The organism is Streptomyces sp. 5K101 (assembly GCF_046506645.1).
Taxonomy (GTDB): Bacteria; Actinomycetota; Actinomycetes; order Streptomycetales; family Streptomycetaceae; genus Streptomyces.
The window spans coordinates 113407-224729 of record NZ_JBKFFO010000010.1 but is presented as its reverse complement, the minus strand read 5'-3'; the positions used below and the strand labels follow the sequence as shown (position 1 = coordinate 224729).

General features: G+C 70.7%; 114 protein-coding genes and 2 pseudogenes (2 of these 116 only partly in view). 42 read left to right on the top strand and 74 right to left on the bottom strand.

Going from position 1 to position 111323, the window contains the following annotated elements; genetic code table 11:
- The 3 genes from ACLB9X_RS20990 to ACLB9X_RS20980 all read right to left on the bottom strand — a co-directional run.
- Nucleotides 1-2579, bottom strand: the 5' portion of a protein-coding gene (locus tag ACLB9X_RS20990; RefSeq protein WP_410361898.1) for a protein kinase. The gene continues 307 nt to the left of window position 1, outside the view; only the first 2579 of its 2886 coding nucleotides appear in the window; the start codon lies at nt 2577-2579; its stop codon lies beyond the left edge, outside the window.
- A 140-nt stretch (nt 2580-2719) separates the two neighbouring features.
- On the bottom strand, nt 2720-5425 hold the full coding sequence (locus ACLB9X_RS20985; RefSeq protein ID WP_410361897.1) for a serine/threonine-protein kinase: 2706 nt from the start codon (nt 5423-5425) through the stop codon (nt 2720-2722).
- A 334-nt stretch (nt 5426-5759) separates the two neighbouring features.
- Nucleotides 5760-7466 carry a glycerol-3-phosphate dehydrogenase/oxidase gene (locus ACLB9X_RS20980; protein WP_410361896.1) on the bottom strand — a complete coding sequence of 569 codons (1707 nt, stop codon included), beginning with the start codon at nt 7464-7466 and terminating at the stop codon, nt 5760-5762.
- Between the two features lie 229 nt (nt 7467-7695).
- Between ACLB9X_RS20980 and ACLB9X_RS20975 the strand changes: the two genes are divergently transcribed.
- Together ACLB9X_RS20975 and ACLB9X_RS20970 are read left to right on the top strand one after the other, a co-directional pair.
- Nucleotides 7696-8922, top strand: a complete 1227-nt coding sequence (locus ACLB9X_RS20975; protein WP_410361895.1) for a nucleotide sugar dehydrogenase — start codon at nt 7696-7698, stop codon at nt 8920-8922.
- A 104-nt stretch (nt 8923-9026) separates the two neighbouring features.
- On the top strand, nt 9027-9434 hold the full coding sequence (locus ACLB9X_RS20970; protein ID WP_410361894.1) for a hypothetical protein: 408 nt from the start codon (nt 9027-9029) through the stop codon (nt 9432-9434).
- 84 nt (nt 9435-9518) lie between these two features.
- On the opposite strand, the gene ACLB9X_RS20965 is transcribed toward ACLB9X_RS20970, so the two are convergent.
- From ACLB9X_RS20965 to ACLB9X_RS20950, 4 genes are all read right to left on the bottom strand, one after another.
- Nucleotides 9519-10643, bottom strand: a complete 1125-nt coding sequence (locus ACLB9X_RS20965; RefSeq protein WP_410361893.1) for a GuaB3 family IMP dehydrogenase-related protein — start codon at nt 10641-10643, stop codon at nt 9519-9521.
- A gap of 112 nt (nt 10644-10755) precedes the next feature.
- Entirely contained in the window at nt 10756-12258 is a 1503-nt protein-coding gene (gene guaB / locus ACLB9X_RS20960) for an IMP dehydrogenase (protein WP_410361892.1), read from the bottom strand.
- A gap of 126 nt (nt 12259-12384) precedes the next feature.
- Nucleotides 12385-12972 carry a sigma-70 family RNA polymerase sigma factor gene (locus tag ACLB9X_RS20955; protein WP_410361891.1) on the bottom strand — a complete coding sequence of 196 codons (588 nt, stop codon included), beginning with the start codon at nt 12970-12972 and terminating at the stop codon, nt 12385-12387.
- A gap of 210 nt (nt 12973-13182) precedes the next feature.
- Nucleotides 13183-13794: a response regulator transcription factor gene (locus ACLB9X_RS20950; RefSeq protein WP_003948568.1), complete on the bottom strand. Its 612-nt coding sequence runs from the start codon at nt 13792-13794 to the stop codon at nt 13183-13185.
- 453 nt (nt 13795-14247) lie between these two features.
- Here ACLB9X_RS20950 and ACLB9X_RS20945 point away from each other — a divergent pair, with 453 nt between their 5' ends.
- Nucleotides 14248-14571, top strand: a complete 324-nt coding sequence (locus ACLB9X_RS20945) for a WhiB family transcriptional regulator (RefSeq protein ID WP_177148662.1) — start codon at nt 14248-14250, stop codon at nt 14569-14571.
- A 187-nt stretch (nt 14572-14758) separates the two neighbouring features.
- Here ACLB9X_RS20945 and ACLB9X_RS20940 read toward each other — a convergent pair whose 3' ends face one another.
- Nucleotides 14759-15649 (bottom strand): LysR family transcriptional regulator, encoded by an 891-nt coding sequence (locus ACLB9X_RS20940; RefSeq protein WP_410361890.1) that lies wholly within the window; start codon nt 15647-15649, stop codon nt 14759-14761.
- An 82-nt stretch (nt 15650-15731) separates the two neighbouring features.
- Between ACLB9X_RS20940 and ACLB9X_RS20935 the strand changes: the two genes are divergently transcribed.
- The 3 genes from ACLB9X_RS20935 to ACLB9X_RS20925 all read left to right on the top strand — a co-directional run bounded on the left by ACLB9X_RS20935 (nt 15732) and on the right by ACLB9X_RS20925 (nt 18807).
- Complete coding sequence (locus ACLB9X_RS20935; RefSeq protein WP_410361889.1) at nt 15732-16421, top strand: MOSC domain-containing protein; 690 nt, start codon at nt 15732-15734, stop codon at nt 16419-16421.
- Between the two features lie 93 nt (nt 16422-16514).
- Nucleotides 16515-18023, top strand: a complete 1509-nt coding sequence (locus tag ACLB9X_RS20930) for a multicopper oxidase family protein (RefSeq protein WP_410361888.1) — start codon at nt 16515-16517, stop codon at nt 18021-18023.
- Nucleotides 18024-18033: 10 nt separating this feature from the next.
- Nucleotides 18034-18807 (top strand): SDR family NAD(P)-dependent oxidoreductase, encoded by a 774-nt coding sequence (locus ACLB9X_RS20925; RefSeq protein WP_410361887.1) that lies wholly within the window; start codon nt 18034-18036, stop codon nt 18805-18807.
- Between the two features lie 3 nt (nt 18808-18810).
- On the opposite strand, the gene ACLB9X_RS20920 is transcribed toward ACLB9X_RS20925, so the two are convergent.
- Complete coding sequence (locus ACLB9X_RS20920; RefSeq protein ID WP_410361886.1) at nt 18811-20619, bottom strand: DUF2264 domain-containing protein; 1809 nt, start codon at nt 20617-20619, stop codon at nt 18811-18813.
- Between the two features lie 161 nt (nt 20620-20780).
- Between ACLB9X_RS20920 and ACLB9X_RS20915 the strand changes: the two genes are divergently transcribed.
- The 6 genes from ACLB9X_RS20915 (at nt 20781) to ACLB9X_RS20890 (ending at nt 26976) form a co-directional block, all read left to right on the top strand.
- Entirely contained in the window at nt 20781-21947 is a 1167-nt protein-coding gene (locus tag ACLB9X_RS20915) for a substrate-binding domain-containing protein (protein WP_410361885.1), read from the top strand.
- Between the two features lie 109 nt (nt 21948-22056).
- On the top strand, nt 22057-23388 hold the full coding sequence (locus tag ACLB9X_RS20910; protein WP_410361969.1) for an ABC transporter substrate-binding protein: 1332 nt from the start codon (nt 22057-22059) through the stop codon (nt 23386-23388).
- 8 nt (nt 23389-23396) lie between these two features.
- Nucleotides 23397-24293: a carbohydrate ABC transporter permease gene (locus tag ACLB9X_RS20905; protein ID WP_410361884.1), complete on the top strand. Its 897-nt coding sequence runs from the start codon at nt 23397-23399 to the stop codon at nt 24291-24293.
- Nucleotides 24290-25138 carry a carbohydrate ABC transporter permease gene (locus ACLB9X_RS20900; protein ID WP_410361883.1) on the top strand — a complete coding sequence of 283 codons (849 nt, stop codon included), beginning with the start codon at nt 24290-24292 and terminating at the stop codon, nt 25136-25138. The genes ACLB9X_RS20905 and ACLB9X_RS20900 overlap by 4 nt, the downstream gene beginning before the upstream one ends.
- 33 nt (nt 25139-25171) lie before the next feature.
- The gene (locus ACLB9X_RS20895; RefSeq protein WP_410361882.1) at nt 25172-26200 is read left to right on the top strand and encodes a hydroxyacid dehydrogenase; all 1029 of its coding nucleotides are present in this window, start codon (nt 25172-25174) and stop codon (nt 26198-26200) included.
- 83 nt (nt 26201-26283) lie between these two features.
- Complete coding sequence (locus ACLB9X_RS20890) at nt 26284-26976, top strand: ester cyclase (RefSeq protein WP_410361881.1); 693 nt, start codon at nt 26284-26286, stop codon at nt 26974-26976.
- Nucleotides 26977-27135: 159 nt separating this feature from the next.
- Here the strand turns inward: ACLB9X_RS20890 and groL are convergent, their stop codons facing one another.
- The 3 genes from groL to ACLB9X_RS20875 all read right to left on the bottom strand — a co-directional run bounded on the left by groL (nt 27136) and on the right by ACLB9X_RS20875 (nt 30452).
- Complete coding sequence (groL, locus tag ACLB9X_RS20885; protein ID WP_410361880.1) at nt 27136-28764, bottom strand: chaperonin GroEL; 1629 nt, start codon at nt 28762-28764, stop codon at nt 27136-27138.
- Nucleotides 28765-28881: 117 nt separating this feature from the next.
- Nucleotides 28882-29190 (bottom strand): co-chaperone GroES, encoded by a 309-nt coding sequence (groES, locus tag ACLB9X_RS20880; RefSeq protein WP_177148652.1) that lies wholly within the window; start codon nt 29188-29190, stop codon nt 28882-28884.
- Nucleotides 29191-29507: 317 nt separating this feature from the next.
- Nucleotides 29508-30452: a polysaccharide deacetylase family protein gene (locus ACLB9X_RS20875; RefSeq protein ID WP_410361879.1), complete on the bottom strand. Its 945-nt coding sequence runs from the start codon at nt 30450-30452 to the stop codon at nt 29508-29510.
- Between the two features lie 90 nt (nt 30453-30542).
- Between ACLB9X_RS20875 and ACLB9X_RS20870 the strand changes: the two genes are divergently transcribed.
- The gene (locus ACLB9X_RS20870) at nt 30543-31721 is read left to right on the top strand and encodes a THUMP-like domain-containing protein (RefSeq protein ID WP_410361878.1); all 1179 of its coding nucleotides are present in this window, start codon (nt 30543-30545) and stop codon (nt 31719-31721) included.
- A gap of 160 nt (nt 31722-31881) precedes the next feature.
- Here ACLB9X_RS20870 and ACLB9X_RS20865 read toward each other — a convergent pair whose 3' ends face one another.
- The 7 genes from ACLB9X_RS20865 to tsaB form a co-directional block, all read right to left on the bottom strand.
- The gene (locus tag ACLB9X_RS20865) at nt 31882-32520 is read right to left on the bottom strand and encodes a hypothetical protein (protein WP_410361877.1); all 639 of its coding nucleotides are present in this window, start codon (nt 32518-32520) and stop codon (nt 31882-31884) included.
- A 10-nt stretch (nt 32521-32530) separates the two neighbouring features.
- Complete coding sequence (locus tag ACLB9X_RS20860; RefSeq protein ID WP_410361876.1) at nt 32531-33790, bottom strand: RNA polymerase sigma factor; 1260 nt, start codon at nt 33788-33790, stop codon at nt 32531-32533.
- Between the two features lie 76 nt (nt 33791-33866).
- On the bottom strand, nt 33867-34223 hold the full coding sequence (locus ACLB9X_RS20855) for a YciI family protein (RefSeq protein ID WP_410361875.1): 357 nt from the start codon (nt 34221-34223) through the stop codon (nt 33867-33869).
- Nucleotides 34224-34330: 107 nt separating this feature from the next.
- Complete coding sequence (locus ACLB9X_RS20850) at nt 34331-34597, bottom strand: hypothetical protein (protein ID WP_410361874.1); 267 nt, start codon at nt 34595-34597, stop codon at nt 34331-34333.
- On the bottom strand, nt 34594-35709 hold the full coding sequence (tsaD, locus tag ACLB9X_RS20845; RefSeq protein ID WP_410361873.1) for a tRNA (adenosine(37)-N6)-threonylcarbamoyltransferase complex transferase subunit TsaD: 1116 nt from the start codon (nt 35707-35709) through the stop codon (nt 34594-34596). The genes ACLB9X_RS20850 and tsaD overlap by 4 nt, the downstream gene beginning before the upstream one ends.
- Before the next feature lie 26 nt (nt 35710-35735).
- Complete coding sequence (gene rimI, locus ACLB9X_RS20840; protein ID WP_410361968.1) at nt 35736-36179, bottom strand: ribosomal protein S18-alanine N-acetyltransferase; 444 nt, start codon at nt 36177-36179, stop codon at nt 35736-35738.
- A 101-nt stretch (nt 36180-36280) separates the two neighbouring features.
- Entirely contained in the window at nt 36281-36934 is a 654-nt protein-coding gene (gene tsaB, locus ACLB9X_RS20835) for a tRNA (adenosine(37)-N6)-threonylcarbamoyltransferase complex dimerization subunit type 1 TsaB (RefSeq protein WP_410361872.1), read from the bottom strand.
- Between the two features lie 105 nt (nt 36935-37039).
- On the opposite strand from tsaB, the gene ACLB9X_RS20830 reads away from it, so the two are divergent.
- A complete protein-coding gene (locus ACLB9X_RS20830; protein ID WP_410361871.1) occupies nt 37040-37597 on the top strand; it encodes a hypothetical protein in 558 nt (185 codons plus the stop codon).
- Between the two features lie 105 nt (nt 37598-37702).
- Here ACLB9X_RS20830 and ACLB9X_RS20825 read toward each other — a convergent pair whose 3' ends face one another.
- The 7 genes from ACLB9X_RS20825 to glmS form a co-directional block, all read right to left on the bottom strand.
- Nucleotides 37703-37888 carry a hypothetical protein gene (locus ACLB9X_RS20825; RefSeq protein WP_410361870.1) on the bottom strand — a complete coding sequence of 62 codons (186 nt, stop codon included), beginning with the start codon at nt 37886-37888 and terminating at the stop codon, nt 37703-37705.
- Nucleotides 37889-38048: 160 nt separating this feature from the next.
- Nucleotides 38049-38573 carry a tRNA (adenosine(37)-N6)-threonylcarbamoyltransferase complex ATPase subunit type 1 TsaE gene (gene tsaE / locus ACLB9X_RS20820; RefSeq protein ID WP_410361869.1) on the bottom strand — a complete coding sequence of 175 codons (525 nt, stop codon included), beginning with the start codon at nt 38571-38573 and terminating at the stop codon, nt 38049-38051.
- Nucleotides 38533-39768 carry an alpha/beta fold hydrolase gene (locus tag ACLB9X_RS20815; protein WP_410361868.1) on the bottom strand — a complete coding sequence of 412 codons (1236 nt, stop codon included), beginning with the start codon at nt 39766-39768 and terminating at the stop codon, nt 38533-38535. The genes tsaE and ACLB9X_RS20815 overlap by 41 nt, the downstream gene beginning before the upstream one ends.
- Nucleotides 39769-39778: 10 nt before the next feature.
- A complete protein-coding gene (gene alr / locus ACLB9X_RS20810) occupies nt 39779-40966 on the bottom strand; it encodes an alanine racemase (protein WP_410361867.1) in 1188 nt (395 codons plus the stop codon).
- A gap of 84 nt (nt 40967-41050) precedes the next feature.
- The gene (locus ACLB9X_RS20805; protein WP_410361866.1) at nt 41051-42490 is read right to left on the bottom strand and encodes an NAD(P)H-hydrate dehydratase; all 1440 of its coding nucleotides are present in this window, start codon (nt 42488-42490) and stop codon (nt 41051-41053) included.
- A 516-nt stretch (nt 42491-43006) separates the two neighbouring features.
- On the bottom strand, nt 43007-43375 hold the full coding sequence (locus tag ACLB9X_RS20800; RefSeq protein WP_410361865.1) for a holo-ACP synthase: 369 nt from the start codon (nt 43373-43375) through the stop codon (nt 43007-43009).
- 16 nt (nt 43376-43391) lie between these two features.
- Nucleotides 43392-45239, bottom strand: coding sequence for a glutamine--fructose-6-phosphate transaminase (isomerizing) (gene glmS, locus ACLB9X_RS20795; RefSeq protein WP_410361864.1), 1848 nt, complete (start codon nt 45237-45239; stop codon nt 43392-43394).
- Between the two features lie 166 nt (nt 45240-45405).
- On the opposite strand from glmS, the gene coaA reads away from it, so the two are divergent.
- Nucleotides 45406-46401, top strand: a complete 996-nt coding sequence (gene coaA / locus ACLB9X_RS20790) for a type I pantothenate kinase (protein WP_410361863.1) — start codon at nt 45406-45408, stop codon at nt 46399-46401.
- 10 nt (nt 46402-46411) lie between these two features.
- A complete protein-coding gene (locus ACLB9X_RS20785; RefSeq protein ID WP_410361862.1) occupies nt 46412-47368 on the top strand; it encodes a DUF389 domain-containing protein in 957 nt (318 codons plus the stop codon).
- A gap of 33 nt (nt 47369-47401) precedes the next feature.
- On the opposite strand, the gene glmM is transcribed toward ACLB9X_RS20785, so the two are convergent.
- The 4 genes from glmM to ACLB9X_RS20765 all read right to left on the bottom strand — a co-directional run bounded on the left by glmM (nt 47402) and on the right by ACLB9X_RS20765 (nt 51804).
- The gene (gene glmM / locus ACLB9X_RS20780; protein WP_410361861.1) at nt 47402-48760 is read right to left on the bottom strand and encodes a phosphoglucosamine mutase; all 1359 of its coding nucleotides are present in this window, start codon (nt 48758-48760) and stop codon (nt 47402-47404) included.
- Nucleotides 48761-48925: 165 nt separating this feature from the next.
- A complete protein-coding gene (gene rpsI, locus ACLB9X_RS20775; RefSeq protein ID WP_410361860.1) occupies nt 48926-49438 on the bottom strand; it encodes a 30S ribosomal protein S9 in 513 nt (170 codons plus the stop codon).
- Nucleotides 49439-49479: 41 nt separating this feature from the next.
- The gene (gene rplM, locus ACLB9X_RS20770; RefSeq protein ID WP_365991337.1) at nt 49480-49923 is read right to left on the bottom strand and encodes a 50S ribosomal protein L13; all 444 of its coding nucleotides are present in this window, start codon (nt 49921-49923) and stop codon (nt 49480-49482) included.
- A gap of 261 nt (nt 49924-50184) precedes the next feature.
- Nucleotides 50185-51804 (bottom strand): ABC-F family ATP-binding cassette domain-containing protein, encoded by a 1620-nt coding sequence (locus ACLB9X_RS20765; RefSeq protein WP_410361859.1) that lies wholly within the window; start codon nt 51802-51804, stop codon nt 50185-50187.
- 55 nt (nt 51805-51859) lie between these two features.
- On the opposite strand from ACLB9X_RS20765, the gene ACLB9X_RS20760 reads away from it, so the two are divergent.
- The gene (locus ACLB9X_RS20760; RefSeq protein ID WP_410361858.1) at nt 51860-52810 is read left to right on the top strand and encodes a hypothetical protein; all 951 of its coding nucleotides are present in this window, start codon (nt 51860-51862) and stop codon (nt 52808-52810) included.
- 16 nt (nt 52811-52826) lie between these two features.
- On the opposite strand, the pseudogene ACLB9X_RS20755 reads toward ACLB9X_RS20760, so the two are convergent.
- Nucleotides 52827-53018, bottom strand: a pseudogene (locus tag ACLB9X_RS20755) (hypothetical protein); the annotation flags it as partial.
- 1 nt (nt 53019) lies between these two features.
- Here ACLB9X_RS20755 and ACLB9X_RS20750 point away from each other — a divergent pair.
- Nucleotides 53020-53297 (top strand): annotated as a pseudogene (locus tag ACLB9X_RS20750) (hypothetical protein); the annotation flags it as partial.
- A 230-nt stretch (nt 53298-53527) separates the two neighbouring features.
- On the opposite strand, the gene truA reads toward ACLB9X_RS20750, so the two are convergent.
- The 31 genes from truA to rpsJ all read right to left on the bottom strand — a co-directional run bounded on the left by truA (nt 53528) and on the right by rpsJ (nt 70920).
- Nucleotides 53528-54385 (bottom strand): tRNA pseudouridine(38-40) synthase TruA, encoded by an 858-nt coding sequence (gene truA / locus ACLB9X_RS20745; protein ID WP_410361857.1) that lies wholly within the window; start codon nt 54383-54385, stop codon nt 53528-53530.
- Nucleotides 54386-54468: 83 nt separating this feature from the next.
- The gene (rplQ, locus tag ACLB9X_RS20740; RefSeq protein WP_410361856.1) at nt 54469-54966 is read right to left on the bottom strand and encodes a 50S ribosomal protein L17; all 498 of its coding nucleotides are present in this window, start codon (nt 54964-54966) and stop codon (nt 54469-54471) included.
- A 281-nt stretch (nt 54967-55247) separates the two neighbouring features.
- Nucleotides 55248-56270: a DNA-directed RNA polymerase subunit alpha gene (locus ACLB9X_RS20735; protein WP_003956430.1), complete on the bottom strand. Its 1023-nt coding sequence runs from the start codon at nt 56268-56270 to the stop codon at nt 55248-55250.
- Between the two features lie 129 nt (nt 56271-56399).
- Nucleotides 56400-56804, bottom strand: a complete 405-nt coding sequence (rpsK, locus tag ACLB9X_RS20730; RefSeq protein ID WP_017949643.1) for a 30S ribosomal protein S11 — start codon at nt 56802-56804, stop codon at nt 56400-56402.
- Nucleotides 56805-56900: 96 nt separating this feature from the next.
- Entirely contained in the window at nt 56901-57281 is a 381-nt protein-coding gene (rpsM, locus tag ACLB9X_RS20725) for a 30S ribosomal protein S13 (protein WP_177148628.1), read from the bottom strand.
- Nucleotides 57282-57471: 190 nt separating this feature from the next.
- Entirely contained in the window at nt 57472-57585 is a 114-nt protein-coding gene (gene rpmJ, locus ACLB9X_RS20720; RefSeq protein WP_003956441.1) for a 50S ribosomal protein L36, read from the bottom strand.
- Nucleotides 57586-57642: 57 nt separating this feature from the next.
- Nucleotides 57643-57864 (bottom strand): translation initiation factor IF-1, encoded by a 222-nt coding sequence (infA, locus tag ACLB9X_RS20715; protein ID WP_003956442.1) that lies wholly within the window; start codon nt 57862-57864, stop codon nt 57643-57645.
- 194 nt (nt 57865-58058) lie between these two features.
- On the bottom strand, nt 58059-58895 hold the full coding sequence (gene map / locus ACLB9X_RS20710; RefSeq protein ID WP_410361855.1) for a type I methionyl aminopeptidase: 837 nt from the start codon (nt 58893-58895) through the stop codon (nt 58059-58061).
- Between the two features lie 166 nt (nt 58896-59061).
- Nucleotides 59062-59727 (bottom strand): adenylate kinase, encoded by a 666-nt coding sequence (locus tag ACLB9X_RS20705; RefSeq protein ID WP_410361854.1) that lies wholly within the window; start codon nt 59725-59727, stop codon nt 59062-59064.
- A complete protein-coding gene (gene secY, locus ACLB9X_RS20700) occupies nt 59727-61046 on the bottom strand; it encodes a preprotein translocase subunit SecY (protein ID WP_177148625.1) in 1320 nt (439 codons plus the stop codon). The genes ACLB9X_RS20705 and secY overlap by 1 nt, the downstream gene beginning before the upstream one ends.
- A 213-nt stretch (nt 61047-61259) precedes the next feature.
- Nucleotides 61260-61715, bottom strand: a complete 456-nt coding sequence (gene rplO / locus ACLB9X_RS20695; RefSeq protein WP_177148624.1) for a 50S ribosomal protein L15 — start codon at nt 61713-61715, stop codon at nt 61260-61262.
- Between the two features lies 1 nt (nt 61716).
- On the bottom strand, nt 61717-61899 hold the full coding sequence (gene rpmD, locus ACLB9X_RS20690; protein ID WP_071273185.1) for a 50S ribosomal protein L30: 183 nt from the start codon (nt 61897-61899) through the stop codon (nt 61717-61719).
- Nucleotides 61899-62504: a 30S ribosomal protein S5 gene (gene rpsE, locus ACLB9X_RS20685; protein ID WP_005313527.1), complete on the bottom strand. Its 606-nt coding sequence runs from the start codon at nt 62502-62504 to the stop codon at nt 61899-61901. Before rpsE ends, rpmD begins: the two co-directional genes overlap by 1 nt.
- A gap of 39 nt (nt 62505-62543) precedes the next feature.
- The gene (rplR, locus tag ACLB9X_RS20680) at nt 62544-62927 is read right to left on the bottom strand and encodes a 50S ribosomal protein L18 (protein WP_177148623.1); all 384 of its coding nucleotides are present in this window, start codon (nt 62925-62927) and stop codon (nt 62544-62546) included.
- 3 nt (nt 62928-62930) lie between these two features.
- Nucleotides 62931-63470, bottom strand: coding sequence for a 50S ribosomal protein L6 (gene rplF / locus ACLB9X_RS20675; protein ID WP_365991346.1), 540 nt, complete (start codon nt 63468-63470; stop codon nt 62931-62933).
- Between the two features lie 21 nt (nt 63471-63491).
- Entirely contained in the window at nt 63492-63890 is a 399-nt protein-coding gene (rpsH, locus tag ACLB9X_RS20670; RefSeq protein WP_410361853.1) for a 30S ribosomal protein S8, read from the bottom strand.
- A 209-nt stretch (nt 63891-64099) separates the two neighbouring features.
- Nucleotides 64100-64285 (bottom strand): type Z 30S ribosomal protein S14, encoded by a 186-nt coding sequence (locus tag ACLB9X_RS20665; protein WP_003956452.1) that lies wholly within the window; start codon nt 64283-64285, stop codon nt 64100-64102.
- Between the two features lie 5 nt (nt 64286-64290).
- Complete coding sequence (gene rplE, locus ACLB9X_RS20660) at nt 64291-64848, bottom strand: 50S ribosomal protein L5 (RefSeq protein WP_392323483.1); 558 nt, start codon at nt 64846-64848, stop codon at nt 64291-64293.
- The gene (gene rplX, locus ACLB9X_RS20655; RefSeq protein WP_005313570.1) at nt 64848-65171 is read right to left on the bottom strand and encodes a 50S ribosomal protein L24; all 324 of its coding nucleotides are present in this window, start codon (nt 65169-65171) and stop codon (nt 64848-64850) included. The genes rplE and rplX overlap by 1 nt, the downstream gene beginning before the upstream one ends.
- Nucleotides 65172-65173: 2 nt before the next feature.
- Nucleotides 65174-65542 carry a 50S ribosomal protein L14 gene (gene rplN / locus ACLB9X_RS20650; protein ID WP_003956455.1) on the bottom strand — a complete coding sequence of 123 codons (369 nt, stop codon included), beginning with the start codon at nt 65540-65542 and terminating at the stop codon, nt 65174-65176.
- A 101-nt stretch (nt 65543-65643) separates the two neighbouring features.
- Complete coding sequence (rpsQ, locus tag ACLB9X_RS20645; protein ID WP_262006829.1) at nt 65644-65931, bottom strand: 30S ribosomal protein S17; 288 nt, start codon at nt 65929-65931, stop codon at nt 65644-65646.
- Nucleotides 65931-66155: a 50S ribosomal protein L29 gene (rpmC, locus tag ACLB9X_RS20640; RefSeq protein WP_410361852.1), complete on the bottom strand. Its 225-nt coding sequence runs from the start codon at nt 66153-66155 to the stop codon at nt 65931-65933. Before rpmC ends, rpsQ begins: the two co-directional genes overlap by 1 nt.
- Nucleotides 66155-66574 carry a 50S ribosomal protein L16 gene (gene rplP, locus ACLB9X_RS20635; protein WP_410361851.1) on the bottom strand — a complete coding sequence of 140 codons (420 nt, stop codon included), beginning with the start codon at nt 66572-66574 and terminating at the stop codon, nt 66155-66157. Before rplP ends, rpmC begins: the two co-directional genes overlap by 1 nt.
- Before the next feature lie 5 nt (nt 66575-66579).
- Complete coding sequence (gene rpsC, locus ACLB9X_RS20630) at nt 66580-67407, bottom strand: 30S ribosomal protein S3 (RefSeq protein WP_177148620.1); 828 nt, start codon at nt 67405-67407, stop codon at nt 66580-66582.
- Nucleotides 67407-67754: a 50S ribosomal protein L22 gene (gene rplV, locus ACLB9X_RS20625; RefSeq protein WP_009327087.1), complete on the bottom strand. Its 348-nt coding sequence runs from the start codon at nt 67752-67754 to the stop codon at nt 67407-67409. Before rplV ends, rpsC begins: the two co-directional genes overlap by 1 nt.
- A 43-nt stretch (nt 67755-67797) precedes the next feature.
- Entirely contained in the window at nt 67798-68079 is a 282-nt protein-coding gene (gene rpsS, locus ACLB9X_RS20620) for a 30S ribosomal protein S19 (RefSeq protein WP_166628878.1), read from the bottom strand.
- A 12-nt stretch (nt 68080-68091) separates the two neighbouring features.
- A complete protein-coding gene (rplB, locus tag ACLB9X_RS20615; RefSeq protein ID WP_410361850.1) occupies nt 68092-68928 on the bottom strand; it encodes a 50S ribosomal protein L2 in 837 nt (278 codons plus the stop codon).
- Between the two features lie 39 nt (nt 68929-68967).
- Nucleotides 68968-69291 carry a 50S ribosomal protein L23 gene (gene rplW / locus ACLB9X_RS20610; protein ID WP_410361849.1) on the bottom strand — a complete coding sequence of 108 codons (324 nt, stop codon included), beginning with the start codon at nt 69289-69291 and terminating at the stop codon, nt 68968-68970.
- Nucleotides 69291-69944 carry a 50S ribosomal protein L4 gene (rplD, locus tag ACLB9X_RS20605; RefSeq protein WP_365991348.1) on the bottom strand — a complete coding sequence of 218 codons (654 nt, stop codon included), beginning with the start codon at nt 69942-69944 and terminating at the stop codon, nt 69291-69293. The genes rplW and rplD overlap by 1 nt, the downstream gene beginning before the upstream one ends.
- Nucleotides 69945-69952: 8 nt before the next feature.
- Nucleotides 69953-70597 carry a 50S ribosomal protein L3 gene (rplC, locus tag ACLB9X_RS20600; protein WP_365991349.1) on the bottom strand — a complete coding sequence of 215 codons (645 nt, stop codon included), beginning with the start codon at nt 70595-70597 and terminating at the stop codon, nt 69953-69955.
- A gap of 14 nt (nt 70598-70611) precedes the next feature.
- Nucleotides 70612-70920 (bottom strand): 30S ribosomal protein S10, encoded by a 309-nt coding sequence (gene rpsJ / locus ACLB9X_RS20595; RefSeq protein WP_003948644.1) that lies wholly within the window; start codon nt 70918-70920, stop codon nt 70612-70614.
- 586 nt (nt 70921-71506) lie between these two features.
- Here rpsJ and ACLB9X_RS20590 point away from each other — a divergent pair.
- From ACLB9X_RS20590 to ACLB9X_RS20580, 3 genes are all read left to right on the top strand, one after another.
- Nucleotides 71507-73168: an RNA ligase family protein gene (locus ACLB9X_RS20590; RefSeq protein WP_410361848.1), complete on the top strand. Its 1662-nt coding sequence runs from the start codon at nt 71507-71509 to the stop codon at nt 73166-73168.
- Between the two features lie 2 nt (nt 73169-73170).
- Nucleotides 73171-76104 carry a poly(A) polymerase gene (locus ACLB9X_RS20585; RefSeq protein WP_410361847.1) on the top strand — a complete coding sequence of 978 codons (2934 nt, stop codon included), beginning with the start codon at nt 73171-73173 and terminating at the stop codon, nt 76102-76104.
- Nucleotides 76105-76310: 206 nt separating this feature from the next.
- Complete coding sequence (locus ACLB9X_RS20580; protein ID WP_410361967.1) at nt 76311-78461, top strand: PIG-L family deacetylase; 2151 nt, start codon at nt 76311-76313, stop codon at nt 78459-78461.
- Nucleotides 78462-78476: 15 nt separating this feature from the next.
- Here ACLB9X_RS20580 and ACLB9X_RS20575 read toward each other — a convergent pair whose 3' ends face one another.
- The 7 genes from ACLB9X_RS20575 to ACLB9X_RS20545 all read right to left on the bottom strand — a co-directional run bounded on the left by ACLB9X_RS20575 (nt 78477) and on the right by ACLB9X_RS20545 (nt 85293).
- Nucleotides 78477-79391 carry a GlxA family transcriptional regulator gene (locus tag ACLB9X_RS20575; RefSeq protein WP_410361846.1) on the bottom strand — a complete coding sequence of 305 codons (915 nt, stop codon included), beginning with the start codon at nt 79389-79391 and terminating at the stop codon, nt 78477-78479.
- Nucleotides 79388-79939, bottom strand: a complete 552-nt coding sequence (locus ACLB9X_RS20570; protein ID WP_410361845.1) for a cysteine hydrolase family protein — start codon at nt 79937-79939, stop codon at nt 79388-79390. The genes ACLB9X_RS20575 and ACLB9X_RS20570 overlap by 4 nt, the downstream gene beginning before the upstream one ends.
- 171 nt (nt 79940-80110) lie before the next feature.
- A complete protein-coding gene (gene tuf, locus ACLB9X_RS20565) occupies nt 80111-81304 on the bottom strand; it encodes an elongation factor Tu (RefSeq protein WP_365991355.1) in 1194 nt (397 codons plus the stop codon).
- Nucleotides 81305-81456: 152 nt separating this feature from the next.
- Entirely contained in the window at nt 81457-83583 is a 2127-nt protein-coding gene (gene fusA, locus ACLB9X_RS20560; RefSeq protein WP_410361844.1) for an elongation factor G, read from the bottom strand.
- Between the two features lie 38 nt (nt 83584-83621).
- Nucleotides 83622-84092, bottom strand: coding sequence for a 30S ribosomal protein S7 (rpsG, locus tag ACLB9X_RS20555; protein ID WP_100108597.1), 471 nt, complete (start codon nt 84090-84092; stop codon nt 83622-83624).
- A 2-nt stretch (nt 84093-84094) separates the two neighbouring features.
- On the bottom strand, nt 84095-84466 hold the full coding sequence (gene rpsL / locus ACLB9X_RS20550) for a 30S ribosomal protein S12 (RefSeq protein ID WP_003948652.1): 372 nt from the start codon (nt 84464-84466) through the stop codon (nt 84095-84097).
- A gap of 377 nt (nt 84467-84843) precedes the next feature.
- Nucleotides 84844-85293, bottom strand: coding sequence for a helix-turn-helix domain-containing protein (locus tag ACLB9X_RS20545; RefSeq protein ID WP_410361843.1), 450 nt, complete (start codon nt 85291-85293; stop codon nt 84844-84846).
- A gap of 240 nt (nt 85294-85533) precedes the next feature.
- On the opposite strand from ACLB9X_RS20545, the gene ACLB9X_RS20540 reads away from it, so the two are divergent.
- The 7 genes from ACLB9X_RS20540 to ACLB9X_RS20510 all read left to right on the top strand — a co-directional run bounded on the left by ACLB9X_RS20540 (nt 85534) and on the right by ACLB9X_RS20510 (nt 88980).
- Entirely contained in the window at nt 85534-85812 is a 279-nt protein-coding gene (locus tag ACLB9X_RS20540) for a WhiB family transcriptional regulator (protein ID WP_410361842.1), read from the top strand.
- Nucleotides 85805-86533, top strand: coding sequence for a hypothetical protein (locus ACLB9X_RS20535; RefSeq protein ID WP_410361841.1), 729 nt, complete (start codon nt 85805-85807; stop codon nt 86531-86533). The genes ACLB9X_RS20540 and ACLB9X_RS20535 overlap by 8 nt, the downstream gene beginning before the upstream one ends.
- An 11-nt stretch (nt 86534-86544) precedes the next feature.
- Complete coding sequence (locus ACLB9X_RS20530; RefSeq protein ID WP_398903040.1) at nt 86545-86730, top strand: hypothetical protein; 186 nt, start codon at nt 86545-86547, stop codon at nt 86728-86730.
- A gap of 320 nt (nt 86731-87050) precedes the next feature.
- Nucleotides 87051-87458, top strand: coding sequence for a hypothetical protein (locus ACLB9X_RS20525; RefSeq protein ID WP_410361840.1), 408 nt, complete (start codon nt 87051-87053; stop codon nt 87456-87458).
- Between the two features lie 132 nt (nt 87459-87590).
- Nucleotides 87591-88190 (top strand): phage tail protein, encoded by a 600-nt coding sequence (locus tag ACLB9X_RS20520; protein WP_410361839.1) that lies wholly within the window; start codon nt 87591-87593, stop codon nt 88188-88190.
- 83 nt (nt 88191-88273) lie between these two features.
- Nucleotides 88274-88564 carry a hypothetical protein gene (locus ACLB9X_RS20515; protein ID WP_410361838.1) on the top strand — a complete coding sequence of 97 codons (291 nt, stop codon included), beginning with the start codon at nt 88274-88276 and terminating at the stop codon, nt 88562-88564.
- 71 nt (nt 88565-88635) lie between these two features.
- Nucleotides 88636-88980 (top strand): hypothetical protein, encoded by a 345-nt coding sequence (locus ACLB9X_RS20510; RefSeq protein WP_410361837.1) that lies wholly within the window; start codon nt 88636-88638, stop codon nt 88978-88980.
- Between the two features lie 27 nt (nt 88981-89007).
- Here the strand turns inward: ACLB9X_RS20510 and ACLB9X_RS20505 are convergent, their stop codons facing one another.
- A complete protein-coding gene (locus ACLB9X_RS20505; RefSeq protein ID WP_410361836.1) occupies nt 89008-89826 on the bottom strand; it encodes a hypothetical protein in 819 nt (272 codons plus the stop codon).
- A 310-nt stretch (nt 89827-90136) separates the two neighbouring features.
- Between ACLB9X_RS20505 and ACLB9X_RS20500 the strand changes: the two genes are divergently transcribed.
- The 14 genes from ACLB9X_RS20500 to ACLB9X_RS20435 all read left to right on the top strand — a co-directional run bounded on the left by ACLB9X_RS20500 (nt 90137) and on the right by ACLB9X_RS20435 (nt 102190).
- Complete coding sequence (locus ACLB9X_RS20500; protein ID WP_410361835.1) at nt 90137-90331, top strand: hypothetical protein; 195 nt, start codon at nt 90137-90139, stop codon at nt 90329-90331.
- A 9-nt stretch (nt 90332-90340) separates the two neighbouring features.
- On the top strand, nt 90341-90745 hold the full coding sequence (locus ACLB9X_RS20495) for a hypothetical protein (RefSeq protein ID WP_410361834.1): 405 nt from the start codon (nt 90341-90343) through the stop codon (nt 90743-90745).
- A gap of 123 nt (nt 90746-90868) precedes the next feature.
- A complete protein-coding gene (locus ACLB9X_RS20490) occupies nt 90869-91528 on the top strand; it encodes a hypothetical protein (protein WP_410361833.1) in 660 nt (219 codons plus the stop codon).
- 46 nt (nt 91529-91574) lie between these two features.
- Nucleotides 91575-92771, top strand: a complete 1197-nt coding sequence (locus ACLB9X_RS20485) for a phage tail protein (protein WP_410361832.1) — start codon at nt 91575-91577, stop codon at nt 92769-92771.
- Nucleotides 92768-94015, top strand: a complete 1248-nt coding sequence (locus tag ACLB9X_RS20480; RefSeq protein ID WP_410361831.1) for a tape-measure protein — start codon at nt 92768-92770, stop codon at nt 94013-94015. The genes ACLB9X_RS20485 and ACLB9X_RS20480 overlap by 4 nt, the downstream gene beginning before the upstream one ends.
- 29 nt (nt 94016-94044) lie before the next feature.
- Nucleotides 94045-94968 carry a phage distal tail protein gene (locus ACLB9X_RS20475; RefSeq protein ID WP_410361830.1) on the top strand — a complete coding sequence of 308 codons (924 nt, stop codon included), beginning with the start codon at nt 94045-94047 and terminating at the stop codon, nt 94966-94968.
- 304 nt (nt 94969-95272) lie between these two features.
- Nucleotides 95273-96463, top strand: coding sequence for a hypothetical protein (locus ACLB9X_RS20470; RefSeq protein WP_410361829.1), 1191 nt, complete (start codon nt 95273-95275; stop codon nt 96461-96463).
- Nucleotides 96464-96506: 43 nt separating this feature from the next.
- Nucleotides 96507-97694 (top strand): hypothetical protein, encoded by a 1188-nt coding sequence (locus ACLB9X_RS20465; RefSeq protein ID WP_410361828.1) that lies wholly within the window; start codon nt 96507-96509, stop codon nt 97692-97694.
- Between the two features lie 22 nt (nt 97695-97716).
- A complete protein-coding gene (locus tag ACLB9X_RS20460) occupies nt 97717-98856 on the top strand; it encodes a hypothetical protein (protein WP_410361827.1) in 1140 nt (379 codons plus the stop codon).
- Nucleotides 98857-98866: 10 nt separating this feature from the next.
- A complete protein-coding gene (locus ACLB9X_RS20455; protein WP_410361826.1) occupies nt 98867-99973 on the top strand; it encodes a hypothetical protein in 1107 nt (368 codons plus the stop codon).
- On the top strand, nt 99973-100677 hold the full coding sequence (locus ACLB9X_RS20450) for a hypothetical protein (RefSeq protein WP_410361825.1): 705 nt from the start codon (nt 99973-99975) through the stop codon (nt 100675-100677). Before ACLB9X_RS20455 ends, ACLB9X_RS20450 begins: the two co-directional genes overlap by 1 nt.
- A 102-nt stretch (nt 100678-100779) precedes the next feature.
- On the top strand, nt 100780-101691 hold the full coding sequence (locus ACLB9X_RS20445) for a peptidoglycan-binding protein (RefSeq protein ID WP_410361824.1): 912 nt from the start codon (nt 100780-100782) through the stop codon (nt 101689-101691).
- A 15-nt stretch (nt 101692-101706) separates the two neighbouring features.
- On the top strand, nt 101707-101940 hold the full coding sequence (locus ACLB9X_RS20440; protein ID WP_410361966.1) for a hypothetical protein: 234 nt from the start codon (nt 101707-101709) through the stop codon (nt 101938-101940).
- Nucleotides 101927-102190 (top strand): hypothetical protein, encoded by a 264-nt coding sequence (locus ACLB9X_RS20435; RefSeq protein WP_410361823.1) that lies wholly within the window; start codon nt 101927-101929, stop codon nt 102188-102190. Before ACLB9X_RS20440 ends, ACLB9X_RS20435 begins: the two co-directional genes overlap by 14 nt.
- A 53-nt stretch (nt 102191-102243) precedes the next feature.
- Here ACLB9X_RS20435 and ACLB9X_RS20430 read toward each other — a convergent pair whose 3' ends face one another.
- From ACLB9X_RS20430 to rplJ, 4 genes are all read right to left on the bottom strand, one after another.
- On the bottom strand, nt 102244-106152 hold the full coding sequence (locus ACLB9X_RS20430; protein ID WP_410361822.1) for a DNA-directed RNA polymerase subunit beta': 3909 nt from the start codon (nt 106150-106152) through the stop codon (nt 102244-102246).
- 158 nt (nt 106153-106310) lie between these two features.
- Complete coding sequence (rpoB, locus tag ACLB9X_RS20425) at nt 106311-109796, bottom strand: DNA-directed RNA polymerase subunit beta (protein ID WP_410361821.1); 3486 nt, start codon at nt 109794-109796, stop codon at nt 106311-106313.
- 541 nt (nt 109797-110337) lie between these two features.
- On the bottom strand, nt 110338-110721 hold the full coding sequence (gene rplL / locus ACLB9X_RS20420) for a 50S ribosomal protein L7/L12 (protein ID WP_410361820.1): 384 nt from the start codon (nt 110719-110721) through the stop codon (nt 110338-110340).
- Between the two features lie 111 nt (nt 110722-110832).
- Nucleotides 110833-111323, bottom strand: the 3' portion of a protein-coding gene (rplJ, locus tag ACLB9X_RS20415) for a 50S ribosomal protein L10 (protein ID WP_410361819.1). 40 nt of this gene lie beyond the right edge of the window; only the last 491 of its 531 coding nucleotides appear in the window; its start codon lies beyond the right edge, outside the window; the stop codon is at nt 110833-110835.

The following is a 111323-nucleotide window of genomic DNA, read 5'->3' as shown; positions in this document are numbered from 1 at the left end:
GGGTCGCGGCCGGGCACCACGATCAGCGTGAAGTCCCCGTCCGAGTAACGCACTTGACCGGCGTCGTTGATGGGCCTGCGCTGCCAGTCCTCGTCGACGGCGAGCCGGAAGCCCTCGGGGTCCTCGCGCAGCACATAGCCGTCGGGGAGGTTCGCGGCCGGTGCCGACGTCTGCGGCTGCTGCGCTCCGGGGCTCCCGCTCGGCGAGGGCCGACCGTCCTCCCCGTCACCGCCCGTCCCGCCCGGGCTCGGCCCCGCACCCGCCGTCCGGTCGGCGCCCTGATCCGGCTCCCCTGACCCGGCCTTGGGCATGAACAGGACCGCATACGCGACGGCAGCCACCACGGCGAGGAGGATCAGCAGCAGCAAGGTACGGCCGAGGGCGCGCGGCGCACGCCCCCGACCGTCGTACGGCAGCCGCTCCGGGCCCACATGACGGTCCCGGCGCCCGGCCCGCCCCGGACGGACTCCGCTCCTGGGCGCCTTGTGCCGGTGCCGGCCGTGCGCCACCTCCCGGCCGCCGTAGCGGCGTCTGCGCACGAGCTCGCCCCGCCGCCGTACGACCGGCAGGCGCGCGGCGTCCGCCGGGCCCGCCGGCAGCGGCACGACGCCCATGCCCGCCTCGGGCTCCGGCGCGGAGCGCACGAGCGAGCGCAGCCAGCCGCGCAGCTCCTCGAAGTCGGGCCGCTCCGTGGGGTCCTGACGCAGCAGCGATTCGACGACCGGACGCAGGGGCCCGCACTCCTCCGCGAACGCGGGTGGCTCCGCGCACACGAGCTGGACCAGCTCGGCGGCGCTCTCCTCGGGGTACGGGGCATGGCCCTGGACGGCCCGGAAGAGCAGCGCGCCCAGCGCCCACAGGTCGGTGGCGGGCCCCACGGGCGCGGCCAACTGCCAGTTCTCGTGGACCGGTCCGGCCTGCTCGGGCGCCCAGCGCTCCGTGACCGCGCCGACGACGGCGATCCGCGCCTGGCGCGCACGTTCGGCCGCCAACGGCGTGGTCGGGCCGCGGAAGACGGGGGCGGCGCCGCCCGCCACCACGTCGTCCCAGCGGCCGGACGCGGGTGCCGGGGAACCTCCGGCGGGGACGGGACGGCGCTGGGCGTCGGCGCGCAGGGCGTCCCCGCCGCGGTTCCAGCTGCCCGTCGGCGCGCTGTCCCTGCGGGCGGCCGGCAACGCAGGGCGGGCTCCGTGCGGGCCGCCCCCGTCGGGCCGTCCATGGCCGGCCGCCGCCTGGCGCACCCCGTACGGGTCGTCGCGGTACGGGTCGTTCCGCGGGGCGTCCCGGTCGGGGCGCGCGGCGGGCAGCGCGGGGCGGCTGCCGCCGGCGGACAGGGGACTTGGGCCGTCGCGGCCGAGGAGCGGGCCGTCCTGCCAGGTCCCGGCGAGGCGGACACGGCCGGACCCGTCGTCGTGGTCGTCGTAGTCGTCGTCGTGAGCCGGTGATTCGGCGTGGGCGGCGGCGTCGTGGGCCGGTGCCTCGCCGTGGGCGGGGCCGTCGTGCGGGGACCTCTCGCCGTGGGCGGCGTACGGGGACGCCTCGTCGTGGGCGGCGTCGGCGTACGGGGATGCCCCGTCGTGGGCGGCGTCGGCGCGGCGGTCGTCGGTGTCGCCCGGGCGGCGGGCCCACCAGTCGGGGTCGAGGCCGTCCTGCACGGGGCGGTCGTCGCCGCCGCCCGTGGACCGTCCGTTGTCGCGTCCCTGGCCGTCCTGGACGCGGGCCGCCGCGCGGGCGCCCGCGCGGTAGGCCGCGATGGCGCCCGCCCTGGCGGCCCGTACGTCGGGCATCCGGCCGGTGTCCGTGCCGGCCTGGCGGGGCAACGCGGGCCGGACGGGCTCCAGGGCCGTCGGGCCGCCCGGTGCGCCACCCTCCCGTGGCCCGGGCAACCGCTCGGCGTCGGTCCGTCCCGGGCCGGCCGCAAGGTCGTGACCGGAGTCCGGGCCGTCGAAACCGGCCTCCCCGTCCGGGCCGGAATCGGGCGGCTCGGGGACCGGCGCGTACCCGCACAGCGCCTCCTCGGCCGCTCCGGAGGCCAGGCCGGTGAGCACCACGCGGCCGTCGTCGCAGACGAGGACGGTGCGTACGGTGATGTTCCGGTGGGTCCAGCCGAGCGCGTGCAGCACGCGCAGCGCGGTGAGCACGTCGGACGCGACCTCGGCCGCGCGGTACGGGCTGAGCGGCTTCTCGGCGAGGAGGGCGGCGAGCGGACGCGCTCCGACGAGCTCGCTCACGATCCAGAGCGAGCCGTCCTCGGCGAAGACGTCGAAGACCTGGTCGAGGCGGGGATGGTCAGGGATCTGCGCCGCCGCCTGCGCGGCCTCGACGGCCCGGCGCACGGCCGGGTCCGTGGGCCGCCGGGTCGCACGCCCCGGCGTGCGCCGGGGCACGGCGACGCCTGCGAGCCCGTCGCCGTCGACCACCTCCGCGTCCACGACCTCCGGCAACGGCACCTGCCGCACCAGCACTTCATGGCCGCTGTACGTGTCGAAGGCGCGTGTCTCGGCCAGCTCGAACTCGTCGGAGGGCGGCAACGGCAGGCGGTAGCGGTCGGCGAGCACCCTTCCCGCAAAGTCCTCCACGACGCCTCCCCACGTGCGCGCTGTCCCCCGGGCCGGTCCGGAAACACCGCACACAACCGCGCAAAGCCGTCAATTCCAGTCTGTCAACGGCCTCTTGTCGCTGCTTTCCGTCCGCGACTTCTCACGATACGTGGCCCTGCTCAGTCCTTGGGCCCGAACGTCGCGAACGCCGTCCTGCGCAGCGTCTCGCACTCCTCGGCGTTCCACTCGCTCGCCTTGCAGGTGATCATGATCGCGTAGCCGTGCTTGGCGTCGACCTTGAAGCCCCTGTTCAGAATGCGTACCCGCTGCCCCTTCTCGGTGCGCTCGAACTCCCAGTCGGCGACGGTCGGATAGTCGTTGTAGTCGACCTTCCGGATGCCGAGGTGCTTGTAGCCGTTGCTCGACGACCTGACGCCGAGGACGGCCGCGGACCAGGCGGCGGCCGCGTCGTCCCCCGGGCTGGCGGTGAAGTCGACCTGGACGCGCGGAACGCCGCCGTCGACGCTGAACTTCGCACCCGACTTACGGCCCGCGATGCCGGTGAAGCGGAACTTCTCCGGCATCGCCATGGCGAAGTGGAACTGGTCGTTGGAGACCATCACGTAGCCCGGGGGCAGCGCGTCCTTGCCGCCACCGCCACCGCCACCGCCGTCGCCGGACGGCCGGCCGCCGGGCGTGCCGGTGTCGCCGGCCGGGTCGTCCGCGCCGCCGTCCTCACCGGTCTCCTGGCCGTCGCCCTTGTCCGTGCCCTTCCCGCTGTCGGGGGTCGCGTCGGCGCCTGCGGTGGCCTTGCCGTCGCCGCCCGCGGTCGTGCCCGCCGACGCGGCGGTGTCGCCCTTCCCCTTGCCCTCGTTGGCCTTGTCGTCTCCGCCGAGCGCGAAGACGAGCACGGTGGAGAGCACGACGAGCACCGCGACGATCGCGATGATCACCAGGGTGCGGCGGGGCACCACATCGGTGAGCGGTGCGCGGACGGGGGCGGGCCTGCCGGAGGACGCAGCGGCGGAGGCGGCCGGCGCCCGGACCGTGGTGGCCGTCCCGGCGCGCGCATCGGACCGCGACTCGGCCTTGGCCGCCGCGGCGGCGTTCCGCACGGAACGCAGCGCCCCGCGCAGCCGCTCGGCCGCCGGATCCTTCGGCTTGGCGTCCGGGCGCGCCGGGGGAACGGGCGGGGCCGGCGGAATCCGTATGGCCCGCGTCTGCTCCACCGGGGCCTCGGTCTCAGCCGTCCGGACCGGCGCTTCCGGGGCGTTGACCACCTGGGTCAGCAGGGCGCGGGCGCCCGCGTCGTCGAGCCGCTGGGCCGGGTCCTTGGCGAGCAGGCCGTAGATGACCTCCTCCAGCGGGCCCGCGTTCTTGGGCGGGTCGAGCGGCTCGGTCATCACGGCGGTCAGCGTCGCGATCGCCGAGCCCTTGTCGTACGGGGGGCAGCCCTCGACGCTCGCGTACAGCAGGCCGCCGAGGGACCACAGGTCCGCGGCGGGCCCGGGCTTGTGGCCGCGGGCGCGCTCGGGCGAGATGTACGACGGGGCGCCGACGAGCATGCCGGTCGACGTGATCGACGGGTCGCCCTCGACCTGGGCGATGCCGAAGTCGGTGAGGACGACGCGGCCGTCCTTGCCGATGAGCACGTTCGACGGCTTCACGTCGCGGTGCAGGATGCCCTCGCGGTGCGCGGAACGCAGCACGTCGAGGATCGCGAGCCCGACCTCGGCGGCGCGACGGGGCGTCAGGATGCCGTCCTCGCGCACGACCTCGGCGAGGGACTTGCCCTCGACGAGCTCCATGACGATCCACGGACGGTCGTCCTCGTCGACGACGTCGTAGACGGTGACGGCGCTGTTGTTACGGATCCGGGCGATGGCCTTGGCCTCGCGGAGCGTACGCGTGATGAGCCGGCGCTTCTCCTCCTCGTCGATCGCGTTCGGGAAGCGCAACTCCTTGACGGCGACGGTGCGCCCGAGGGTCTCGTCGACGGCACGCCACACGGTGCCCATGCCTCCGCGCCCGAGCACGCCGCCCAGCCGGTAACGCCCGGCCAGCAACCGCCCTTCGGGCGCCTTGGCACCACTGCCGGCCGCCTTACCGCCCCCGGCGCCGGTGGTGACCGCGCCGCTCGCACCCTTGTCCGCGGCTGCCGCGCCGTCGTCGGAGGTGCCCTTGTCCGCGGGTAGCGCAGCGTTCCCGCTGCCGGAGGCCGTCCCGCCCGTGTCCTTGGCCGCGCCCGACACCGCAGCGCCACTGCCCGAGGCGCCCGCGCGCGCGCCTGCGGCTGCCGTGTCGCCGTCACGCGAGCCGCTGTCGGCCGCGCTGCGAACGGCGACGTCATCGTCGGCGGCATCCTTGGCCGCGCCCGCAACTGCCGCGCCGCCGCCCGGAGAGCCGTTGTCGGCCGCGCTGTCAGCGACCGCGTCACCGTCGGCGGCATCCTTGGCCGCGCCCGCAGCTGCCGCGCCGCCGTCGGAGGCGTCCTTGCCCGCGCCGGGGAGCGCAGCGTCCCCGCTGCCGGAGGCCGCCCCGCCCGTGTCCTTGGCCGCGCCCGACACCGCCGCGCCAGGGGTGGGCGCGTCGCCCGCATTCGAGCGCGCCTCGCCGGCACCGGACTCACTCGCGCCCGCCGCCCCGTCCTCCGCAGCAGCGTCCGAGGCGCTGCCCCCGGTGGACGGCTCGTCAGCTGACGACGCCTCCCCCGCATCGGACGCGCTGCTCTGAGGGGCCGTCACCGTTTCACGACGCGGCGCTCCCCCCGTCACATCGCCGCTGCCGCCCCCAGCACTCACGGCGGAGTCCTCGCCCTTGCCGGCGAGGCCGGCCCCCTCCGCCTCGTCCCGCTGGGGCTCCCCCGACTGCTCAGCCTCCGACATGAGTCCCCTCTGCGATCCCTGGTCTTCGCCGCGCCTGCCGCTTCCCGCTCGATGCGGTAACCCGCCCTGGCAGAGCGACCATTGTCCCTCACTCCGGGACCGGAATCTCTCCCGGGTCCACCCATCGGGCGCACGCGGACGGGCCGCCACGGACCCCGGTCGGGCGCTCACGCACGGTGAAACCGAGCCTGTGCTGGTGGGCGCTCTGCCCGTCTTGTCGGACCGGAGCCCGCGACGGCTCTCCACTGCTCAGGGGCCGGCGGAAACGGTCGCGGCCGAGCGGTCCGCCCGTCGAAGCGGACGGGCGGCTCCGGCAATGACCCGGCCCCGTCCGTCAGATCGGCACGATGTCCGGCGCCCCCAGCCGTGCCGCGTCCGCCGTCAGGTCGTCCGGCTGACGCTGCGACTCACGCTCCGCCTCGACCCGCTTCTCGTAGTGCTCGACCTCCTTCTCGACGTGCGCCTTCTCCCACCCCAGCACCGGAGCCATCAGCTCCGCGCACTCCCGCGCACAGCGCGTCCCCCGGTCGAAGGTCTCGATCGAGATCCTGGTCCGCCTCGTCAGCACGTCGTCAAGATGACGTGCGCCCTCGTGCGAGGCCGCATAGACGACCTCGGCGCGGAGATAGTCGTCGGCGCCGGTGAGCGGCTCGCCGAGCGACGGGTCCTCGGCGATGAGCGCGAGCAACTCCTCGGTCAGGGAACCGTACCGGTTCAACAGGTGCTCCACGCGCACGACATGGAGCCCGGTCCGTGCCGCGATCCTCGCGCGGGCGTTCCACAGGGCGCGGTAGCCCTCGGCGCCGAGGAGCGGGATCTCCTCCGTGACGCACGCGGCCACCCGCTGGTCGAGTCCGTGCACCGCCTCGTCCACCGCGTCCTTCGCCATCACCCGGTACGTCGTGTACTTGCCGCCCGCCACGACCACCAGCCCCGGCACGGGATGCGCCACCGTGTGCTCGCGGGACAGCTTGCTCGTGGCGTCGGACTCGCCGGCGAGCAGCGGCCGCAGCCCCGCGTACACCCCCTGGACGTCGTCGCGGGTGAGGGGCACGGCGAGCACCGAATTGACGTGATCCAGCAGGTAGTCGATGTCCGCGCTGGAGGCGGCCGGGTGCGCCTTGTCGAGGTCCCAGTCGGTGTCCGTGGTGCCGACGATCCAGTGCCGGCCCCACGGGATGACGAACAGCACGGACTTCTCGGTCCGCAGGATCAGACCGGTGGTGGAGTGGATGCGGTCCTTCGGCACCACGAGGTGGATGCCCTTGGACGCCCGCACGTGGAACTGTCCGCGCTCACCGATCAGCGCCTGCGTGTCGTCCGTCCACACCCCGGTCGCATTGACGATCTGGCGGGCACGGATCTCGTACTCCCCGCCGGCCTCGACGTCGAGCACCCTCGCGCCGACGACCCGCTCGCCCTCGCGCAGGAAGCCGACCACCCTTGCCCGGCTGGCCACTTGGGCTCCGTAATTCGCGGCCGTGCGCACCAGGGTCGTGACGAAACGGGCGTCGTCCATCTGGGCGTCGTAGTACTGCAGGGCGCCCACCAGGGCCTCCCTCTTCAGCGCGGGTGCCACCCGCAGCGCGTGACGCCGTGACAGATGACGGTGCACGGGCAGACCGCGCCCGTGGCCCGACGAGACCGACATCGCGTCGTACAGCGCGACGCCCGATCCCGCGTACCACCGCTCCCAGCCCTTGTGCTGCAGCGGATAGAGGAAGGGCACCGGCTTGACCAGGTGCGGGGCCAGCCGCTCCAGGAGCAGCCCGCGCTCCTTGAGCGCCTCTCTGACGAGGGCGAAGTCGAGCATCTCCAGATACCGCAGGCCGCCGTGGATGAGCTTGCTCGATCGGCTCGACGTGCCCGAGGCCCAGTCGCGCGCCTCGACGAGGCCGGTCGCGAGACCTCTCGTCACCGCGTCCAGCGCGGTGCCCGCTCCGACGACGCCCGCGCCGACCACCAGCACGTCCAGTTCACGCTCGGCCATTGCGGCGAGCGCCGCGGCGCGCTCCTCGGGTCCCAGTGTCGCTGTCCTCACTGCTGCCTCCCGTCGCCCCCGTGCGTCCCCTGCGGTCGGGCTCACAACGTCGATTCTGTCCGCACTCACCGACTTCAGCCACCGCCTGTGGATAACACTCCGTTAGCCACACGTGCACAATCCGGCATAACGGTCATATTTACGCCTAGTCTGACATTGCGCACGCCCGTTCCGCCCACAGGGCTTGCGTCCTGTGTCCCCTCCGGTTATGGGAAGGACGGCCACCGTCATGCCCGCAGATCTCGCCGTCATCGGACTCGGCCACCTCGGTCTGCCGCTCGCCCAGGCCGCCGTGGCAGCCCGCATCGAGACCATCGGCTACGACCCCGACCCGCACCGTCTCGCCGAACCGGCAGCGGGAGTGACCGCCGCGGACGTCCGCCGCATGCTCTCCGCCGGCTTCCGCGCGGTCACCGACGCGGCAGAGCTGGGACGGGTGCGCACCGCCGTCATCTGCGCCCCCACACCCCCCGGCCGAGACGGGGTACCCGACCTCACGGCACTCGCCGAGGCGGCCCGCGCCCTGGCGTCCCGGCTGCGCCCGCACACCACCGTGCTCCTCGAATCGGCCGTCCAGCCCGGCACGACCGAGGAGTTCCTCCGTCCGCTGCTCGAGGAGGGCTCCGGCCTGCGCGCGGGGCGCGACTTCCACCTGGCCCACTCCCCCAGCCGCACCGACCCCGGCAATCGCGACCACGGCTACGCCAACACCCCCAAGGTCATCGGCGGCCTCACCCCCGCCTGCACCGAGGCGGCCGCCGCCTTCTACGGCCGGCTCACCGACAAGGTCGTCCGGGCCCGCGGTCTGCGCGAGGCCGAGACCGTCAAGGTCCTGGAGACGAACTTCCGGCACGTCAACATGGCGCTGGTCAACGAGATGGCCGTCCTCTGCCACGATCTCGGCATCGACCTGTGGGACGTCATCCGCTGCGCCGAGACCAAGCCGTTCGGCTTCCAGGCCTTCCGTCCGGGCCCCGGCGTCGGCGGACACGGTGTCCCCGTCGACCCCGGCCCCCCGCCCACCGGCCGCACCCTGCGCATGGTCGGCCTCGCCCAGGACATCAACACCCGGATGCCGCAGTACGTCATCCAGCGCAGCGCCACGCTCCTCAACGAGCACGGCAAGTCGGCCCGCGGCGCCCGCGTCCTGCTCCTCGGCATCACCTACAAGCCCGACCTCGCCGATCTGACCGGCTCCCCCGCCACCGAGATCGCCCGCCGCCTGACGGACCTCGGCGCATCCGTCAGCTACCACGACCCGTACGTCCCGGACTGGCAGGTGAACGGGCTGCCGGTGCCCCGCGCCGAGTCGCTCTACGAGGCCGCCGCCGACGCCGACCTCACGGTGCTGCTCCAGCACCACCGCACGTACGACCTCCAGGGACTGGCGGTCAAGGCGCAGCTGCTGCTCGACACACGGGGCGCGACGCCGGCGGGCGCGGCACACCGCCTCTGAGGAGCCGAGGAGCGGAGGAGCCGTTGGCGGCGCTGGACAGATCCGATCCCGGTGGGGAGACAGGCGATCAACCCGCTCCGCCTCCCGAGCAACGATGGACCCCCATGCGCCGAGCCACCGTGCACCGACTCGCAGCGAGAACGGCCGTCCTCCTGCTCGGTCTCCAGGCCGCGGCCATCGCGTCGGTCGCCTTCTGGTTCCTGCCGGGGTGGCTCCAGGGATTCGGCCGGGGCGACCGATCGGCCGACGAGGTGGAGGCCGAGATCCTGCGCGTCGCCGCCGTCGGTGCCGTCGTCGTTGCCGCGAGCGCCTGGGCGTGCTGGACGCTGGGCAGATCCCAGCGCCTCGAACGCCGGGCGATCGGCGCGACGACGAGGTGCCTGGTGCTGGAAGCCGGGGTGCTGGCGCTCGGGTTCCACTCCCGCGAGACGTGGACCGTTGCGCTCGCGACCGTCACGCTGCTGTGCATCGCCATGAGCGTTCCGCTCAGGCACACGGGCCGCCGGCGCTGACCCGCTCCGTAAAGCCGACCCGCTCCCCAAAGGGGTAGGGCCCGGCACCGAGGTGCCGGGCCCTACCCTGTGTACAGCCGGAGATCAGCGGCGGTGCTGCGAGTCCCCCACCGTGACCTCGACCCGCTGGAACTCCTTGAGCTCGCTGTAGCCGGTCGTCGCCATCGCCCGGCGCAGCGCGCCGAAGAAGTTCATCGACCCGTCCGGGCTGTGCGAGGGACCGGTCAGGACCTCCTCGGTCGTGCCCACGATGCCCAGGTCGACCAGCTTGCCGCGCGGCACGTCCTCGTGGACGGCCTCCATGCCCCAGTGGCGGCCCTTGCCCGGCGCGTCGGTCGCGCGCGCCAGCGGCGAGCCCATCATCACGGCGTCCGCACCGCAGGCGATCGCCTTCGGCAGGTCGCCCGACCAGCCCACACCGCCGTCGGCGATGACGTGGACGTACCGGCCGCCGGACTCGTCCATGTAGTCGCGGCGGGCCGCGGCCACGTCGGCGACGGCGGTCGCCATCGGGACCTGGATGCCCAGCACGTTGCGCGTGGTGTGCGCGGCCCCGCCGCCGAAGCCCACCAGCACGCCCGCCGCGCCCGTACGCATCAGGTGCAGCGCGGCGGTGTAGGTGGCGCAGCCGCCGACGATGACCGGGACGTCGAGCTCGTAGATGAACTGCTTGAGGTTCAGCGGCTCGGCGGCGCCGGAGACGTGCTCGGCGGAGACCGTCGTACCGCGGATGACGAAGATGTCGACACCGGCGTCGACGACGGCCTTCGAGAACTGCGCGGTGCGCTGCGGGGAGAGCGCGGCGGCGGTGACGACGCCCGAGTCGCGCACCTCCTTGATGCGCTGCCCGATCAGCTCCTCCTTGATCGGGGCGGCGTAGATCTCCTGCAGCCGGCGCGTGGCGCTCTCCGGGCCCAGCTCGGCGATCTCGTCGAGCAGGGGCTGCGGGTCCTCGTAGCGGGTCCACAGGCCCTCGAGGTTCAGGACGCCGAGGCCGCCCATCTCGCCGATGCGGATCGCGGTGCTCGGGGAGACGACCGAGTCCATCGGGGCGGCCAGGAAGGGCAGCTCGAAGCGGTAGGCGTCGATCTGCCAGGCGATCGAGACCTCCTTCGGGTCCCGCGTGCGCCGGCTCGGTACGACGGCGATGTCATCGAACGCGTACGCCCGGCGGCCGCGCTTGCCGCGCCCGATCTCGATCTCAGTCACGATGTGTGGCCTTTCCCTCTTACTTCTGCGCCTGGGGCCCTACCAGTATCCCCGACCCACACGCGAGGGGCGGCCCCGGCGACCCGGGACCGCCCCTCGTGGGACGTACGCGCTACTTCCTGCTGTAGTTCGGCGCCTCGACCGTCATCTGGATGTCGTGCGGGTGGCTCTCCTTGAGACCCGCCGAGGTGATCCGGACGAACCGGCCGTTCGCCTGGAGCTCCGGCACCGTGCGGCCGCCGACGTAGAACATCGACTGGCGCAGACCGCCGACGAGCTGGTGGACGACCGCGGAGAGCGGGCCGCGGTAGGGGACCTGGCCCTCGATGCCCTCGGGCACCAGCTTCTCGTCGGAGGCGACGCCCTCCTGGAAGTAGCGGTCCTTGGAGAAGGAGCGCTGCTCGCCGCGGGACTGCATGGCGCCCAGCGAGCCCATGCCCCGGTACGACTTGAACTGCTTGCCGTTGATGAAGAGCAGCTCGCCCGGGGACTCCTCGCAGCCGGCGAGCAGCGAGCCGAGCATCACCGTGTCGGCACCCGCGACCAGGGCCTTGGCGATGTCACCGCTGTACTGCAGGCCGCCGTCGCCGATCACCGGCACGCCCGCCTCCTTGGCGGCGAGCGAGGCCTCGTAGATCGCGGTGACCTGGGGAACACCGATGCCGGCGACCACGCGCGTGGTGCAGATGGAACCCGGGCCGACGCCGACCTTGATGCCGTCGACACCCGCGTCGATCAGCGCCTGGGCGCCGTCCCTGGTGGCGACGTTGCCGCCGATGACGTCCACACCGGAGGAGTTCGACTTGATCTTGGCGACCATGTCGCCGACCAGCTTGGAGTGGCCGTGCGCGGTGTCCACGACGATGAAGTCGACGCCCGCCTCGATCAGCGCCTGGGCGCGCTCGAAGGCGTCGCCCGCGACACCGACGGCCGCGCCGACGAGCAGCCGGCCTTCCTTGTCCTTGGCGGCGTTCGGGTACTTCTCGGCCTTGACGAAGTCCTTGACCGTGATCAGGCCCTTGAGGATGCCCGCGTCGTCGACCAGCGGAAGCTTCTCGATCTTGTGGCGGCGCAGCAGCTCCATGGCGTCCACACCGGAGATCCCGACCTTGCCGGTGACCAGCGGCATCGGGGTCATGACGTCGCGCACCTGCTGGCTGCGGTCGGTCTCGAAGGCCATGTCACGGTTGGTGACGATGCCGAGGAGCTTGCCGGCCTTGTCGGTCACGGGCACACCGCTGATGCGGAACTTGCCGCAGATCGCGTCCGCCTCGGCGAGCGTGGCATCCGGGTGCACGGTGATCGGGTCGGTGACCATGCCGGACTCCGACCGCTTGACCAGGTCGACCTGGTTGGCCTGGTCGGCGATGGACAGGTTGCGGTGCAGGACGCCCGCGCCGCCCTGACGGGCCATGGCGATGGCCATGCGCGCCTCGGTCACCTTGTCCATGGCGGCGGACAGCAGCGGGATGTTCACCCGCACGTTCTTCGAGAGGTACGAGGAGGTGTCGATCTGGTCGGGGGCCATGTCGGAGGCACCCGGCAGCAGCAGCACATCGTCGTAGGTCAGCCCGAGTGTCGCGAATTTCTCGGGCACTCCGTCGACGTTGGTCATGACACCTTCCCCAATGGCCTTGATCGGTGCGGATGTCCATGCTAACGGGCTCGGGACCCGTCTCATTCCACGATCAAGATCAGTAAGCAGCTTTGTACGTTCATACGTACGCGACCGCCGGGCGGATCACTGCTCGGCGAGCGCCCGCAGACGGCTCAGCGCACGGTGCTGGGCGACCCGCACCGCACCCGGCGACATCCCCAGCATCTGTCCCGTCTCCTCGGCCGTGAGCCCGACGGCGACGCGCAGCACGAGCAGCTCGCGCTGGTTCTCCGGGAGGTTGGCGAGGAGTTTCTTGGCCCACTCGGCGTCGTCGCTGAGCAGCGCGCGCTCCTCGGGGCCGAGGGAGTCGTCGGGCCGCTCGGGCATCTCGTCGGACGGCACGGCCGTCGAGCCGGGGTGCCGCATCGCGGCCCGCTGCAGGTCGGCGACCTTGTGCGAGGCGATGGCGAAGACGAAGGCCTCGAAGGGCCTTCCGGTGTCCTTGTAGCGCGGCAGTGCCATCAGCACCGCGACGCACACCTCCTGGGCGAGGTCGTCGGCGAAGTGCCGGGCGTCACCCGGGAGTCTGTTGAGACGGGAACGGCAGAAGCGCAGCGCGAGCGGGTGGACGTGCGCGAGCAGGTCGTGCGTGGCCTGCTCGTCGCCGTCGACGGCACGATGGACGAGCGCACCGATGGCCCCCTGGGCGTTCGCCGCCTCGTCGTCACGCATCGGTCCATGGTGCCTGGCCGCCGGAGCGTCCGTGGCACCGCGTCCCATGTTGTGCACCGAAGCGTTATGAGCAGGTGCGCCGGAACTCATCTCCTGCGCCCTCCCCTCCCGCTCGACCGACTCGTCCCCGAGGAACTCCACACCCTCAAGGATGCGGCATGGCGCGGGAAACGGATGCCCTCGGGCATCCGTCACCCCGCACGGGCCCGCTCAGCGGACGAGGCCCCACCGGAATCCGAGCGCCACCGCGTGCGCCCGGTCCGAGGCGCCGAGCTTCTTGAACAGGCGCCTGGCGTGCGTCTTCACCGTGTCCTCCGAAAGGAACAGCTCGCGCCCGATCTCCGCGTTGGACCGGCCGTGGCTCATGCCCTCGAGCACCTGGATCTCACGCGCGGTGAGGGTGGGCGCGGCGCCCATCTCGGCCGAGCGGAGCCGGCGCGGGGCGAGCCGCCACGTGGGGTCGGCGAGCGCCTGGGTCACGGTCGCCCGCAACTCGGCGCGCGAGGCGTCCTTGTGCAGGTAGCCGCGGGCACCGGCGGCGACCGCGAGCGCGACACCGTCGAGGTCCTCGGCGACGGTGAGCATGATGATCCGGGCGCCCGGATCGGCGGACAGAAGCCGGCGCACGGTCTCGACGCCGCCCAGTCCGGGCATGCGCACGTCCATGAGAATCAGGTCCGAGCGGTCCGCGCCCCAGCGGCGGAGGACTTCCTCGCCGTTGGCCGCGGTCGTCACGCGCTCGACGCCGGGCACGGTCGCGACCGCGCGGCGGAGCGCCTCTCGGGCAAGCGGGGAGTCGTCGCAGACGAGGACGGATGTCATGACTGACCTCCGTGGCTCTCGCAGCAAAAGCGCGTCACCTTGAGCCTCCAGGCTGGATACGTTTCGTCACCTGAGCGGTTGAACGCTCTCGGACATGTGCCCGACAGCTTGTCCCTTCAACCGCCTCCGCCCTCTCAACGACGGTCACTCGAAAGAGTTACGGGTCGGACGAAGCTCTTCGACACTCTGCGTAAGGGACCGTGCGCGGACCGCAGCGCCGCAGGTCACCGCAGTTTCTTCGGGGAGTCGTGCCCCCATTCAGCGCCTTTTCTTCACATTCGCTGGTGTCTTTGGCTAGATTCGCAATGAGTCATATTTACATCTACTTACACAGTAGATGTACGGTCGTTGGCACACAGCGGGGTGCCGGATCCGGCACGCACCGGCCGGTGGTCCCGTCCGTTTCCGACCTGTCCTGTATCCACTCAGCACGGTTTCAAGGGGACATGCGCTATGGCAGATTTCTCTCGCCTTCCCGGACCCAATGCCGATCTGTGGGACTGGCAGCTCCTCGCGGCATGCCGCGGGGTCGACAGCTCGCTCTTCTTCCATCCGGAGGGCGAACGCGGCGCAGCACGCAGTGCCCGCGAGAACTCGGCTAAAGAGGTCTGCATGCGGTGCCCCGTCCGGGCCGAGTGCGCCGCACATGCGCTGGCCGTGCGCGAGCCGTACGGCGTCTGGGGCGGGCTGACCGAGGACGAGCGCGAGGAGCTCATGGGCCGCGCACGCCATCGACTGATCCCCGCGACGAGCGCGGGAGGCGCGGTGGGGGGTTGACACCCCGGACCGCGACCTATCGAAGAAACGTTCCTTCGCTTCTGTGAGCGAACAACATCGACCGAACAACAGCGACAACGACGACGAGAAGCATCCGCCACGACCGCGACGACGAGCGATCCACCCGCGCCCCGCATCCCCTCCTGCCAGCCGGTCCCGGCCTCTGCCGGGACCGGCTGGCGTGTACTCAGCGCCGGGCCGCCAGGGTCAGCTGGTCGAGGGTCGCCGCGACCGCCGGGACCTGGGACAGGTCGGGGAGGGTCAGGGCGACGATCTCGCGCGCGACGGGCGGGTTCACCGCGATCGTCCGCACACCCTTGGGGCGCACCGACTCCAGCGCCAGCTCCGGCAGCACCGCCACCCCCAGGCCTGCGCCGACCAGCCCGATCACCGCCGGGTAGTCGTCCGTCGCGAAGTCGATCCGCGGGGTGAAGCCCGCCTCCTCGCAGACCTCCACGAGCTGACGGCGGCAGCGCGGGCAGCCCGCGATCCACGGCTCGTCGGTGAGGTCGCCGATTGCGACGCTCTCCGCTCCGGCCAGGCGGTGCCCCTCCGGCACGAGCCCGACGAGCCGGTCGGTGAGCAGCGGGCGCACCACGAGGTCGTCCCACTCGGCGCCCGTCGTGCCGTAGCGGAAGGCGAGGGCCACGTCGCAGTCGCCCTCCCGCAGCATCTCGACGGAGCGGGGCGGTTCCGCGTCGACCAGGGAGACCCTGGTGCCGGGATGCGCCGCGCGCAGGGCGGCGAGCGCGGTCGGCACGAGCGTGGAACTGCCGCTCGGGAACGACACCAGCCGGACCCGGCCCGCCCTGAGCCCGGCGATCGCCGCGATCTCCTCCTCGGCGGCGGTGAGCCCCGCGAGGATGCCGGAAGCGTGCCGGACGAGCACTTCGCCGGCCTGGGTCAGGCGCATCTCGCGGCCCGTACGGATGAGCAGCGGGGTGCCGGCCGAGGTTTCGAGCGCCTTCATCTGCTGACTGACCGCGGGCTGGGTGCAGCCCAGTTCGCGCGCGGCGGCGGAGAAGGAGCCGGTGGCGGCGACGGCGCGCAGGACACGGAGGTGACGGGCTTCGATCACCCTCCGAGCATAAGGCAGCCTTGGAGGCCGAAGTGAAATATCGGGTGGTTCCTTTGAGGACCACCGGGTTAGCGTGCCCGCCATGAAGCTTCTGAGCGTGAACGTGGGGCGGCTGAAGCCGGTGGGCTACGCGGACACCGGCACGACCGGCATCGACAAGCGCCCGGTCGAGGGGGCCGTCCGGGTGAGCGATCCCGGCCGCAAGGGCGAGGGCGGCAGCGGGCTGGCCGGCGACGCGATATCCGACCTGCGTCATCACGGGGGCACCGACCAGGCCGTCTACGCTTTCGCCCGCGAGGATCTGGACGTCTGGGAGCAGGAGCTGGGCAGGCCGCTGGCGAACGGCTCGTTCGGCGAGAACCTCACGACGAGCGGGCTCGACGTCAACGGCGCGAGGATCGGCGAACGCTGGCGGATCGGGCGGGACCTGGTGCTCGAGGTCACGAGCGGACGCATCCCGTGCCGCACCTTCGCGAGCCGGCTGGACGCGAAGGGCTGGGTCCGGCGGTTCACCCTGGCCGCGGCCCCCGGGGCGTATCTGCGGGTGATAACGCCCGGCGAGGTCCGTGCGGGCGACCCGATCGAGATCGTGCACCGGCCGGAGCACGAGGTCACCGTCTCGCTGGCGTTCCGGGCCGAGACCACCGAACGCGCCCTGCTGCCCCGGGTGCTCGCCGCGGGCGACGCGCTGCACCCCGAGCAGCTGCGCGCGGCACGGGAGTACGTGGCCAGGTACGGGACCGACGACGGGGAGCGGCCGGCCGTCTCGTAGGGGAAATCCCCGAGCGTGCATCGGAGTTTGATCGGGGACCGATGGGGGGCGGTCCCCGATGTGACCGCTCGCGGGGGCCGGAACGCTGGAGGCATGTCCCCGCTCAAGCGCGTCATCGTCGTTCTCACGGCGCTCGCCGTCGCCTTCGCCGGCGCGGTGGGCGGCGGGTTCTTCTGGCTGTACTCCGACGCCCGGGTGTCCACCGTCGGCACCTCGTTCAGCCGCGAGTTGGCCGTGCCGCCCCTGGCCGAACCGACCGTCCGGCCCGACGGCACCAAGGTCTTCGATCTCACGATGCGGGCCGGGCACAAGGAGTTCCGAGCCGGGCAGCGGACGCCCACCTGGGGCTTCAACGGCGACTATCTGGGCCCGACCCTGCGCGCCGCACGCGCCGACAAGGTCCAGGTGCGGATACGGAACGCCCTGGACGAGACCTCCACCGTGCACTGGCACGGCATGCACCTGCCCGCCGCGATGGACGGCGGCCCGCACCAGGCGGTGGCGCCGGGCGGCACCTGGAGCCCGCACTGGACGGTCGACCAGCCCGCGGCGTCGCTCTGGTACCACCCGCACCCGCACGGCAAGACGGAGCAGCACGTGCGGCGCGGACTGGCCGGCATGTTCCTGCTGGACGACGAGCGGTCGGCGCGGCTTCCGCTGCCGAAGCGGTACGGCGTCGACGACCTGCCCGTCATCGTGCAGGACGTCCGGTTCGACGGCGCCGCGTTCGACCACGGCCACGAGCTCATGTCCGACAGCGGCTTCCTCGGCGACCGGACCATGGTCAACGGCACGCTCGACCCGTACAAGAAGGTCGGTGACGAGCTGATACGGCTGCGCCTGCTCAACGCCTCCACGGCCCGCGTCTACCACTTCGGCTTCGCCGACGACCGGCGTTTCTCGCTGATCGCGTCGGACGGCGGCCTGCTGGCGGAGGCCGTGCCGACGGACCGCATCCTGCTCTCTCCCGGCGAACGGGCCGAGATCGTCGTGCGGATGCGCCCCGGCGAACGTGCGGTGCTGCGCAGCCATCCGCAGAATCTGGGCGACTTCTGGCAGACCCGGTTCAACGGCGGCGACGACGCGTTCGACGTGCTGGAGCTGCGCGCCGCGAAGACGCTGCGCCCCTCGCCCGGGCTTCCGCACCGGCTGGGCGAGCCGGAGCTGCCGGACGCCGGGGAGTCGGTGCGGACACGGATCTTCCGCCTTCAGCGGTCGGGGATCAACGGCAGGCCGATGTCGATGGAGCGGATCGACGAGACCGTCACCCGGGGCACCACCGAGACGTGGGTCCTGCGCAACGACGACGGGATGCCGCACAACTTCCATGTGCACGACGTGCAGTTCCGGGTGCTGGAGGTCGACGGCCGGCAGCCCCCGCCGCATCTGCGCGGCGCCAAGGACACCGTCTTCGTGCCCGGCAACGGGAGGGTGAGGATCGCCCTGCGGTTCACCGGCCCTGCGGATCCGGACACTCCGTACATGTACCACTGTCATCTGCTGTACCACGAGGACGGGGGCATGATGGGCCAGTTCGTGGTCGTCGAGAAGGGACAGCGGGCGGGCGAGGTTCGTACGCCGCACTCACACGCGGGGCACTAACGTGCCGCCTATGACGACTGCACTGATCACGGGAGCGACCGCGGGCATCGGCGCCGCGTTCGCGCGGCGGCTGGCGGCCGAGGGACGCAATCTGGTGCTGGTGGCCCGCGACACCGAGCGGCTGCAGGAGCAGGCCACCGAGCTGCACGACCGGCACGGCATCGAGGCGGAGGTGCTGACGGCGGACCTGTCCGGCGACGCGGGGATCGCGGCGGTCGAGAAGCGGCTCGTGGACCGCAGGCACCCCGTCGACCTGCTGATCAACAACGCCGGTTTCGGGAACAAGGGACGCTTCCTGGAGGTGTCCATGGCCGACGAGTTGACGATGCTGAAGGTGCACTGCGAGGCCGTGCTGCGGCTGACGTCCGCGGCGGCCGGCTCGATGCGGGAGCGGGGCCGCGGAGGCGTGGTGAACGTGGCCTCGGTGGCGGCGTTCGTGCCGCGCGGCACGTACGGCGCCTCCAAGGCGTGGGTCGTGCAGTTCACGCAGGGTGTGGCGCGGGACATGGCGGGGTCGGGCGTGCGGCTGATGGCGCTGTGCCCCGGTTTCGTGCGGACGGAGTTCCACCAGCGGGCCGGGATGGGGACGGACAACATCCCGGGGTGGATGTGGCTGGACGCCGACAAGCTGGTGTCGTCGGCGCTGGCGGATCTGGCGAAGGGCAAGTCGCTGTCGATCCCCGATCCGCGGTACAAGGCGCTGATGGGCGTGATGAAGCTGGCGCCGCGCGGCCTGCTCGGCGGGGTCAGCTCGCGCGCGGGCCGCAAGTACGGGCCGCAGTAGCCGTCAGGCGGGGGCCTGTTGGCGGATGTCCGGCGTCCCCGGATCGAGCGTCACCTCGCGGGTGACGTTGCCCGGCCAGGTCACGCGGATGGTGCGGCGGCCGGTGATGAACACGTCTGCGAGGGTGGCGACGGGCGCCGGGTCCGGCTCGGCGGTCACCGAGGCGAGGGCGACGAAGAGCGACTCGGCCGACTCGGTGCGCCCTTCGAGGACGTGCGTACGGCTCCGGTCGGCGACCAGGGTCGGGCCGGTGGCCGACTCCGCCGCGACGCGGTAGCCGTGGACCGGGTGGAGCTGGGCGGTCACCGTGCCGTCGGTGGCCCAGCCGGTCTGGCGGACCGGCGTCCCGGGCGGCGCGCCGACGACGAGATGCGCGCGGACCTCGGCCCGGCCGTGCGCGAGGGTGGCGGACACGACGCGCACGCCGGGTTGCGGGGTGTGGGCGGAGGCCGCCCAGCCCGGGCCGTGCCCGAGCGGCTCGGCGGGGCCGCGCCGGGTGGGGGAACCGTCAACGAGCAGAGCGAAGTGGTTGTCGGCGCTCCCGATGGTCGGGCCGGTCCGGGTGGAGTACGCGAACCGGGCGTACCCGGGGTCGTCGTCCCGTGGGTCCACATGGTTGCTGCCGTGGTTGTGGAGGCGTACGAGACCGTCGGCGGCGGTGGACTGGATCAGCATGCCGGGCGGGGCCAGGGTGGTGACCGCGTCCTCGGTCTCGGCGGGAATCGGTTCCTCGGGGGCGGTCCAGACGGGGTGGGTCGCGGGGAGGAGCAGGCCGAGGAAGCCCTTGGCGGCCCAGTAGGGGGACGCGGGGCCGGAGTAGCTCTGGACGGCCGGTTCGTACGGCCCGTACCAGCCCGGGGTGAGCAGCCCTCGTGCGTCCGTGGCTCCGCGGTCGAGGAAGTGGCGCAGGGCTCCGGAGGCGAGCCGGCGGGTGGCGCCGGGGGTCAGCGGGGTGTGGCCGGTCAGGGCGCCGAGCCAGGGGGCGGCCGCCGCGGCGAAGCGGTAGGTCAGCGAGCGGCCGTAGGGCAGGGGCGCGCCGTTGGCGTCGAAGAGGCGGGTGACGTCGGCGAGGTGGCGGTGCAGGCGGGGGCCGTACCGGTCGAGCAGAGCCCGGTCGCCGGCGAGGTGGGCGTGCAGGACCGGGTAGAAGTGCAGGGCCCAGGCGTTGTAGTGGTCGAAGGCGCGGTTCGGGCCGTCGCTGTACCAGCCGTCGCCGAGCCACCAGTGCTCGATGCGGTCGAGCGCGCGGTCGATGGTGCGCTGGGCCCGGTCGGTCTCGATGCCGGCGTCCTGGAGGAAGCCGGCGACGGTGAGGCCGAAGAGCCACCAGTTGTTGTCGACCGGGGACGGGCCGAGGGCGGGGAGCAGCCAGGCGACGACTCGTTCGCGTGTCCGGTCGTCGAGGGTGTCCCAGAGCCAGGGGCGGGTGAGGCGCAGGGCGATGGCGACGGAGGCGGATTCGACGACGGCCTGGCGCACGTCGGCCATGAGCGGCCAGGAGTCGGGCGCGTGGGCGCTCAGGTCGCCCGTGGGCACGGGGTCCTCCGTACCGGCGGCCAGCCCTTCGGCGTACCGGGGCAGGAAGCCGTGCGGGTCCTCGCCGTGGGCGCCCGCGACGCGGAGCGCGGCGAGCAGGAACGTACGGGCGTAGCCTTCGAGGCCGTCGGAGCGAGGGCCGGACCAGCTGGGGCGGGCGCCGGGGAGGCTGATCAGACCGCTCCGCGGCGAGGCCCACGGGCGTACCGCGAGGAGCAGGTCGTCGGCGGCGTCCTCCCAGTGCGCACGGGTCCAGCCGGTGGACTCGAACGGCATGATGCTCCCCTGGGCACAGACGACGGCGACGGCGAAAGCATGAACGAGCTGTGATCGAACGTCAATGGACCACGTGTGAATGATCGAAATATGCCGTGGTTCGATCACTCTGCCGTAGGCTGGCATCAGCCGGGCCACACACTGCGAGGGGGACCGTCACCGTGCGCGAGAGTGCTGCCGAACGTCATGAACGACTGCTGGGGCTGGTACGGGACCGCGGCAGTGCGCGCGTCTCCGACCTGGCCGCTCTGCTGGGCGTCTCGCCCGTGACCGCGCGCCGGGACGTCGAGCTCCTGGCCGGGGAGGGCAGGCTCGACCGGATCCACGGCTCGGTGTCCTGGCCGGGCCGGCGGCCCGCGGCGGCGCCCGGCGCGGGCTCCGTGGCCGACGGCGGACACGGTCCCGTGATCGGACTGCTCGCGCCCTCCTCCACGTACTACTTCGCCGAGGTGATCCGCGGCGCCCACGAGGCGGCCGCGCGCGCCGGTTCGCGGCTGATCCTGCGGATCTCGGACTACCGGCCCGAGGAGGACCCCGTGCGCACCGAGGGGCTGCTGGCCGCCGGGGCCGAGGGCCTGCTGATCGCGCCGGGCTGGCGCGCCCCCGGGGACCCGGCCGCACACGGCGAATGGATCACCGGCCTGCCGGTGCCCGCCGTGCTGCTGGAGCGCCGCGCGGCGCCGGGCAGCGCCCTGGACGGCATGGACCGCGTCGCGTCCGACCACGGGCACGGCGCCCTGCTGGCCGTGCGCCACCTGAGGGACCTGGGTCACGGCGCACCTCTGCTGGTGGCCCGGTCCGACAGCCCGACCGCGCTCGCGGTGCGCTCCGGGTACACGGACGCGCTCGGCGCGCTGGGGCTGCGCGCCCCCGGGCCGGTGATCGACTCGGTGCCCGCCGAGCAGCGCCCCGAGGAGTTCGAGGCGGCCGTGCGCGCGCTGCACGAGGCGGTGGTCTCGGGTACGGCGAGCGCGGCGCTGGTGCACAACGACGTGGACGCGATCCAGATGGTGCAGCGGCTGGCCGAGCTGGGCGTACGGGTGCCCGACGACCTGGCGCTGATCGCGTACGACGACGAGGTGGCGGCGCTCGCGGACATACCGCTGACGGCGGTGGCCCCGCCCAAGCGCGAGGTCGGCCGGGAGGCGACGCGGCTGCTGGTGGAGCGGCTGGCGGGCGGGCCGGGCGACGCGGACGAGCCCCGGCGGCACCTGGCGCTGCTGCCGCGCCTGCGGGTGCGGGACTCGTGCGGGGCGCGCCGTGCGGGTGACGCGGGCGGCGGCACGGGGACGCACACCCGGCGCGTCGCCGACGGAATCAGTTCTTGAGCTTATTTCGATCATTCGATCATTCGTTCTTGACTTCGCTCACGACTCGGCCAAGGATCGCGGCCGACGCAAGTGCCGCCGCTTTGTCAGCAGCTGTGCCGTGAGCCCTATCAGGAACGTCCCGACCCGTCGGACCAGAAACGCCGTCGCCGCGATCGCCACCGCCTCCGCCCTCGCCGTGCTCACGGCCTGCGGCGGCAGCGGCGCGGACTCCCGGACCGAGGGGAGCGACGGGAAGCCCGTGACCATCACCTTCTGGGGATGGGCCAAGGGGACGCAGGAAGTCGTGGACGCGTTCAACGCCTCGCAGAGCGACATCCGCGTCACGTTCGAGGAGACCCCCTCCGGCAACGCCGGCGGCTACGCCAAGATCTCCAACGCGGTGAAGGCCGGCAACGCGCCCGACCTGGTCTCCATCGAGTACCCGATGCTCCCCGAGTTCGTGAGCCAGGGCGCGGTCCAGGACATCAGCTCCCACCTGACCGACGACGTCAAGAAGAAGTTCCTGCCGCAGACCGTCGAACTCACCACCCTCGGCGGCAAGAACTGGGCCGTCCCCTTCGACGCCGCTCCGCAGGCCTTCTACTACCGCAAGGACCTGTTCGCGAAGTACGGCGTCGAGGTCCCGAGGACCTGGGACGACTTCCGCAAGGCCGCCGAGAAGGTGAAGAAGGCCGACAAGGAGGCGCGCACAGGCACCTTCTTCCCCGACGATCCGACCACCTTCCAGGCCATGGTCTGGCAGGCCGGCGCCCAGTGGTTCAAGGCCGAGGGCGACACCTGGAAGATCGACACCACGGACGCCGCCACGGCCAAGGTCTCGGCGTACTGGCAGGAACTCCTCGACGACGACCTCATCCGCAGCAACGCCTCCTTCAGCCCGGAGTGGACCAACTCCCTCAAGAGCGGCGGCACCGTCGGCTACCTCGGCGCCTCCTGGGGCGCCGGCGTCCTCAAGGGCACGCTGCCCGAGCAGAGCGGCAAGTGGGCCGTCGCCCCGATGCCCACCTGGGACGGCAAGCCGGCCAGCGGCATGCTGGGCGGCTCCACCTTCGCCGTGACCAAGGACAGCGAGAAGGCCGAGGCCGCCGTCGGGTTCGCCACGTGGATGACGACCACCGAGGGCGGCATCAAGGCCCGTATCGAGTCCGGCACCTCCAGCGCCTTCCCCGCCGCCGCCGGACTGCGCCCGGCCGCCAGGTCCGCGTTCGACACCGAGTACTACGGCGGACAGGACATCTACCAGGTCTTCGAGGACGCGGGCGCGTCCATCAACCCGAACTGGGCCTGGGGCCCGACCTCCGGCACCACGAACACCGCCATCAAGGACGCCTTCGGCAAGGTCACGACCGGCGGCGCGACGATCGCCGACGCCGTCCGGGCCGGACACGACGCGACCGTCTCCGAGCTCGACAAGCGCGGCCTGAAGGTCGAGGGCTGAGGAAGACCATGAAGGCCCGCGCCCGTACCAACGCCGCTGCCGGCGTCCTGCTGACCCCCTTCTTCGTCCTCTTCGTCCTGGTGATGGTGCTGCCGGTCGGTTACGCGGTCCGGCTGAGCCTGTTCACCGACAAGCAGTCCGGACTGGGCTTCGGCGGCACCGAGACCGTCTTCAGCGGCCTCGACAACTACGTGGCGGCGCTGGGTGACCCGGCCTTCCGCGAGGGCTTCCTCGTACTCCTCGGGTACTGCGTGTTCTACATCCCGCTGATGATCGGCGGAGCCCTCGTCCTCGCCCTGCTCCTCGACTCGGCGCTCGCCCGCGCCCGCCGCTTCTTCCAGCTCGCGCTCTTCCTGCCGCACGCCGTCCCCGGCATCATCGCCGCCCTGATCTGGGTCTACCTCTACACGCCCCAACTCAGCCCGGTCGCCCAGGCGATGGAGGCCGGCGGCATCGGCTTCGACTTCTTCTCCCCCGAAGGCGTCCTGCCCTCCGTGATCAACATCGCGCTGTGGGAATGGCTCGGCTACAACGTGGTGATCTTCTACGCCGCCCTCCAGGCCATCGACCGCTCCGTGCTCGAAGCGGCCACGGTGGACGGCGCGGGCGCCTGGCGTACCGCGCTGAGCATCAAGGTCCCGCTGATCCGCGCCTCGGTCGTGATGGTCGCTCTCTTCACCGTCATCGGATCGCTGCAGCTGTTCACCGAGCCGCTGATCCTCAACAAGGGCACCGGCTCCTCCGTGACCTCCACCTGGACACCGAACATGTACGCCTACACCGCGGCCTTCGACCGCAACGACTACGGACTCGCGGCCGCCGCCTCCGTGCTCCTCGCGCTCACCGCCGCGCTGCTCTCCTTCGGGGTCACCCGCCTCACCGGCCGGAAGGAGAAGACGGCATGACCTCCCCCGCCTTCCGGTGGCTTTCGAGGAGCGCCGTCAACGGCGTGCTCGTCCTCGCCACGCTCTACATGCTCTTCCCACTCGTGTGGCTGGTCACCGCGGCCACCAAGGACGCCGGCGGCCTCCTCGCGGGAAACGCCTTCTCCTTCGAGGGGTTCGACCTCGGCGCGAACCTCTCCGCCCTGGCCTCGTACGGCGACGGCGTCTACTTCCGCTGGTACCTCAACAGCCTGCTGTACGCGGGCGGCGGAGCCGCGCTCAGCTCGCTGATCAGCGTCGCGGCGGGCTACGCCTTCGACAAGTACCACTTCAGGGGCAAGGAGAAGCTGTTCGGCGTGGTCCTGCTGGGGGTGCTCCTCCCGACCACCGCGCTCGCCCTGCCGATGTACCTGCTCGCCAGTGACGTGGGCATCGTCAACACCTACTGGGCCGTGCTCCTTCCCGTCCTGGTGCACCCCTTCGGCGTCTACCTCTCCCGGGTCCTCAGCGCCGGCTACGTCCCCGACGAGGCTCTGGAAGCCGCCCGTATCGACGGCGCCGGCGAGTTGCGCACCTTCTGGTCCATCGGTCTGCGCATGCTGATGCCGGGCTTCGTGACCGTCTTCCTCTTCCAGTTCACCGCGATCTGGAACAACTTCTTCCTCCCCCTGGTGATGCTGTCGGACCAGAAGCTCTTCCCGCTGAGCCTCGGCCTGTACGCGTGGAACAGCAACTCCCGTGCCGAGCCGGAGTACTACCCGCTCGTGGTGACGGGCTCCCTGCTCGCCGTCATACCCCTGATCGTCGCCTTCGTCTCACTTCAGCGGCACTGGAAGGCCGGCCTGACCGCCGGCAGCGTCAAGTGACCCAAGCGACCTGTGAGGAGCCCGAGTTCCACCATGCACCACGCCACTGACAATCGCCCCGCGCTGCTGCTGGCCATGGGCCCGGGCATCGCCGACCGGCTGCTCGCCGACCGCCACCGCGAACGGCTGACCGCGCTCACCCGCACCGACCCGCGTCTCGTCGCCCACGACCTGGCCGCCCCCGCGCCGAGCGTCGCCGCCGCACTCGCCGAGGCCGAGGTGCTGCTGACCTGCTGGGGCGCACCCGCGCTGACCGCCGAGGTGCTCGCCGCCGCGCCCCGGCTGCGTGCCGTCGTCCACGCCGCGGGCTCGGTCAAGCACCACATCACCCAGGCGTGCTGGGACCGCGGCATCGCCGTGACCTCGGCGGCGGCCGCCAACGCCCTGCCCGTCGCGGAGTTCACCCTCGCCGCCGTCCTCTTCGCGGGCAAGCGGGTGCTGCGGACCGCCCACCGGTACGCCCAGGTGCGCGCCGAGCACGACTGGCGCGCCGAGCTCGACGGCGCGGGCAACTACCGCCGTACGGTCGGAGTCGTCGGCGCGTCCCGCGTCGGGCGGCGCGTGATGGAGCTGCTGCACCCCTTCGACCTGCGGGTCCTGCTGTACGACCCGTATGTGGACGACGCCGGGGCGGCGGAGCTCGGGGTCGAGCGCACGGGTCTGGACGAGCTCTGCGCCCGCGCCGACGTGGTCACCGTCCACGCACCGCAGGTCCCGGCAACCCGCCACATGATCGGCGCCCGCCAGCTGGCCCGGATGCGGAACGGCACCACGCTGATCAACACCTCGCGCGGCTCGCTCGTCGACGAGGAGGCCCTGCTGCCCGAGCTCGTCTCCGGCCGCCTGGACGCCGTGCTCGACGTGACGGACCCCGAACTGCAGCCCGCCGACTCGCCGTTGTACGACCTGCCGAACGTGCTGCTGACGCCGCACATCGCCGGGTCGCTCGGCGACGAGCTGTACCGGATGACCGACCGGGCCCTGGACGAGGTGGAGCGGTTCGCGAGGGGACTGCCCTTCGCGGACCCGGTCCATCCGGGAGCGCTGGGCCACTCGGCCTGAGGCACCCCTATGTGAGCCTGAGGCACCCCCATGTGACCTGCGTCACTAAAATGGAGGTATCCATCGACCCCCCGGGAGGCGCGATGAAGTTCGTACAGATCATCGACTACAAGACCGACCGGTTCGACGGCGTGAACGCGCTCATGGACCAGTGGGTCGAGAAGACCAAGGGCAAGCGGACCACCTCCCACCTCATGATGGGCAAGGACCGCGCGGAGGGTTCGCACTACGTCGAGATCGTCGAGTTCCCCTCGTACGAAGAGGCGATGCAGAACTCCAAGCTCCCCGAGACCGACCGCATCTTCCAGGAAATGGTCGCCCTGTGCGACGGCATGCCCACGTTCACCGACCTCGACGTGGTCCGTGAGGAGCAGCTGAACGCGGCGACGGCCCGGCGCTTCTTCCACGAGGTCGCCGTGGGCGGGAACCTCGCCGCCGTCGACGAGATGTTCGCGGACGACTACATCGACCACGACGTCGCCAACGAGGAGGAGACCGAGACCGGCCGCGACGTCATCCGCCGCGACCTCACGATGTGGCGCAACGCCTTCGACTTCACCTTCGAGCTCGACCGGCAGGTGACGGAAGGCGACGACGTGGTGATGCTCTGGACCTGGAACGGCAGGCACAAGGCCGAATTCCAGGGCATCCCCGCCACCGGCGAGCAATGCACGATGACCGGTACGACGGTCTTCCGCTTCCAGGAGGGGAAGATCAAGGAAGGCTGGTGGCACTTCGACATCATGCGCCTGATGCGGCAGCTCGGCGCACTCTGACCGGTCCGGAGAGGACCGAGAGGGACGGAAAGGGGGAAGGCCCCCGTCCCCCGCGAAGAGCGGGGGACGGGGGCCTTCTCGGCGTCTCGGGCGCCGCGGAGCCCGCAGGGCCGTGGCCCCGTGGAGCCGTGGGTTCCGCAGGGCTGTGCGGCCCGTACGTCAGTGGCTGTGGCCGTGACCGTGGCCGTGGCCCGCCTCGGCCTCCTCCTCGGCCGGCTTCTCGACGACCAGGGTCTCGGTCGTGAGCAGCAGCGAGGCGATGGAGGCGGCGTTCTCCAGGGCGGAGCGCGTGACCTTGACCGGGTCGATGACGCCGGCCTTGACCAGGTCGCCGTACTCGCCGGTGGCGGCGTTGAAGCCCTGGCCCGCCTCGAGCTCCGCGACCTTCGAGGTGATGACGTAGCCCTCGAGGCCGGCGTTCTCGGCGATCCAGCGCAGCGGCTCGACGGCGGCGCGGCGGACGACGGCGACACCGGTGGCCTCGTCGCCCTCCTTGCCCAGGTTGCCCTCGAGCACCTTCACGGCGTGGACGAGCGCGGAGCCACCACCGGAGACGATGCCCTCCTCGACCGCGGCGCGGGTCGCGGAGATGGCGTCCTCCAGACGGTGCTTCTTCTCCTTCAGCTCCACCTCGGTGGCGGCGCCGACCTTGATCACGCACACGCCGCCGGCCAGCTTCGCGAGGCGCTCCTGGAGCTTCTCGCGGTCCCAGTCGGAGTCCGTGGTCTCGATCTCGGCCTTGATCTGGTTGACGCGGCCCTGCACGTCCTCGGAGTTGCCGCCACCGTCGACGATGGTGGTGTCGTCCTTGGTGACGGTGACGCGGCGGGCGGTGCCCAGCACGTCCAGACCGGCCTGGTCGAGCTTGAGGCCGACCTCCTCGGCGATGACGGTGGCACCGGTGAGGGTGGCCATGTCGCCGAGCATCGCCTTGCGGCGGTCGCCGAAGCCGGGGGCCTTGACGGCCACCGCGTTGAAGGTGCCGCGGATCTTGTTCACGACCAGGGTCGACAGGGCCTCGCCCTCGACGTCCTCGGCGATGATCAGCAGCGGCTTGGAGCCACCCGCCTGGATGACCTTCTCCAGCAGCGGGAGCAGGTCCTGGATGGAGGAGATCTTGCCCTGGTGGATCAGGATGTACGGGTCGTCGAGGACGGCCTCCATGCGCTCCTGGTCGGTCACCATGTACGGGGACAGGTAGCCCTTGTCGAAGGCCATGCCCTCGGTGAAGTCGAGCTCCAGGCCGAAGGTGTTGGACTCCTCGACGGTGATGACACCGTCCTTGCCGACCTTGTCCATCGCCTCGGCGATGAGCTCGCCGACCTGCTGGTCCTGCGCGGAGAGCGCGGCCACGGCGGCGATGTCGGTCTTGTCCTCGATCGGGCGGGCGGTCGCGAGGAGCTCCTCGGACACGGCCTGGACCGCGGCGTCGATGCCCTTCTTCAGGGCGGCCGGGGAGGCGCCGGCGGCGACGTTGCGCAGACCCTCGCGGACCAGGGCCTGGGCCAGCACGGTGGCGGTGGTCGTACCGTCACCCGCGATGTCGTTGGTCTTGGTCGCCACCTCCTTCACGAGCTGGGCGCCCAGGTTCTCGTACGGGTCCTCGACCTCGACCTCGCGGGCGATGGTGACACCGTCGTTGGTGATGGTCGGCGCGCCGAACTTCTTGTCGATGACGACGTTGCGGCCGCGGGGGCCGATCGTCACCTTGACCGTGTCGGCAAGCTTGTTGACGCCGCGCTCGAGGGCGCGACGGGCGTCCTCGTCGAACTTCAGGATCTTCGCCATGGGAGCGATTCAGCCCTCTCGGAAATCGTGTTCAAAAGAACCGCGCCCCTCGCCGCCCGGCGTCAGCGGGGTGGCCAGGGGCGCAGCTCAAAGCAAATCTGCCGGGTGAAGCAGGGATTACTTCTCGACGATCGCGAGCACGTCGCGGGCCGAGAGGACGAGGTACTCCTCGCCGCTGTACTTCACTTCGGTGCCGCCGTACTTGCTGTACAGCACCACGTCGCCGACGTTCACGTCGAGCGGAAGGCGCTCGCCGTTCTCGAAGCGGCCCGGGCCCACGGCCAGGACGACGCCCTCCTGGGGCTTCTCCTTGGCGGTGTCCGGGATAACCAGGCCAGAAGCCGTGGTCTGCTCGGCGTCGAGCGGCTGGACCACAATGCGGTCCTCGAGCGGCTTGATGGCAACCTTGGAGCTGGTGGTCGTCACGATCCGACCTCCCCCTTCGGAGATCTCACGGGGTTAACTGATCTGAGGTGGCGACCAGGTGGATCCGTCGTCGCGGGTGCCGGACCTGCCCGTCGCTGTGTTGGCACTCTCCGGTGGGGAGTGCCAGGAGCGAGACTATGACTGCGATTAGCACTCGGTCAAGCGGAGTGCCAATGCAGCGCCGCGTGGCGGCCTGAACCCGTCGCGGTTGTGCCGCCCGCGGCGGGCGATGTCGTCGGCACTGCCGTACGTCTCGGGCGTTCCGGAAGGTCCTCGGCGGGCGGGTGGCGCACCGGCGAGGGGCCGGTGCGCGCGGCTCACACGTAGTCCTCCAGCTTCGCCACGGCGTAGCCCTTTTCGGTCACGGTCCGCATGACCCGCCGGATCATGTCCGCCATCGAGCCCTTCCATTCCCCGCGGCCCCGGAAGTGGGTGAGGATGATGTCGCCGGGGTGCAGATCCCGGTCCCACTCGCGCCACTCCATGCGGTCGGGGAACGCCTCGGACGCCCACAGCGGCACGGCCTCGATCCCACAGGACTTCGCGGCGCGCAGCGTGTCCCTGTTGTAGCTCCCGTACGGCGGGCGGAACAGCCGCGGGCGCGTGCCGTACCGTTTCGCCAGCCTGTCCTGTTGGCCGCAGATCTCCCGCTTCTGGCCGGAGTACGAAAGGCCCGGCAGGTAAGGGTGGTTGAGGGTGTGGTTGTGCAGCGCGACGCCGCGGTCCCGCATCTTCTCGAAGTAGTCGTAGTCGTCGTCGATCACGTAGTCGCTGAGGAAGGCGCTGTACGGGATCTTCAGGTCGGACATCATCCGCAGCAGCTCGGGGTCCTTCTCCGCGCCGTCGTCGATCGTCAGGAAGACGATCTTCTCCTTGGTGGGGACGGTGGTGAAGACCGGCGGCAGCTCGTCGCCGCCCTTGACCTCGAAGCCCTCGCGGGTGGTGATCTCCGGCTTGTCGTCCGGCGGCGGGGGCGCGGGGAGCGGGGTCTCCTCCAGGCCCCACTTCTTCGCCGCCGCGGCCCGGGCGGCCTGGGCCTGTTTCACCTTTTTGGCGTACGCGGACAGGGCGCCGGCCGGTCCCACCGCCCGCTCCGGCGCCTTCGGGCCACCCTTGGCCTGCTCCCCCGCGGAAGGCGAGGGGCGGGCGTCCCGTCCGTCCCCGCCCGCACAGCCGGAGCCGGTGGCGGCGACGACGAGCGCGGCCAGCCCCAACGCGACCCGGTACGTTCTTACTTTTCCCTTTTGTCTTACCAGCTGCATGGCGTCGCATCCTGTCAGCGCGGTGCCCGCCCGCCCGGCCGACACCGCCTGCGTGCGCGGACCATCCCCCGGCTGGCCCACAATGGCCCGGTGAACGCCTCCGATCCGCTCGCCGCCTTCCAGGCCCTGCGCACCGAGGAGGGGGCCGCGCTGCTGGCGTCGCTCGCCTCCTACGACCCCGCCGACGAACTGGCGGTGGCCACCCGGCTGCGGCGCGAGCATCCGGCCGGGCTCGTCTCGGCGGCGCTCGGGCAGGCGCGGCTGCGGCAGCGCGCGGCGGCGAAGTTCGGTGCCGAGGACGCCGGACGGATGTTCTTCACCCCGAACGGCGTCGAGCAGTCCACCCGCCGGTCGGTCGCCGCCCACCGGGCCGAGCGCTTCGCCGCCCTCGGCGTGCGCAGCGTCGCCGACCTGTGCAGCGGGATCGGCGGCGACGCGCTCGCGCTCGCGCGGGCGGGCATCTCCGTCCTGGCCGTGGACCGCGACCCGCTGACGGCCGAGGCCGCGCGGGCCAACGCCGAGGCGCTCGGGGTCGCCGATCTCGTCGAGGTCCGCTGCGCGGACGTGACGGACATCGACACGTCCGCGTACGACGCCGTGTTCGTGGACCCGGCGCGACGCGGCGGCAGGGGCAGGATTTTCGACCCCGAGGCGTACTCGCCGCCTCTGTCCTGGGCGATCGCCGCGGCCCGCACGCGCCCCCACGCCGCGCTCAAGATCGCGCCGGGCATCCCGCACGAGGCGGTCCCCGAGGACGCCGAGGCCGAGTGGATCTCGGACGGCGGAGACGTGAAGGAGGCGGTGCTCTGGTTCGGTACGGCCCCGGCCGCGGTCCGCGCGACCCTGCTCCCCGGTCCGCACACCCTGACCGGGCGCGGCCTGCCGGACCCTGCCGTCCGCGCGGTCGGCCGCTACCTCTACGAGCCCGACGGCGCGGCGATCCGCGCCCATCTCGTCGCCGAGGTCGCCGAGGACGTCTCCGGCGGCCTGATCGACGAGACGATCGCCTACATCACGTCGGACGAGCTGCACCCGACGCCGTACGCCACGGCGTACGAGATCACCGACGCGCTGCCGTTCACCCTGAAGAAGCTGAAGGCGCTGCTCCGGGAGCGGGAGGTCGGCGTCCTGACGGTGAAGAAGCGCGGTTCGGCGGTCGAACCGGAGGAACTGCGCCGGAAGATGAAGCCCCAGGGCCCGGCCTCGGCGACGGTCTTCCTGACGCGGGTCGCCGGGGCACCGGCGATGCTGGTGGGCCACCCGGCGTAACGAGCCCGCGCCCTCGCCAGGCGCGGCGCGGCGCTTCCGAACCGGGGCTTCTCCCCGGACCCCGTACCGCGCTCCGCGCGGTGTCCTCAAACGCCGGACGGGCTGAAACGCAGCCCCCACTGCGCGGGGTTCGGGGGGAGCCCCCGACGGGGGCGCCCGCTCAGACGGCGGCGTCCGGCGCCACGCCGCGCGGGAGCAGCCGCAGCGCCCAGCGGTAGTGGGCCACCGCCTTCGACGCTCCGATCAGGCCCGTCAACCACAGGATCATCCCGAGGCCCATCAGCAGCACCACCCCCGGCACTGTGTCCTGGCCCTGTTCGGCGCCGGCCGGACCCGTGAAGCAGGTCCACAGGCCGCCCGCGCACATCAGGAACGACGGCAGGAACCACGTCAGGCTCAGGCCCGGCGAGGCGAAGCGCGCGTCGTCGGCCGGGTGCCGGTCCAGGGCGCTCCAGGCACGCAGCAGGCCGCGCACCTTCGCGTCACGGGCGAGGCCGAAGGCGATCAGCAGGCCGGTCGGCACCATGAACGCGGCACTCAGCAGGAGGAGCACACCGCCGAACATCTGACTCAGCGGATCGATCGCCTCGTCGAACGCCCGCAGTGCGGAGGCGACGAGCACCCAGCCGACCGCGAATCCGGCCGCCAGCAGCCACAGTTGGACCAGCACCGCCCCGCCCATGCTCGTCCGGGGGAGCGCCGCCACCGCCTGTGCCCGGTTGGCGAGCAGCGACGCGCGGTCGGGCCACGCCCGTGTGCCGAGAGGCGGCGGCGGAGGCGGCAGGGTGCGTCCAGGCATGGCCAGGAGGTTACCGGGGTCGCCCTTCGGCCTCGGCGGCGCGGTCCAGCAGCAGTTCTCGTTCCCGTGTGTTGCGGGCGAGGGACGCGGCCCGCTCGAACTCCGCCCTCGCCTCCCGGGCCCGGCCCAGCCGGATCAGCAGGTCGCCGCGGACGCTCGGGAGCAAGTGGTAGTCCTTCAGGGCCGGTTCACCGGCCACCGCGTCTACCAGCGCGAGCCCGGCCGCGGGGCCCTCGGTCATCGACACCGCGACCGCCCGGTTCAGTTCCACGACCGGGGACGGCGTGAGACGCACCAACTGCCCGTACAGCGCGGCGATCGTCGCCCAGTCGGTGTCCTCGTAACGGACGGCCCGCGCGTGGCAGGCGGCGACGGCTGCCTGGAGTGCGTACGGGCCGTACGGACCGCCGCCCGCGCGCCCCAGTGCCTCGAATCCGCGCCGGATCAGCAGCCGGTTCCACTTGGCGCGGTTCTGGTCGGCGAGCAGGACGGGCTCGCCCGAGGGGCCCGTACGGGTCGGGATGCGGGACGCCTGGAACTCCAGCAGCGCCGCCAGGCCGTGCACTTCCGGTTCGGCCGGCATCAGACCGGCGAGGACCCGGGCCAGCCGCAGCGCGTCCTCGCAGAGCGCCGGGCGCAGCAGGTCGTCCCCGGCGGTCGCCGCGTACCCCTCGTTGAAAATCAGGTAGATGACGTCGAGCACGGAGCCCAGGCGCGCGGCGCGCTCGGCTCCGTACGGCACCTCGAAGGCCGCGCCCGCCTTGGCGAGCGTCCGCTTGGCGCGCACGATCCTCTGCGCGACCGTCGGCTCGGACACGAGGAACGCGCGGGCGATCTCCCCGGTCGTCAGCCCGCCGAGCAGCCGGAGCGTGAGCGCGACCCTGGCCTCGGTGGACAGCACCGGATGGCAGGCCGTGAAGATCAGCCGCAGCAGGTCGTCGTCGATGTCGTCCGCCTCGGCCGGTTCGGGCGGCGGCGGCGCGTCCTGAAGCGCCCGTCCGACCTCGGCCAGCTTGCGGGCGTACGTCTCCTTGCGGCGTACGAGGTCGATGGCGCGGTGCTTGGCGGTGGCCATGAGCCAGGCGCCCGGCCTGTCCGGGACGCCCGACTCCGGCCACTGCTCCAGCGCGGCGACCAGGGCGTCCTGCGCGATCTCCTCGGCGATGCCGACGTCCCGCACGATGCGGGTCACACCGGCGATGATGCGCGCCGACTCGATCCTGAAGACCGCCTCGACCGTGTGCGCTGCGCTTCCTGCCGTCACGGCCACCCATCAGAGCAGCCGCGGCGGAACGGGCGCAAGCGCGGCCTGGCAGCCCTCCAAGATCTGGGCAAGTACGGCCGGGTCAGCCCTCCATGATCTGGCGGACCTCGCAGGTGACGGTCCACTCCTCCGGGTGGATCTCCAGGAAGCGCTTCGCCCATTCGAGGGCCTCGGCCTTGTCCTTGCACTGCATGAGGGCGTAGCCGCCGATGACTTCCTTGGTCTCGGTGAACGGGCCGTCGGTGTACGACACCTTCCCGCCGGACCAGGTCACGCGGGTGCCCTCGGAGGTCGGCAGCAGACCGGCGGTGTCCAGCATGACCCCGGCCTTGGTGATCTCCTCCAGCAGCTTGCCCATGCGCTCGTCGAAGTCCTCCGGAAAGCCCTCCGTGGGGACCTCGTTCTCGTTGATGCGGATCATCGACAGGAAGCGGGGCATGGTGACTCCTCGGGTCGTGCGTGCGGGGCCGTTCCCCGCCTCTCACCACTGCGTCGAACGGCGGACGGCCGGATCGACATCCACCCGGAGAATTCTTCCGCGAGATCTCAGCCGAGTGACTCGAAGCGCCAGCGGTGCACCGGCCGAGTGATCAAGCCGGGATCGGGCTCGGGGAGTTCGGGCAGCTCCGCACCAGCGTGCGCCGCCTCCCACCAGGTGATGACCAGCACCCGGTCCTGCGCAGCCCGGAAGGTCTCGCGGCGCAGCGGATCCCGCGCGAGCTCCTGGGCGCGGGCCCACTCCAGCAGCTCCGCGCCCCGGCCGTCCACGGCGCGGGCCTCCCACATCAGGGCGACGACGGTCGTTCCGCTCATGAGTAGAGGTTGTCCTGGCTCAGCTCGTGGACATGGTCGTGCGCGTGGACGGAGTCGTGCGCGTGGGGCTCCCCGGGCACGTGCGGGTCCGTCACGGGCAGGGACGAGTCCGCGGACAGCTCCCAGTCGGAGGCCGGCCTGTTCCGCGCGACCATCTCCGCACCCAGCGCGGCGACCATCGCGCCGTTGTCGGTGCACAGCTTCGGCCGCGGGACGCGCAGCCGGATACCCGCGCGCTCGCAGCGCTCCTCGGCGAGCGCCCGCAGCCGCGAGTTGGCGGCGACGCCGCCGCCGATCATCAGGTGGTCCACGCCCTGGTCCCGGCAGGCGCGCACGGCCTTGCGGGTCAGCACGTCGACGACGGCCTCCTGGAAGGACGCCGCCACGTCCCGCACCGGCACCTCCTCGCCCGCGGCACGCTTCGCCTCGATCCAGCGGGCGACGGCGGTCTTCAGGCCCGAGAAGGAGAAGTCGTACGCCGGGTCCTTCGCGCCGCTCAGGCCGCGCGGGAACGCGATGGCCTCCGGGTCGCCCTCCTTGGCCAGCCGGTCGATCACCGGGCCGCCGGGGAAGCCGAGGTCGAGGACGCGCGCGATCTTGTCGAACGCCTCGCCCGCCGCGTCGTCGATCGTCGCGCCCATAGGGCGCACGTCGGCGGTGATGTCCGGGGCGAGCAGCAGCGAGGAGTGGCCGCCGGAGACGAGCAGCGCCATGGTCGGCTCGGGCAGCGGGCCGTGCTCCAGCTGGTCGACGCAGATGTGCGAGGCAAGGTGGTTGACCCCGTACAGCGGCTTGTTCAGAGCGTACGCGTACGCCTTCGCCGCCGAGACCCCGACCAGCAGCGCGCCCGCGAGCCCGGGCCCGGCCGTGACGGCGATGCCGTCGAGGTCGCGGGCGCCGACTCCGGCCTCCTTCAGGGCGCGCTCGATGGTCGGCACCATCGCCTCCAGGTGCGCGCGCGAGGCGATCTCCGGGACGACGCCGCCGAAGCGGGCGTGCGTGTCCACGCTGGAGGCGACCGCGTCGGCGAGCAGGGTCGTCCCGCGGACGATGCCGACTCCGGTCTCGTCGCAGGAGGTCTCGATGCCGAGTACGAGCGGTTCGTCAGCCATGGGTGTGGGTCTCAGTCCTTCTGCGGTCAGGCTTGTACGGTCAGGCGCATGACGAGGGCGTCGATGTTGCCGGGCTGGTAGTAGCCGCGGCGGAATCCGATGGGCTCGAAGCCGAAGCGCTCGTAGAGCTTCTGGGCCCGGGTGTTGTCCACGCGCACTTCGAGGAGCACCTCGTCGCACTCGAAGGCGGTGGCGTGCTGGAGCAGGTCGGTCAGCAGCCGGGCGCCGAGGCCGGTGCCCCACTGGCCGCGCTCGACGGCGATGGTCTGGACGTCGCCGAGGCCGCCCGCCGCGGCGAGCCCCGCGTAGCCGACGATCCGGCCGTCGCACTCGGCGACGACGTAGCGGCGGGTGGCCTGCGGACCCCGGGAGTGCGCGAGCTCGGACCAGAACATCCCGGCCGACCAGGCGTCGTCGGGGAACAGCCCGTGTTCGAGTTCGAGCACCGGCCGGATGTCCCACCAGCGCATCTCACGCAGTTCGGGAGTGCCGCCGCGCAGCGTCGTCGACGCGGGGCGGCGGTCCGTGGGGGCACCTCCCAGGCGAAGCTCTGGGGGAGGGTGGGCGGCGCTCACTTCGGAGTGACCACCTTGTAGTTCTTCGGGACCTGGGCGTCGGGGCGGCGCAGGTACAGCGGCAGCGGGTCGAGGAAGTCCTCGCCGGCCGCCAGCTTCCCGGCCGCGAGCGCGGCGAGGGCGCCGGCGCTGACGTGCTCCGGGCCGCGGACGTCGGGGAACGTCTCCGGGTACAGCAGGGCGCCCGCACCGACCGAGGGCAGGCCCGCGACCTGCTCAGCGATGTCGGCGGGCCGGTCGACGGCGGCGTCGGTCACGCGGGTGCGGGCGTCCGCGTACCGGGCCCAGTAGACCTCCTTGCGGCGCGCGTCCGTCGCCACCACGAACGGCTCGTCGAGACCGGCAGCGTACGCGAGACCGTCCAGCGTGCACACCCCGTGGACGGGGACGCCGAGCGCGGACGCGAAGGTCGTGGCCGTCACGAGCCCGACGCGCAGACCCGTGTACGGCCCCGGTCCGACGCCGACCACGATCCCGGTGACGGCGTCGAGCTTCACGCCGGCCTCGGCGAGCACCCGGTCGACGGCGGGCAGCAGCAGCTCCCCGTGCCTTCGGGCGTCCACCCGGCTGGACTCGGCGACGACGGCGGACCCGTCGTGGAGAGCGGCGGTGACGGCGGGCGTGGCGGTATCCATGGCGAGCAAGAGCACGCAAACAGCCTACGGCTCCGGCGGCGGAGGCATGGCCGCCCCGTCGAACACCGGGCCTGCTGCTACCGTCACCACGACCGGGAAGAGACGCGAAAGGTGGGCACGGTGGCACGGAGCAGCTCGGGACTCGTGGCCGGGCTCACGGCGGCCGCGCTGGCCGCCGTCGGCTTCCTCGCCTATCAGGCGTCGGCGAACGTTCCCGACAGCCTGGGCGCGCCCAAGGCGCCGAGCGCCGTCCCGTCGGCGCGGGCCTCCGGCGGCCCGGAGGAGAAGGCGAAGGACCCGCTCGCGGTGCCCCCGAATTCCGGTACGGGCGTGCGGGTGGTCTACGCGCTGGGCGAGCGGCGGGTGTGGCTGGTCGGCGCGGAGGGCAAGCCGCGCACGTTCGAGGTCATGCCGTCGACGGTGAGCCCCGCTCCCGGCACGTACGCCGTCACCTCGCGCTCGGGCAGCATCCCCGGCTCGGACGGGGTGCCGGTCGAGCACGTGGTGCGGTTCGCGAAGGTCGGGAAGGTGTCGATCGGCTTCAGCGCGGCCGTGAACGGCTCGATGGCGAGCCCCGACCCGAACAAGATGACCGGCGGCGTGCGGATGGCGCGGGCGGACGGGGACGCGATGTGGGTGTTCGCGACCATCGGCTCGAAGGTGGTCGTGGTCCCGTAGGACACCGGCACGGAACCGGTGCCCCGCAGCACCACCCGTACGGAACCCGCTGTACGAATACGCATTCGGGCCCGGGCCGCGCCGCATCCGGGCGCGGCCGTCCCGCTACGCGGCGTCGCGCCGCGTCTCGTCCGCCTCCGCTGCCCGCGGCGCCTCGCGCGGCGGGGTCGAGACCGCGCTGGCCGCCGCGCAGGACGCCAGCAGGTCCCGCATCGACAGGGCCGGTGCGTGCGGCACGGCGGCCGCGGGCGACTGCTGCCGGTTCTGCGGTTCGCGCTCGGATGCCGACATGGACGCCTCCTGGTGGGCTCCGGGGGCGGGTGTGGTTAGGTACACCTAACCAGGTCTCCGAACCATGTCATCACGCCGGGACGCCGGGCGCAAGATTTTCCCGACGTCTTGTCGGAACGTACGGCGTTTCGGGTCGGGGCCGGGCCCCCGACCCGTGGATTCAGGCCAGGTCCAGCCCTGTCCAGCGCTCCCCGTACCCCCGCAGCACCACCTCGCGGCGTTCGTCCTCCGTGTCGCCCACGACCCGGTGGATCACCACGTGCAGGCGGTCCTCGGACAGGTCCTCGACCTTGCCCTCGCCCCACTCCACGACCACCACCGACTCCGGCAGCGAGACGTCGAGGTCGAGGTCCTCCATCTCGTCGAGGCCGCCGCCCAGGCGGTACGCGTCGACGTGGACGAGCGCCGGCCCGCCCGTCAGGGACGGGTGGACGCGCGCGATCACGAACGTCGGGGAGGTGACGGCCCCGCGCACGCCGAGCCCCTCGCCGAGGCCGCGCGTCAGCGTCGTCTTGCCCGCGCCGAGCTCGCCCGTGAGCATCACCAGGTCGCCGGGACGGAGCAGTTTCGCGATCCTGCGGCCCAGGTCCTGCATCTGCTCGGGGGACTCGATCGAGAGGCGGGCGGAGCCGGCGACGGCCGTCTCAGCCGCCGGGCTGTGCGGTGCTTCCAGCGGTGCTTCCATACGTGCCAACGTTAGCCGCTGCCGGGACCGCGCCCGCCCGCGCCAGCAGGTCCGCCAGCCGGTCGGTGACGGCCTCGGGATGCTCCAGCATCACCAGGTGGCCCCCGTCCGGCACGATCACCAGCTCGGCCTCGGGCATCGCGTCGGCGATCGCCTCGCTGTGCGAACTCGGCGTGACCAGGTCCTTGTCACCCGCGAGGACGAGGACCGGCAGCCCCTCGAACACGACGAGCGCCTCGGCCTTGTCGTGCTCGGAGAAGGCCGGGTAGAACTCGGCGACCACGTCGATGGGTGTCGACTCGATCATCCGTTCCGCGAACCGCGCGACCGCCGGGTCCACGTCCCTCGACGAGAACGAGTACCGCTTGATCAGACCCGCGAACAGGTCGGCCGTCGCCCGCCTGCCCCGTTCGACCAGCTCGGCCTGCGAACCGAGCGCCCGCAGCACCCCGGGCAGCACCCGGCGCACCACGTTGACGCCCGCCACCGGCAGGCCGTAACTGACCTCGCCGAGCTTGCCCGACGACGTGCCGATCAGGGCGATCGCGGCCACCCGCTCCCGGACGAACTCGGGGTACTGCGCGCCCAGCGCCATCATCGTCATGCCGCCCATCGAGTGGCCGACGAGCACCAGCGGGCCCTCGGGAGCCGCCGCGTCGACGACCGCCTTCAGGTCACGGCCGAGCTGGTCGATGGAGACCGGCACGCCGTTCGGGCCCGCCTGCGCGGCGCCCCGCGCGGAACGGCCGTGGCTGCGCTGGTCCCAGTACACCGCGCGCACCAGTCCGCGCAGCGCCGCCCGCTGGAAGTGCCACGAGTCCTGGTTCAGGCAGTAGCCGTGGCTGAAGACGACGGTGACAGGGGCGGGCGCCTTGCGGCCGAACATCCGGCGGCGGCGCGGCGCGGCCACCTCCGGGTCGACCTCCTCCACCTCGTAGGAGAGCACGGTGCCGTCGTCCGCGACCGCGGTGCCGGGCACGCCGCGCAGCGAGCCGTAGGGCCCGGCCGCGTCAAGGGCGAGACGCGCCTTCCTGCGCATGCCGCGCCCCACGGTCAGGCGTTCGAGTGCGACGCCCGCGGCGGCGCCCGCCGCGACCACACCTATCGCGGCGCCGGCGATGCCCGCCCTGCGCCAGTTGCCCGTGGCCACGGCCGCGGCGGCCTCGGCCACCTCCCCCGTGCTGGTCTCGCTCACCGTGCCTCTCCTACTCGTCGGCGATCCGCTCGTCGCGCTCTTCGGGAACCTCGTTCACATAGACGCGCGGCACCCGGGCGCCGATGCGGGTGACGATCTCGTACGCGATCGTGTCCGCCGCCTGCGCCCAGTCCTCGGCGGTCGGCTCGCCCCGGTCGCCCGGGCCGAACAGCACTGCCTCGGCTCCCTCCTCGATCGTCTGCCCGCCGAGATCCACGACGAACTGGTCCATCGCGACCCGGCCGGCGACCCGCCGCCACGCTCCGCCGACCAGCACCGGGCCGCGGCCCGACGCATGACGCGGAATGCCGTCCGCGTAGCCGAGGGGGACGAGGCCGAGCGTCGTCTCGGCACTGGTGACGTAGTGGTGGCCGTAGCTGACGCCGTGGCCCGCCGGCACCTGCTTGACGAGCGCCACGGACGCGGCGAGCGTCATCACCGGGCGCAGGCCGAAGTCCGCGGGCGTGCCCAGCTCGGGGCTGGGCGAGATGCCGTACATCGCGATGCCGGTCCGTACGAGATCGAAGTGCGACTCCGGAACGCTCAGCGTGGCCGGGGAGTTGGCGATGTGCCGGACCTCGGGCTCGACACCGGCCTTCTCGGCGTGGTCCACCATGTCGCGGAACACGTCCAGCTGGGCGGCGATCGAGGGGTGCCCCGGCTCGTCGGCACAGGCGAAGTGCGACCACAGACCGGTGATGCGGACCAGGCCCTCGTCCTCGGCGGCCCGGGCGGCCGCGACGAGCGCGGGCCAGTCGGCGGGCTGGCAGCCGTTGCGCCCGAGGCCCGTGTCGGCCTTGAGCTGGATACGGGCGGGGGCACCGGCCTCCCTGGCCGCCGCGGTGACCTCGTCCAGCGCCCACGCGCCGCTCACGGACATGTCGAGGTCCGCCTCGATGCCCGCGCGCCACGGGTCGCCCGGCGTCCACAGCCAGCACATGATCCGGCCGCCGATCCCGGCCGCGCGCAGGGCGAGCGCCTCGTGCGGGGTGGCCGTGCCCAGCCAGGTCGCGCCCGCGGCGAGGGCGGCACGGGCGCAGGGCACCATGCCGTGCCCGTACGCGTCCGACTTGACCACGGCCATCAGCGCGGCGCGCGGCGCACGGGCGCGCAGCGCGCGGACGTTGGCGCGCAGGGCCGCGAGGTCGATCTCGGCGCGGGCGCGCGGCGGTGCGGGGGGCGGCGGTGTCTGGCTCATCGCGCCCAGTCTCTCAGAGCCGCGCGGCTCGATCCGTATGCGCGGCGGTCGACTGTGTCACTCCCCGGGCGGCGCCGGGGCCCGTCATTCGCTCACATCGCGCCAGGCGGCCGGGAGAGTCGCCGCCACCTCGTACGCGGTGATCGGCACGCCCCGCGCGGCGCGGAGCCGGGCCGCGAGGCCGTGCAGATAGGCAGCGGCGGAGCCCGCGTCACGCGCGTCGAGCCCGGCGGCGAGCAGCGAACCGGCGAGGCCGGAGAGCACGTCACCGCTGCCCGCGGTGGCCAGCCAGGGGGTGCCCATGGGGTTCACGCGCACCGCGGAGCGGCCGCCGTCCGCGGCGGCGACCAGCGTGGTCGAGCCCTTGAGCAGCACGGTCGCGCCGAACCGCGCGGCCAGCTCCCGCACGGACGCGAGCCGCGCCGCCTCCACCTCCTCGCGCGACACGCCGAGCAGTGCGGCGGCCTCGCCCGCGTGCGGGGTCATGAGGGTGGGCGCGGCCCGCTCGCGCACGGCGGCCGGGTCCAGCAGCCGCAGCCCGTCGGCGTCGACGAGCACGGGGACGTCGGAGGCCAGTACATCCCGCACTGCGTCCCCGTTCTCCCCGATGCCCGGCCCGACGACCCACGACTGGACCCGGCCCGCCTTCCCCGGCGGTCCCGCGTGCACCAGGCTCTCCGGGAAGCGGGCGATCACGGCGTCCGCCGCCGGCCCGACGTACCGCACGGCACCTGCCCCGCCGCGCAGCGCGCCCGCCACGGCGAGCACGGCCGCGCCCGGGTAACGAGCGGACCCGGCGACGATGCCGACGACACCGCGGCGGTACTTGTCGCTCTCCGCCGCCGGGAGCGGCAACAGCCGGGCCACGTCGGCGTGTTGCAGTGCCTCCAGCTCCGGCACGGACGGCAGGTGCTCCTCGATGCCGATGCCCACCAGCCGGACCGTGCCCGTGTACTCCTTGGCCGGGTCGACGAGCAGGCCCGGCTTGTACGTCCCGAACGTCACCGTCGTGTCCGCGCGCAGCGCCTCCCCGCGTACCTCGCCCGTGTCGGCCTCGATGCCGCTCGGCAGGTCGACGGCGACGACGACGGCATTGGACCCGCGGGCGGCGCGGGCGACCGGCACGGCGTCCGGGCGCAGGCCGCCGCGTCCGCCGATGCCGGTGATGCCGTCCAGCACGAGGTCGGCGGAGGCGAGCGCCTCGAACGGGTCGTCAGCCACCCGGCCGCCCGCGGCGAGCAGCGCGGCCAGCCCGGCGGGATGCGTCCGGTCGGGGGCGAGCAGCACGGCGACGACGCCTGCGCCGCGGCGGGCGAGGCGCGCGCCGGCGAACAGGGCGTCACCGCCGTTGTCCCCGCTCCCGGCCAGCACCACGACGCGTGCGCCGTACACCCTGCCGAGCAGCCCGGCACAGGCGGCGGCCAGCCCGGCGGCGGCCCGCTGCATGAGGGCGCCTTCGGGCAACCGGGCCATGAGCTGCGCCTCGGCGTGCCGGACGGTCTCGACGCTGTAGGCAGTACGCATGCCCCCGAGTCTGCCCCACGCCCCCACCGGCCGCGCGAGGACGCCGCGCCACAAGTCTTTGGACCCGGGCCGGAGTTACGGACGGCCTCCCGCGCGGCGCGGGCACCGGCCGAGTCCGGCCGCGCCTGCGGCGCGCTGCGCCCCCCTGCGGACACGCCCGGAGCGCACCGTTGCGCGACCCGCGGACGGGCACGGTCGACGCCGGCGCGAACGCGTCGCGACCTCGGCGTGCTGCGCCGGGGTCGCGAAGCGCGCGTCGAAAGAAACGCTGCCCCCGGTGCCGACCCGCCCGGCGCGCTGCGCCCGCCGCGGCCGGGCGGGAGCCCCGGCGTCGGACGCGGCCCCTCCGCGGGCACTGCGGTGCACCGCGCCCCATGCGGAAACGTCCGGCGCACCGTTGGGGGCTGCGCCTCCGGCACCGACCCACTCCACCCCGGGCGCCCACCGGGCCGGCCCTCGCGTGGCGCGCCGCGGCCGCGGCCGACGCCACGCGGCCCCAACCGGGCCCCCGGCCCCTCAGCCCTCTGCGATCACCACCGCCGACGCCACCCCCGCGTCGTGGCTCAGCGAGACGTGCCAGGAGCGCACGCCCAGGTCGGCCGCGCGGGCCGCGACCGTGCCGCGGACGCGCAGACGGGGGCGGCCCGAGTCCTCCACGTACACCTCGGCGTCCGTCCACAGCAGTCCGGCCGGCGCGCCCAGCGCCTTGGCCAGCGCCTCCTTCGCGGCGAACCGGGCCGCGAGGGACGCGTATCCCCGCCGCTCCCCGCTCGGCAGCAGCAACTCGTGCTGCACGAAGAGCCGTTCCGCCATGTGCGGCGTGCGCCTCAGCGACGCGGCGAAGCGGTCGATCTCGGCGACGTCGATCCCCACCCCGATGATCATGCCCGGTGCCCGCCCTTCACTCCACCGTCACCGACTTGGCCAGGTTCCGCGGCTGGTCGACCTCGTTGCCCCGGGCCGTCGCCAGCTCGCACGCGAAGACCTGGAGCGGCACCGCCGCCACCATCGGCTGGAGCAGGGTCGGTGTCGCCGGGATCCACACCAGGTGGTCCGCGTACGGCACGACCGACTCGTCGCCCTCCTCCGCGATCACGATGGTCCGCGCACCCCGCGCCCGGATCTCCTGGATGTTGGAGACGATCTTGTCGTGCAGCACCGAACGCCCGCGCGGCGACGGCACCACGACCACCACCGGCAGGTCCTCCTCGATCAGCGCGATCGGCCCGTGCTTGAGCTCGCCCGCCGCGAAGCCCTCCGCGTGCATGTACGCCAGCTCCTTGAGCTTGAGCGCACCCTCCAGCGCGACCGGGTAGCCCACGTGCCGCCCCAGGAACAGCACGGTGTTCTTGTCCGCGAGGGAGCGCGCCAGTTCGCGCACCGGCTCCATCGTCTCCAGCACCCGCTCGACCTCACCGGAGATCTGTGCCAGGTCGCGGATCACGGCCCGGATCTCGTCGCCCCACTTGGTGCCCCGCACCTGACCCAGGTAGAGGGCGACCAGGTAGCAGGCCACCAGCTGGGTCAGGAACGCCTTCGTGGAGGCGACCGCCACCTCGGGGCCCGCGTGCGTGTACAGCACGGCGTCCGACTCGCGCGGGATCGTCGAGCCGTTGGTGTTGCAGATGGCCAGCACCTTCGCGCCCTGCTCCCGCGCATGCCGCAGCGCCATCAGGGTGTCCATGGTCTCGCCGGACTGCGAGATCGCGACGACCAGCGTCCGCTGGTCCAGAATCGGGTCCCGGTAGCGGAACTCGCTGGCCAGCTCCACTTCGCAGGGGATACGGGTCCAGTGCTCGATGGCGTACTTCGCGATCAGGCCCGCGTGGAAGGCGGTCCCGCAGGCCACGATGACGACCTTGGTCGCCTCGCGCAGCAGGGACACCGGGATGCGCACCTCGTCGAGGCTCAGCGACCCCGAGGCGTCGATGCGGCCCAACAGGGTGTCGGCGACCGCCTTGGGCTGCTCGGCGATCTCCTTGAGCATGAAGTAGTCGTAACCCCCCTTCTCGGCCGCGGAGGCGTCCCAGTCCACGTGGTAGGACCGCACGTCCGCGGGCGCCCCGTCGAAGCCGGTGACCGTCACGCCGTCGCGGCGCAGCTCCACCACCTGGTCCTGGCCCAGCTCGATGGCGGACCGGGTGTGCGCGATGAACGCGGCCACGTCCGAGGCGAGGAACGACTCGCCCTCCCCGATGCCCACCACCAGCGGGGAGTTCCGCCGGGCGCCGACCACCACGTCCGGTTCGTCGGCGTGCACGGCGACCAGCGTGAAGGCGCCCTCCAGTTGACGGCACACCAGCCGCATGGCCTCCCCGAGGTCGCCGCACGACGAGAACGACTCCGCGAGCAGGTGCGCGACGACCTCCGTGTCGGTCTCCGACGCCAGGTCGTGCCCGCGCTCGGCCAACTCGGCCCGCAGCACGGCGAAGTTCTCGATGATGCCGTTGTGCACGACGGCGACGCGCCCGGCATTGTCCAGATGGGGATGCGCGTTGGCGTCCGTCGGGCCGCCGTGCGTGGCCCACCGCGTGTGTCCGATCCCGGTGGAACCGCTCGGCAGCGGCCGCCCCACCAGCTCCTTCTCCAGGTTGACGAGCTTGCCCGCCTTCTTCGCCGCGGCGAGCCCGCCGTCCGCGAGCACGGCGACCCCGGCCGAGTCGTAGCCGCGGTACTCCAGCCGTTTCAGTCCGGCGATGACCACATCAAGCGCCGACTGCCCGCCGACGTACCCCACGATTCCGCACATGTGCGCAGCCTACGGGCCGGGACGCGGCTCGGCAGCGGGCCGACCTGCCGCAGCCCGCGGAAGGCGTCCGACAGACGGGTGACCGGGTTGACGTCGCTCCGTACCGTTCCCGCCGCGTGACCCACCCCACCCCCCACAGCGGCCCCGCAGCCCCGACAATGACCGTGTGATCTCTTCGCCGCCACGAAGCGCCCACCGCCGGGCAGAGCCTGCGTCGACCCCGTACGTCGACCTTACCCGAGCGGAGTGGAGCGCCCTGCGCGAGAAAACGCCGCTGCCGCTCACCGCCGAGGAGGTCGAGCGGCTGCGCGGCCTCGGGGACGTCATCGACCTGGACGAGGTGCGGGACGTCTACCTGCCGCTGTCCCGGCTGCTGAACCTCTACGTGCAGGCCACCGCCGGCCTGCGCGGCGCCCTCAACACCTTCCTCGGCGACGCCGGCAACGGGCACGGCGCCCAGCGCGGGACCCCCTTCGTCATAGGCGTCGCCGGGTCCGTCGCCGTCGGCAAGTCCACGGTGGCTCGTCTGCTCCAGGCGCTCCTGGCCCGCTGGCCCGAGCACCCCCGCGTCGAACTCGTCACCACCGACGGGTTCCTGCTGCCGATGAAGGAGCTCCAGGCCCGGGGCCTGGTGTCCCGCAAGGGTTTCCCCGAGTCGTACGACCGCCGGGCCCTGACCCGCTTCGTCGCCGACATCAAGGCGGGCAAGGACGAGGTCACCGCGCCCGTCTACTCCCACCTGATCTACGACATCGTCCCGGACGAGCGGCTGACCGTACGCCGCCCGGACATCCTCATCGTCGAAGGTCTCAACGTCCTCCAGCCCGCCCTGCCGGGCAAGGACGGCCGCACCCGGGTCGGCCTCGCCGACTACTTCGACTTCAGCGTGTACGTCGACGCCCGGCCCGAGGACATCGAGACGTGGTACCTCAACCGGTTCCGCAAGCTGCGCGAGACCGCCTTCCAGAACCCGTTCTCGTACTTCCGCAAGTACACCCAGGTCTCCGAGGAGGAGGCCCTCGACTACGCGCGCGCGATGTGGCGCACCATCAACAGGCCCAATCTGCTGGAGAACGTCGCGCCCACCCGGGGGCGCGCCACACTGGTGCTGCGCAAAGGTCCCGACCACAAGGTGCAGCGCCTGTCCCTGCGCAAGCTCTAGGAGGAACGGCGTGTTGCAGGTACGGATCATCACCCCTGCGGACCGGACCGCTGAGGTGGTCTCCCTGCTGGAGAAGACCGTCGGCACGGCCCACCTGGTGGTGGTCCCGGGCGCGGCCCGCGACCCCCGCGGCGACCTGACCCTGTGTGACGTGGCACGGGAGGCCGCGGACGGGCTCCTGTCCGAGCTGCGGGAGCGTGGCATCGACGAGTGCGGTTCCATCGCCGTCGACGACATCGGGCTGTCGCTGTCGGCCCGCGCGGAGAAGGCGGAGAAGGACGCGCCGGGCGAGGGCGCGGACGCCGTCCTGTGGGAACACCTGTCCGACGCCACGCACGAGGAGTCGACGCTCAGCGCCACCTACCTCGCGTTCCTGACCCTCGCGACCATGATCGCGGCGTGCGGCGTGGTGCTCGACAACGCGATCCTGATCGTCGGCGCCATGGCCGTCGGCCCCGAGTTCGGCCCGCTGGCCGGATTCTGCACGGCCCTGGTGCGGCGCGCGCCGCGGCTCGCGTGGCGGTCGTTCCTCGCGCTGATCGTCGGCTTCGGCGCCGCGATGCTGCTGACCGTGGGATTCAGCGTCCTCATGGACGCGCTGGACCTGTTCTCCGCCGCGAAGCTGGATGCCGATCGGCCCAACACGGCCTTCATCTACGCCCCTGACGAGTTCTCGTTCGTCGTCGCCGTCCTCGCCGGCGTGGCGGGGATGCTGTCGCTGACCTCTGCCAAGTCGGGGGCACTGGTCGGCGTCGCCATCTCGGTGACGACCGTCCCGGCCGCGGCGAACGCAGCCGTCGCGTTCAGCTACTCCGAGTACCAGCAGGCGTGGGGCTCGGCAGAGCAGCTGCTGCTGAACCTCGTGGGCATCGTCGTGGCCGGCACGCTGACGCTGCTGGTGCAGAAGGCGCTGTGGCGCGCGAGCCACAAGGGCGCCCGTGCGCAGAGCGAGGGGGCCCGTACGTAAACCGCGTACGGGCCCCCTCGCGAAGCACTGGCTCTAGCCGAGCGCCGACTTCACCACGTCGGCCAGCCGGCCCGCGACGGCCCGCGCCTGCTCCAGGTCGGCGGCCTCGACCATGACCCGCACCAGCGGCTCGGTGCCCGAGGGCCGCAGCAGCACCCGGCCGGTGGCGCCGAGCTCGCGCTCCGCCTCGCCGACCGCCTGCGCCAGCTCCGCGGACGTCTGCACGCGGGACTTGTCGACGTCGCGCACGTTGATGAGGACCTGCGGCAGGCGCTCCATCACGCCGGCGAGCTCGGCCAGCGAACGGCCGGTGGCGGCGACGCGGGCCGCGAGCATCAGGCCGGTCAGCGTGCCGTCGCCGGTGGTGGCGTGGTCCAGGACGATCACGTGCCCGGACTGCTCGCCGCCGAGCGCGTAACCCTGGGCCTTCATGGCCTCCAGGACGTAGCGGTCACCCACCGCGGTCTGCACCAGCTCGACGCCTTCGCGCTCCATCGCCAGTTTGAAGCCCAGGTTCGACATGACGGTGGCGACGACGGTGTTGCCGCGCAGCGTGCCCGCCTCGCGCATCGCGAGCGAGAGCACGGCGAGGATCTGGTCGCCGTCGACCTCGTTGCCGTCGGCGTCCACGGCAAGGCACCGGTCCGCGTCGCCGTCGTGGGCGATGCCGAGGTCGGCGCCGTGCTCGACGACGGCCGCCTTGAGCAGGTCCAGGTGCGTCGAGCCGCAGCCGTCGTTGATGTTCAGACCGTTCGGCTCCGCGCCGATGGTGACGACCTCGGCGCCGGCCCGGGCGAACGCCTCGGGGGACACGCGGGCGGCCGCGCCGTGCGCCTCGTCGAGGACGATCTTCAGCCCGTCGAGGCGGTTGGGCAGGACGGCGATGAGATGGGCGACGTACTTGTCGAAGCCCTCGTCGTAGTCCGTCACCCGGCCCACGCCCGCGCCGGTCGGCCGGTCCCACGGCTCACCGGTGCGGTGCTGCTCGTAGACCTGCTCGATCCGGTCCTCCAGCTCGTCGGCGAGCTTGTGGCCGCCGCGCGCGAAGAACTTGATGCCGTTGTCCGGCATGGCGTTGTGGCTGGCGGAGAGCATCACGCCGAGGTCGGCGCCGAGCGCACCGGTGAGGTAGGCCACCGCGGGGGTGGGCAGCACGCCGACGCGCAGCACGTCGACACCGGCGCTGGCGAGGCCGGCCACGACGGCCGCCTCCAGGAACTCTCCGGAGGCGCGGGGGTCGCGTCCGACCACCGCGGTCGGGCGATGGCCCGCGAAGGTGCCCGCCTCGCCGAGCACGTGCGCCGCGGCGACCGACAGGCCGAGCGCGAGCTCCGCCGTCAGGTCGGCGTTCGCCACACCGCGTACACCGTCCGTTCCGAAGAGTCGTCCCACAGTTGTCCTCCGAAGAAAAATGAATGCTCGAATTCGTTGTCGCCCGAGGTCGTCGGGCCGATGTCCGGGAGTCGATAAACGAACGCCCCGGCAGCACGGAGTGCCGCCGGGGCGAACGTGAAGCCGTACAGAAGCCGTGCCGGCTTGTACAGGCCAGCGTGCGCTTTAGCGCTTGCTGTACTGCGGAGCCTTGCGGGCCTTCTTGAGACCGGCCTTCTTGCGCTCGACCGCACGGTCGTCGCGGGAGAGGAAGCCGGCCTTCTTCAGCGGGCCGCGGTTGTTGTCCACGTCCGCCTCGTTCAGCGCACGGGCCACGCCGAGGCGCAGGGCACCGGCCTGACCGGAGACGCCGCCACCCGAGATGCGGGCGATGACGTCGTAGCGGTTGTCGAGCTCGAGCACCTTGAAGGGCTCGTTGACTTCCTGCTGGTGCACCTTGTTGGGGAAGTAGTCCTCAAGGGTGCGGCCGTTGATCTTCCACTTGCCGCTGCCCGGGACGATCCGGACGCGGGCGATGGCGTTCTTGCGGCGGCCCAGGCCGGCGGCCGGCTGCGGGTCGCCGAAGCGGGAAGCCATGGACTCGGAGGTGTACTCACCCTCGACCGGAACCTCGGTCTCGGTGGTGTACTGCTCGACGTCAACCTCTTCGAGCGGGGTCTCGGCGGTGGTCTCAGCCACGATTCTCCTCAGATTCTTTTCGTCTTAGGGGGTGGCCGGACTTACTGCGCGACCTGGGTGATCTCGAACGGGACCGGCTGCTGGGCAGCGTGCGGGTGGTTCTCGCCCGCGTAGACCTTCAGCTTCGAGAGCATCTGACGGCCCAGGCTGTTCTTCGGGAGCATGCCCTTGACGGCCTTCTCGATGGCCTTCTCGGGGCTCTTCTCGAGCAGCTCGTCGTAGCGGACGGAACGCAGACCACCCGGGTAGCCGGAGTGGCGGTACGCCATCTTCTGGGTCCGCTTGTTGCCGGACAGGTGCACCTTCTCCGCGTTGATGATGATGACGAAGTCACCAGCGTCGACGTGGGGGGCGTAGATCGGCTTGTGCTTGCCCCGGAGAAGGGTTGCGGCGGTGGTCGCCAGACGGCCCAGGACGATGTCCTGCGCGTCGATGATGTGCCACTGGCGCGTCACATCGCCGGGCTTGGGGCTGTACGTACGCACGGTCGTAGCCTTCGCTTCTTCAGTGATGGAGGTCCTGACAAGGCCACCCGGACGATCACGACAGCCGTGGCGGCACGCGGGGACGCAACCCGCATGCCTGCCGCTGGTCATCGGCCCGGTGGACCGGCGTAAGGGCCTCTCACGTGAGATAGAGCAAGCCAATACGCATAACGAACCAGAAGAATACCGTTGCGCCCCCGACGGGGTCAAAACGCGGTCCCCCGAGCCCGGAAAGGCCGTCTCACCGCTCCCGCCCGCGCGCTACCGGGCCCGCTCCACGCGGCGCTCGTCCCAGACCGGCTCCGGCGTCTCCCGCACCACCCCGTCCGAGCCGAACACCAGATACCGGTCGAACGAACGGGCGAACCACCTGTCGTGCGTCACGGCCAGCACCGTGCCCTCGTACGCCTCCAGGCCCCGCTGCAGCGCCTCCGCCGACTCCAGGTCCAGGTTGTCCGTGGGCTCGTCCAGGAGCAGCGCCGTCGTGCCCGCGAGCTCCAGCAGCAGGATCTGGAAGCGGGCCTGCTGGCCGCCGGACAGCCTGTCGAAGGGCTGGCCCCCCTGCCGCTCCAGCTCGTAGCGCCGCAGCACCGACATCGCGCCACCCCGGTCCCTCGCGTGCTCCGTCCACAGGATGTCGACGAGTGTGCGGCCCAGCAGCTCCGGGTGGGCGTGGGTCTGGGCGAAGTGTCCGGCCACGACGCGCGCCCCCAGCTTCCACTCCCCCGTGTGCGCGACACAGTCCCCAGCCAGCAGCCGCAGGAAGTGCGACTTCCCGGAGCCGTTGGAGCCGAGCACCGCCACCCGCTCCCCGTAGAAGACCTCCAGCGAGAACGGCTTCATCAGGCCGGTCAGCTCCAGGCCGGTGCAGGTCAGCGCCCGCACGCCGGTACGGCCGCCCCGCAGCCGCATCCGGATGTCCTGCTCGCGCGGCGGCTCCGGCGGCGGGCCCGCCTCCTCGAACTTCCGCAGCCGCGTCTGCGCCGCCGCGTACCGCGACGCCAGCTCGTGGCTGACCGACGCCGCCTGCCGCAGGCTGAGCACCAGCTTCTTCAGCTGCGCATGCTTCTCCTCCCAGCGGCGCTTCAGCTCCTCGAACCGCGCGAACCGCTCCTTGCGCGCCGCGTGGAAGGTCCCGAAGCCCGCGCCGTGCACCCACACGTCCGACCCCGCCGGCCCCGGCTCCACCGCCACGATCCTCTGAGCGGCCCGGGCCAGCAGCTCCCGGTCGTGGGAGACGAACAGGACCGTCTTGCGGGTCTCCTGCAGCCGGTCCTCCAGCCACCGCTTGCCGGGCACGTCCAGATAGTTGTCCGGCTCGTCCAGCAGCAGCACCTCGTCGGGGCCGCGCAGCAGTGCCTCCAGCACGAGCCGCTTCTGCTCGCCGCCGGACAGCGTCCGCACCTGGCGCCACTGCGCCTTCTCGTACGGGATGCCCAGCGCCGCCATGGTGCACATGTCCCAGACCGTCTCGGCCTCGTACCCGCGCACCTCCGCCCAGTCGCTCAGCGCCTGCGCGTACCTCATCTGCGCGGCCTCGTCGTCGACCGTCATGATCAGGTGCTCGGCGGCGTCCACCGCGGCCGCCGCCTGACGGATCCTCGGCTGCGCCACGGACACCAGCAGGTCCCGGACCGTCCGCTCGTCCCGGACGGACCCGACGAACTGCGGCATCACCCCGAGCCCGCCGCTGACCGTCACCGAGCCGCCGTGCGGCTGCAGTTCCCCGGCGATGATCCGCAGCAGCGTCGTCTTGCCCGCTCCGTTGGCTCCCACCAGCGCGGCCACCGCACCTTCCGCGACCCGGAAGGACGCGTCACCGAGGAGCACCCGCCCGTCCGGTAGGTAGTACTCCAGATGCGCGGCTTCCACATGTCCCATGGGCCGATTGTCACCGCCCGTACCGCCCTTGCCCAACCGGTTTAGGATGCGCGGCATGAGCTTTGGGCACGGGGGACCTCAGTGGGGTTCCGGCGGACAGAACCAGGACCCGTACAACCAGGACCCGTACAGCCAGGGCCGGTACGGGCAGGACCCGTACGGCAGCAACAGCGGCCCGTACGGAGCGGACCCGGGCACCCCCGACTGGGCCGCGCTCGCCGACGCCTCCGCCGCCCGCGCCCGCCGCAAGCGCTGGCTGATGATCGGCGGCGGCGCGCTCGCCACCGCGCTCATCGCCGGGATCGTCGCGACCGCGATCGTCTCGTCGAACAGCGACGGCAGCGACACCGCGTCCGACAAGAGCAGCACCCTGCCCACCGCGCCCACGCTGCCGCAGGACACCACCCAGCCGCAGCCGTCCTTCTCCTCGGTGGCCCCCCTGCCCCCGCCGAACCCGAAGGACTTCATATCCGACCGCAAGAAGGACACGGCGCCGCTCAGCGCCGAAACCCTCTTTCCGGGCAAGAAGCTGACGATGGGTGACGGCGACCGCGTCTACACCAAGGGCGCCACGTCCCGCACCGGCAACTGCGCCTCCGTCACCAGCGGCGCCCTCGGCTCGGTCCTGGAGAAGCACGGCTGCGAACAGGTCTTCCGCGCCACCTACCTCAAGGACGGCATCGCGGTCACCGTCGGTGTCGCGACGTTCCAGAACGAGGCGAAGGCCAAGACGGTCGTCCAGCAGGCCAAGGGCGGCATAGCTCCCCTGCCCGGCGCCGGCGTCCCCCCGTTCTGCAAGGGCGGCCCCGTCTGCCGGAACACGTACAACTCCTACGGCCGCTACGCCTACTTCACCATCACGGGCTACACGACCGCCAAGTCCGTGACGACCGGCGACACCAAGGCGTACCGCTCCGGCGACGACATCGGCGAGTTCGCGTTCCGCCAGATCGTGCGCCGCGGCGAGGCCCAGGCATCGGCCGCCGCGTCGGCACCGGCGCAATAGCCCCCGGCGCCGTGCGTCACAACCGCTTCGCGCTGCGCAGCGTCTTGGCGTAGTAGCCGTTGCCGTCCAGGCGCGAGACGCCGCCCACGTCTCCGATGGTGCGACCGTTGATCTCCTCACGGCTGGAGATGAAGATCAGGTGGCCCTGGGTGTCGTAGCCGAGGACCACGCCCACGTGGTCCAACCGCTTGCCGGTGCGCGCGTCGAGCGACGCAGTGGTCTCCACCGGCGCTGTGGAGAGCGCGCCCGGCGAGGTCGCCGCCCTGGCCGATCGCATGGAGGCCGACGGGATGCGGGTCTGCCTCGAGCCTGGTCGGCGCGATGCCCCCTTGAGGGCACCACGAACGTTCAGGGCCGGGCGGCACAGCGCCAGCACGCCACCTTCGTCCACGTGGAACTGGCCCCCGACGCCCGGGACGACGGCCCCGAGGCCGAGGGGGCGGCGGATGCCCTCTCCGGCCTCCTCACGACGTGGGCGAACGACTGAGCATCGGCCGCCGCGTCGGCACCGGCGCAGTGACCGGGGGGTGGGCCGCCGCCCACCCCCCGGGCCCGGTCAGGCGGTGATACTCACCGTCGAAGAAGCAGTCCGTCGCCGATGAGACCTCCGAGCACCCCGACCGGTTGTGCCGGACAAGCCGGTTCGGCGAACGGGCGGTTGCCCTCGCGCGCCACGGAGGCGCCGTCACCGGTCGGTGACATGTCCTGCGGCACCGATCAGCAGCAGCCCGCCGCGCCCGGCAACGACCGCCTGTTGCGGGCCTCCTTGTTGCGGGCGGCCAGCAACTCGTCGGCCGGATAGCCGACTTCCTCCAGCGTCAGCCCGTGCGGGCGTACCACGTGCACCGCGGAGTCCCGGACGCCCGCGGCGAGCACCTCGCCCGGCCAGGTGGCCGGGCGGTGCCCGTCGCCCACGAACAGCAGCGCGCCGACCAGCGAACGCACCATGTTGTGGCAGAAGGCGTCGGCCTTGACCGTGGCCTCCAGGACCCCGGACGGCAGCCGCTCCCAGCGCAGTTCCTGCAGGGTGCGTATCGTCGTCGCGCCGTCGCGCTTCTTGCAGTACGCCGCGAAGTCGTGCTCCCCGACCAGCCGCTCGGCCGCCGCGTTCATCGCGTCGACGTCCAACGGCCAGTCGTGCCACAGCACATGGCCGCGCAGCAGCGGATCGACACCGCCGGGGTTGTCGGTCACGCGGTAGGCGTAGCGGCGCCAGATCGCCGAGAACCGGGCGTTGAAACCGGCCGGCGCCTCGGCCGCGCGCCAGATGCGGACGTCCCGCGACAGCCGGCCCGCCAGCCGCTTCAGGAGCTTGTCCCGGTGCTCGGCCCACAGCTCCACCGGCAGATCAACGTGCGCCACCTGCCCGCGCGCGTGCACGCCTGCGTCCGTGCGGCCGGCGACCGTCAGCTCGTACGTCTCGGACGACCGCGTCACCGTGCGCAGCGCGTCCTCGATCTCGCCCTGCACGGTCCGCTGTCCGCGGGCCTGCTTGGCCCAGCCGGAGAAGTCCTTGCCGTCGTACGAAAGATCCAGCCGCACCCGTACGAAGCCGGGCTCCACCTCGTCGCTCACGCGATCCCTTCCTTCATGAGGGCGGGCCCGCATCCCCGAAGGGATACGGGCCCGCCCGAAGACCTGTGCCACGGATACGCGGCTCAGGCCTCCTTGGTCTCCTCGGCCGGAGCCTCGGCGGCCTCGGTCTCCTCGACCTTGGTCTCCTCGGCCTTCGCCTCGGACTCCTTGACCGCACGCTTGGTGGCGGCCTCGGCCTCGGCGACGGTGGCCTTCTTCGCGATCTCACCCTCGACCAGCTCGATCACAGCCATCGGGGCGTTGTCGCCACGACGGTTGCCGATCTTCGTGATGCGGGTGTAGCCGCCGGGACGCTCGGCGTAACGCGGAGCGATCTCGGTGAACAGGGTGTGCACGACGCCCTTGTCCGTGATGGTCTGCAGCACCAGGCGACGGTTGTGGATGTCGCCCTTCTTGGCCTTGGTGATCAGGCGCTCGGCGACCGGACGCAGGCGGCGGGCCTTGGCCTCGGTCGTGGTGATGCGGCCGTGCTCGAACAGCGACTTCGCCAGGTTCGCGAGAAGCAGCTTCTCGTGCGCGGCGCTGCCGCCGAAACGGGCTCCCTTGGTGGGACGCGGCATGGGGTTTCTCCTTGTGATCTGCACCGGCCGTGTCAGGTACCGGTGTCAGCCTGTGCGAGGGGCTGCGGCCCCTCGCGCACCCCCGGGGTCCCGGGGGAAGTCCTGTCTTCCGGGCTCCGCCCGGACCGGGCCGGAGCCCGGAGTCCTGCTGTCGGCGCCCGGGCCGCAAGGCCCGTAGCGCCACCGGCCTCAGGGCCGGGTCCGGGGCGCGAGCGGCCCCGGACGAGCCGACCCGGTGGGGCGCCGGGGCCGTCAGGCCCGGGCACCGCACCGGGAGGTGCTCAGTACTGCTCGGTCTCGACGAAGCCCGCGTCCGCGTCGTCGTCGGCGCCGAAGGCGTCGGCGGCGGCGGTCGGGTCGAATCCGGGCGGGCTGTCCTTGAGGGCCAGGCCCATGCCGGCCAGCTTCGCCTTGACCTCGTCGATCGACTTCGCACCGAAGTTGCGGATGTCGAGCAGGTCGGCCTCGGAGCGCGCCACGAGCTCACCCACGGAGTGGATGCCCTCACGCTTGAGGCAGTTGTACGAACGAACGGTGAGCTCGAGCTCCTCGATCGGCAGCGCGAGGTCGGCGGCCAGGGCGGCGTCCGTCGGGGACGGGCCCATGTCGATGCCCTCGGCGTCGATGTTGAGCTCACGGGCCAGACCGAACAGCTCGACCAGGGTCTTGCCGGCGGACGCCATGGCGTCGCGCGGGCGCATGGCCTGCTTGGTCTCGACGTCGACGATCAGCTTGTCGAAGTCGGTGCGCTGCTCGACTCGGGTCGCCTCGACCTTGTAGGTGACCTTGAGCACCGGCGAGTAGATGGAGTCGACCGGAATACGGCCGATCTCCTGGCCCACCTGCTTGTTCTGCACGGCGGAGACGTAGCCGCGACCGCGCTCGACGGTCAGCTCCATCTCCAGCTTGCCCTTGCCGTTCAGCGTGGCGAGCACCAGGTCGGGGTTGTGCACCTCGACACCGGCCGGCGGGGCGATGTCAGCAGCGGTGACCAGGCCGGGACCCTGCTTGCGCAGGTACATCACGACCGGCTCGTCGTGCTCCGAGGAGACGACCAGCTGCTTGATGTTGAGGATGAGGTCGGTGACGTCCTCCTTGACGCCCGGCACGGTGGTGAACTCGTGCAGGACACCGTCGATGCGGATGGACGTGACCGCCGCACCCGGGATCGAGGAGAGGAGCGTACGGCGCAGGGAGTTGCCGAGCGTGTAGCCGAAGCCCGGCTCCAGCGGCTCGATGACGAACCGCGAGCGGTATTCGTCGACAACCTCTTCGGTCAGCGAGGGGCGCTGAGCGATCAGCATGGTGTGTTTCCTTCAGTCGTGGACGCCCGCTATTTGACGTCCTCTGATACAGGGTACGGGCGGTACGTCCCCCAGGGGACGTACCGCCCGAAATCCCTACGTCGACCCAGGTGCGTCACGCACCTGAGGTCAGACGCGGCGGCGCTTCGGCGGACGGCAGCCGTTGTGGGGCGTGGGGGTGACGTCCTGGATCGAGCCGACCTCGAGGCCGGTGGCCTGGAGGGAGCGGATCGCGGTCTCACGGCCGGAGCCCGGACCCTTGACGAAGACGTCGACCTTGCGCATGCCGTGCTCCTGCGCGCGGCGGGCGGCCGACTCGGCGGCCATCTGCGCGGCGAAGGGGGTGGACTTGCGCGAGCCCTTGAAGCCGACGTGGCCGGCGGAGGCCCAGGAGATCACGTTGCCGGACGGGTCCGTGATCGAGACGATCGTGTTGTTGAACGTGCTCTTGATGTGCGCGTGGCCGTGAGCGACGTTCTTCTTTTCCTTGCGGCGCACCTTCTTGACAGCGCCCTGACGTCCCTTGGGGGGCATCTCTTAACTCCTACGGGAGGTGGTCGGTCCTACAGCGAAGACCGTGGGAAATGCGAGGTCGGAGGTATCCCCCGACACCGCAGTGTCCGCTGTGGACTACTTCTTGCCCGGCTTCTTCTTACCGGCGATGGCGCGACGCGGGCCCTTGCGGGTGCGCGCGTTCGTGCTGGTGCGCTGGCCGTGGACCGGCAGGCCGCGACGGTGGCGCAGACCCTGGTAGCAGCCGATCTCGACCTTGCGGCGGATGTTCGCCTGGATGTCGCGGCGGAGGTCACCTTCGGTCTGGAAGTTGACGTCCACGTACTCGCGAATCTTGACGAGGTCCTCTTCGGCCAGGTCACGAACGCGGATGTTGGGGTCGACACCGGTGGCGGCGAGGGTCTCCTTGGACCGGGTGCGCCCGATGCCGAAGACGTAGGTGAGGGCGACCTCGATACGCTTGTCGCGCGGGAGGTCAACGCCTTCAAGGCGTGCCATTCATGGCTCCTGTGGTAGTCGGAGGTCTTCCGCAAAGCCGTTCCGTGGTCGCCGACCCTTCGACAAGGGTGGTACGCCCAGGTCTCCGGCCTCCACCGGAGGTGTCGCCAGCCGTGGCCAGGCGGGCTCTGCGTATGTACATGTTTTTACGTGCGTCGCGCGAAGAACTGCGAGTGCAGGTGGTCGTGCGTCAGCCCTGGCGCTGCTTGTGGCGCAGGTTGTCGCAGATGACCATGACCCGGCCGTGACGGCGGATCACCTTGCACTTGTCGCAGATCTTCTTGACGCTCGGCTTGACCTTCATGGGATGTGAGGTTCTCCGGGTCAGTGCCGACACCCCGCGAAGGGGGTGCGACAAGATCTACTTGTAGCGGTAGACGATCCGCCCACGCGTCAGGTCGTAAGGAGAGAGCTCCACGACGACCCGGTCGTCCGGGAGGATCCGGATGTAGTGCATCCGCATCTTGCCGGAGATGTGCGCGAGGACCTTGTGACCGTTCTGGAGCTCCACCTTGAACATGGCGTTCGGGAGGGACTCGATCACGGTGCCCTCGATTTCGATGGCACCTTGCTTCTTGGCCACGCTTCGCCCTTCGAATCGGCTACCTTGATCGACTCTCCTCCCCGGGTGCGGACACACGGGTACACGAGAGCCGACGCATCAGTCTACGTCAGGCCCTTGGAAAAGACGAATCCGGCAAGTGTGCCCACCGTAGAAGATCGTTACGCTCCGTCGCGACAGCACCCGGCCGTCCGGCCACAGGATTCCCCAGGCCGTCAGGCCAGGGGGTCCGGCGCCGCCGTGATGCCCAGTTCGGCCAGCTTCGCCTTGCCGCCGTCGGGGGCGGTCAGCACCAGCGGGCCGTCCTCCGTGAGCGCCACGGAGTGCTCCCAGTGCGAGGACCAGGTGCCGTCGGTCGTGACGACCGTCCAGTCGTCCTCCAGCACATCGGTCCGCGGTGTGCCGAGCGAGACCATCGGCTCGATCGCGAGGCAGAAGCCAGGCACCAGCTTGGGGCCGCGGCCGCGCTTGCGGGAGACGTAGTTCAGCAGGTGCGGGTCCATGTGCATCTCGGTGCCGATGCCGTGGCCGCCGTAGTCCTCGATGATCCCGTACTTGCCGGTCGCGGGACGCGGCTGGCGGCGGATGTAGGTCTCGATGGCACGGGAGATGTCGACGAGACGGTTGCCGTTCTTCATCGCGGCGATGCCGGCCCACATCGACTCCTCCGTCACCCGGGACAGCTCGATGAGCTCCGGGGCGTGACCGCTGCCGACGAAGGCCGTGTACGCGGCGTCGCCGTGCCAGCCGTCGATGATCGCGCCGCAGTCGATGGAGATGATGTCGCCGTCCTTCAGGACGGTCTTCTCGTCGGGGATGCCGTGGACGACGACCTCGTTCACCGAGGTGCAGATCGTGGCGGGGAAACCGCCGTACCCGAGGAAGTTCGACTTGGCGCCGTGGTCGGCGATCACCTTGCGGGCGACCTCGTCCAGATCCCGCGTCGTGGCGCCGGGCACCGCGGCCTCGCGGGTCGCCGCGTGGATGGCGGCGACGACCAGTCCCGCCTCGCGCATCTTCGCGATCTGCTCGGGGGTCTTGATCTGCACCATTGCGGCTCGCGCCTTTCATGATCGTGATGTGGGTCATCTCAACGATACGGCCGCGATGCCCCATCGGGCACCGCGGCCGTATCGCACAGCAACCATCAATCGAGTCGGCCCCACGACGCGCAACCACCTCCGCGAGGCAGACGGCGGTTCAGCCGCGAAGAGGGGCTCAGGCCTGGGCGGCCTTGTCCTGCTGCAGGGCCTCCATCGCCCGGGCGGTCACGTCGGCGACCTTGCCCAGCGCGGAGATGGTGACCACCAGGCCCTGGGCCTTGTAGTAGTCGATGATCGGCTCGGTCTGGGTGTGGTAGACCTCGAGCCGCTTGCGCACCGTCTCCTCGGAGTCGTCGTCGCGCTGGTACAGCTCGCCACCGCACTCGTCACAGACGCCCTCCGCCTTCGGCGGGGTGTAGGTGACGTGGAAGACGTGCGCGCTGTCGTTGCGGCACACGCGACGGCCGGCGATCCGCTTGACGACCTCGTCCTCGGGGACCTCCAGGTCGAGAACGGCGTCCAGCTCCACGCCCTCGCCCTGCAGCATCTCGTCCAGCGCCTCGGCCTGGCCCACGTTGCGCGGGAATCCGTCCAGCAGGAACCCGTTCACGGCGTCGGGCTGGGACATGCGGTCCTTGGCCATCCCGATGGTCACCTCGTCCGGGACCAGGTTGCCGGCGTCCATGTACGCCTTGGCCTGCTTGCCCAGCTCCGTGCCCTGGGAGATGTTGGCACGGAAGAGGTCGCCCGTGGAGATGTGCGGGATCGACAGGTTCTTGGCAAGGTACGCGGCCTGCGTTCCCTTCCCGGCACCGGGCGGTCCGACAAGGACGATTCGCATCAGCGGAGGAACCCTTCGTAATTGCGCTGCTGGAGCTGGCTCTCGATCTGCTTCACGGTCTCCAGACCCACACCCACGATGATGAGGATGCTCGTCCCGCCGAACGGGAAGTTCTGGTTCGCGCCTCCGAAGCCTGCCAACGCCATCGTCGGAACAAGAGCAATCAGACCCAGGTACAGCGAGCCCGGCCAAGTGATCCTGTTGAGCACGTAGCTCAGGTACTCGGCAGTAGGACGACCAGCCCGGATACCCGGGATGAAGCCACCATACTTCTTCATGTTGTCCGCGACTTCCTCGGGGTTGAACGAGATCGCCACATAGAAGAAGGCGAAGAACACGATCAGGAGGAAGTACGTGGCGATGTAGTAGGGGTGGTCACCCTTCACGAAGTGGGCTTCGATCCAGGTTTTCCAGCCTGCGTTGGAGTTCGAGAACTGCGCGACGAGCGCCGGGATGTACAGCAGCGACGACGCGAAGATGACAGGAATCACACCTGCCTGGTTCACCTTGAGCGGGATGTAAGTGGACGTACCGCCGTACGACCTGCGGCCGATCATGCGCTTCGCGTACTGCACCGGGATGCGGCGCTGGGCCTGCTCGACGAAGACGACGAGGCCGACCATCACGAAGCCGATCAGGATGACCGTGCCGAACTCGATCCAGCCGCCCGCGAGCTTGCCGCTCTCCTTGATGGCCCACAGGGCGCCCGGGAAACCGGCGGCGATCGAGATGAACATCAGGATCGACATGCCGTTGCCGATGCCGCGGTCGGTGATGAGCTCACCGAGCCACATGACGGCCGCCGTGCCGGCGGTCATCGTCACGACCATGACGACGGTGGTGAAGATCGACTGGTCGGGCACGATCTGGTCGGCCACGGTGCAGCCGCTGAAGAGCGCGCCACTGCGGGCGGTCGCCACCAGTCCGGTGCCCTGGAGCACGGCGAGCGCGACGGTCAGGTACCGCGTGTACTGCGTGATCTTCGCCGTGCCGGACTGGCCCTCCTTCTTGAGGGCCTCGAGGCGTGGGATCACCACGGTCAGCAGCTGAAGGATGATGCTCGCCGTGATGTACGGCATGATGCCCAGCGCGAAAATGGTGATCTGCAGCAGCGCCCCGCCGCTGAACATGTTCACCAGCCCGAACAGGCTGTTGTTGCCCTTCTGGGCCGCATCCACACAGATCTGAACGTTCTGATAGTCCACACCCGGGACCGGAATGTGCGACCCGAGGCGGTACAGCACGATGATGGCCAGTGTGAACAGCAGCTTCTTGCGCAGGTCGGGCGTCTTGAACGCCCGGGCGAACGCGGTGAGCACGGTGCCTCCTGCGACCCCCGCGCTTCTGCGTCAGAGGTGACGGTCTTGAGGATCGACGAATACGTATCCGCACGGTTTGCCCTGTAGGCACACCGGGCTGAAGTTAACAGTGCACGCCACCTTACCGGCGACCATGCCCCCCTAGGAACGACCAACCGGGGATGCCCCTTTTGGGAGGCATCCCCGGCTGGATGTTCAGGCCATCGAGTCGTCTCAGACGAGCTCGGTGACGGTGCCGCCGGCGGCGGCGATCTTCTCCTTGGCGGAGCCGGAGACGGCGTCGACCGTCACCTGCAGCGCCACGGAGATCTCGCCCTGGCCCAGGACCTTGACGAGGCTGTTCTTGCGCACGGCACCCTTGTCGACCAGGTCGGCGACGGTGACCTCGCCACCCTGCGGGTACAGGGCGGCCAGCTTGTCCAGGTTCACGACCTGGTACTCGGTGCGGAACGGGTTCTTGAAGCCCTTGAGCTTCGGCAGGCGCATGTGGAGGGGCATCTGCCCACCCTCGAAGCGCTGCGGAACCTGGTAACGGGCCTTGGTGCCCTTGGTACCACGACCGGCCGTCTTACCCTTCGACGCCTCACCACGACCGACACGGGTCTTGGCGGTCTTGGCGCCGGGGGCGGGACGGAGGTTGTGGACCTTCAGCGGGTTCTGCTCCGCCATGTCAGTCGACCTCCTCGACCGTCACGAGGTGGCGGACGGTGTGCACCATGCCGCGGAACTCGGGACGGTCCTCCTTGACGACCACGTCGTTGACCCGCTTGAGGCCGAGCGAACGCAGGGTGTCACGGTGGTTCTGCTTGCTGCCGATGTACGACTTCGTCTGCGTGATCTTGAGGCGAGCCATTACGCACCCGCTCCCGCACGCGCACGCAGCAGAGCCGCGGGGGCGACGTCCTCGAGCGGCAGACCGCGGCGCGCCGCGATCTCCTCGGGACGCTGCAGGCCCTTCAGGGCCGCCACGGTCGCGTGCACGATGTTGATCGCGTTGTCCGAGCCGAGCGACTTCGACAGGATGTCGTGCACGCCCGCGCACTCGAGCACGGCACGCACCGGGCCACCGGCGATAACACCGGTACCGGGGGAAGCCGGCTTCAGCAGCACGACGCCGGCAGCCTTCTCGCCCTGGATCGGGTGCGGGATGGTGCCCTGGATACGGGGGACCTTGAAGAAGTGCTTCTTGGCCTCCTCAACACCCTTGGCGATGGCGGCCGGCACCTCCTTGGCCTTGCCGTAGCCCACGCCGACGGTGCCGTCACCATCGCCCACCACGACGAGCGCGGTGAAGCTGAAGCGACGACCACCCTTCACAACCTTGGCGACGCGGTTGATCGCGACAACGCGCTCAACGTACGCGGTCTTCTCGGCGGCAGCTGCGCCGCCGTCACGGCCCTTCCGGTCCCGCCGCTCGCCGCCACCGGCACCGCTTCCGCGGCGCTGGGGTCCAGCCATTGGATTTACCTCTCTCTGTTTCCGCTAGCTACGGCAGGCTCAGAACTTGAGCCCGGCTTCGCGGGCGGCGTCCGCCAGGGCGGCGATGCGCCCGGCGTACTGGTTGCCACCACGGTCGAACACGACAGCCTCGACACCGGCGGCCTTGGCGCGCTCGGCGACCAGGGCGCCGACCTGCTTGGCCTGCGCGGACTTGTCGCCCTCGCCACCCCGGATGGAGGTGTCCAGGGTCGACGCCGACGCCAGGGTGTGACCCTTGATGTCGTCGATGACCTGGGCGACCATGTGGCGGTTCGAGCGCGTCACGACCAGGCGCGGACGCTCGGCCGTGCCCGAGACCTTCTTGCGGACGCGGATGTGGCGGCGCTTGATGGCAGCAGCCTTGTAGGCCTTGCCCTTGGCGATCTTCACACCGTATGCCATGGCTTACTTACCCGCCTTTCCGACCTTGCGGCGGATGACCTCGCCCGCGTACTTCACGCCCTTGGCCTTGTACGGGTCGGGCTTGCGCAGCTTGCGGATGTTCGCGGCGACCTCGCCGACCTTCTGCTTGTCGATGCCCTCGACCGAGAACTTGGTCGGCGACTCGACCTTGAAGGAGATGCCCTCGGGGGCCTCCACCAGGATCGGGTGGCTGTAGCCGAGCTGGAACTCCAGGTTGGAGCCCTTCGCGGCAACGCGGTAACCGACACCGCTGATCTCGAGCGCCTTGGTGTATCCCTGGGTCACACCGGTGATCATGTTCGCCACCAGCGTGCGGGACAGGCCGTGGAGGGCCTTGTTCTGACGCTCGTCGTTGGGGCGGGTGACGTTCAGAACGCCGTCCTCACCCTTGACGATCTCGATCGGCGCGGCGACGGTGTGCGTGAGGGTGCCCTTGGAACCCTTCACGGTGACCGTGCGGCCATCGATGGTGACGTCCACACCGGCGGGAACCTGGATGGGGAGCTTGCCGATTCGCGACATGAGCTTTTCCTCCGTTCCCGACTACCAGACGTAGGCGAGGACTTCCCCACCCACGCCCTTCTTCTGAGCCTGCTGACCGGTCAGGAGACCGTGGGACGTGGAGATGATCGCCACGCCCAGGCCGCCGAGAACCTTCGGCAGGTTGGTGGACTTCGCGTAAACGCGCAGACCCGGCTTCGAGATGCGCTTGATGCCGGCGATCGAACGCTCACGGTTCGGGCCGAACTTCAGCTCCAGGACGAGGTTCTTGCCGACCTCGGCGTCCTCGACCCTCCAGCCGGTGATGAAACCCTCCTGCTGGAGGATCTCCGCGATGTGCGACTTGATCTTGCTGTGCGGCATCGACACGGAGTCGTGGTATGCCGAGTTCGCGTTCCGCAGACGCGTAAGCATGTCTGCGATCGGATCAGTCATGGTCATGAATTGGCCTTCGGCCTCTCTCGCCGGGGTTTCCTGTATGCGCCATCCCTCTCCCCACACAGGGGCGGGACGGGTGCGGCGCGGGGACCTACGGCGTAGTAAGTCGTACGGGCGGCGGACGCCCAACCCTCCTAGCCTACGCCATGAAGGGAAGGGCCTCCGCCATACCCAGTGCTTACCGAGAGACTCCGGTCATCCCAACGAGGGGATTACCAGGAGCTCTTGGTCACGCCCGGCAGCTCGCCACGGTGAGCCATCTCACGAAGGCACACGCGGCACAGGCCGAACTTGCGGTACACGGAGTGCGGACGGCCGCAGCGCTGGCAGCGGGTGTACGCGCGCACACCGAACTTCGGCTTACGAGCAGCCTTGGCAATCAGAGCCTTCTTCGCCATCTCGCTCACGCCTCCTTGAACGGGAAGCCGAGGTGACGAAGGAGGGCGCGGCCCTCGTCGTCGTTGGTCGCCGTGGTGACCACGGTGATGTCCATACCCCGGACACGGTCGATCTTGTCCTGGTCGATCTCGTGGAACATGACCTGCTCCGTGAGACCGAAGGTGTAGTTGCCACGGCCGTCGAACTGCTTGGGGGACAGACCACGGAAGTCGCGGATGCGCGGGAGCGCGAGCGACAGGGTGCGGTCCAGGAACTCCCACATGCGGTCGCCACGGAGCGTGACGTGGGCACCGATCGGCTGACCCTCGCGCAGCTTGAACTGCGCGATGGACTTGCGGGCCTTGGTGACGGCCGGCTTCTGACCGGTGATCGTGGTGAGGTCCTTGATGGCACCCTCGATCAGCTTGGAGTCGCGGGCGGCGTCGCCCACACCCATGTTGACCACGATCTTGACGAGGCCGGGAACCTGCATGACGTTCTCGTACGAGAACTCCTCACGCAGCTTGCCCGCGATCTCCTCGCGGTACTTCGTCTTCAGACGCGGAGTGGTGGTGGTAGCCATCAGATGTCCTCACCCGTCCGCTTGGCAACGCGGATCTTGTTGCCCTCGTCGTCGAAGCGGAAACCGACGCGGGTCACGACCTTCTTGCCGTCCTTCTCCACAACGAGCTGAACGTTGCTCACGTGGATGGGGGCCTCGGTGGTGACGATGCCGCCGGTCTGCGAACCACGAGCGGTCTGGCCGGCCTTGGTGTGCTTCTTGACCCGGTTGACACCCTCGACCAGGACGCGGTCCTCGCGGGGGAAGGCCGCGATGACCTTGCCCTGCTTGCCCTTGTCCTTGCCGGTGATGACCTGTACCAGGTCGCCCTTCTTGATCTTCATGCTTACAGCACCTCCGGCGCGAGCGAGATGATCTTCATGAACTTCTTCTCGCGCAGCTCACGGCCCACGGGGCCGAAGATACGGGTGCCGCGAGGGTCGCCGTCGTTCTTCAGAATGACGGCGGCGTTCTCGTCGAAGCGGATGTACGAGCCGTCCTGGCGGCGGCGCTCCTTGACGGTGCGAACGATGACCGCCTTGACGACGTCACCCTTCTTCACGTTGCCACCGGGGATCGCATCCTTGACGGTGGCGACGATGACGTCACCGATGCCCGCGTAGCGGCGACCGGAACCACCGAGAACACGGATGCAAAGGATCTCCTTGGCACCAGTGTTGTCGGCGACACGCAGTCGCGACTCCTGCTGGATCACGTCTATCTCCTGATTGTCTGCCGGTTCCCGGCGGGGGCCTCACAGCGGAGGCCCCCACCGAGCCTGGCGGAACGAACTCGAAGGGTTACCCCTTCAAGCAATTACTTGGCCTTCTCGAGGATCTCGACGACGCGCCAGCGCTTCGTCGCGGACAGCGGCCGGGTCTCCATGAGGAGGACGCGGTCGCCGACACCCGCGGCGTTCTGCTCGTCGTGCGCCTTGAGCTTGTTCGTACGGCGGATGACCTTGCCGTACAGCGCGTGCTTCACGCGGTCCTCGACGGCGACGACGACGGTCTTGTCCATCTTGTCGCTGACGACCAGACCCTCACGGGTCTTGCGGAACCCGCGCTCGGCGGTCTTGTTCTCAGTCACGTTGCTCTCGCTCATCAGGCGCTCTCCACCGTCTCGATGCCCAGCTCGCGCTCACGCATCAGGGTGTAGATCCGGGCGATGTCCTTGCGGACGGCCTTCAGCCGGCCGTGGTTCTCGAGCTGACCGGTCGCCGCCTGGAAGCGGAGGTTGAACAGCTCTTCCTTGGCCTCGCGGAGCTTGGCAACAAGCTCCTCGTTGCCCAGCTCGCGCAGCTCGGACGCCTTGGTACCGGCAGTCATCACAGCTCACCTGCCTCGCGCTTGACGATCTTGCACTTCATCGGCAGCTTGTGAGCCGCACGGGTCAGGGCCTCGCGCGCGATCTTCTCGTTCGGGTAGGACAGCTCGAACATCACCCGACCGGGCTTGACGTTCGCGACCCACCACTCCGGCGAACCCTTACCGGAACCCATGCGGGTCTCGGCAGGCTTCTTCGTGAGCGGGCGGTCCGGGTAGATGTTGATCCAGACCTTGCCGCCACGCTTGATGTGGCGGGTCATCGCGATACGAGCCGCCTCGATCTGGCGGTTGGTCACGTACGCCGGAGTGAGGGCCTGGATGCCGTACTCGCCGAACGCAACCTGCGTGCCACCCTTTGCCATACCGCTGCGCTTCGGGTGGTGCTGCTTGCGGTGCTTGACCCTACGGGGGATCAGCATGTCGGTCAGGCCTCCGTTCCGGTGCTCTCAGCCGGAGCGGCGGCAGCGGCCTCGGCCTTGGGGGCCTCGGCAGCAGCAGCCTGCTGCGGCTTGCGACCGCGACCGCCACGCTCGCCACCGCGGCCACCACGGGCCGGGCGGTCGGCGCCGCCACGGGCCGGGCGGTTGCCGGCGCGGGCAGCAGCGTTCTCGGCGCGGACCTCGGCGATGTTCTTGACGTCGCCCTTGTAGATCCAGACCTTCACGCCGATGCGGCCGAAGGTGGTCTTGGCCTCGAAGAAGCCGTACTCGACGTTCGCGCGGAGCGTGTGCAGCGGCACACGGCCCTCGCGGTAGAACTCCGAGCGGGACATCTCGGCGCCGCCGAGACGGCCACCACACTGGATCTTGATGCCCTTGGCGCCCGCCTTCATGGCCGACTGCATGCTCTTGCGCATGGCGCGGCGGAAGGAGACGCGGGAGGACAGCTGCTCGGCAACGGCCTGGGCCACGAGCTGAGCGTCGACCTCGGGGTTCTTGACCTCGAGGATGTTCAGCTGGACCTGCTTGCCCGTGAGCTTCTCGAGGTCGCCGCGGATGCGGTCGGCCTCGGCGCCACGGCGGCCGATGACGATGCCGGGACGCGCGGTGTGGATGTCCACCCGCACGCGGTCACGGGTGCGCTCGATCTCGACCTTGGAGATGCCGGCGCGCTCCATGCCGGACGTCATCATCCGACGGATGGCGACGTCTTCCTTGACGTAGTCCTTGTACAGCTTGTCGGCGTACCAGCGGGACTTGAAGTCCGTGGTGATACCGAGCCGGAACCCGTGCGGGTTTACCTTCTGGCCCATTACCGGGTTCCTTCCTTGCTGCTGACGACCACGGTGATGTGGCTGGTCCGCTTACGGATCCGGTAGGCACGGCCCTGAGCACGCGGACGGAACCGCTTCAGGGTCGGGCCCTCGTCCACGTACGCCTCGCTGATGAACAGCGAAGAGGCGTCCGTGTGGTCGTAGTTGTGCGCGGCGTTGGCGATGGCGCTGTCCAGCACCTTGCCGACCGGCACGCTCGCGGCCTGCGGGGCGAAACGCAGGACCGCCTGAGCCTCCGTGGCATCCATGCCACGGATGAGGTCCACCACGCGGCGGGCCTTCATGGGCGTGACGCGGATGTACCGCGCCTGGGCCCTGGCTTCCATGGTTGTCCCTTCGGTGTAAGTCATGAGTCGTTCCACCCCGCGATTAGCGGCGCTTCGACTTCCGGTCGTCCTTGACGTGGCCGCGGAAGGTGCGAGTCGGCGAGAACTCGCCGAGCTTGTGGCCGACCATGGACTCGGTGACGAACACCGGGACGTGGGTCTTGCCGTTGTGCACCGCGATCGTGTGGCCGAGCATGGCCGGGATGATCATCGAGCGACGGGACCAGGTCTTGATGACGTTCTTGGTGCCGGCTTCGTTCTGGGCGTCCACCTTCTTGATCAGGTGGTCGTCGACGAAGGGCCCCTTCTTGAGACTGCGCGGCATCTGAACCCGCTCCTAGCGCTTCTTGTTCGTCTTGCGGCGGCGGACGATGTACTTGTTCGAAGCCTTCTTCGGCGAACGAGTACGACCCTCCTTCTGACCCCACGGGGAGACCGGGTGGCGACCACCGGAGGTCTTGCCCTCACCACCACCGTGCGGGTGGTCAACCGGGTTCATCGCCACACCGCGAACGGTCGGGCGAACGCCCAGCCAGCGCTTGCGGCCGGCCTTGCCCCAGTTGATGTTCGACTGCTCGGCGTTGCCGACCTCACCGATGGTGGCGCGGCAGCGGACGTCGACCAGGCGGATCTCACCGGACGGCATGCGCAGGTGGGCCATCTGGCCCTCCTTCGCCAGCAGCTGCACGGAGGCACCGGCGGAGCGGGCGAACTTGGCACCGCCACCGGGACGGAGCTCGATCGCGTGGATCGTGGTACCGACCGGGATGTTGCGCAGCGCCAGGTTGTTGCCCGGCTTGATGTCGGCCGCGGGGCCGTTCTCGATCCGGTCGCCCTGGTTCAGGCCACGCGGAGCGATGATGTAGCGCTTCTCGCCGTCTGCGTAGTGCAGGAGCGCGATGCGCGCGGTGCGGTTCGGGTCGTACTCGATGTGAGCGACCTTGGCCGGCACGCCGTCCTTGTCGTGACGACGGAAGTCGATCACGCGGTAGGCGCGCTTGTGGCCACCGCCCTGGTGGCGGACGGTCACACGACCGGTGTTGTTACGGCCGCCCTTGCTGTGCAGGGGGCGGACCAGCGACTTCTCCGGCGTGGACCGCGTGATCTCGACGAAGTCGGCGACGCTGGAGCCACGACGGCCCGGCGTAGTCGGCTTGTACTTGCGGATTCCCATTTCTCAGTCCTCGTCCGATTCCGGACGACTCGACCGCCCTCAGGCGGTCGGGCCGCCGAAGATGTCGATACGGTCGCCCTCAGCAAGGGTCACGATGGCGCGCTTGGTGTTGGCGCGCTTGCCGAAACCGGTGCGGGTGCGCTTGCGCTTGCCCTGGCGGTTGATCGTGTTGACCCCGGTGACCTTGACCGAGAAGACCGCCTCGACGGCCTGCTTGATCTGGGTCTTGTTGGCACGCGGGTCGACGACGAACGTGTACTTGTTCTCGTCCAGCAGCGCGTAGCTCTTCTCGGACACAACCGGCTTGACGAGAATGTCGCGCGGGTCCGTGAAGGTCTTGCTGGTGATCGTGGCCTCGGACATCAGGCCTCGCTCCCTTCGGTGTCGTTGGCGGCCTTGGGGCCGGACACGAAGGACTCGAAGGCGGCCTGGGTGAAGACCACGTCGTCGGAGACGAGCACGTCGTACGTGTTCAGCTGGCCCGGCTCCAGGATGTGGACCTGGGGCAGGTTGCGGGCGGACAGCCACGCGGCCTCGTCCGAGCGCTCGGCGACCAGGAGCAGGTTCTTGCGCTCCGAGATCTTGCCGAACAGGGACTTGGCGGCCTTGGTGGACGCCGCGCCGTCGACCACGCCGGAGACGACGTGGATGCGCGAGTGGCGAGCCCGGTCGGAGAGGGCACCGCGCAGGGCGGCGGCCTTCATCTTCTTCGGGGTCCGCTGCGAGTAGTCACGCGGCACGGGGCCGTGGACGACGCCACCGCCGGCGAACTGCGGCGCTCGGGTCGAACCCTGGCGGGCGCGGCCGGTGCCCTTCTGGCGGTAAGGCTTCTTGCCACCACCACGGACCTCGCCGCGGGTCTTGGTCTTGTGCGTGCCCTGGCGGGCAGCGGCCAGCTGCGCGACGACGACCTGGTGGATCAGCGGAACGCTGACCTTGGCGTCGAAGATCTCCGCGGGGAGCTCGACGGTCCCGGCCTTGTCGCCTGCCGGCGAAAGGATGTCAATGGTGCTCATCGGTTACCTCAGGCCCCCTTGGCCGCGGTACGGACCAGGACGAGGCCGCCGTTCGGACCAGGAACCGCGCCCTTGATGAGCAGCAGGCCCTTCTCCGCGTCAACGGCGTGAACGGTCAGGTTCTGGGTGGTGACCCGCTCGTTGCCCATACGGCCCGCCATGCGGAGGCCCTTGAACACACGGCCCGGGGTGGCACAGCCACCGATGGAACCGGGAGAGCGGTGCTTGCGCTGGGTGCCGTGACCGGCGCCGAGGCCCTTGAAGTTGTGACGCTTCATGACACCGGCGAAGCCCTTGCCCTTGCTCTTGCCCGTGACGTCGACCTTGACGCCGGACTCGAACACCTCGGCGGTGATCTCCTGGCCGAGCGTGTACTCGCTGGCGTCGGAGGTACGGAGCTCCACCAGGTGGCGGCGGGGGGTCACGTCGGCCTTGGCGAAGTGGCCCTTGAGGGGCTTGTTCACCTTGCGCGGGTCGATCTCGCCGAAGGCGATCTGGACCGACTCGTAGCCGTCGATGTCGTTCGTACGGACCTGGGTAACGACGCAGGGCCCGGCCTTGACGACGGTCACCGGGACGACACGGTTGTTCTCGTCCCAGACCTGGGTCATGCCGAGCTTCTCGCCCAGGACGCCCTTGATCTGCTTAGCCATCTCTTCCGCGCCTCTCAGAGCTTGATCTCGATGTCGACGCCGGCCGGAAGGTCCAGGCGCATCAGCGAGTCAACGGTCTTGGGCGTCGGGTCGAGGATGTCGATCAGGCGCTTGTGCGTGCGCATCTCGAAGTGCTCGCGCGAGTCCTTGTACTTGTGCGGCGACTTGATGACGCAGTACACGTTCTTCTCAGTGGGCAGCGGCACCGGGCCCGCGACCGACGCACCAGTGCGGGTCACCGTCTCGACGATCTTCTTCGCCGAGGAGTCGATGACCTCGTGGTCGTAGGCCTTGAGCCGGATGCGGATCTTCTGTCCCGCCATGGCTACTTCGTAGTCCTGTCTCTCGTAAACGCTCTGGAACCCGGTGGGAACCGCGCTCTTCTCCGACCCACGCGGTCGGGCGTGTCGCAGCCCCTCTACGAAGATCTCCCGAAGGATTTCCCAACCAAGGGGGTGCGGGCCCGAGGACCGCGAAGCCGCGGGAAGAGCTCCCGCCGGGTGCCTGGCCGGTACCCCGCTGACACTTCCCGGAAGATTCCCGTACGTCCGACCCGCGTGGGATCGACGAGTACTGTGGGACTCGCTTCCGGTCCTCCCGGCGGGAGGCGCGCAGCATCGGCACTCAACCGAGCAACCCGGACAGTCTGCCACACGCTCGGGGCCCGTGGCCAATCGAGCCGAAGAGAGTACCCCGCGGGGGTTGCGTGTCAAACCGCGGCACGCGGTCGGGGCCTTCGGAGCCGCCTTGTCCCCCCGCGCAGCGAGCCGGGCGTCGCGGTGCGGGCCCGCCCCGGCCTCGGAGTCCATACCGGGGCGATACGGACACCTCGCGCGGAAAACCCTTCGAAGCACCGCTGGGCGCACACTTACAGTGACGACGCAGTCGATCACCGGGGGAACGGTCACCATGCGTACGCAGTATCCACGGACGCGGCATCTGCCCTGGTCACCAGGGGCGACCGCAGACGATGTACGCGTCACCGACGTGAGCGGGCTGGTCGGGCGCGAGGTCGTCGTCACCGAGAAGCTCGACGGCGAGAACACCACGCTCTACAGCGACGGTCTGCACGCCCGGTCCCTCGACTCGGCGCACCACCCGTCCCGGGCCTGGGTCAAGGCGCTCCAGGGACGCATCGGGCACGCAATCCCCGAGGGCTGGCGGGTGTGCGGCGAGAACATGTACGCCCGGCACTCGATCGCGTACGACGACCTGGACAGCTACTTCTACGGCCTCTCCGTGTGGGACGAGCGCGGCCGGTGCCTGGACTGGGACCGGACCGTCCGCTTCCTGGGCGGCCTGGGGATTCCCGTGCCGCGCGTGCTGTGGCGCGGGATCTTCGACGAATCCGCCGAGCGGGCGCTGCGCGCCCTGCGGCTCGACCTCACACGGCAGGAGGGGTACGTCGTCCGGACCGCCGAGGGCTTTCCCGCGGACGAGTTCGGGCTGCGCGTGGCCAAGTGGGTGCGTGCCGGTCATGTGCAGACCGGTACGCACTGGATGCACGCGGCCGTCGTGGCGAACGGGCTCGGCCCGAACGCGCCGCTGTGGGCCGTCCGCTCGGGCGCGCCCGCCGAAGCGGCGGCGCTGGCCGCCGCGCTCGGGGTGCCGGGCGGCGACGCGGCGGCCCTCGGCAGGCTGGAGGCCGCCGGCCTCACGGGCGACGCCCGGCTCGCGGGCGTACTGGCCACGCTGCTGCACGGCAGCCGTCGGGCGTGGCTCGCGCCCAGGCTGGCCGCGGTGATCGGCATGCCGCTCGCCCGGCGCGTGGCGGACCTCGTCGGGCTGGCCCCGGCGCTGCACCGGCCCTACCCGGACGAGGACCGGCGGGCGGGTCTGGTGCGGATGTCGTACGCCGCCGACCTCGGCGTCCTGCACGCCGTGGCCCGGGCGACGGCCCCGACCGACGAGGCGCGCGAGCAAGTGGCGTGGTCGGCACTGCACGCCGAGGACGTCGCACCCCTGGCCGGGCTGGCCGAGGTCTTCGCCGGCCTGGAGCCGGACGCCGCGGCACGCTGCCGCGCCGAGGCGCGCGAGGCGTACGCACTGGGGCGGATCGGCACGGCCGCGGAGGCCGTCGCGGCGACCTGGCAGTGGCGTGCCGGAGGCTTTCCGAAGCTCATCCAGACCGTGGGCCCGGCGGGCAGCGGCAAGAGCACCTTCGCGCGGGGCCTCGCCGGGGTGGACGCGTACGTCTCGCTCGACGATCTGCGCGAGGCCCGCGGTTCACGCGCCGACCAGAAGGCCAACGCAGAGGTCCTGCGTGCGGGGCTCGACCGGCTGGACGCCGCGCTGGCGGCGGGCGGCACCGCGGTGTGGGACGCGACCTCGCTCAACCAGCAGCAGCGTTCCCTGGTGCACACGGTCGCCCGGCGCCGGGACGCCCTGATCACCCACGCCGTCGTCCTCGTCGACGAGGACGAGCTGGTCCGGCGCAACGGCACGCGCGAACACCCGGTGCCGTCTGCCGTCCTCGCCGCCCAGCTGCACCGCTTCGGCCCGCCGTATCCGGGCCAGGCGCACCGCACCTGGTACATCGGGGCGAGCGGGACGATCGAGGAGGAGGTGTAGCGGTGCGTACCAGCGAGGAGATCTACCACCGGGTGCGCTGGGACGCGCGGTTCGACCAGGCCCGCTTCGTGATCGGTGTCCGCCGGCGCGGGGCCGGGCCGGGGCGCGTGCCGCTGCCCGCGTTCGTGCCCGGCGGCGACATCCCGTGGCACCGGGTCCTGTTCTTCGAGGCCGACGGCGAGGTCGTCTGGGACCGGGCATCGGGCGTGGACCGGATGGACGACACGGACGCCGGGCGGGTGCGCGAGGCGCGCCGGCTGCGGGCCCCGTTCTTCGCCGCCCGGACGCCGCACGTGTGGGACGGCGCCGACTGGGTGCCCGCGCGCAGGCCCGAGGGGCGGACGCCCGCGGGACGGCTGCGCGTGCTGACCTGGAACACCCTGTGGGACCGCTACGACGCCGACCGCATCGACACCGCCGTGCGCAGGCCGCTGCTGCTGGCCGCCCTGCGCGAGGCCGACGCCGACGTGATCGCGCTCCAGGAGGTCGAGCCCCGGCTGCTCACGATGGTGCTCGGCGAGCCCTGGGTGCGCGAGGCGTACACGCTCGGCACCGATCCGGGTGCGCGGGACGTCGACGACTGCGGCCTGCTCCTGCTGAGCAGGCTGCCCGTACGGGAGGCGGGGCACCACGAGCTCGGCTCGCACAAGGCGGTGACCGCGCTCGTCGTGGAGACGGGCACCGGGCCGGTCACGGTGGCCGCGACGCACCTGAGCAGCGACCACTCGGACGACGGCGCGGGGCGGCGGGACGCCGAACTGGCACGTCTCGCCGAGGGGTTGGCCTCCCTGGAGGGAGACGTCGTCCTGATGGGCGACTTCAACGACGGGACGGACGCGCCGGCGACGGTTCTCGGGATGCGCGACGCCTGGAGCGAGGCCCACGGCAGGGGCGACACGACCCCCACCTTCGACCCGGGCGTCAACCCGCTGGCCGCGGTGTCCTCGCTGACCGGACGGGCCTCCCGGCTGGACCGGGTGCTGCTGCGCGCGGAAGCACTGCGGGTGCGGGAGGCCGCGCTGCACGGCGACACTCCCACGGCGGAGGGCCTGTACGTCTCGGACCACTACGGCGTACGGGCCGACCTGGACCTCGGGAGCGAGGAGCCGGCCGAGGTGCTGGACGCAGGGCCGACGGCCCGTACGGCGCTGGCATGGATCCCGCCGCGCGAGGTCTGGCCTCCGTTGCAGGCGATCCGCGCGGACCACGACCCGCAGATCCGCCGCTGGCCGCCGCACGTCAATCTGCTCTTCGGGTTCGTGCCGGAGCACGCGTTCGAGCGGGCGGTCCCGCTCGTCGCGGCGGTTGCGGCGGCGAGCGCGCCGTTCGAGGCACGGCTCGCGGGCGTGGAGTGGTTCGGGCACCGCCACGACGCGACCGTGTGGCTGGACCCGGCGGCCGACGGCGAGAGGCCGTGGGCGGCTCTGCGGGAGGCGCTGGCCGGCCGCTTCCCAGGGTGCCGCGGCCGGCGAGCGGGCTTCACGCCGCACCTCAGCCTGGGCCGGACCACGGATCCGCACGCCCTGGCCGCCGAGTGCACCGCCCGCCTCACCCCGATCCCGGTGCGCGTCGGCGAACTGGCGCTGCTGTCACGGCGCGGCACCGAGCCGATGCGGGTCCGGGCGACGGTGTCGCTGGGCACGGGCGAGGTGCGCTGGACGGAGGAGGCGGACCCGGCGCATGCGCCCCACGGCTCCTCCGCCGGGGCCGCCGCGGACACGGCGCCTTCCGCCCAGTCCACGGACTCCGCGGACGACGCCACGCGCGCCGCTCGCGTCGCGGCGCGCGTGGCGGACGCCCTCGACGACGGTGTCGTGCACGTGGTCGGCTCCCGGCGCATGGGCTGCGCGCTGCCCGGCGCCGATCTGGACCTGGTGGTCGCGCTGCCGGGCGACGCTCGGCTCGAGGACGTAAGTGCCCGGCTGGCGGCGGCCCTGCCGGAGGCGGTGGACGTACGGGAGGTGGTCGGTGCCCGTGTGCCCGGTCTTCGTATGGATGCCGGCGGCCTGACCGTGGACCTGGTCGTGGTCGCCACCGGCGCGGCCGACCCCGCCGCCGCCGTCGAGCGCCGCGGGGACCTGGGCGCGGCGGCGGCGGTGGCGCTCAGCGCCGTCAGCGATGCCGAAGCGGTCCTCGCACAGTTCGGGGACCGCCGGGAGGCGTTCGCCCTGCTGGCCCGGGAGGTCAAGGCGTGGGCCAGGGCACGGGGCCTCGACGCGGCACCGTTCGGCGGGCTGCCGGGGCTGGCGTGGTCCCTGCTCGCGGCCCGTACCGTACGCGAGGCGGGCGACCTGCCGCCCGCCGAGCTGCTGCGGCACTTCTTCGCGACGTGGGCCGCCTGGGACTGGCGCGAACCGGTGGGCACCCTCGGCACGGACGCGCCTGGCCTGCCCGCGGGCCCACCCGGTGCGGACGCGCCCGGCCTGCCCGTGGGCCCACCCGGTGCCGGCACGGGCGACCTGCCCGCGGGATCACCCGTTGCGGGCGCGTCCCGCCTGCCCGTGGTGATCATGACGCCCACCGAGCCCGTACGCCCGTGCAGCGACCAGGTCACCCCCGGCATGCGTGACCTGCTGACCCAGGAGCTGTTCCGCGCCTGGGAGTTGCTGGAGACGGGGTCCGCCGGCCTGCTGTCCCCGCCGCCGCTGCACCGGCGACACGCGGCATGGGCGGTCGTGACCGTGCCGCAGGGCCCGGTCGAGGGCCGGGTCCGGGGCCGGATGCGTGCGCTGCTCACCGAGCTCTCCGCGGTGTCGCCCGACGTCCACGCCTGGCCCCGCCCGTTCGGCAGGGACCCGCTCCGCCTCGCGATCGGGCTGGGCGCGGCCCCGTCGGACCGGGCCGTGCTCGACCGGATCGCGGACCGGTGGCTGCGGGGGCTCACCGGTGTGACGCTGACGCGCGCCGAGGGCGGGGACGTGCCCACGCTGCGCTGAGCACGCCGGAGAACGGCGAAAAGCACCCGCGTTCCCAGGCAACCCGGGTCCCGTCGCCGCCGTCTTGTTGATCGCGGAAGGGGTTCCTGACCAGCCCGTCCGCGCCTGGGGAGATCACAGTACGCAGACGGGGGCACGGCATTGCCCGTCCGCTGCGGGGGGAAGCGGACGGAGCATCACCGGTGAACGACAGAGCTGTCCGCGCGCTGTCCACGGCCGCGCGCGAGGACCGTGCGGGAGCCGCGCGGCGGCCGGGACCGCGCCGCCGCAGTGTCGTCGCCGCCGTCACCGCGCTCGCCGCCCTCGCCGGCACGGGCGCGCTCGGCGCCTGCTCCGTGCCGGCCCCTCGGCGGAAGGGGCCGGTGGCCGACCCGGCGCCCGGCATTCCGATAGCCAGCTCCCGGCGCGCGCAGCTGATGCAGATCCTGGCGCACCCGGACGACGACCTGTACTTCATGAACCCGGACACGCAGCAGATGCTGGACGCCGGGGTGCCCCTGGTCTGCGTGTACGTCACCGCGGGCGAGGCGGACGGCAAGAACCACATACCCGGGGACTGGGACGTCCCCTCCGACAAGAGCGCCTACTCATCGGCCCGCCACCAGGGGCTGCGCCAGGCGTACGCCGAGCTGCTGGGCCTCGACAGGTTCACCGACTGGCAGAAAGGCGTCGCCACCCTGCGCGGCGACCGGCGCGCCGAGATCAACACGCTGGCGAACGGCGCCCGCAGGGTCGAGCTGATCTTCCTCAACCTCGCCATGCACACGGCCCGCGGCGGCCGGATGGGCCTGCCGAGCCTGTGGCGGGACCGGGCGCTCGGACTGCCGACCGTGGTCGCCGACGACTCCCCCGTCCGCAAGGCCGGCTCGTACGACTACGACCAGCTCGTCGACGTCCTCGTCGGGCTGATGGAGCGCTACCGGCCAACCGTCGTGCAGACCCTGGACCCGGACCCCGACATCCAGCACAGCGACGAGGCGACCCGCAGGAAGGACAGCGAGCAGCGCGGCTACTCGGACCACGCGGACCACACCGCGGTGGCGTCGTTCAGCTGGGCGGCCATGGTCCGCTGGGTGGCCGAGGCGACCCAGGACGACGGCGAGGTGCCCGCCTTCGTGGCCACGTCCTTCCGCGGCTACTACAACCGGCACTGGCCGAAGAACCTCCCCGCCGCGGTGCTGGGCCGCAAGGCGGCCCACCTCGTCCCGTACGGCGGTCACGCCGACTGGGACTGCGGCAACGCGGCCGGCTGCGGCGACTACAACGTCGGCGGCACGCGCCCGCTCAAGAACAAGAAGGGCTGGGTCCGCTCGACCCACTACCGCTATCCCGGCCCCCGCACGGCGGTCGCCGCCGAACCGGACGGACGGCTGTCCGCCTACGGTGTGCTGGGACTGCGGGCCGTCCGCTGGCGTGAGACCGAGCCCGGCAGCGGGCGCTGGGGAGAGCCGGACGACCTCGGCGGGGGCCCGCTCGCGCCCGTGCTGGGCGCCACCGCGCTGGGGGACGGCAGGCAGCTGCTGTTCGGGCTGCGGTTCGCGGCGGTCGGCGGGCACGGCGGGGACAACGCCCGCGAGATCGTGCTGCTGGAGCAGCGCTCCGCGGGCGGCCCGTTCCTCGCCTGGCGCGGGCTCGGCAATCCGGAGCACGACGACGACCGCGGCCGGCGCATCGGTGTGCCGGTGGCCGTCACGGCGCCGGACGGCCGGGTGCACCTGTTCGTGCGCAACGCGGACAAGGGCGTGAGCAGCCGGGTGCGGCAGGCCGACGGGCGCTGGAGCGGCTGGCAGGACCTCGGGGGCGGCGAGATCCAGGACGGGCTGACCACGGCGGTCGACGGCGCGGGCCGCATCCACGTCTTCGCCGCGGGCCACGACACCGTGCACCACTGGGCGCAGGACGCGCCCGGCGGGGCCGTCGTCCACCGCCCCGGCGGCGGGCTGCCGGTCGCCGTGGACGCTCCGGCCGTCCTGACCGCCGCCGACGGATCCCTCCAGCTGCTCTACCGGCAGGAGCGGCCCTACCAGCGGGCGACGCCGACGGACTCCCGCGGCACCGCGGCCGCCGGGCTCACCGCGGTACGCCCCGACGGACGGGCACTGCCCGCTGAACGCTTCGAGGGCTACGGGCCCGTCCGCGCGGCCACCGGCGCGGGCGGCGCCGTCCTGCTCGGCAAGGACCTGCGCGGGCGGATCCAACTCGGTTACGCAGGCGGCCTGCTGACCCGTACGACCGGGGCGCAGAACATCGACACGCCCACACTGCACCTGGATGCCGACGGCACGGCGACCGTCGTCGGCATGGGCGCGGACGCGCACCCGTGGACGTGGTTCCCGCGTCCCCGCACCGAGGGCTGAGGTGCTGAGGTCGCGTCAGAAGGGCGTCCTGGCCCGGAGTCTGCGCAGCATCCGGGCGTCCTCGAAGCCCACCTCGCGTGCTGCGCTCTCCACCGTCGCGCCGTGGCTGACCAGGTGCTCGGCCCGTTCGACCCGAAGCGTCTGCTGGTAGCGCAGGGGCGTGAGGCCGCCCGTGGCGCGGGCGAACAGCCGGGTCAGAGTGCGCTCGCTGACCCCGGCCGAGGCGGCGAGGCGGGCCAGCGGCAGCGCCTCGGCGAAGCGGGCGTCGATGAGGTCCTGCACGCGGTGGACGGTGTCGTCGACATGGGAGCGGTGCCGCAGCATGGCGCTGGCCTGCGGCTCGTGCCCATTGCGGCGGGCGTAGACCACCATCTCGCGCGCGACCCGCGCGGCGAGCGCCGGTCCGTGCCGGCCCGCGAGCAGGTGCAGCGCCAGGTCGATCCCGCTGGCGATGCCGGCCGAGGTCACCACCCGGTCGTCGGTGGTGAACAGCACGTCCCTGACGACGACCGCCCGCGGGTGGCGGGCCGCCAGTTCGTCCTGGAGCCCGTGGTGCGTGGTGCACCGGCGCCCGTCCAGCAGTCCCGCGAGCCCCAGCGCCTCCGCCCCGGCGCACACGCTGGCGACACTGCCGCCGGCGGCGTGGTGGGCACGGAGCCGTTCCAGCAGGGCGGTCCCGGGGAGCGGGCCGCCGCGCAGTGTGGGTGCACGCCAGCCCGGCACCACGACCAGGTCGTCCGGCCCCAGCTCCGGCCAGCTGGTCCGCGCGGCGAGCGGCAGCCCCTGGGCGCTGGGCACCTGCTCCTGCTCGGCCACGTAGGAGAGCCGGTAGGGATGCCCGAAGTCCGCCGCCGTGCCGAAGACCTGGGCGGGCCCGGCCAGGTCGAGCAGGTGGACGCCCGGCACGAGGACGAAGACGACGTGGGTCACGCCCCGGATGCTCCCGGCTCGGCCTCCAGTTCGGCAACCGTGGCGATCCGGGCGAACCGGTCGCGCAGGACCGCCTCCGTCCGCTCGATGACCGATTCGGCGCTGAGGTCGCCGATCGGGTTCGTGGTGGTGGCGTCGGTGACGAAGACCATGCGGTAGCCGAGGTCGCTGCCCACGCGGGTGGTCGTCTCCACGCACTGTTCCGTACGGATGCCGCACACCCACAGCTCGCCCACGCCGGCGGCGGTCAGGAGCTGCTGCAGGTTGGTCGTGGTGAAGGCGTTGTGCGAGGTCTTGTGCAGGACCGGTTCGCCCTCCGCCGGCCGCTCCAGCTCGTCCAGCAGCCGTACGTGCCCGAGGACCGGGTCGAACGGGCCGCCGCTGCCGGGCTCGATGTGCAGCACCCAGACGACGAGGTCCCCGGCCGAACGGGCCAGGCGGACCAGCCTGTTCACCGGCTCGGCGATCTTCGGATCGGCGATCTGCTCCCACAGCGGGCGGGCCCGAAAGGACTCCTGGACATCGATGACTATCAGCGCTCGTCTCATGGCACCCATGATGACCAGGCACGGCCCTCGATCAGCAGGCCCGATCCGGGCCCATGGCGGAACGATCCGGTCAACGACCGGCCCACTGCCCGGACATGACGAAGGGCCCCGCACCTCTCGGTGCGGGGCCCTTCTTGCAGCTCAGCGAGCTACCAGGTCAAACCACCGGAATTACTTGGTGATCTTGGTGACCTGGCCGGCGCCCACGGTCCGGCCACCCTCACGGATGGCGAACTTCAGGCCCTCTTCCATGGCGACCGGCTGGATCAGCTGGACGGACATCTGGGTGTTGTCACCCGGCATGACCATCTCGGTGCCCTCGGGGAGGGTCACAACACCGGTCACGTCAGTCGTACGGAAGTAGAACTGCGGACGGTAGTTGTTGAAGAACGGCGTGTGGCGGCCACCCTCGTCCTTGGACAGGATGTAGGCCTGGGCCTCGAACTCGGTGTGCGGGGTGACCGAACCGGGCTTGATGATGACCTGGCCGCGCTCGACGTCCTCGCGCTTGATGCCACGCAGCAGCAGACCGACGTTCTCACCGGCCTGGCCCTCGTCGAGCAGCTTGCGGAACATCTCGATACCGGTGACCGTGGTGGTGGTCTTCTCCGGCTTGATACCGACGATGTCGACGGTCTCGTTGACCTTGAGGACACCACGCTCGATACGGCCGGTGACGACGGTGCCACGACCGGTGATCGTGAAGACGTCCTCGATCGGCATCAGGAACGGCTTGTCGACGTCACGCTCGGGCTGCGGGATCGCCTCGTCGACGGCGGCCATCAGGTTCAGGACCGACTGGCCCCACTCCTTGTCGCCCTCGAGAGCCTTGAGCGCCGAGACCTTGACGACCGGCAGGTCGTCGCCCGGGAACTCGTACTCGGAGAGGAGCTCACGCACCTCGAGCTCGACGAGCTCCAGGATCTCCTCGTCGTCCACCATGTCGGCCTTGTTCAGGGCGACGACGATGTACGGAACGCCGACCTGGCGGGCCAGGAGCACGTGCTCCTTGGTCTGCGGCATCGGGCCGTCGGTGGCGGCGACCACGAGGATGGCGCCGTCCATCTGCGCGGCACCGGTGATCATGTTCTTGATGTAGTCCGCGTGACCGGGGCAGTCGACGTGGGCGTAGTGACGCGACTCGGTCTGGTACTCGACGTGCGCGATGGAGATGGTGATACCGCGCTGGCGCTCCTCAGGAGCCTTGTCGATCTGGTCGAAGGCCGAGGCCTCGTTCAGGTCCGGGTACGCGTCGTGCAGCACCTTGGTAATGGCGGCCGTGAGGGTCGTCTTACCGTGGTCGATGTGACCGATGGTGCCGATGTTGACGTGCGGCTTAGTCCGCTCGAACTTCGCCTTCGCCACTGGGGTCCTCCTGTGGAGTGGTTCTGTACGCCTTACTCATCGGCGCCAGGTGATCTTTGCTGGGAAGCCGGCCGCCGGGGTCCGACCCTCGACGGGTCTCGGGGCGAACCCCCGGCGGACGGTGTCAAGCCTAAAGCGTGAACTCGGGTGAGTTACTCGCCCTTGGCCTTCGCGATGATCTCCTCGGCGACGTTCCGGGGAACCTCGGCGTAGGAGTCGAACTGCATCGAGTAGCTTGCGCGACCCGAGGTCTTGCTGCGGAGGTCTCCGACGTAGCCGAACATCTCCGAGAGAGGCACCAGACCCTTGACGATCCGGGCACCCATCCGCTCCTCCATGGCCTGGATCTGACCACGGCGGGAGTTGATGTCGCCGATGACCTCACCCATGTAGTCCTCGGGCGTGGTGACCTCGACGGCCATCATCGGCTCGAGCAGCACGGGGCTGGCCTTGCGCGCGGCCTCCTTGAAGGCCTGCGAACCGGCGATCTTGAACGCGAGTTCGGAGGAGTCGACCTCGTGGTAGGCGCCGTCGATGAGCGTGACGCGAACGCCCGTCATCTCGTAGCCGGCCAGGATGCCGAACTGCATGGCCTCCTGCGCGCCCGCGTCCACCGAGGGGATGTACTCCTTGGGGATGCGGCCACCGGTGACCTTGTTCACGAACTCGTACGAGGCGTCGCCGCCCTCGATGGGCTCGATCGCGATCTGCACCTTGGCGAACTGACCGGTACCACCGGTCTGCTTCTTGTGGGTGTAGTCCACGCGCTCGACCGACTTGCGGATCGTCTCGCGGTACGCGACCTGCGGCTTGCCGACGTTGGCCTCGACCTTGAACTCACGGCGCATACGGTCGACCAGCACCTCGAGGTGCAGCTCGCCCATACCACCGATGATGGTCTGGCCGGTCTCCTCGTCCGAGTGGACCTGGAAGGAGGGGTCCTCCTCCGCGAGACGCTGGATGGCGACACCCAGCTTCTCCTGGTCGCCCTTGGACTTGGGCTCGATGGCGACCTGGATGACCGGCGCCGGGAAGTCCATGGACTCCAGGATCACCGGGTTCTTCTCGTCGCACAGCGTCTCACCGGTGGTGGTCTGCTTCAGGCCCATGACGGCGACGATGTCGCCGGCGCCCACCGACTCGATCTCCTCACGCTTGTTGGCGTGCATGCGGTAGATCTTGCCGATGCGCTCCTTCTTGCCCTTCACGGAGTTCAGCACCGCGGTGCCGGAGTCCAGGCGACCGGAGTAGATCCGGACGAAGGTGAGCTTGCCGAGGTGCGGGTCGCTCGCGATCTTGAACGCGAGGGCCGACAGCGGCTCGTCGTCGGACGGCTTGCGCTTGACGACCTCCTCCGGGTCCTTCACGTCGTGGCCCTCGATGGCCTCGACGTCCAGAGGGGAGGGGAGGTAGCGCACGACCGCGTCGAGCAGGGGCTGGACGCCCTTGTTCTTGAACGCGGTGCCGCAGAACACCGGGGTGACGGTGGTGTCCTTGGAGACGCCGGACGCGATGGTGATACGACGGATCGCGGTGTACAGCTGCTCCTCGGTGGGCTCCTTGCCCTCCAGGTACAGCTCCATGATCTCTTCGTCGTTCTCGGCGACGGTCTCCAGCAGCGTGCCGCGCCACTCCTCGGCGGCCTCGGCGTGCGTGGAGGGGATGTCGACGACGTCGTACATCTCGCCCTTGGTGGCCTCGGCGGACCACACGAGGGCCTTCATGCGAACGAGGTCGATGACGCCCTTGAAGTCGGCCTCGGCACCGATCGGGAGCTGCATGACGATCGGGGTCGCGCCGAGGCGGTCCTTGATCATGTCAACACAGCGGTGGAACTCGGCACCGGTGCGGTCGAGCTTGTTGACGAAGCAGATACGCGGAACGCCGTAGCGGTCCGCCTGACGCCAGACGGTCTCGGACTGCGGCTCAACACCGGCGACACCGTCGAACACCGTGACGGCGCCGTCGAGCACGCGGAGCGAACGCTCCACCTCGACGGTGAAGTCGACGTGACCCGGGGTGTCGATGATGTTGATCGTGTGATCGACGTTGTCGAGCGGCCAGTGACAGGTCGTCGCGGCGGACGTGATGGTGATGCCGCGCTCCTGCTCCTGCTCCATCCAGTCCATCGTGGCAGCGCCGTCGTGGACCTCACCGATCTTGTAGCTCACACCGGTGTAGAACAGGATGCGCTCGGTGGTCGTCGTCTTGCCCGCGTCGATGTGGGCCATGATCCCGATGTTGCGGACCTTGGCCAGGTCAAGCGAAGTGGTGGCCATATGGCTCAGTCTTCTCTCGGTCTCGATGTGGGTAGCGACTACCAGCGGTAGTGCGCGAAGGCCTTGTTGGACTCGGCCATCTTGTGCGTGTCCTCACGCTTCTTGACCGAAGCGCCGAGGCCGTTGGAGGCGTCGAGCAGTTCGTTCATGAGGCGCTCGGTCATGGTCTTCTCGCGACGGGCGCGGGAGTAACCGACCAGCCAGCGCAGCGCCAGCGTGGAGGCGCGGCCGGGCTTGACCTCGACCGGCACCTGGTAGGTGGCGCCACCGACACGACGGGACTTGACCTCGAGCGCCGGCTTGACGTTCTCGAGGGCGCGCTTCAGCGTGATGACCGGGTCGTTGCCGGTCTTCTCGCGGAGGCCTTCCATGGCGCCGTAGACGATGCGCTCAGCGGTGGAACGCTTGCCGTTGAGCAGGATCTTGTTGATCAGCGAGGTCACCAGAGGAGAACCGTAAACCGGGTCGATGATGACCGGGCGCTTCGGGGCGGGGCCCTTACGAGGCATTCTTACTTCTCCTTCTTGGCGCCGTAGCGGCTGCGGGCCTGCTTGCGGTTCTTGACACCCTGGGTGTCGAGGGAACCGCGGATGATCTTGTAGCGAACACCCGGCAGGTCCTTCACACGGCCACCACGCACGAGCACGATGGAGTGCTCCTGCAGGTTGTGTCCCTCACCCGGGATGTAGGCCGTGACCTCGATGCCGGAGGTCAGACGCACACGCGCGACCTTCCGCAGGGCCGAGTTCGGCTTCTTCGGGGTGGTCGTGAACACACGCGTGCAGACGCCGCGACGCTGAGGGGAACCCTCGAGTGCGGGCGTCTTGTTCTTCTCGACCTTGTCCTGCCGGCCCTTGCGGACCAGCTGCTGGATCGTAGGCACTACTTCTCCGGTTTCTGTGTGCCGTCAGTGAAGCTAACCTGGAACGTCACCGACCCACGCGGTCGGGTGTGTCGAATGCTGCGGACCTCCGCCGCGAGCGGAAAAGGCGCAGATTGCGGTGGCCGGTATCTGACTCGCCATGCGGTTGAGGACACGCACACGAGCCCAGGCACACCCCAGGCACAAGGTCTGAGCGTACCTATCGCACGGACTCCGGTCAAAACAAATGCCCACGGGTACGAGGGCCCGGCCGACGTGGGAGAACGCATCCCGGAACGGGTCGGTGCGCGGGCCGGCGCCAACAGCCCGCGGGGCCGCCTGGCACCTGCCTTCCGGCGGGCCCGGGGCGTCGGCGCGAGCCCCGGTCATACGTAAGGTCAATCCCGGCCGGCGCGGCTCGACTCACCGGCGGTTCGCGGCTCGGTCTCCTCCTCGCCGGGCTCCAGGAACTGGTTGACGACCTTGACGAACACGCTCATCCGCTCGTCGGGGACGCCGAGCCAGCGGGCGAAGTCCTCCATGGTCGGCTGCCAGTCGCCGGGCGGCAGCAGGTCCGCCGCCAGGGGCAGCTCGTCGGGGGTGACCCGGCCCGAGCGGATCAGCATGTCGCGGACGGAGACCCCGAGAAGGGGGGCGATCCTGCGCATGGTCTCCAGGTCGGGCATGCTCTGCCGCTGCAGCAGCCGGGTCACGGCGGCCCGGTGCACACCGGCCTCGTCCGCGATCCGCGACTTTCCTCCGCCGCGCGGACTGTCGATGTCGTAGCCGCGCGCCCTCATCAGGCCTTCCACCCAGCCTGCGAACTCGTCGAGCCCTTGTGTGCTCATGTACCGCTCCTCTGATGCCCCCACCTTCCGGGCACACCACTCTAGCGTGCTTGCGCGCACGGAATTACGTGGTTTCGGGCGCGCAACCGTGTCGAATCGGTGAAGAGGAGCCCACAAGGTTGTTGCGCGCCCGCACGCAACATGTCACTCTCTCTGTCGCCGTCGCACTCGTCGGCCTCATGAGCCCCAGGCGCCTCACGGCCCCAGGGTGCTCGGTGGCCCGGACCGTGGAGAAGAACCTTGCTCCTGCCCGACTCGTCCTCATGGCAGGCCGCCGCCGCGTGCGTCGGCCTCTCCCCGTCCGTCGTCTTCGCCCGCCGCGCCCAGCAGGCCGCCCCGGCGCTGCGCGCCTGCGCCGTCTGTCTCGTCCGCCGTCAATGCGAGGCGGCCGTGGCCCCTGCGGAAAGCTGGTTCGACGGCGTATGCGCGGGCCGTCTCTGGCGCAACGGCCGCCCCGTCGTCCCACGCCGCGGCCGCAGTTCCGCGGGCACCGCGCGCTTTGGGGGTCCTCGTGACTGACGGCGCCGTTGGCTCCACCGACCGGGTCCTGCGGGACATCGCGCTCTGGACCGCTTCCCTGGTACGACAGTTCCCCGAGCTCGCCGAGGAGCTGGCGCCGGGCCGCCGCTCCCCCGTCGAGACCACGCCCGCCGCTCCGCACCCCGGCCGCGACGACCTCATCCGCGAGGAGCGCCGCGAGGCCCTGCTCCTCCAGCAGCGGCACGGGCTCGCCGTGCCGGGCCACGGGGCCGCCCCGATCCGGATGCACGTGTCCGACGCCATCCGCGACATCACCGACGGGGTGGTGGAGCTGGAGGAGGCGGTACGGGCCCGGCTCGGACTTCCCCGGCCCGGCCGCGCCCCGGTCGTGGAGCGGCTGCGGCGCACGACGGCGCTGCTCGACGAGATCGCGGGCCATCCCGACCTGGCCCGGCATGTGCGCGACGAACTGCGCCGGATGGCGCGGCGCTGCGCGCGCACGCTCGGGGACACGGAGACGGTTGTGCGGGTCTCGGGCCGCTGCCCGTGGTGCGACTCCGTGTCGCTGCGGGCTTTCCCGGACCGGCGGGCGGTGCTCTGCGTGAACCCCGCCTGCGTGTGCGCGGACGAGGTGTGCGGCTGCCAGGACGACCCCGCGTACCGGCATCTGTGGCCGGAGGAGCGGTGGGGCGAGCTGGCCGACGCGTCGGGCACCCGTACGGAAGACATCGAAGCGGCGATGGAGGAGACCCCGTGCTGACGTCCCTGACGATGCCCGCCCTGATCCCGGGACCGCTCGCGGCCGAGGAGGCGGGGGTGGCGCCCGCGACCATCCGCAAGTGGGTCCAGCTGGGCCACCTGCGAGCGGCCGGCAAGGCGGGCCGGGCGCAGCTCTTCCGCCTGGAGGACGTCTTCGCGGCGGAACGCGCGGCCCGCCGCCGCCCTCGTACCGCGTAGACCGCACGCAGCACGACCATCGAACGAGCTCGACGAAGCGCCCCGTGTCTCATCGCGAGACACGGGGCGCTTCGTCATGCCGCAGGTGTCGACGCGGGTCGTACGAACTGTTTCCGCACACCCACCGAACGAATTAGCTGCGTGCGCGCACGCTCTCTGTCACAGTTGGTGCAGCGGCGGAGCTGTGCCCGCGAGTCGGGCCGCAGCTCCGCCCTTCGCTGTCCGGGGACGCTTCCGCGTCCCCGCCCCCTCCCCGCGGGAGCGGCCCCGGCAGCGGCTCGCACTCCCTCAGCCCCCTCACGCTTCCGAGGAGAACCGTCATGACCACTCCCCCGAGTGCCTTCCCAGACGTCGAGGCGTTGGTCGTCGACGTCCTCGAGGCCGACCCCGCCCTCTCCACCGCCACCGTCGCCGTCGCCCCGCCCACCGGGTTCGACGGCACCCAGCCCGCCGTCCTCGTCAATCGGCGCGGCGGCTCCTGGGTCGGCGATCTGCACGTCGACATGCCGCTGATCGAGTTCGAGGTGTACGGGCCGGACAAGAGCACCGCCCACACCCTGGCCAACGCGGCCCGCCGCGCCCTGCTCGCCGCCATCGGCAAGCAGTACGGCACGAACGTCATCAGCGACGTCGAGGAGCAGGACGGCCCGCGCTGGCTGCCCGACTACCTCTACCGGGCGGCCAACCGCTACGTGTGCGTGATCCGGCTCTCCGTGGACGTCTTCTGACCCTGACGCCCCCTCAGCCCGCCCCGTACGCCACTCCCCAGATCGAGGCCCTGCCGTCCGGCAGGGCCTTTGCCGTACCCGGATCAGGAAGGCCGGGCGCGGCGTCACCCTCTCTCCAAGGAGAAACCCACCATGGCAGGAACCAACTCGTCCGAGATCCGCGTTGCCGGTACCGGTCGCCTCTACGTGGCCGCCGCCAACGCCGAGCTGCCGACCACCTTCGGTGCCGACCCCGCCGCCGACTGGACGGCGAAGCAGTGGAAGGACCTCGGCTACACCACCGCCGACGGCGTGACCTTCGCCAAGAAGGACAAGCTGGAGCCCGTCGACTCGTGGCAGGCCGTCAGCCCGGTCCACTTCACGTACGCGGACCGGGACCTCTCCCTGAAGTTCGCGCTGCTCCAGTTCAACGAGGACACGCTGCCGTTCTTCATGGGCGGCGGCGACGTCAAGGCGGAGCCGGCCACGAGCACCGAGGTCTTCCGGTACGACATCGGCGACCGTGCCTACGCCGACGTGCGCGCCCTCGGCCTGGAGTTCACCGACAAGGCCGGCCCGAACGCGGTGACGTACCGCTTCTACATCCCGCGCGGCCAGGTCACCGCTTCCGACGACATCAAGCTGGCCCGCAAGTCCGCGGCCCAGCTCGGCATCACCTTCACCGCCATGTCCCAGGGTGACGGCAAGCCGCTGGCGAGCTTCGTCATGAAGGACACCTCGTACGCCGTCTGATCCCTCCACCCGGGGGCGGGACGGCCCATCGCCGCCCCGCCCCCTCTCCTCTTCACTCACTCGAACAAGGAGTACGCATCACCATGGCCCCTTTCGACGTCAACGCCGCCCGCGCCCAGCGACTGGAGACCGTCGGCCGCTCCTGGTCCTTCGAACTGGACGGCGAATCCTACGAACTCCCCACCGAGCTGAGCCGTGCGACCGCCAAGGCGCTCCGCAAGCTCGACGACAACGACGTGGACGGCCTGCTCGCACTCCTGATGGGTGAGAAGCAGTTCAGCCGCTTCGAGCAGCACGACATCACCATGCAGGACATCGCCGCCATCCTGGAGGCCTACGGCAAGGAGACCGGGCTCGGCCTGGGGGAAGACTGAGCCTCGTCGAGTTCGTCGACGAACACGCCGAGGCACTCGAAGCGGACCTGCTCCGCTACTACGGCACCGACTTGCTCGACTGGTACCGGGGTGCTCTCTCCAGCCGGCGCGTCGCGGTCCTGATCAAGCATCTGCCGAGCGACAGCGCCGTCCTGCGCGAACTCCACGGCGAGGCCGCGGAGTGGTCGGTCTCCGACCACCTCCTCGCGGCGGCGGTGGATCACCTGGCCGTCGCCAACTGGATGTTCGCCAGCGTCAACACGGGCGAGGACGACGACCCGCCCGCACCGCCCACCCCCATACCGCGCCCGGGAGGTCCCGAGCCGGACGAGGAGGGCGGAAAGGGCGGCACGCCGGACACGGGTGACGACGCCACGGCGCCGTCACCCCATCAACTCGCCCACTTCTTCGGATGACCCCGCAGCCCCCGGAGCCCGTCCCCGTCAGGGATCGGTCTCCGGGGGCGCTTCCTGTGCTCGGTCGGCCAGCTCCTCCTCCAGGGCCCTGGCCCGTTCCGACAGTCGGCGGCCCTGCCCCCGCGAGTCCGCCTCGCCGGAGTCGGCCGCCCGGCGGTCGGTGCCGGATCCGGGCTGCGCGGGAACCCCGAGCGGCGGCACTATGGGGCGACCGCCCTTGCCGCGGACGACCTTCCGTACCGGCTGCGTGATCCGGCGGGCCCGGGCCTCCTGAGCGGGCGGCAGACCGTCCTGTTCGAGGGCGGACTCGTCGGCACGAGGACGCGATGCCTCGTCCCCCAAAGGCGCGGTCGCGTGCTGGAGTTCCGCGTCGGCGTCCGGCCCCGGCTCCCGGTCGGGACCGAGCTCAGGCCGCCGTTCGAGGCGCTCGCGCTCTCCGCGTATCCGCTCCTCGGCCTGACGCACCGCGGCGGGCGGTTCGAGGAACCGCGCGAACGGCAACGGAATGACCCGGGCTCCGTCCGCACCGCCCTCCCCACGTCGCTGGGGACGCCGGATTCCACGCGCGTCACTCTGTCCCTGCGCATAGGCGTCCGCCACGCGCCTCTCGTACTCCCGCCGTATACGCGGCAGTTCCTCGGAGACCGCCTCCGCCCAGCCGGCGGTGAAGGCCGCCGTCTCGCGCCGATCGATCTCGGCACGAGCGATCACCACGAGGTCCTCTGGCGCGTATCCGGCGACATGGACCAGTTCGGACAGCCGTGCGAACAGATGAGGCAGGTCGGGGCTCATTTCGAGCCAGTCGACGACCTGTGCGCGCCGTCTGGCGCTCGGCTCCCTGTCCATGCGTAAACAATGCCTTCCCGCCCCCTAGGGTCCCCTCGCACCCCCGAAACCCTCACCTCCCTGAACTGGTCCGATCCAGGGAGCGTGGATCCAGCGTACCCGGTCGCACCGAGGCCGCCGCTGGTGACCAATCCCACCTGGGCCAACGCCTGCAGACACACCGTCAGTCGTTTTTTCGCGCTCGACAAACCCGAAACCGCCGTTCGACAATGCATCGCACACCAGTTCGATACTCTCATCTCCTCAAGGTGAGTCCGCGGGCCCCGCCCGCGATCGGACTGCGCCGGCAAGCAACGGAAGGCAGGGCACCATGACGTCACAGGCCGGGGGAAGCCGCATACGGAGCACACTCCAGGACCGCCTCAACGAGGTGCTGCACCGCCCCGGTCCCCTCGACAAGCGCGCACTGCTCGCCACCCTCGACGCCGAAGTCACGGCTCGCGAGCTCCATGCGTACAAGGCCGGCTGGAACGACGCCGTCGCCGAACTCCGCCGTACTCCGTAGGATCCAGGCGTGAGAAGTCAGTGGTGGATCGTCGCTGTCGGTGTGATCGCATTCAGCGCTTTCTTCTGGGCCGTCGGCGGAGCCGTCGACCTGGGCCTCGAGGAACACGCCCGGGGGCGCTACGGCCTTCCCGACGGAGGTGAGCGCTACACATACGCCCTGTTCGGCGGGGGCGTGATCGCCGTGGCCTCCGCACTCGTCCTCGCCGGTCGCCGCGTGCCCGGCTGGAAGACCGCGCTGCTTCCCGCGTCCGGTCTCGGGTTCGGTGCCGCCTCGGTCCTGTTCCTGGGCCAGCAGACGCGGCACTGGATCGCCGCCTGCGCGATGGGCATCGCCGCATTCGTGATGACGCTGGCCGCGCTCCGGCGAGGACGCGCGAGCCGGCCGCCAACGGAACGGCGCACCCCGAGCTGATCGCCAGGGTCACTCACCCGACTCCCGACCGAACCGCACACCGCGAAGCCCCTGCCCTCCCGGCAGGGGCTTCGTCGTATGCCCGCCGAGCGCCGAGAGGCGCTCAATACCGAAGGAGGCCAGATGGCGAAGAGCCTTGAGCAGCTGACCAAAGACGTGGGAAATCTGCAGGCGGCCCTTGATCCGAAGAATGACCAGTACGTGCTCAACGGCACGGCCAAAACCGCGGACATCAGCGAAGGGGCGCTGAAGAAGACCAAGGGCGAGGTCCAGTTCGCCACGCAGAGCTGGACGAAGACCCACGTCACCGAGGCGACCAAGACCAGCCTCTTCGAGTGGATCAAGACACCGGAGTTCCTGGCGCTCGTGACCGCCGGCGCGTTCGCCCAGATCGGCGGCTCACTCCTCAAGTTCGAGATCATGCCCTTCCTCAACCTCGACCCGGCGATCGAAGCCTGGTTCAAGAAGAAGGGCTTCGAGCGCAACAGGTGGGGTGTCCTGTGGAAGCTCTCCGAGCAGGAGCTCCAGAGGCGTGAGCGGGAGTCCCCCGAGTACGCGATCCGGCGTCTCCAGGACATGGTCGTCAGCGCGCACACGAAGATCCAGAGCTCCAACAAGCGCATCGGCGTGCTGGAGAAGAAGGTCGGACGGCTCACCACGCGGAGCAACACCACGCGCCAAGAGATCCGGCACATGGACTCCAACCCCGCACTCCAGGGCACGACCAACCAGGTCGTGCTGCTCCAGCGCCGCGTCGACCTGCTCGCCCAGGCCCTGTCCTGACCTACGCCCCCCGCACCATCCCATCCAGTAACAGAGGTGGACAGTCATGTCCCTCGTCAGCTCGTTGAAGAACGCCAACGGATCGCTTCAGCAGTTCAGATCGGCCACGTCCAACGCCGAACGCGCCGCGTCGAACCTCGGTCAGCGCGCCTCGACGGCCGGCCGCGACATCAGCGGAGTCAAGGGTGCCGCGCAGGGCTCCGCCAAGGAGCTCAAGAACCTCAAGACCGCCTCGGCCCAGGCCGAACGCGCCATGGCGAAGGCCGGGCGCACCGCCCAGTCCGCCGGGTCCAAGCTGGGCAGGTACCAGTCCGGAGCGGCCAAGGCGGCCAAGGGCCAGGACAGGCTCAACAAGTCCATGAAGGGCAACTTCCTCGCCCGCCTGCTCGAACTCTTCATGCCGCTCATCGAGAAGGTCGTCGAGATGGCGACCCGCTCCAAGACGATGCAGACGATCATGAAGAAGGCGTTCGGCGCCATCAAGACCGTGATCAGCTCCGTCATGAAGGCGATCGGGCCGATCATGAAGAAGGCCGGCCAGCTGATCAAGACGGTGTGGAACGGCATCAAGAAGGCCATCTCCACCGTCGTCAAGGCCGTGGCGACCGTCATCAGGACGTACGTCAACACCTGGAAGAAGATCATCACCACGGTGATGAACGCCATCAAGTCCGTCGTCGGGGCTGTCTGGCGCGGCATCAAGGCCGTCATCATGCCGGTCGTCAACTGGATCAAGTCCGCGATCCCGGCCGCGTTCCGGGCCGTCAAGGACAAGATGTCGTCCATCTGGAACGGGCTGAAGGGCATCGCCTCCCAGGCGTTCAACGGCATCAAGAACGGTGTGAAGGGCCCGATCAACTCCGTCATCGGCCTCATCAACTCGATGATCCGCCGACTGAACGGCATCAAGGTCAGCGTCCCCGGCTGGGTCCCGCTCGTCGGCGGCAAGACCTTCGGCGTCAGCCTGCCGACCATCCCCATGCTCGCCACCGGCGGCGTCGTCATGCCGCGCCGCGGGGGCGTCCCCGCCATCCTCGCCGAGGCCGGCGAGGCCGAGGCCGTCCTCCCGCTCTCCAAGCTGGACCGGCTGCTCGCCCTCACCGCCCGACGGGCCCGCATGGCACAGGCCCGGGCCGGCGCGGCAGGCGCCGGATTCCACATCGAGCACTACCACGCCGCCCGCAACAGCGACCCGCAGGCAACGGCGGACGCGCTCATGTACCTGGCGAAGGCGCGCGGATGAGTGCCGCCGCCATGCCGCTCAATCCACTCGCGGGGACGGCCTCGGCCTTCTCCGATCTGGCCCTGAGGGCCGGCCAGGCCGCCGACGCGGTACGGCGCGTCAGGCAGGGCGTCCAGAAGGCGGCCGGCGGCGCCGACCGACTGCGCACCGGAGCCCGGACGGCCGGTACGTCCGTGCGCACGTTCGGCCAGAACGCCGCTTCCTCCGCTGCCGCCACCACGAAGCTCGGCCAGTCACGTGCGGGCAACGGAGTCAAGGGATTCGGCAGCAGGGCCGCCAGGGCGAAGACCTCCCTCGCCAAGGTGGGCACCGGCGTCGGCGGAGTTCTGGCGATTCTCCTGCCGCTGCTGCCCGTCGCCGACGTCATCACCGGCCTCATGGGCACCTTCGGCACCGTCATGACCCTCGCCGCCGTCGCCATGACCGGGATCAACGTCGCCATGCGGGCCAACCCGATCGGCTTCCTCATCGGCATCCTTGTGCCCGTCGCCGCCTGGCTCATCGAGTACGCCATGCACAGCGAGACCGGTCAGCGGATCATGAAGCAGGTCTTCGCGCAGGCACTCAAGGGCTTCCAGGCGGTCTGGAAGTTCGTCAGCCCGGTCATGAAGCTGATCGGCAAGGCCGTCGGCACGTACGTCAAGGCGTACCTGAGCGTGATCACCGGGGTCCTCAAGGGCCTCGGATCCGCCGTCCGTGGGATCTCCCGGACCGGGTCGGCCGTCTCCTCGGCCGCCAACGCCCTGCGCGGGATCGTCTCCCGCGCCTGGAACGGGCTGAGGAACGCCGTCCAGCCGGTCATCAAGTGGATCACTGGCTCCGTGCCCGGGTTCTTCACCCGGATCAAGGTCACCGTCACCCGCACCCTGCGCGGTATCGGCGGAATGCTCGAAGGCGGCATGCAGACCGTCCTCGGCGTCGTCAAAGGTCCCATCAACGGGCTGATCGCCTTCGCCAACTGGATCATCGACGGGCTGAACGAGCTCAGCTTCAGCCTCCTCGGCAAGAAGTTCGGCGTCGACCTCGACAAGATCCCGATGCTCGCCGAGGGCGGTGTCGTCTTCCCCGGCTCGGCGGACGCCCCCCGTATCCACGCGCTCACCGAGCTCGAGCACCGCCGCGTCCCGGCCATCACGGAGCCCACTCGACAGCCTTACCGCGTAGGGGAGTTCCACGAGGAGCCGGGCGCCGGTCCGCGCTCGACCGCCGAGGACCTGCTGTTCCTCGCGACCGCCTGCCCCTGAACCGACCCAGAAGTGAGGTGACGGCCTCCATGGCCGAGACCACAGCCGCCTACGCCGGAAACACCCACACGGCCGACCTCGCGCCCGGCTCACTGATCACCCAGGACGGGCAGATCCAGTGGGCCGGGCTCCTCATCGGCCCCGGCACCCCGTTCGCCGTCGACCGCTCCGGCCTCACCGGCTGGGAGGACCTGCCCGATTACGACGCCTCCGACGCCGACCGGCCCACCTCCCACGGCGCCTGGCCGGGCTCCCGCTACGCCAAGCCGCGCAAGGTCGGCGGGACCATCGTGCTGATGCCGGAGTACAGCGCTACGACCGAGGCCGTCCGCGCGCTGCGGCAGTCGCTCGCCCTGCTCGACGAAGAGCGCTGGCTCGCGGTGCGGCTGCACGGCGAGATCCTCGCCGTGCGTGCCCGGATCGCCCAGCGCGTGGTGCCCACCGACCGCGGCTTCGCCACCCAGGGCACGTCCAAGATGTCCATCCAGTGGCTCGCCGCCGATCCGCGCCGCTACGTCGTCAACGAGCAGGTCGCCACCGCCACGGCCCCGCAGCCCGAGTCCGGGCTGACGTGGCCGCTGACCTGGCCGCTGAACTGGGGTCAGGCGACGAGCACCGGCGACACCGTCGCCGAGAACACCGGTTCCGCGCCGGCCCACCCGGTGATCGTCTTCCGCGGCCCGTGCTCCATGCCGACCGTGACGCAGCGGGTCAGCAGGCTGCGGCTGCGGTACGCGATCGATCTGGCCGCCGGCGACGAGCTCACGGTCGACACGGCCGCGGGCACGGTCATGCTCAACAACACCGCCTCCCGACGGCACACGGCCATGGCGGACTCCAGCCCGGAGGAGCTCTTCCTTCTGGAGCCGGGCCGCACCGAGCTCTCGTTCCGACCGGACGGGGGCGGCGCTGACGCGCTGATGACCGTCCGCTGGCGCAGCGCCGAGTGGTGATCCGCCCGGCCACCCGCCCGTTGACCGCCCGGGCGCGACGGTAAGGCACCGTTACCCAGCAGCGATCCGTACCGCACCCGACCCCGCGCCTGGCCGACGCGTTGCGGCGGCGAAAAGCCGTACCCGCCGCCCGGCGCGGCACCGGCCGGCACCCCGCACCGCCCGCGCGTCACCCCGACGGCGCCCCCGGCCCGACCGCGGCGGCGCGGGCGGTGATCCGTCATGCGCCCGGCCCGTCGCGGAGACGCCCCAGCGCCGCACAAAAGCCCCGCCGATGCCCACGAACTTTCCGAAGAGGTGACCCATGACCGTACGTGCCGCATGGCTCCAGCCCACCGGCCAGACCCGTGAGGACACCCGCCTCACCCTCGCCGCCCTGCTCACCCCCAGTGGCCAGTCCCCCGAGGAGACGCCACTGCGCTCGCGGCCGGGCATCGTGCCCGGCGGCTTCGTCCTGACCGGCAGCTCGCCCATGCAGTGCTCGATCGGCACCGGTCGCGCGATCGTGCAGGGCAAGGACACCGACCAGGGAGCCTATCTGGTCGCCGTCACGACGCCCGAGACGCTCACCGTCGCCGACGGCGACCCCCAGCACGGCCGGATCGACCTGATCGAACTCGCCGTCGTCGACGACGACTACGACAAGACCGGCGTCACCGAGGCCGTCGTGCGCCTGGTCGAGGGCACCCCCTCGGCCACCCCGACCGCCCCGCCGAGCGGTCCGGGCAGCACGATCCCGCTGTACACGGTCTCCGTGCCGGCCGGCACCTCGGCCGGCACCGGCGGTGTGGCCTGGACGACCTCCGCGGTGACCCCGCTGCACTGGCCGGCCGTGGCCCTCGGCGGCATCATGCCGACCAGCGGCTTCAAGGGCGCGTACGTCGGCCAGTACCGGGACACCGCCGGGCTCCTCCAGCGCTGGGACGGCACGACCTGGGTCTCGTACCCGAAGCCGATCGGCGGCATCGCGCCCAACGGAACGCTGACGACCGGCGGTTACACCGGCCAGTACCGCGACAACGCCGGTGTGCTCCAGCGCTGGGACGGGACGAACTGGCAGTACGCCGAGGGCAAGGCGACGGTCCTGTTCTCCGTCTCGCAGACGGCGCAGCAGAGCATCCCCTCCAACGTCTGGACCACGATCACCTTCCAGAGCATCGACGTCGACGACGCGGCGGGCTGGAACGGCTCCACCACCTACACCGCTCCGCGGGCCGGCTGGTACCGGATCTCCGGCCATGTCGTCTGGTCCGGCGACTCCGCGAACGGTTTCCGTGGCTCGCGGGTCCTGGTCAACGGTGTCGGCGTACCGCGCTGCACCTGGCTGACCCCCGCCGGTGGCGGCGCCGTCGTGGTCGGCGGCCAGGGCCTGATCAAGCTCACCGCGGGCAGCACCGTCCAGCTCGCCGGCTACCAGACCCACACAGCGTCGGTGCGGACCCTCGGGGGTTCCGGCTACGCCTGCAACCTCTCCGCCGAGTGGATCAAGTCCTGACCTCCCGAACGCCCGCACCCCCAACTTCGATCGGAGAAACCCCATGAACCTGCGCAGCAGCTGGGTCGCCGAGACCGGCCAGACGCGTGAGGACACCCGCCTCAACCAGATCGGCGCGACCACCGCGGTCAACCCCGTCCAGGTCCGGTCCGGCATCCTGCCGGGCTCCTACAGCGGCCAGTTCCGGCTCTCCGGCTTCTGGATGGCGGGCGCCGCCGCCATGTCGGCGACCGTCCACGAGGGCCGGGCACTGATCCAGGGCGAGATCTCCCAGGGCGTGTACCCGGTGGCGCTGCCCGTCGCACAGACGATCACCTTCGCCGAGGGCGACGCCCAGTACGGCCGGATCGACCTGGTCGTCGCCAAGGTCTACGACGCCCTGTACGACTCCTCCGGCCGCCACGAGGCGAAGATCGAGATCATCCAGGGCGTGCCGGGCCCCAACCCGCAGGCCCCGGCCATCCCGCCGCTGAGCCTCGCGCTGTACGAGGTGACGGTCGTCGCCGGCGTGAGCGCGGGCAACGGCGGCATCAACTGGAACACCTCCCTCAAGGACCTGCGCACGCCGGTGGTCTCCCTCGGCGGCATCCTCCCGGTCGAGGGCGCGGTCTTCCCGGGCGCCTACCCGGGCCAGTACCAGGACTCCGGCGGCGCGCTCCAGCGGTGGGACGGCGGCGCGTGGGTGCCGTACCCGTCGGCGCTCGGCGGCATCATCCCGAACAGCGCGTCCACACTGCCGGCCACGTACACGGGCCAGTACCGGGACTCCACGGGCGGCCAGCTCCAGCGCTGGAACGGCTCGGCATGGGTCCCCGCGGTGCCCGGCCCGTTCTTCGCCGGCACCAACGACTCCGGGTGGACCCAGTCGACCACGTACACGGCAGCGCTGACGGAGACGACGAGCACCCCGCTCGACGTGGACTTCGTCGCCGGTCCGTCGGGTGCCGTGCTGATCACCTACGGCGCGCGGATGCACGCCCAGTCCGCCACCCCGACCACGGTCAGCATGAGCTTCCGGCTGACCAAGGGCACCGCGTCGGCCATGGAACCGAACGACGAGATGGCCGTGCTCTACACCGGCTCCACCCCGGCGTCGATGTCGTCCACGACGCGCGTCTACGGCATGACCCCCGGAGCCGCCTACACGCTGACGGCCATGTTCAAGGTCGGCAACAGCGCCGTGAAGGGCCACTTCGACAACACCTTCCTCCGCGTCGACAACCAGGCCTGACCGCCCCCAGGAGAGACTTCCCATGGTTCTTCGCAACGGCTGGCTCGCCCCCACCGGACAGACCCGCCTCGACACCCGCCACACCGCCCTCGGCGCCACCACCCCCGCCGGCCCGTTCGCCTCCCGGTCCGGCATCCTCCCCGGCACGTACGACGGCAAGTACCGCGTCGGCGGTCTGTTGATGAGCTCCAACGGACCGATGTCGGCCACGGTCTACCACGGCCGGGCCGTCATCCAGGGCCCCGAGTCCCAGGGCGCGTATCCCGTCGCCCTCGACGCGGACACCGTCATCACCTTCGCCGACGGCGACCCGCTCAACCCGCGTGTCGACCTCGTCGTCCTGCGGGTGTACGACGACCAGTTCGACGGCTCGACCAGGAGCGAAGCCGCCCTGGAGATCGTCCGGGGCACCCCTGCCGCCACTCCGGTGGCGCCGAACGCCCCCGCGCTCTCGCTGACGCTGTTCTCGGTCCGCGTCCCGGCCGGAACCTCCGCGGGCACGGGCGGCATCCCCTGGACCACCACCGGAACGGTCACGGACCTGCGCGTCACGGTCGCCGGTGTCGGCGGCATCCTGCCCGTCTACAACAACGCCGCCGAGCCCGGCGCGTACCCGGGCCAGTACCAGGACAACGACAACTCGCACTTCCTGCAGCGCTGGAACGGCACGGCCTGGGTCGCGTACCCGAAGGAGATCGGCGGCATCGCCCCCAACGGTGCGCTGTCCACCGGTGGTTACCCCGGGCAGTTCCGGGACGCCGGCGGGGTGATCCAGCGCTGGAACGGCACCGTGTGGGTCACCTACCAGCCTCCGGTCGAGGTGGAGACCCTCACCAGCGGCGTCACGGCCCTGCCCGGCTGGACCCTGCTGTCCTTCACCGCGCGCCGCACCCGCGGGATCGCCACCCTGAGCGTGGTCGTCACCCGCAACGGCGCCGACATCAACGCCAACAGCGCGGGCAACATCACCGACGAGCAGCTCTGTACGCTGCCCGCCGGCTGGCGCCCCGCCCTGGAATTCGAGACCACCGCCTGCGACGGCTTCGCAGGCGGCGGTGCCCTCGTCTCGCCCAACGGGCAGGTCTCTCTGCGTACTTGGTCCCCCAACGGCGCCCTTGTCGCCGGCCGCAACCTGCGCGTCTCCGCCACCTACGTCCTCTGAGAGGAGCCCGATGAGCCTCGACACGCCCTATCGGGCGATCTTCTGCGATCTGCTGACCGACCAGACCATCGACATCCTGCCGCTGCGGGACGTCCAGTTCGACGACTACATCGGCAAGGCCGGCTCGTTGTCCGGCACCGTGCCCATCCCGGACAAGGCCATCGCCGAGCGTGTCCGCCAGGTCGAGGAGGGCCGCACCGCGGTCTACCTGGAGCGCGGCGGGGACCTGTGGTGGGGCGGCATCATCTGGACGAGCACCCTGCACAGCAGCGAGCGCGGGGTGCTGACCCTGGCCGTCCAGGCCGCCACCTTCGACTCGTACGCGGCCCGGCGCCGCATCCGCGAAGAGATCACGTTCACGACGCCGACCGACCAGCTGGAGATTGCCCGCACTCTCTGGAACCACCTCCAGAAGACCGACGACGGCAACATCCGGGTGAAGGTCGGCGAGGAGACCTCCTCCGTCAAGCGGACCGCGGCCTGGCGCGACGGCGACGAGACCGTCTACGCGGAGGCGATCGCACAGCTCGCCGGCCTGGAGAACGGGTTCGAGCAGCAGATCATGGTCTTCCGGGACCCGGTCACCGGCGAGCGCGTCCGACAGCTGCGGCTCGGCTCCCCCAAGATCCGTACCGGTGCCACCGATCTCGTCTTCGACCGTCCCGGCACCGTCCTGTCGTACTCCTTCCCGCGCGACGCGACCCGCGGCGGCACCACCGCCGTGGCCCGCGGCGCGTCCGTCAACAACAACGCCGCCGCCGAGTCCCGGCCGCTGTACTCCAAGCCCCCGGCCGTCGCCCAGGACCTGCTCGACGGCGGCTGGCCGCGGATCGACCTCTCCTCGGACCACAACGAGATCACCAGCGAGGCGGCGCTCGACTCCCTGGCCGCCGCGAACCTCGCCCAGGTCCGCGGCGCCGTGGTGATCCCGGAGATCAAGATCCGCCTCGGCGGGGTCGTCCCGCCGGCGCTCCTCGGCCGCTTCGCCCGGATCCGGATCACCGACGAGTGGCATCCCCAGGGCCTCGACGCCCGCTACCGGATCATCGGCGTCAAGGTCAGTCCGCCGCAACGGGGCCGCCCCGACACCGCCGAGCTCTACCTTGAGGAGGCCTGATGCCGCAACTGCCCGAGGACATCATCGACCGGCTGACCCAGATGGAACGCCGGATCCAGGCGCTGTCCACCGCGGTCAACACCCGTCCCGCGCTCAACGAGATCACCAACGGCGCGCTCACCGTGAAGCTGCCCAACGAGACCGCCGTCCTCCAGGTCGGCAAGTGGGGCACGGACGAGAACGACAAGGAGTACGGGCTCACGATCCGCCGCCAGACCGGCGAGCGGGCCCTGGCCCTGTACAACGGCAACGGCTCCGACACCGCCAAGCAGGTGCTGCGCCTGTTCGACGCCTACGAGCACGAGCTCTTCTCGGACGACATCGTCGCCGGCGGGCTCGCCCGGCCCTGGCTCCCGATGCTGCCGCCGCAGGACCTGGGCTCGATCAACTGGTCGCAGACCACGTCGACGACGTGGAGCACCATCGCCCGGTCCGTCAACCCGATCTGGCAGCCGCAGATGCGGCTGGGCGTGTACACGCGCTTCTCCTCCGGGGCCGCCGGACAGGTGAAGGTCCTGGTCGACGGCGCCCAGTGGGGTCCGACCGTCAACGCGGGCACGACCTTCGACCACACGGCCCCGATCGTCGCCGACATCCAGACCCGCTTCGGCACCAGCGTGACCGTGGAGATCCAGGCCGTCGTCACCAGCACGAGCGGCACCGTGTACGCCCAGCCGTACGTCATGCACGGCCGGCAGAGCTGAGCCGCAACACCCCGCGGCAGCGCAGCCCCGCATCGCCCGCACCACCCTGACGGCCCGCCCCGAGCGGGCCTTTCTCATGCCCCGCAAGCCTGGAGGTCACCCATGGCCACTCCCCTCACCGCGGACCGGCTCCTCGCCGCGCTCCACGCCGAAGGCGTCAAGGTCGTCGAGCACGACGGCTGGCGCACCCATCACCGCAACCAGGCGGGAGCCTGGGGCCCCGTCGTCGGCGTGATGATCCACCACACCGTCTCCAGCGGCACCGCCTCGTCCGTCGAGCTCTGCTACAACGGCTACGCCGGCCTGCCGGGCCCGCTCTGCCACGGCGTGATCGCCAAGGACGGCACGGTCCATCTCGTCGCCAACGGACGTGCCAACCACGCAGGAGGCGGCGACCCCTCGGTCCTCCAGGCAGTGATCACCGAGACCTACGGGACCCGGCCGCCCGCCCCCCGCGAGCACCAGGGCAGCTCCGGCGCCGTCGACGGCAACTCCCGCTTCTACGGCTTCGAGTGCATCAACCTCGGCAACGGCACCGACCCTTGGCCGGCGGCGCAGCTCGACGCCATCGAGCGGACCTCCGCCGCGCTGTGCCGGGCCCACGGCTGGGGCGCCAGGTCCGTCATCGGCCACCTGGAGTGGTCCGACTGGAAGAGCGACCCGCGCGGCTTCGCGATGCCGGGCATGCGGGAGCGGGTCCAGAAGAGGCTCGCCGCCGCCCCGTCGAAGCAGCCCCCGGCCCCGCAGAAGCCGGCCGCCCCGCGCCACCAGCGCTTCCCCGGCACGGCGTTCTTCAAGGCCGGCCCGAGCTCCCCGATCGTCACCGCGATGGGCCGCCGGCTGGTCGCCGTGGGCTGCGGCCACTACAAGGTCGGCCCGGGCCCCCGCTGGTCCGAGTCCGACCGCCAGTCGTACGCCGCCTGGCAGCGCAAGCTCGGCTTCCGCGGCGCCGACGCCGACGGCTGGCCGGGCCCCACCTCCTGGAACGCGCTCAAAGTCCCCCACACCCGCTGAGGAGCCCCCATGGCCCTGTCCGAGAACACCAGGCGGACCGCCCGCACCGTCCTGCAGACCGCGGTCGGCATCGCCGTCGTGCTGCCCGCGATCGTGGACGCCGCCGGCGTTCCGGCGACCCTCCCCTGGGTCGCCGGGGCGCTCGCCGTCGTCGGCGCGCTCACCCGGGTGATGGCCCTCCCGGCCGTCCAGCGCCTGCTCCCCGGCTGGCTGCGCACCACCCTGGGGGCGGCCGATGACCGAGTCTGATCCGAACGACCCGGTGGCGGTGGCGCTGGAACTGGAACGGCTGCGCGGCACGCTGGAGGCCGGGTTCGCCCGGGTCGACGGCTCACTCGCGCTGCTCGTCCAGCGCAGCGACCAGACCGACAAGCAGCTCGCCGACCACGAGGCCCGGCTCGACGCGCTGGAACGCGCCCGATGGCCGCTGGCCTCGATCGCCGCGCTCACCGCCACCTCCGGGCTCGGTCTCGTCCTGTGGGAGCTCGCGAGCCGGTGAAAGCCCGAAGGGCGGTCACCCCGTACGGAGTGACCGCCCTTCGTTCGCCCTGCTTACTGGTTGTACGGACCGTAGTCGTAGTCCTCCAGCGGAACGGCCTGGCCGGAGCCCGTGCCGAACGGCGAGTAGTCGATGTCGTCGTAGCCGACGGCCGAGTACATCGCGGCCTTGGCCTCCTCGGTCGGCTCGACCCGGATGTTGCGGTAGCGGGACAGGCCCGTACCGGCCGGGATGAGCTTACCGATGATGACGTTCTCCTTGAGGCCGATCAGGGAGTCCGACTTGGCGTTGATCGCCGCGTCGGTCAGGACCCTGGTCGTCTCCTGGAAGGACGCCGCCGACAGCCACGACTCGGTCGCCAGCGAGGCCTTGGTGATACCCATCAGCTGCGGACGGCCGGAGGCGGGGTGACCGCCCTCGGTGACCACACGACGGTTCTCGGTCTCGAACTTGGAGCGCTCGACCAGCTCGCCCGGCAGCAGCTCCGCGTCGCCGGACTCGATGATCGTCACCCGGCGCAGCATCTGCCGGATGATGATCTCGATGTGCTTGTCGTGGATCGACACACCCTGCGAGTTGTAGACCTTCTGGACCTCGCCGACCAGGTGGACCTGGACCGCGCGCTGGCCGAGGATGCGCAGCACGTCGTGCGGGTTGGTGGCACCCACGGTGAGCCGCTGGCCCACCTCGACGTGGTCGCCCTCGCCGACCAGCAGACGGGCACGCTTCGAGATCGGGTAGGCGGTCTCGTCGCTGCCGTCGTCCGGGGTGACGACGATCTTCTTGGTCTTCTCGGTCTCCTCGATGCGGACGCGGCCGGCCGCCTCCGAGATCGGGGCGACACCCTTGGGCGTACGGGCCTCGAAGAGCTCGACGACACGGGGCAGACCCTGGGTGATGTCGTCACCGGCCACACCACCGGTGTGGAAGGTACGCATCGTCAGCTGGGTACCGGGCTCACCGATGGACTGGGCGGCGATGATGCCGACCGCCTCACCGATGTCGACCAGCTTGCCGGTGGCCAGTGAACGGCCGTAGCAGTACGCACAGGTACCGACCGCGGACTCACAGGTCAGGACCGAGCGGGTCTTGACCTCCTCCACACCGGCCGCGACGAGCGCGTCGATGAGCACGTCGCCGAGGTCGACGTTGGCAGGCGCGATGACCTTGCCGTCGACGACGACGTCCTCGGCGAGCATGCGCGCGTACACGGAGGTCTCGACGTCCTCCGCCTTGCGCAGCACGCCGTCGGCGCCCTTCTCGGCGATCCGCAGCTTGAGGCCGCGGTCGGTGCCGCAGTCCTCCTCGCGGATGATGACGTCCTGCGAGACGTCCACCAGACGACGGGTCAGGTAACCCGAGTCGGCGGTACGCAGGGCGGTGTCCGCCAGACCCTTACGGGCACCGTGCGTGGAGATGAAGTACTCCAGCACGGACAGGCCCTCACGGAAGGACGCCTTGATCGGACGCGGGATGGTCTCGTTCTTGGCGTTGGACACCAGACCACGCATACCGGCGATCTGACGCATCTGCATCATGTTTCCACGAGCACCCGAGTTGACCATCATGAAGATGGGGTTGGTCTTCGGGAAGTTCTCGTTCATGGCCTCGGCGACCTCGTTGGTCGCCTTGGTCCAGATCGCGATGAGCTCCTGCGTGCGCTCGTCCTTGGTGATCAGACCGCGCTCGTACTGCTTCTGGACCTTCTCGTCCTGCGCCTCGTAGCCCGCGACGATCTCCTTCTTCGCCTCGGGAACGACGACGTCGGAGATGGCCACGGTGACACCGGAACGGGTCGCCCAGTAGAAGCCGGCCGCCTTCAGGTTGTCGAGCGTCGCCGCCACGATGACCTTGGGGTAGCGCTCGGCGAGGTCGTTGACGATCTCGGAGAGCTGCTTCTTGCCCACCGAGTAGTCGACGAACGGGTAGTCCTCGGGCAGCAGTTCGTTGAAGAGCGCGCGGCCCAGCGTGGTGCGCAGGCGGAACGAGTCACCCTGCTGCCACGCCCCGGCGAGCTCGTCGCCCTCCTCCTGAGCCGGCGGCGTCCAGCCGCGCGGCGGGATGGTGCCGACCGGGAAGCGGATGTCGATCTTCGCCTGGAGCGAGAGCTCCCGGGCGTCGAACGCCATGATCGCCTCGGCGGTGGAGTTGAACGCACGGCCCTCGCCGCGCACCTCGCGCTCCTCCTCGTCCGTGGTGAGGAAGAAGAGGCCCAGCACCATGTCCTGGGTCGGCATGGTGACCGGACGGCCGTCGGCCGGCTTGAGGATGTTGTTCGAGGACAGCATCAGGATGCGGGCCTCGGCCTGCGCCTCCGCGGACAGCGGCAGGTGCACGGCCATCTGGTCACCGTCGAAGTCCGCGTTGAACGCGGTGCAGACGAGCGGGTGGATCTGGATGGCCTTGCCCTCGACCAGCTGCGGCTCGAAGGCCTGGATGCCGAGGCGGTGCAGCGTGGGCGCACGGTTGAGCAGCACCGGGTGCTCGGCGATGACCTCTTCGAGGACGTCGTACACGACGGTGCGGCCGCGCTCGACCATGCGCTTGGCCGACTTGATGTTCTGCGCGTGGTTCAGGTCGACCAGGCGCTTCATCACAAACGGCTTGAAGAGCTCCAGCGCCATGGCCTTGGGCAGACCGCACTGGTGCAGCTTCAGCTGCGGACCGACGACGATGACGGAACGCGCCGAGTAGTCGACTCGCTTGCCGAGCAGGTTCTGACGGAAACGACCCTGCTTGCCCTTCAGCATGTCGCTGAGGGACTTCAGCGGGCGGTTGCCGGGACCGGTGACCGGGCGACCACGACGGCCGTTGTCGAACAGCGCGTCGACGGCCTCCTGGAGCATGCGCTTCTCGTTGTTCACGATGATCTCGGGCGCACCGAGGTCGAGAAGGCGCTTCAGCCGGTTGTTCCGGTTGATCACACGGCGGTACAGGTCGTTCAGGTCGGAGGTCGCGAAGCGGCCACCGTCCAGCTGCACCATCGGACGCAGGTCCGGCGGGATGACCGGCACGCAGTCGAGCACCATGCCCTTGGGGCTGTTGGACGTCTGCAGGAACGCGGAGACGACCTTGAGGCGCTTGAGCGCACGGGTCTTCTTCTGGCCCTTGCCGGTACGGATGATCTCGCGGAGACGCTCGGCCTCCTCCTCGAGGTCGAAGGACTCCAGGCGCTTCTGCAGCGCCGCGGCACCCATCGAGCCGTCGAAGTACGTGCCGAAGCGGTCACGCAGCTCGCGGTAGAGCAGCTCGTCGCCCTCGAGGTCCTGGACCTTGAGGTTCTTGAAGCGGTTCCACACCTCGTCGAGACGGTCGATCTCGCGCTGGGCGCGGTCGCGCAGCTGCTTCATCTCGCGCTCGGCGCCCTCGCGCACCTTGCGGCGCACGTCGGCCTTGGCGCCCTCGGCCTCCAGCTCGGCCAGGTCGGTCTCGAGCTTCTTGGCGCGGGCCTCGAGGTCAGCGTCGCGGCGGTTCTCGATCTGCTGGCGCTCGACGGAGACGTGGGCCTCCAGCGACGGCAGGTCCCGCGTGCGGCGCTCCTCGTCCACGAACGTGATCATGTACGCGGCGAAGTAGATGACCTTCTCGAGGTCCTTCGGCGCCAGGTCCAGCAGGTAGCCCAGGCGCGACGGGACGCCCTTGAAGTACCAGATGTGGGTGACGGGAGCGGCCAGCTCGATGTGGCCCATCCGCTCACGGCGCACCTTGGCGCGCGTGACCTCGACGCCACAGCGCTCACAGATGATGCCCTTGAAACGGACACGCTTGTACTTGCCGCAGTAGCACTCCCAGTCCCGGGTCGGACCGAAGATCTTCTCGCAGAAGAGTCCGTCCTTCTCGGGCTTCAGGGTGCGGTAGTTGATGGTCTCCGGCTTCTTCACTTCGCCGTGGGACCAGGTCCGGATGTCGTCCGCGGTGGCGAGGCCGATCCGCAGCTCGTCGAAGAAGTTGACGTCGAGCACTTTTTCGTCAATCCCTCTTTCGGGGTTGTGCCCTCCGCGTCAGCGGAAAACGGGCTCTGTATCAGTGGTCTGTCGGGTCCGGATGGGGGGCCGTCCCAGGCCGCAGAGCGGCTCTGGGGGAGGCCGGGACTCCCTCGCGGAAGCCCCGGCCGGGCCCGTCAGACCTCTTCGACGCTGCTCGGCTCGCGCCGGGACAGGTCGATACCGAGCTCCTCCGCAGCGCGGAAGACGTCCTCGTCCGTGTCGCGCATCTCGATGGACATGCCGTCCGAGGACAGCACCTCCACGTTGAGGCAGAGCGACTGCATTTCCTTGATGAGCACCTTGAAGGACTCGGGAATGCCGGGCTCGGGGATGTTCTCGCCCTTGACGATGGCCTCGTAGACCTTCACGCGGCCGGTCACGTCGTCGGACTTGATCGTCAGCAGCTCCTGGAGCGCGTAGGCGGCGCCGTACGCCTCCAGCGCCCACACCTCCATCTCACCGAATCGCTGGCCACCGAACTGGGCCTTACCACCCAGCGGCTGCTGGGTGATCATCGAGTACGGACCGGTCGACCGGGCGTGGAGCTTGTCGTCGACCAGGTGGTGGAGCTTGAGGATGTACATGTACCCGACGGAGATCGGGTCCGGGAACGGCTCGCCGGAGCGGCCGTCGAACAGGCGCGCCTTACCGGTCGGGAGCACCATCCGTTCGCCGTCGCGGTTCGGGATGGTGTGCTGCAGCAGGCCGGCCAGCTCGTCCTCGCGGGCACCGTCGAAGACCGGGGTCGCGACGTTGGTGCCGGGCGCGACGTCGTCGGCGCCGATGGCCTGCAGACGCTGGGCCCATTCATCGGCGAGGCCGGAGACGTCCCAGCCGCGGCTCGCGAGCCAGCCGAGGTGGATCTCCAGGACCTGTCCCGGGTTCATTCGGGACGGGACACCCAGCGGGTTGAGGATGATGTCGACCGGGGTGCCGTCCTCCAGGAACGGCATGTCCTCGATCGGCAGGATCTTCGAGATGACGCCCTTGTTGCCGTGACGGCCGGCGAGCTTGTCACCGTCGGTGATCTTGCGCTTCTGGGCGACGTAGACGCGGACCAGCTGGTTCACGCCCGGCGGAAGCTCGTCGCCCTCCTCGCGGTCGAAGACGCGCACGCCGATGACCTTGCCGGTCTCGCCGTGCGGCACCTTCAGCGAGGTGTCACGGACCTCGCGCGCCTTCTCACCGAAGATCGCGCGGAGCAGGCGCTCCTCCGGGGTCAGCTCGGTCTCACCCTTGGGCGTGACCTTGCCGACCAGGATGTCGCCGGCGACGACCTCGGCACCGATCCGGATGATGCCGCGCTCGTCGAGGTCGGCGAGGACCTCCTCGGAGACGTTCGGGATGTCCCGGGTGATCTCCTCGGGGCCGAGCTTGGTGTCACGGGCGTCGACCTCGTGCTCCTCGATGTGGATCGAGGAGAGGACGTCGTCCTGCACGAGGCGCTGCGACAGGATGATCGCGTCCTCGTAGTTGTGGCCCTCCCACGGCATGAACGCCACGAGCAGGTTCTTGCCGAGCGCCATCTCGCCGTTCTCCGTGGCGGGACCGTCGGCGAGGACCTGGCCCTCGACGACGCGGTCGCCCTCGGAGACGATGACCTTCTGGTTGACGGAGGTGCCCTGGTTGGAGCGGGAGAACTTCGCGACGCGGTACGTGGTGTACGTGCCGTCGTCGTTCCCGACGGTGATGTAGTCGGCCGAGACCTCCTGGATCACACCGTCCTTCTCGGCCTTGATGACGTCGCCGGCGTCGGTGGCACAGCGGTACTCCATGCCGGTGCCGACGAGCGGGGCCTCCGCCTTGATGAGCGGAACGGCCTGGCGCATCATGTTCGCGCCCATGAGGGCACGGTTGGCGTCGTCGTGCTCGAGGAAGGGGATCATGGCCGTGGCGACCGACACCATCTGGCGCGGCGAGACGTCCATGTAGTCGACCTCGGCCGGCGGGACGTAGTCGACCTCGCCGCCACGACGGCGGACCAGAATGCGGGACTCGGTGAAGCGCAGGTCCTCGGAGAGGGTCGCGTTCGCCTGCGCGATGACGAAGCGGTCCTCCTCGTCGGCGGTCAGGTAGTCGACCTCGTCGGTGACCTGACCCTCGACGACCTTGCGGTACGGCGTCTCGACGAAGCCGAACGCGTTGACGCGGCCGTAGGAGGCGAGCGAGCCGATCAGACCGATGTTCGGGCCTTCGGGGGTCTCAATCGGGCACATGCGGCCGTAGTGCGAGGGGTGCACGTCACGGACCTCGAAGCCGGCCCGCTCACGGGAGAGACCACCCGGGCCAAGAGCCGACAGACGGCGCTTGTGGGTGAGACCCGACAGCGGGTTGTTCTGGTCCATGAACTGCGACAGCTGGCTGGTGCCGAAGAACTCCTTGATGGAGGCGACGACCGGCCGGATGTTGATCAGGGTCTGCGGCGTGATCGCCTCGACGTCCTGCGTGGTCATGCGCTCGCGCACGACGCGCTCCATACGAGCCAGACCCGTGCGGACCTGGTTCTGGATGAGCTCGCCGACGTTGCGCAGACGGCGGTTGCCGAAGTGGTCGATGTCGTCGGTCTCGACGACGATCTGCGTGCCGTTCTCGCCGACCGTCTCGGTCTCGCCGGCGTGCAGCTTGACCAGGTACTTGATGGTGGCGATGACGTCGTCGGTGGTCAGGACACCGGCATCCAGCGGCTCGTCGGCGCCGAGCTTCTTGTTCACCTTGTAGCGGCCGACCTTCGCGAGGTCGTAGCGCTTCGGGTTGAAGTAGAGGTTCTCGAGCAGCGTCTGAGCGGCCTCACGCGTCGGCGGCTCGCCCGGACGGAGCTTGCGGTAGATGTCGAGCAGCGCGTCGTCCTGGCCCTGGGTGTGGTCCTTCTCCAGGGTGGCGCGCATGGACTCGTACTCGCCGAACTCCTCGAGGATCTGCTCGGTCGTCCAGCCGAGCGCCTTGAGCAGGACGGTGACGGACTGCTTGCGCTTGCGGTCGATGCGGACACCGACCATGTCGCGCTTGTCGATCTCCATCTCCAGCCAGGCACCCCGGGACGGGATGATCTTGGCCGTGAAGATGTCCTTGTCGGACGTCTTGTCGATGGACGAGTCGAAGTAGACACCCGGCGAGCGCACGAGCTGCGACACGACGACACGCTCGGTGCCGTTGATGACGAAGGTGCCCTTGTTGGTCATGAGCGGGAAGTCGCCCATGAAGACCGTCTGGGACTTGATCTCGCCGGTCTCGTTGTTGGTGAACTCGGCGGTGACGAAGAGCGGGGCGGCGTACGTGAAGTCGCGCTCCTTGCACTCGTCGATCGAGTTCTTCGGAGGCTCGAAGCGGTGGTCGCGGAAGGTCAGCGACATCGACCCGGAGAAGTCCTCGATCGGAGAGATCTCCTCGAAGATCTCCTCCAGACCGGACTTGGTGGGGACGTCCTGTCCGGACTCCAGAGCCGCCTCGACACGAGCCTTCCACGCCGCATTGCCGAGCAGCCAGTCAAAGCTCTCGGTCTGCAGCGCGAGCAGGTTCGGAACCTCGAGGGGCTCCTTGATCTTTGCAAAGGAGATGCGCAGCGGGGCAGTGCTTGCGCCGTTGTTCATATTCGCGGTCGAGGCGTTGCGCGAGGCGGCCAAGAGGGGGTCCTTCCGAGGGCTCGGACTCACTACGCGCGTACCGGTCCCATGCTGTGCACGGAGAGAAAAGCCTGGTGAAGGCCGGATCTTCAACCGATGCTCAGGATGGGCATGCCCCTGGTGACGGGCAGGGGGCAGCTAACAGGCAGCGCAAAGGGTCAGTGTAGCCACTTGGCACACTGATGTCCAGTGCGGGTTTTCGAGACCCTCGTTGTTCTCATCTCCGCGAACCCCATGCGCCGTGAGGCGCACATCGATACTGCCCGTTCGGTCGTCGATCCATGCCTCGGATACGGATCGTTGTGACGACGCGTCCTGAGAATTGCGCGCTGCGTGCGGTTCGTCAAGGCCCCTGCCCCTGAGCTGCTGCTCCGGGATCCTCACAAGCCGCCGTGAGGGGCGCACGGCGAAGATCACCATACTCGCCGGGACGCCAGGAGCAAGGCAGCCGTCCCGCATATGCCGAAGGGCGACCACCCGGTTGGGTGATCGCCCTTCAGTGTGCGTGCGTTACACGCGAGGAGTCAGGAGACTCGCAAGGTCACTTGACCTCGACGGAGGCACCGGCGGCCTTGAGGGACTCGGCGGCCTTGTCGGCGGCGTCCTTGGCGACCTTCTCGAGGACCGGCTTCGGGGTGCCGTCGACGAGGTCCTTGGCCTCCTTCAGGCCCAGGGAGGTCAGCTCACGCACGACCTTGATGACCTGGATCTTCTTCTCGCCGGCGCCGGTGAGAATGACGTCGAACTCGTCCTTCTCCTCGACGGCCTCGACCGGGGCGCCGGGGGCACCCGGGGCGACGGCGGCGACGGCCGCAGCGGCGGTGACGTCGAACTTCTCCTCGAACGCCTTCACGAACTCGGAGAGCTCGATGAGGGTCATCTCCTCGAACTGCGCGAGCAGGTCTTCCTGGCTGAGCTTCGCCATGATGGCGGTCCTTCCACTAATTCGGCTGGTGCCGATGTACATGTGAGGCGGGCGTACGTTCGGCCCGCTGCGATCCGTGCCTGGGCGGCGCGGATCAATGCGCGAGCCGAATTACTCGGCACCGCCCTGCTCGGCGAGCTTGACGCGAAGCGCCTCCGCGGTGCGGACGAACTTCGACGGCAGCGCCTGGAAGAGCGAGGCAGCCTGGGACTGCTTGCCCTTGAACGCGCCGGCCAGCTTGCTGAGCAGAACCTCGCGGGACTCGAGGTCCGCAAGCTTCTTGATCTCATCGGCGGACAGCGCCTTGCCATCAAGGACACCGCCCTTGATGATCAGGTTCGGGTTGTCCTTGGCGAAGTCACGAAGACCCTTCGCCGACTCCACCGGGTCACCGGTGATGAAGGCAACCGCCGTCGGACCGTTGAACTGGTCGTCGAGCGAGTTGATCCCGGCCTCGTTGGCCGCAATCTTGGTCAGCGTGTTCTTCACCACGGCGTACTGGGCGTTCTCACCGAGCGAACGGCGCAGCTGCTTGAGCTGGGCCACGGTGAGACCCCGGTACTCGGTCAGCACGGCGGCGTTCGAGCTGCGGAACTGCTCCG

Bases quoted from the DNA above. Each gene is read 5' to 3' on its own strand.
- ACLB9X_RS20985 (WP_410361897.1), bottom strand. From the start codon at position 5,425: ATGTCGGAGGCTGAGCAGTCGGGGGAGCCCCAGCGGGACGAGGCGGAG.
- ACLB9X_RS20975 (WP_410361895.1), top strand. From the start codon at position 7,696: ATGCCCGCAGATCTCGCCGTCATCGGACTCGGCCACCTCGGTCTGCCG.
- ACLB9X_RS20970 (WP_410361894.1), top strand. From the start codon at position 9,027: ATGCGCCGAGCCACCGTGCACCGACTCGCAGCGAGAACGGCCGTCCTC.
- guaB (WP_410361892.1), bottom strand. From the start codon at position 12,258: ATGACCAACGTCGACGGAGTGCCCGAGAAATTCGCGACACTCGGGCTG.
- ACLB9X_RS20955 (WP_410361891.1), bottom strand. From the start codon at position 12,972: ATGCGTGACGACGAGGCGGCGAACGCCCAGGGGGCCATCGGTGCGCTC.
- ACLB9X_RS20950 (WP_003948568.1), bottom strand. From the start codon at position 13,794: ATGACATCCGTCCTCGTCTGCGACGACTCCCCGCTTGCCCGAGAGGCG.
- ACLB9X_RS20945 (WP_177148662.1), top strand. From the start codon at position 14,248: ATGGCAGATTTCTCTCGCCTTCCCGGACCCAATGCCGATCTGTGGGAC.
- ACLB9X_RS20935 (WP_410361889.1), top strand. From the start codon at position 15,732: ATGAAGCTTCTGAGCGTGAACGTGGGGCGGCTGAAGCCGGTGGGCTAC.
- ACLB9X_RS20930 (WP_410361888.1), top strand. From the start codon at position 16,515: ATGTCCCCGCTCAAGCGCGTCATCGTCGTTCTCACGGCGCTCGCCGTC.
- ACLB9X_RS20925 (WP_410361887.1), top strand. From the start codon at position 18,034: ATGACGACTGCACTGATCACGGGAGCGACCGCGGGCATCGGCGCCGCG.
- ACLB9X_RS20920 (WP_410361886.1), bottom strand. From the start codon at position 20,619: ATGCCGTTCGAGTCCACCGGCTGGACCCGTGCGCACTGGGAGGACGCC.
- ACLB9X_RS20905 (WP_410361884.1), top strand. From the start codon at position 23,397: ATGAAGGCCCGCGCCCGTACCAACGCCGCTGCCGGCGTCCTGCTGACC.
- ACLB9X_RS20900 (WP_410361883.1), top strand. From the start codon at position 24,290: ATGACCTCCCCCGCCTTCCGGTGGCTTTCGAGGAGCGCCGTCAACGGC.
- ACLB9X_RS20895 (WP_410361882.1), top strand. From the start codon at position 25,172: ATGCACCACGCCACTGACAATCGCCCCGCGCTGCTGCTGGCCATGGGC.
- ACLB9X_RS20890 (WP_410361881.1), top strand. From the start codon at position 26,284: ATGAAGTTCGTACAGATCATCGACTACAAGACCGACCGGTTCGACGGC.
- groL (WP_410361880.1), bottom strand. From the start codon at position 28,764: ATGGCGAAGATCCTGAAGTTCGACGAGGACGCCCGTCGCGCCCTCGAG.
- ACLB9X_RS20875 (WP_410361879.1), bottom strand. From the start codon at position 30,452: ATGCAGCTGGTAAGACAAAAGGGAAAAGTAAGAACGTACCGGGTCGCG.
- ACLB9X_RS20865 (WP_410361877.1), bottom strand. From the start codon at position 32,520: ATGCCTGGACGCACCCTGCCGCCTCCGCCGCCGCCTCTCGGCACACGG.
- ACLB9X_RS20855 (WP_410361875.1), bottom strand. From the start codon at position 34,223: ATGCCCCGCTTCCTGTCGATGATCCGCATCAACGAGAACGAGGTCCCC.
- ACLB9X_RS20850 (WP_410361874.1), bottom strand. From the start codon at position 34,597: ATGAGCGGAACGACCGTCGTCGCCCTGATGTGGGAGGCCCGCGCCGTG.
- tsaD (WP_410361873.1), bottom strand. From the start codon at position 35,709: ATGGCTGACGAACCGCTCGTACTCGGCATCGAGACCTCCTGCGACGAG.
- rimI (WP_410361968.1), bottom strand. From the start codon at position 36,179: ATGCGCTGGTGGGACATCCGGCCGGTGCTCGAACTCGAACACGGGCTG.
- ACLB9X_RS20825 (WP_410361870.1), bottom strand. From the start codon at position 37,888: ATGTCGGCATCCGAGCGCGAACCGCAGAACCGGCAGCAGTCGCCCGCG.
- tsaE (WP_410361869.1), bottom strand. From the start codon at position 38,573: ATGGAAGCACCGCTGGAAGCACCGCACAGCCCGGCGGCTGAGACGGCC.
- alr (WP_410361867.1), bottom strand. From the start codon at position 40,966: ATGAGCCAGACACCGCCGCCCCCCGCACCGCCGCGCGCCCGCGCCGAG.
- ACLB9X_RS20805 (WP_410361866.1), bottom strand. From the start codon at position 42,490: ATGCGTACTGCCTACAGCGTCGAGACCGTCCGGCACGCCGAGGCGCAG.
- ACLB9X_RS20800 (WP_410361865.1), bottom strand. From the start codon at position 43,375: ATGATCATCGGGGTGGGGATCGACGTCGCCGAGATCGACCGCTTCGCC.
- glmS (WP_410361864.1), bottom strand. From the start codon at position 45,239: ATGTGCGGAATCGTGGGGTACGTCGGCGGGCAGTCGGCGCTTGATGTG.
- ACLB9X_RS20765 (WP_410361859.1), bottom strand. From the start codon at position 51,804: ATGGGACATGTGGAAGCCGCGCATCTGGAGTACTACCTACCGGACGGG.
- ACLB9X_RS20760 (WP_410361858.1), top strand. From the start codon at position 51,860: ATGAGCTTTGGGCACGGGGGACCTCAGTGGGGTTCCGGCGGACAGAAC.
- rplQ (WP_410361856.1), bottom strand. From the start codon at position 54,966: ATGCCGCGTCCCACCAAGGGAGCCCGTTTCGGCGGCAGCGCCGCGCAC.
- ACLB9X_RS20735 (WP_003956430.1), bottom strand. From the start codon at position 56,270: ATGCTGATCGCTCAGCGCCCCTCGCTGACCGAAGAGGTTGTCGACGAA.
- rpsK (WP_017949643.1), bottom strand. From the start codon at position 56,804: ATGCCCCCCAAGGGACGTCAGGGCGCTGTCAAGAAGGTGCGCCGCAAG.
- rpsM (WP_177148628.1), bottom strand. From the start codon at position 57,281: ATGGCACGCCTTGAAGGCGTTGACCTCCCGCGCGACAAGCGTATCGAG.
- rpmJ (WP_003956441.1), bottom strand. From the start codon at position 57,585: ATGAAGGTCAAGCCGAGCGTCAAGAAGATCTGCGACAAGTGCAAGGTG.
- map (WP_410361855.1), bottom strand. From the start codon at position 58,895: ATGGTGCAGATCAAGACCCCCGAGCAGATCGCGAAGATGCGCGAGGCG.
- ACLB9X_RS20705 (WP_410361854.1), bottom strand. From the start codon at position 59,727: ATGCGAATCGTCCTTGTCGGACCGCCCGGTGCCGGGAAGGGAACGCAG.
- rplO (WP_177148624.1), bottom strand. From the start codon at position 61,715: ATGGCGGAGCAGAACCCGCTGAAGGTCCACAACCTCCGTCCCGCCCCC.
- rpmD (WP_071273185.1), bottom strand. From the start codon at position 61,899: ATGGCTCGCCTCAAGATCACGCAGACGAAGTCGTACATCGGCAGCAAG.
- rpsE (WP_005313527.1), bottom strand. From the start codon at position 62,504: ATGGCTGGACCCCAGCGCCGCGGAAGCGGTGCCGGTGGCGGCGAGCGG.
- rplR (WP_177148623.1), bottom strand. From the start codon at position 62,927: ATGGCATACGGTGTGAAGATCGCCAAGGGCAAGGCCTACAAGGCTGCT.
- rplF (WP_365991346.1), bottom strand. From the start codon at position 63,470: ATGTCGCGAATCGGCAAGCTCCCCATCCAGGTTCCCGCCGGTGTGGAC.
- rpsH (WP_410361853.1), bottom strand. From the start codon at position 63,890: ATGACCATGACTGATCCGATCGCAGACATGCTTACGCGTCTGCGGAAC.
- ACLB9X_RS20665 (WP_003956452.1), bottom strand. From the start codon at position 64,285: ATGGCGAAGAAGGCTCTGATTGCCAAGGCTGCTCGTAAGCCGAAGTTC.
- rplE (WP_392323483.1), bottom strand. From the start codon at position 64,848: ATGGCTACCACCACCACTCCGCGTCTGAAGACGAAGTACCGCGAGGAG.
- rplX (WP_005313570.1), bottom strand. From the start codon at position 65,171: ATGAAGATCAAGAAGGGCGACCTGGTACAGGTCATCACCGGCAAGGAC.
- rpsQ (WP_262006829.1), bottom strand. From the start codon at position 65,931: ATGAGCGAGAGCAACGTGACTGAGAACAAGACCGCCGAGCGCGGGTTC.
- rpmC (WP_410361852.1), bottom strand. From the start codon at position 66,155: ATGACTGCCGGTACCAAGGCGTCCGAGCTGCGCGAGCTGGGCAACGAG.
- rplP (WP_410361851.1), bottom strand. From the start codon at position 66,574: ATGCTGATCCCCCGTAGGGTCAAGCACCGCAAGCAGCACCACCCGAAG.
- rpsC (WP_177148620.1), bottom strand. From the start codon at position 67,407: ATGGGCCAGAAGGTAAACCCGCACGGGTTCCGGCTCGGTATCACCACG.
- rplV (WP_009327087.1), bottom strand. From the start codon at position 67,754: ATGGAAGCCAGGGCCCAGGCGCGGTACATCCGCGTCACGCCCATGAAG.
- rpsS (WP_166628878.1), bottom strand. From the start codon at position 68,079: ATGCCGCGCAGTCTCAAGAAGGGGCCCTTCGTCGACGACCACCTGATC.
- rplB (WP_410361850.1), bottom strand. From the start codon at position 68,928: ATGGGAATCCGCAAGTACAAGCCGACTACGCCGGGCCGTCGTGGCTCC.
- rplW (WP_410361849.1), bottom strand. From the start codon at position 69,291: ATGTCCGAGGCCACGATCACCAGCAAGACCTTCACGGACCCGCGCGAC.
- rplD (WP_365991348.1), bottom strand. From the start codon at position 69,944: ATGAGCACCATTGACATCCTTTCGCCGGCAGGCGACAAGGCCGGGACC.
- rplC (WP_365991349.1), bottom strand. From the start codon at position 70,597: ATGGCTAAGCAGATCAAGGGCGTCCTGGGCGAGAAGCTCGGCATGACC.
- rpsJ (WP_003948644.1), bottom strand. From the start codon at position 70,920: ATGGCGGGACAGAAGATCCGCATCCGGCTCAAGGCCTACGACCACGAG.
- ACLB9X_RS20590 (WP_410361848.1), top strand. From the start codon at position 71,507: ATGCGTACGCAGTATCCACGGACGCGGCATCTGCCCTGGTCACCAGGG.
- ACLB9X_RS20570 (WP_410361845.1), bottom strand. From the start codon at position 79,939: ATGAGACGAGCGCTGATAGTCATCGATGTCCAGGAGTCCTTTCGGGCC.
- fusA (WP_410361844.1), bottom strand. From the start codon at position 83,583: ATGGCCACCACTTCGCTTGACCTGGCCAAGGTCCGCAACATCGGGATC.
- rpsG (WP_100108597.1), bottom strand. From the start codon at position 84,092: ATGCCTCGTAAGGGCCCCGCCCCGAAGCGCCCGGTCATCATCGACCCG.
- ACLB9X_RS20545 (WP_410361843.1), bottom strand. From the start codon at position 85,293: ATGAGCACACAAGGGCTCGACGAGTTCGCAGGCTGGGTGGAAGGCCTG.
- ACLB9X_RS20530 (WP_398903040.1), top strand. From the start codon at position 86,545: ATGCCCGCCCTGATCCCGGGACCGCTCGCGGCCGAGGAGGCGGGGGTG.
- ACLB9X_RS20525 (WP_410361840.1), top strand. From the start codon at position 87,051: ATGACCACTCCCCCGAGTGCCTTCCCAGACGTCGAGGCGTTGGTCGTC.
- ACLB9X_RS20520 (WP_410361839.1), top strand. From the start codon at position 87,591: ATGGCAGGAACCAACTCGTCCGAGATCCGCGTTGCCGGTACCGGTCGC.
- ACLB9X_RS20515 (WP_410361838.1), top strand. From the start codon at position 88,274: ATGGCCCCTTTCGACGTCAACGCCGCCCGCGCCCAGCGACTGGAGACC.
- ACLB9X_RS20505 (WP_410361836.1), bottom strand. From the start codon at position 89,826: ATGGACAGGGAGCCGAGCGCCAGACGGCGCGCACAGGTCGTCGACTGG.
- ACLB9X_RS20500 (WP_410361835.1), top strand. From the start codon at position 90,137: ATGACGTCACAGGCCGGGGGAAGCCGCATACGGAGCACACTCCAGGAC.
- ACLB9X_RS20490 (WP_410361833.1), top strand. From the start codon at position 90,869: ATGGCGAAGAGCCTTGAGCAGCTGACCAAAGACGTGGGAAATCTGCAG.
- ACLB9X_RS20485 (WP_410361832.1), top strand. From the start codon at position 91,575: ATGTCCCTCGTCAGCTCGTTGAAGAACGCCAACGGATCGCTTCAGCAG.
- ACLB9X_RS20480 (WP_410361831.1), top strand. From the start codon at position 92,768: ATGAGTGCCGCCGCCATGCCGCTCAATCCACTCGCGGGGACGGCCTCG.
- ACLB9X_RS20475 (WP_410361830.1), top strand. From the start codon at position 94,045: ATGGCCGAGACCACAGCCGCCTACGCCGGAAACACCCACACGGCCGAC.
- ACLB9X_RS20470 (WP_410361829.1), top strand. From the start codon at position 95,273: ATGACCGTACGTGCCGCATGGCTCCAGCCCACCGGCCAGACCCGTGAG.
- ACLB9X_RS20465 (WP_410361828.1), top strand. From the start codon at position 96,507: ATGAACCTGCGCAGCAGCTGGGTCGCCGAGACCGGCCAGACGCGTGAG.
- ACLB9X_RS20460 (WP_410361827.1), top strand. From the start codon at position 97,717: ATGGTTCTTCGCAACGGCTGGCTCGCCCCCACCGGACAGACCCGCCTC.
- ACLB9X_RS20455 (WP_410361826.1), top strand. From the start codon at position 98,867: ATGAGCCTCGACACGCCCTATCGGGCGATCTTCTGCGATCTGCTGACC.
- ACLB9X_RS20450 (WP_410361825.1), top strand. From the start codon at position 99,973: ATGCCGCAACTGCCCGAGGACATCATCGACCGGCTGACCCAGATGGAA.
- ACLB9X_RS20445 (WP_410361824.1), top strand. From the start codon at position 100,780: ATGGCCACTCCCCTCACCGCGGACCGGCTCCTCGCCGCGCTCCACGCC.
- ACLB9X_RS20435 (WP_410361823.1), top strand. From the start codon at position 101,927: ATGACCGAGTCTGATCCGAACGACCCGGTGGCGGTGGCGCTGGAACTG.
- rplL (WP_410361820.1), bottom strand. From the start codon at position 110,721: ATGGCGAAGCTCAGCCAGGAAGACCTGCTCGCGCAGTTCGAGGAGATG.